Source organism: Hydrotalea sp. GW822-HT8A01, assembly GCF_058798575.1.
Genome location: NZ_CM179506.1, coordinates 922743 through 1038085 on the forward strand (window position 1 = coordinate 922743; position 115343 = coordinate 1038085).

Below are 115343 nucleotides of genomic sequence, written 5' to 3' on the forward strand. Positions count from 1 at the left end.
GTTGGCAATTATTATATATTGTGCCAGTTCATTTCAACAAACAAATAGATGATGATGGTATTACCAATAAAAATGGTTTGGGCGATGCATCACTCATGGCAAATTATTTGTTGTTTCATAAAATAAAAACTTACGAACACAGAGCTGGCATTGAGCAACAGTTGTGGGTTGGCGGAGGTATAAAACTACCCACCGGCAAAATGGATGTAAATTTAAAAGACCCAAACATTACCGTAGCTGATGTAAATGCACAATTAGGTACCGGCAGTATTGATTTTATGTTGAACACCATGTACAATATTCGTATTGGCAACTGGGGCGTTAACTCCACCCTAACCTACAAAGCAAATACTGCAAAAAACGAATACCAGTTTGGCAACAAATTTACCGGCAGCGCCATTGGTTATTACAACATTTTGCTGAAGAAAATGAACATAATGCCCAATGCCGGTATGATGTACGAAAATACTGCAGCCAATACCCTCAGTAAAATGAGCGTAGCTGCTACCGGTGGTTATATTACCAGCGCCATGGCAGGAGTAGAAGTGGGTATTAAAAAAATGAATGTTGGCATTACTTGTATGGCCCCTGTAAGCCAGTATTATGCAGCAGGACAAACAAAATTAAATTGGAGAGGTGATGTACATGTAAGTTTTAGTTTTTAACTTTACCCAAAACGATGAATATGAAGCAATTAATTGTAGCAGCATCGGCTTTACTTTTTTTAGCAGCTTGTGCTAACAACAACGAGAAAACTGAAGTGAAAAAAGATACTGCCGCCGCCATGGCACCCATGCCTATGCAGGCTAAGTTTACCGCAGATATGGTAGATAACCAGCGCGACCCCTCTTGCGGCATGCCTGCCAGAGCAGGGTTAGAAGACACCGTGCATTATAAAGGCCACATAATTGGTTTTTGCAGTAAGGAATGTAAAGATGAATTTATGAAAGACCCCGAAAAAGGTTTAACTGCAGCAGATTTAAAGAAAAAATAAATAGTATGGATAAAAGCTGCTGAACATTTATTCAAGCGGCTTTTTTAATAATCCCAAATTTTTCAGCGCTTCATTATACTGCAAAAATACTTTTTGGTATATCTGATGTGAAGCCGCTTTGGGCATATAGACCGTTAAATTATTTTTTGATGATGCTACGTTGGCATGTCCGGTAGCTTTGGCACCTATCATAACAGCACCCAAGGCAGATGTTTCAACAGTTGCAGGTAATTGAACGGGTAATCCACATATATCGGCCAGCATTTGCACCCATTCAGCACTTTCAGCAAAACCACCTCCGGCGTAAATACTTTCCACATTGCTATTGGTTTTTAGCAAAGCCAGTATAATGGTGTAAACATTCAATAAAACCCCTTCCATTACTGCTTTAATACAATGAGCACGGGTATGCTGTTGGGTCATTCCTAAAAAAGCTGCTGTAGCATTTGCATTCCACAATGGGGCTCTTTCTCCGGCAATAAAAGGTAAAACCAATAAGCCATTGCTTCCCGCAGGTATGGCTGCTGTTTCTGCTACAAGTGTAGTATATGTGTTATTTGATTGCAATATTGCCTCTTTCAACCACTGTAAAACACTGGCACCATTATTAGAAGCACCACCCATTACATAAGTAGTATGTTGAAGATGGTAACAAAATGTTTGCATGCCATCATCTAACTGAGGAGATTGAATTGTCCTTCTGGCCGCAGCACTGGTACCAATAGTAACTGCTATATTCCGGTCATCAATAATACCCATTCCTAAATTAGCCAGCGGGCCATCTCCGGCACCAATTACCAAAGGAATGGCATTTGCCCAGTTGGGGAGCACTCCATTTTTTACATAAAAAACGGCATCTGTTTGCACAATTTCAGAAAGTTGTTGTTTGGATATATTGGCCAGCGATAAAATACTATCATCCCATTGTAACAAATAAATATTACACAAGCCCATTGCCGTTGCCAATGAAGTATCAATAGCATATTTACCTGTTAATGCATGCAGTACATATTCTTTCATTCCTATAAATCTGGCTGATTTTTTAAAAACATCCGGATTGTTTTTTTGAAGCCAAAACAGTTTGCAAAGCGGTGTCATGGCATGTACAGGAACGCCTGTTTTCTGATAAATTTCACTTGCTATACCGTTTTGGTGCAAGGTCAGCGCTTCTTGTGCAGCTCTTGTATCACTCCATAAAATGCAATTGGTTAAGGGTATACCTGCGGCATCAATGGCAATGAGCCCATGCAGTGCCGCACTAAAACTGATACACAAAGGTGGCTGTTGCAAATAAGCTGCCACTTCCAACACACAGTTGATTACGGCCTGTAAAATTTTATCGGGATGCTGTTCTGCAAAACCGGGCTGAGGATATAAAGTTTCATTTTCAATTGCATAACGATACAGCATTGTAGCATTTTTTGAAAATGCAACTGCCTTGATTGAGGTGGTGCCCATATCTATCCCTAAAAAATATTCCATATCTGCCAACTTTATGAATCAGGAAACAATTTACAGTAAGTTATTGCATTCCGGCAAAATGGTTGTTCTCCCTGTTTTAAAAATTGATAAAACTCACTTTACTGATTGATAAGGTTTACCACTAAAGCTGCCTGCCTGTGCTAATTTTGTGGAAATCATTTCTAAAATCAATTTTATAATATGTTTTTTAAACCAAAAATATTAGATACGCTTCAACATTACACATTACAGCAATTTATAAAAGATTTACTGGCGGGGTTAATTGTTGGCGTTGTAGCATTGCCCCTGGCAATAGCTTTTGCCATTGCTTCCGGAGTTTCGCCGGAAAAAGGATTGTATACAGCTATTATTGGTGGTTTTATTGTTTCTGCTTTAGGTGGCAGTAAAGTGCAAATAGGAGGCCCTACCGGCGCTTTTATTGTAATTGTATATGGCATTGTAATGCAATACGGTATTAGTGGCTTAGTGATTGCAACTTTTATAGCAGGCATTATTTTAATTATTATGGGCTTAGTGCGTTTGGGTACCGTTATTAAATTTATACCTTACCCATTAATTGTTGGCTTTACCAGCGGTATTGCTTTAATTATTTTTTCATCGGAAGTAAAAGATTTTTTGGGCCTTAACATGGGCAGCGTACCGGCAGGATTTTTATCGAAATGGTATCAATTTAGTTTACACATAAACACAACTAACGTATATGCATTGGCGATTGGAGCAGTAACACTACTGATTATTATTTTCTGGCCGCGTATTTCACATAAAATACCCGGCTCACTAATTGCCATACTTCTTACTACTACTGTAGTGCAGTTTTTTCATTTACCGGTTGAAACCATTGGTAGTCGTTTTGGTGCTATCCCCAATCATTTACCGGAACCCATTATTCCTACCATTAACTTTTCCGTTATTAAAGCATTAATTCAACCTGCATTTACCATTGCTTTACTGGGTGGAATAGAATCATTGCTTTCTGCTGTGGTAGCAGATGGCATGATAGGGGGTAACCATCGCTCCAATACTGAATTAATTGCACAGGGAACCGCCAATCTCTTTTCAGCCATTTTTGGTGGTATTCCGGTAACCGGCGCCATTGCACGTACAGCTACCAACATCAAGAACGGCGGACGTACACCTATTGCGGGTATTATTCACTCCATTACACTTCTTTTAATTCTGGTACTGGTGGGCAAATGGGCTGCTTTAATACCTATGCCGGCCTTAGCCGGCATTTTGGTAATTGTTGCTTATAACATGAGTGAGTGGGAAAACTTTGTATCTATTTTAAAAGGCCCTAAAAGCGATATGCTGGTTTTATTGGCTACTTTTTTCTTAACGGTTTTAATTGATTTAACTGTGGCCATTGAAATTGGGATGGTACTTGCTGCTTTTCTGTTTATGCGCAAAATGATTCAGTTTAGCGAAGTAAATCTGTTGCCAAAAGAAATGGAGAATACTGATGCCGACAATGCCTCCATTGGTAATTTTTCCATACCGAAAGAAGTGGAGGTTTTTGAAATTTCCGGGCCTTTATTTTTTGGCGCAACTTATAAGTTTAAAGATGCCATCAAATTCATAGAAAAAACGCCTAAAGTGCTTATTATTAGAATGCGGCAAGTACCCATGATTGATGTTACCGGCATTAAAACATTACAGGAAATTTATAAAGAATCGAAACACAGAGGTACAAAACTCATTTTATCGGAAGTAACCAGTGCACAGGTAATGCAAGAAATGAAAGCAGCCCGTTTATTGTTTGCAATTGGAAAAGCCAATGTTACTGAAAGTTTTGAAGGAGCACTAAAAAGAAGTCGAACAATTTTACAGTCCTAAATAAGGCTGTAAACAAAACTGTGTCGAAGTTCAAAAATGATTTATTTTCTATACAAAATGCAAAGCACCCTGCGTTTTGACAAGGCGCCCACATCTTTTATTTAACATAATCACATTTTCCTGAAAGACAAAGACGGTGTTTTCGGGCTTTTTTTAAATTTCCTCGACAGGTATTCGAAACATCTTCGAAACAATCCAATATTTATGCAGGTTCTATCGAACCAGTGTCGAAAATGGCAGGGAAATTGCTACTTTTGTATTTGCTTTGGAATATGTTGAAAAACCAGACAGATTTATTTGGCAGGTGCATTGTTAATTTAAATCGCTTCCAGAAATACAATTGTTTGCTATAAAATTAGTGAGAAAAAAGGGACGGTTATCAAATGAATTTTTTTATTTTAAGATGAACGTTTTGTAACAAGGAAGTTACTGAAATCTTCTACCCGTTCACAACAAATTTGCTGCATTACTTGTTGCAACTGTGTTTTTAGAATAGATATCGAATGATTGCCCCCCTCTTTGCCCAATGCTGCTACACCATACATAAATGATCTTCCAAGAAAGGTAAATTGTGCGCCCGAAGCCAGTGCTCTGGCAATATCGGGACCTGAGCGCAAGCCACTATCTAACATAATTTTTATTTTATCTCCATAAATTTTAACCACTCTATTGAGTGAATGAATAGAAGACTCTCCTGCATCTAATTGTCGGCCGCCATGATTAGAAACAATGATACCATCGATACCCAGTTTAATAGCTGTTTCTGTATCTGCTTCACTTACAATACCTTTTAAAACCAGCTTTCCCTTCCACAGATCACGAATGGCAGCTACTTTTTCTTGATTCAACCTACCATCAAAAGTCTTGTTCATAAATAATCCCAGATGATGCATATTCATCTTTTTCGGTATATATGGTTTTAGCACCTGAAAAGAAGGCTGGCCGTGTATCAGTGTTTTAATGGCCCAATTAGGTTTGCCCATTATTTGAAGTATATTGTTTAAGGTCATACGCGGAGGCATGGCCAATCCATTTTTTATTTCTTTGGGACGATAACCAAAGGAGGGCACATCACTTAAAATAACCAAAACCGGATATTGTGCAGCTTCAACTCTTTTAATGATTTGATCCCGCAGACTGTTTTCTGCCGGATGGTATAACTGAAACCACGCTCTTCCTTCTGTAATTTCACCAATACGCTCAATACTACTGGTACTTACTGTACTTAATGTAAATGGAATATTATGTTCAAAAGCTGCTTTGGCCAATATTTCCGGTGCATTGGGCCATATTAATCCTTGTAATCCTATAGGTGCAATTCCAAAAGGGGCATCATAGGTATGCCCAAATAATTCTGTTTTCATGTTAATACCTGCATAATTCTTAAGGTATTCAGGCAGCAACTCTACCTCACGGATTTCAGCGGTATTTTTCTGAAGATTAACTTCTTCATTACATCCGCCATCGAGGTATTCAAAGGCAAACCGGGGTATTCTTTTTTTTGCTTTTTCCCTTAAATCTTCAATGGAAGGAAAATTAGAATTATAAATAAATTTCATTTAAAAATATTTTACTTTAAAATTTTATTTGTTGCCCAATTATTAAAAAATTGATTCAATTTATTTTGAAGCATTATCGCACTGCTTTTATACTTTATCATCATGAATTCCGGAATATAATTTCAAATCAAAAATATCGGTAGGTAAGGGTTTGGGATTCCAGTGTTGATGTATGGCTAAGGCAGCGCCTAATGCTGAAGCCTGAGGCAAACAGGTACTATAGACCTCCATTTGAGGATAGGCCATTGCCAGTAAATGCATGTAAATCTGATTTTTACTAAACCCTCCATCTACAAACAATCGCTTTACAAAACAATTCTCTAATACCAGATTGGTACTTTTTATTTGTTGCACAATTAAATCGGCCACAAACTGGTGATATGCTTCTTCATAACTGCTAAAATCATTTAAGTTTCTTTGATCAAATCCTGATTTAGCTCTCATCGCTTCCTCTGTAAACTTATCTGAAAAACCATGTACAGTTTTCAGACTATTATATATGTTCAAATCAAATTGAACAGTTTTATAATAATGCAACGGTTTATGAAAATGCTCCGCAAGTGTTTTTATTTGCTGCTCATGTTCATATCCTGCGAATAACCGAGACGCTTTAACAGGGATTCCTTTATAAGAAAGATAGCAAAGGCAATCTTGTTGCAATTCAAGATCACTTAAAGGAGTTTGATTAAATGGGTTTAAAGTAATACACCAGGTGCCGGTTGAAAGAAGCAGGAATGGTTCATTAAACGAAATAAGATAAGGAATTAATGCCGCAGAGCTATCATGCAAACCAATACCAACTGGTATGGTATTGTTAATGTATCCGGCAATACTGTTACTACCAATAACAGGTGCCATTTTAGGCAAAATGCCTTCTTCTTTTACCCAGGTATGGTATTGATTATTTTGAAAATCCCAAAGATGGGTATGGCAACCAATACTGGTTATGTCAGAGCCAGGATTGCCTGAAAAAATAAAACTTAAATATTGGGGAAGGTGCAACGCATATTTTATATTGGCAAACACCTCCGGCTTTTCATATTTCATCCGGTATAGCTGCATGCCAGAATTAAGATTTCCCAATATGGGCGAAGCAGTTTGTTTTGACAGAGCATTTTCTCCACCATAAGTTTTATAAAATTTTTCTCTGAGGCTGGGAGGATACGGTTTCAGATAATTATATAAAGGAGGAATTATCTTTAATTCTACATCCAGATAAACAAAACTGGCACCATATCCTGAAATATTTATACCCTTAATTTTATATTTTTTATCATTTAATATATCATTACGAGAAATTTGAATCCATTTAGTTAACGCCTCTACATCTTCGCAGGGAAAATCATCCTTATCTTTTATTTCTTTCAATTGGGTACTTTCTTCTTGTACCAGTTTATATTGTTCATCAAATAGCAATCGTTTTTTATTAGTTTTACCCACATCAAAAATTACAATTACATTTTTTTTGTTCATATGGTTTAGGGTCATCTAAGAAATCATATTAAAAAGTATTCTCAGTGCATTACAACTTTAAATTAATGTTCTATTCTTCTCTGTAATTTACAAACTATTACATTATAATGGCTTTATATTTAAAGCTTATTATAATCCTGTTGCTAAAGTTTTTATGCCTCTTTCCTTAATTAATTGTTTCCTTACCTTTTGGCTACGGTACAATGCTATCGGATTTATGGCGCCACCTGCCCGTACCCTTGCTTCTGCTACCAATGGCCGAACATCCGTTCTAAATGCATTTTGTAGAATTTCTTGTGCGGTTACTACATCATTGCACTGTTGTGCTTCCACTAATTTTTCTCTATCCACCAATAATGCCTGTGCATAAGCAATCATAATGGCTTCTACTGACTGCAATAAATCTTCTAATGGGTCTTTAACATTGTGTGATGCATCAATCATCCATGCTAAATCAGAAGCATGATTCATTTTATTTGCATCCATTCCTTCTATCAGTTCATTAAAAATTAAAAATAACTGATAAGGTTTTATGCTTCCAACAGTAAGATCATCATCACCATATTTTGAGTCATTAAAATGAAAGCCCCCCAGTTTTCCTTCCATTAATAATAGTGCAACAATTTGTTCAATATTGGCATTGGGCAAATGATGGCCCAGATCAACCAATGTATATGCTTTTTTGCCCAGCTTTGAGGTATATAGCAACGATTGTCCCCAATCACCAACAGTAGTTGAATAAAAATTAGGCTCAAAGGCTTTGTATTCTACAAACATCTTCCAATCATCCGGTAAAGCACTATAAACTTCCTGTAAACTTTCCAATGTATTTTGGAAGGCTTTTCTAAAATTGAGCTGCCCTGGAAAACAGGAGCCATCGCTTAGCCAAACGGTCAACGATTTTGAACCCAGTTCAATGCCATGATGTATTACCTCTATGTTGTGATCAATGGCTTGTTTGCGAACAGCTTTATCAACATGTTGCATTGAACCAAATTTATAGCTCAATTTTTGATGGGGTTGATCCTGAAAGGTATTGGAGTTCATCGCATCGAACTTTAGGCCATGCTGTGTTGCAAGTAATTGAATATTGGATGCATTTTTGGGAATATCCCAGGGGATGTGCAAGGAAATAGCACCGCTTGACTGATTTAGTGCATGAAGCAACCCGATATCTTCTATCTTTTCTTCGAGATTACGTGGTTCTCCACCTCCGGGGAAACGACCAAACCGGGTACCTCCTGTCCCTAATGCCCAACTTGGAATAGCGATCTGAAAGTCAATTATTTTTTTAATTATTTCGTCTATGTTGGATATGCCGGCTGCAACAAATTCATAATTACGTTTATGTACTTGACTGTAGTTTTTGTTGTTTTCCTGTATTAAGGTTTTGTTGATTATCATGGCTGCAATTTTTCATTATCGTTTTTTCAAAATATCAAGGCAAATAAAAAACCTCCTGCAATGGGACAGAAACCGGAGAATTATCTGTATTTGTTTCCATTATATCTTTCATATAATTCCACCATTTTTGCATAACCGGGTGCAATGCTAAATTATCCGGCTTTCCTGCATTATTCATTTTCATTACCCCAAATAAGTTATAAGTTGTTTCATCTAAAAAAATAGAATAATCGCTAATGCCGTTAGATTTAAGCAGAAACGAAAGTTCCGGCCATAATGCTTCATGCCTTTTTTTATATTCTTCCTTACAACCTTTGTTCAATTGCATTTTAAAAGCAACCCTAACGATTCCTGAATACACCGGTGATTGTTTTTGAGTAGAATTATTTTGTATTTCATTATTAACTTGCATATTATAATTAATTAAACAAGCATACATAAGAATCAAAAGGTTGACAGATTAGAAAATCATCAACGATTTGAAACTAGCTTATGCGAAAAAAATTATCTTACAAATGCCATAGCAACGCCTCCATCTACATTTAAAATATTTCCGGTGGATTTATTGAGAAGACCGCTCACAAAAGCAAAACAGGCATTGGCAATATCTTCAGGTAATATCGTTTCATGTAGCAGAGTTCTTTTAGCATAAAAATCCGGAAGTTCTTCTACTTTAATTCCATAAGCTTTAGCCCGCCCTTCAGCCCATCCATTGGCCCAAATATTAGAATCGCTAATAACAGCATCGGGATTCACAATATTAACCCGTATTTTATCCCCTCCTAATTCAGCAGCCATTAACCGGGATAAATGAGCCTGCGCCGCTTTTGCTGAACCATAAGCGGCATTATTAGCACCTGCAACAATTGAATTTTTTGAAACAATATTAATAATATCACCACCTAATCCTTGTTTTCGCATCATGTCGATTGATGACTGTGAAACCAAAAACTGGCCTTTCACCAATATATCATATAATTTATCCCAATCTTCTGTGTTATGTTCTTCAATGGGTTTAGAAATACTGATACCTGCATTATTCACTACAATGTCTATCCCGCCAAATGTAATTGCGGCCATTTTCAATGCTTCCGATATTGATAGCTGGCTGGTTACATCCAACATCACCGAAGCGGTACTATCTTTTCCAAAAAGCTCTTGAAACTTTTTTGTAGTAGTGGATAATCTTTCATCATTAATATCATTCAGAATAATACAGGCCCCTTCTTCTGCTAACTTTTTTGCAATTGCTTTTCCTATTCCCCCGGCACTGCCGGTAACCAGTGCGATTTTGCCGGTTAATGCTTTGGGGGTTGGCATACGTTGCAGCTTCGCCTCTTCCAATAACCAGTATTCAATATTGAATGCTTCCTGCCGGGGCAATGAAGTGTAGGAAGAAATGGACTCTGCACCTTTCATTACATTAATAGCATTAATATAAAATTCAGAGGCAACCCGAGCGGTTTGTTTGTCTTTTGCAAAGGTGAACATACCCACACCCGGATATAAAATTACAACCGGATTGGCATCACGCATAGCAGGGCTATTGGAGTGCTTACAAGTATTATAATAATCTGCATACATTTTCCGGTAAGCATCAAATAAGGGGGCTAATTTTTCCTTGACTGATTTTACATCATTTAGTTTTTCACCTGGTTCTAAATTCAGTACTAAGGGGCTGATTTTAGTGCGTAAAAAATGATCAGGGCAAGAAGTGCCTAATGGTGCCAGCCTGTCAAGGTCATTACTATTAATAAATTCTAACACATTTTCATTATCTGTAAAATGACCAATCATATTGGTTTTTGATGAGCAAAAACCACGCAATATCGGTGCTAATTTTGCAGCCTGATTTAACCGTTTTTCTTTTGGTAAGGCTTCTAATTTTTTTCCGCCAAAAATTGATTTGTTCTTTTTTAAATGGTCTTCGATATAGGAAGCACATTTTTCTACTACATCTAATGTATTTAAGTAACATTCATATGCCGTATTGCCCCATGTAAATAAACCGTGTGAACCGAGCATAATGCCTCTAATACCAGGATTTTCATCTAAACATTGTTTTAATTTAAGGCCCAAATCAAATCCTGGTCGTTGCCATTCAACCCAGCCAATTGTTCCACTGAATAATTCTTTGGTAATTTTTTTACCATCTTTGGCTGCTGCTATGGCAATAGCTGCATCGGGGTGTAAATGATCAATATGTTTAAATGGAAGAAAGCCATGCAATGGTGTATCGATGGATGGCGCTTTAGAGGCTAAATCGAATATACAATGATTAAACAGCTCAACCATTTCATCTTCGTGCTCAATACCACGATATACCTTTTTTAAGTTACGCAGGCGGTCAACATATAATGCAGCTAAACCACTTTTCTTTAAAGTACCAATATCTCCGCCACTGCCCTTTACCCACATTACTTCTGTTTCGTTGCCTGTCAGCGGATCTTTTGCAAATGTTTTGCAAGAGGTATTGCCACCGCCATAATTGGTCAATCGTAAATCTGCGCCTAATAAATTTGACCGGTAAATTAATAATGCCACTTCATCGTCTTTCATTGAAGCTGCCACTTCATCATTCCACAAATAACTTACATGTTTAAATACAATTGTTGGTTCTACCATAAAACTATTTTTTCTTCGTTAAATTATTTGATTGAATTGCCATAACCTACCATAATAACTGAAACAATAATGGTAATGATGCCAACAATAATGGTTGTTTGGGTTTTTTTACTCACTTCTTTCCATTCTTTCAATGCAAAACCCCACATATTAGCCACTAAAATGATAAACGACATGTGCAAAATCCATGAACTGGCTCCGTTACCCAACTTGCTTTCGCCCATGCCATAAAAGAAAAATTGTAAAAACCAAAGTGTGCCTGCTAATGCACACAAAAGATAATTTTTGATAAGTGGCGTTTTTTTATTGGTGTAATCACCAAAAGTTTTATTACGAATATTTAAAAATAATGTCCAAATTAAGTTAGTGGTAAGTCCACCCCACAATAAAACAATATAAATTACATTATTGCGATATAAAAAATTACCGGTTTCTAAAGGATTGGATGCCTTCCACGCCTCATTAGCAGCATCTGCCATTTTAGAACCCGCTTCAATGCCATAATTAAAACAAGCGCTAAGAATACCTGCCAGGATGCACACAATTAATCCCTTTACTAAGTTGAATTCTTTTACACTTTCTTTCTTTTTTTCTTCTGATAATTCATGTTCTTTTAAAACACCTGCTCTTCCACAAATAAAAATACCGACTAAACAAAGCACTACACCTATCAGCACAACTTGCCCCCATGATTGAGTTAGCAGGTCATGGAAAGTAGTCTTGCCATCTTGCGGGTAAAAGTTATAATAAATAGATGGAGCCAAAGCGCCAAAAGCAGAAGTAAAACCAAGTAAAACAGAATTGCCCAATGACATGCCCAAATAACGCATACCCAAACCATACATTAAGCCACCGATACCCCAAAGCACTCCCCAAAAATAAGTCCAACTAAAAGTAGAAAGCGATGATTGTGAAATAATTTCTGCAAAATGTGGAATGGTAAGCCAGGCTGCAATGGGTGGAATAATTAACCATGAGAACAAACCACCTACTATCCAAAAAGTTTCCCAATGCCAGCCTTTTACTTTAGTATAAGGCACATAAAAACTACCCGATGCCCCACCACCAATAAAATGAAAAATAATGCCTAATATTATTTGCATAATAGCTATATGAATATTAAATTTAAGTAAAAATAATCTATCCATTTTTACCTCTGTCCTGCACTATGCTGATTCGTGCATCCATCCCTTTTTACAGTTTATATTTGTTAAATTATTGTATTAAAGTATTATTTTAACCAAAAGATGTCTTACTTTTTTAAATTTATAGAATTAGATACTTTATCTGCCACACCCAAATATTTGCAGATTGCTAATTCAATTATAAAAGCAGTAATTAGTGGTAAATTACAAGACAATGATATTCTTCCCTCTATCAATGAGTTTAGTAGTGAAATGGATGTATCTCGCGATACAATTGAAAAAGGTTACAGCTATCTAAAAAAAATTGGCATATTGGCTTCTATTGCAGGTAAAGGCTATTTTATTAAAAACTCAAAATTATTGCAGTTTTATAAAATTTTCCTATTGTTTAATAAACTAAGTACCCATAAAAAGATCATTTACGACTCCTTCATTGAAACCTTAGGCCAGTCGGCTACTGTTGATTTTTATATTTACAACAATGATTTCAATTTATTTAAAGAATTACTCAGTAAAAGTATTGATAATTATACCCATTATGTAATAATACCTCATTTAAGAGAAGACAATAAAACATCTACAGAAATTTTAAAACTTATACCAGCTGGGAAATTGATTTTATTAGATAAAAATATTGACAGCATGTGTGGGAATGCCAGTACAGTTTATGAAAATTTTGAACAGGATATTTATAATGCATTGGAAGAGGCGCTTCCCCACCTCAACAAATACCACACTATTAAAATAATATTCCCAAATTACACTTATCACCCCAATGAAATTTTGAATGGATTTGCCAGGTTTTGCAGCGAATATGCCTTTAACCACACTGTTATTGATGAAATAGAGGAAGAAAATATTGAGGATGGTATAGTATATATTAGTTTAATGGAAGATAATCTGGTAACGCTAATAGAAAAGATTATAGACAGGGAAAAAGTAATTGGAAAGGATGTTGGCGTTATATCATACAATGAAACACCTTTAAAAAAAATTATTCTCAACGGCATTACTACAATATCTACAGATTTTAAGTTGATGGGGGAAAAGGCGGCAGAGATTATTTTAAATAAAGAGCAAGCTCATTATGCCGTTCCGTTTCAATTAACATTAAGAAATTCATTGTGAAACTGTATGAATTGAATATTGTAAGCAAAATGGAAATACAAGCATATTAGCGTAAACATCCTAATTTAGTAGTAGGGGTAAAACTGTTAACTTTTGTCAGCAATATTTAAACAGAATGTAATTTTGAAATTTTAAAAAGGGGGCTACTACAACAACCTAACAATTAAAGGAAAAAAGATTAATGAGCCCCCTTGCTTTTCATAGGATTAGGGAGTATTTATTTTAGCTGTGATGTAAAATGATAATGACCGGAACCTGCATTAATTACCATATATCCTCCTTTCTGGCTGATAATTTCAAGGTCTTTTGAATCAGAAACAGGTAGGTCGCCTTCCCAAATTGTGGTTCCGTTTTTTGCGGGAACAAATATTGTTGCTGATGTGTTGGCTGGTATTTCAACATCCATGATTATTTTATCCCCTTCAATTTTCCAACTATTACTAAGTTTTCCATAATAAGTAATCAGGCTTGCTGATGCAAAACTGAAACCACCACCAATATGCGGTTTTATTTTGATGTGCTTATACCCTACTCCGTCTTCATACGTATCCAGCCCCACCATTTTGCGATACATCCAATCGCCGATGGCACCATAAGCATAATGATTAAAAGAATTCATGCCTGGGTTTTCAAAAGTTCCATCAGGTTTTTCTCCATCCCATCTTTCCCAAATAGTGGTAGCGCCCATCTTTACAGGATATAACCAGGAGGGATAGGTTTCCTGCAACAATAATTTATAGGCTATACTATCATAACCAAAACGCGTTAACACATGGCATAGGTATGGCGTGCCTAAGAAACCTGTTGTAAGATGAAAATTGTAACTCTTAATATTTTCAGCCAGTCTTTCTGCAGCCTGTACCCGCAGGTTTTCTGGCAACATATCAAAATTGAGTGCCAGCACATAGGCCGTTTGTGTACCAGAAACAAGGCGCCCGTTGGGGGTCATGTATTCTTTTATAAAGGCATCTTTTATTTTTTTCAAAAGGCCGGAATAAAAAGAAACATCTTCTGTTTTGCCCAAAACATTTGCAGCATTCATTAATAATTGTGTGGAATGCGCATAAAAGCATTGTGCAATTAAATATTTATCAGTAACAGCAGCACGGCCATCATTATCATCATCGGGGCGATAGAATAACCAATCGCCAAAATTAAATCCGGTATTCCAAAGGTTATTAATACTTTTTTTGTGCATGTATTCTACCCAAGCTTTCATACTGTTGTATTGATCATCCAGTATTTTTTTATCGCCATAGGCTAAATACATGTTCCAGGGAATAATTGTAGAAACGTCGGACCATCCGGCAGAGCCTGCTGATTTGAGCCCAAGCACATTTGGTATTACAAAGGGAACGCTACCATCCGGCAATTGGTCGGCTGCCACATCTTTCATCCATTTTTCAAAAAAATTATACACCCCCATATTAAAAGCAGCTGTTCTGGAAAATACCTGGGCATCACCAGTCCAACCAAGTCGTTCATCGCGCTGTGGGCAATCAGTTGGAACATCTAAAAAATTACCTTTCTGCCCCCACTGTATATTATGTTGCAATTGATTAACCAGGGGATTGGAAGTAATAAATGTGCCTGTTTCTTTCATGTCTGCATAGATTGCAACGGCCGTAAAATCATCAGGATTCGGATCTCCTTTTATCCCTTCAATTTTTATATACCGGAAACCATAATAGGTAAAATGCGGTTCAAAAAATTCATCCCCATTCCCATTAAGGATATAAGTAGAAGTGGCTTTGGCAGCCCGAAGGTTTTCGGTATAAAAGTTGCCTGCCTTATCCAATACCTCGGCATGCTGTATCACTACCGTATCACCCGCATTCCCCTTCACATGAAGCATTACCCAACCCACCAGATTTTGTCCAAAGTCGATTACTTTTTCTCCTTTGGGTGTAGTGATAACCTTGATGGGTTTAAAAGTTTCATGTTTTTTTGCTGGTTCGTTATAAGTAGCCACGAGGTTGCCGTAGGAAAAATTCTCCACTTTTACGCCGTTCCATTTTGTATCATCATATCCGGGCATTTCCCAGCCTGCTTTATTTTTTCGGGCATCGATGGTTTCCCCATTGTAAATGCTGGAGCTGATAATACTACCTGTGGAGCATTTCCAACTTTCATCAGAAAGTATGGTTTGCTTAGATCCATCCGCATAAACAATTTCAAACTGGAGCAGAAGGGAAATGTCTTTCCCATAAATATTCTTATTATTTTCCCATGCCAAATGCCCGCGGTACCAGCCACTGCCCAGCGTTACACCAATGACATTACCGCCTCTTTTTATCAAATCGGTTACATCATATACCTGGTACTGAAGCCGTTTGTTGTAGCTCGTCCATCCGGGTGTAAAATAAGCATCTCCTACCCTTTTGCCATTTATCTGTGCTTCATATAAACCATGTGCTGTAATATAGACAGTAGCCGATTTTATTTTTTTAGAGGCATTAAATTGTTTTCTAAACATGGGGCTTGGGCGCAGAACGGAATCTTCTATATAACCTGGCGCAATCCATTTTGCTTTCCATTCATTATTATTTAAGAGTGCCATTTGAAAAAATGCAGGGGCACTCCATGCAGAAGATTTTCCTTCATTATCCCAAATCCGAACCTGCCAGAAATATTTTTTCCCCGATTGCAAAGCTGCTCCATTATACATTACATGAACTGATTGATCAGAAGTGATTTTACCGCTATTCCATTGCAACTTTTTCCCTTTTTCCAATGTGGATATGTTTTCGCCCACCCTTATTTCATAAGCTGTTTGCATTACCTTCCTTTTGGGGGAATTTAATTGCCAGCTCAATTGTGGTTGTATAATACCAACGCCAACAGGATTGGTAAGGTTTTCTGTAAGCAGGTTCTCAACTTTTATCTGAGCCACAGATGTATTTACTAACAGAAGAAAAATAGAAAATAATAACAGAAAAATAGAAACCCGAAAAAGTGAATATATTTTAAGCATCGTAAAATAGATTTAACAGTGAAGTATCAAACATAATGAATCTAAAGTGAAATTAGTTTAACATTTAATAATAACCATCCTGCACTATCCGGCTTATTAATTCAGATTTGGCAAATAAAAATATCATTGTTGCCCGATTAAAATCGGGGTTAACTAAGCTGTATCCCATTTCAATAAAGGATTACAGCTAATAAATTAATTGTTTTAAATTTAGTAGTAGTACCCCTTTTAAAACCATATCATCTAATTAGTCGTTCCTCAAAAACGAATAGAACACAATGGGATCAATAGTTTATGAACAAATGCGGATAAAAAAGGTTGCAGGAAAAGAAAGAAAAGGATAAAAAAGCTTGCAAATTTGTAGCATGTTAGCAAAGCAAAAATCAACAAGCCAACTTGGTTTTTACAGTACGTTTGAAGAGCAGTTAAGCCACGGGCATCCGCTGTATATTTTAGCAAATAGGATTGATTGGAAAATATTTGACGAAGCGTTTAAAAAGCATTACAGTGCCTCTCAGGGAGCACCTGCCAAACCAATCAGGCTAATGGTATCACTACTGATTTTAAAACAGCTTCGCAATTTAAGTGATGAGAGTGTGGTAGAACAGTGGGCTGAGAATGCGTACTATCAATACTTTGGTGGCGAACAATTATTTTCAGTTAAACCACCATGTGTTGCAACGGAGTTGGTGGAGTTCAGAAAACGTATTGGTGAACAAGGTGTAGAATTAATTTTCAAAGAAAGTATGCGCATCAATGGTAAAGATGCAGATGATGATAATCTAAGCGGTGATACAACAGTGCAGGAAAAGAATATCACTTATCCAACCGATGATAAGTTGTACAAAAAAATAATTGTAAAATGTCAGAAGATAGCAGCAGAAGAAAACATCGAGTTGCGTCAGAGTTACAAGTTTACAGTAAAGAAACATAGCACCATACAACGGTTTAAGAAAAACAAAGGCGGCTTTGCAAAAGCAAGAAAGGCAAGCAAAAAAATTAAAACCATAGCAGGCAGATTGGTTCGGGAGATAGAAAGAAAACTTGAACCCGATGATGCAAGTAAGTATGCAATGGATGTATCATTGTTTAAAAAAGTATTAGCACAAAAAAGAAGTGACAGCAATAAAACCTACAGTCTTCATGAGCCAGAAGTAAAATGTTACACCAAAGGCAAAGAGCATAAGAAGTTTGAGTTTGGTAGCAAAGCATCATTTTTAATCACACAAAACACCGGAGTAGTTGTAGGTGCATTAAACTTTAGCGATAATGTACACGATTCAAAAACATTACCGGCAGCAATACAGCAATATGAAAGATTGATGAAAAAAGAACCCAAGAATATTTTTTTAGACAGAGGTTACCGAGGTGCGAAGATGATTAACAATACAACATTGCACACGCCAAAGCCTGATAAAAACATTACAGCAACGAAAAGAAAAAGACACAGTCGCAGAGCCGCAATAGAACCGGTGATTGGTCATCTAAAACAAGATTACCGAATGGCAAGAAATTATCTGAAGGGAACAGTTGGGGATGCCATCAATGTAATGTTAGCAGCATCAGCCATCAATTTTAAACGAATGATGAACAAATGGAAAGAGCAACTTGCTATTTGGGCACTCAAATTTTTGCAACTTTTTAATTTTTATTGCAACAATATTTTTAATCGAACATTGAAAATTACTTTTTGAGGGTTGACTAATTATGAAAAAATCGTGTTTTTATTTCGCACCAATACATTCATTAAAAAACCTCTCTTTGAATGATAACCGGCCCAATCAATCCTGATTCTAATAAAGGGGAGTTTTTGTTATATGGGTCATAAGTTGTAAATGTATATCTTTCACTTGTTCGTTTTTCACCTTTTAAAAGCCATTCGGGAAATTGCCCATCTTTTACACCATCATACGGCAAATGATCATCACCAATCAAACGGTTTGGCCATAGATTAGCTACTGATATCTCCAACTGATTATTCTTTTGTTTTACTATTCCTGTAATATCTACTTTCCATGGGGCGGTCCATACCACTCCCAAATCATGTCCGTTTATCACTACATGGGCCATGTTTTTCACATTTCCCAAATCAAGGTAAAGCCGTTTATGATTGCTGGTATCGCCTGCTGTAGGGAGATCAAAATTCTTTTGATAAACTGCTATTCCCGAATAATATTTTATACCATTTTCCGAGCGGCAAGTCCAATCCATAAGGGTATCAAATTTTACTTTTTCAGGTCCTCCCAATTTAGAATCGAAAGCTAACATCCAAGGCCCATTTAATGTTGCTATTTTTTCCATTTCAGGAAAATTCTTTCCCCGGACTGTTGCTCCTATTGAGCCTTTTGCAAATACGATGAAGTAACTCTGGTAAGTATCAAATTGCAATGGCATGGTGGTTTGTTCATCATTTACAGAAAATTCAGGCAATCTCCTTGTTTTGCCGGTTAAAGGATCCCAAAGTTCAGGATATCCCTTATTCGAACGGAAAATACAATTAGCTTTTACAGGATGATTGCTATAATTAGATACAAAATAAATATCCCAGTCTTTTGAGGTTCGATGTGTATAACGAAGCGATGCAGATGATTCAAAATCTTTTTTCACATCCATTTTATTTAGTAGGTTGGAAGTAAAATCATAATCAGGATAAAGCGTCCCCAACTTTTGATTGATAAGATTTTTACCCCATATAATTTTCCCTTTTCCATAAATACGATCAGACACTTCATCAGGAACCTGCATACTTCCCCACAGTTCTTTAGCCATTACCCCTACTTGGTGGTCACATTCTGGATAATTAGATAAACCTGGTGATTTTCGGGGAGGATTGCCTATAACAACAGCGCCATCTTTAATAAGTTCTTTAACTTTTCCAAGCAACGCTGGACTCATAGTTGCAACAGCTGGCAAAACCATTAATCTGTAGGTAGCACCACTTGGGAATATGATTTGATGATTCTTTACCGAAGCAGAATATAGTTGCCCGGGAGCACATCCATCAAAATTATATCCACGCCTATCGGGAAGAATAGAATCACCCACCATTGCCGATGATGGCGGAAGAAAAACCTGCGGGGCGCCTTCTGGTGTTAAGTACAAAATGTCAGCAACTGATTTTCCTTGTTGTAAAATATACTGACAACGGGAAATATAAGTATGATAATCAGATACCATCGGCCACCATGTCTGTTTTCTATCCCAATGAACTCCATACGGACCCATCGTCATGCCGGGACGTAATGAATCAGCTAAGGGTTTGTGTTCAAAAGTGTGATAAAAAAAACGATTAATACCGGCTGCAAAAGCCCAGTCTCCCTGGTTCTTCATAGATCCGGGATATTGTTTCCACGCTTCGCTTCCTCCGGCGGTAAAGGCTTCTGCCTGAACGACCGGGATTCCTTGAATGTGTGCAACAGAAGTCGCTTCTATACAACTAAACGAAGAGTTAAATCCATACCCTTTGCTCCAAAACTCGCACATTGGATTATCTGCTACTGAGCCAAGTTCCAGGTCTGCAGTTGGGTTCATATCATAGGGTTCAATAGATAATCTCAACCCGTGTCGGTGCGCATATTTTTTTACTTGCCAGGCATGATATGCTAAAACTAATTCCTGACTAGTTTGCCGCAAATCCCATAAGAACCGTTCACTTACCTCCCGGTTCTCTACAATATTGCCAGCATAAACGGGAAAAAACGGTAAAGGATCATATCCTCTTCTTTTAATAAATTCCTGCCGGAATTTTGGTGTCCAATTTTGAGATCCCATTTCCCAGCTATCTATGTGGAGTACATGTAACCCTCCGAACTTTGTTGTATCAATAGTTCCTATATTATTGAGAATGGTACCTACGTATTTTTCAAGATGAGCATTTAAAGCAACTGTGTCAAATTTATCAGCTTCAAATCCTAAACCCTGGACAGGTGCGGGGCGGGTAACAGCCCCATTGTTGCGACTTCCAAATCTCATGATCGTCCAGTTACCAACAGGAGCTACCCAGTTTAATGTTCCATCAGGCCGAAGTTTATCCGTAAGGTCAATAATCTGATTTTTTTTGATGTCTGCAGCAGGTGCATCCGCATAATCACTAAATGAAGCTAAAAACGGTTTAACGCCTGGTTTTGAGCTAAATGGAGCACGATAATAAAGTGCTTTTTCATCAATGTCTTCTATTTTTTTATTAAGCGCAGGAGTTGGAAAGGCAAGCACGGCAACATCTTTATAGAAATCATTCCATTGTTTTTTTAATTCCGGAGAAAACACTCCTTCACCAAAATATGGCTTTTTGGGTAATGGTACGGGGAGTTTAATTTTATGGTTACCTGGTCCTGAAACATAAATTGTACTGGAAACCAAATGTTGCATCGACTGGTCAGGAGCAACCCAAGGCCCGCCACTTCCGTTCCATCCAGGCCCTATTCCCAATGTCATTCTGATTCCTAACTTTTCACATTCAATCACTGCGTGCTTAAACAATTGCTGCCATTGGGTACTTAAAAAATCAACAGGGCCGCGGGGAATTCCTACATTTACTTCAAGGAATATGACATTTCGAATACCGGCCTTTTTCATTGATTCTAAATCCTTAGTCATGCCATCCTGTGAGAGATTCCCATCCATAAAATACCAATAAACGCCAGGACGGGATGAATCAGGAGGATTAAGAAAAGCCTCTTTGAAAGTTTTTATATCAGACTGAACAGGTTTTATACCACAACCATAAAAGAGAAGCACTACAATTACGAAATAAATACTAATAACAACTATTTGAGTTTTTTTATTTACTGTCATTATGATTTATTTAAATGGTTACTATTCTCAATCGTATTTTTCTATAAAAATCATGGCTATTTAGAATATTTTAAAAAATCAACTAAATTGTGTGTAGAATCAATTTCCCTTTTTCACAGCATCCAGAAATTTCACTATGTGAAATATATCATGCACATGATAACTTCCTTCCTGGCATTCCTTCTATCCATTGATGTTGATCAGCTTTGATTTATAATAATTGACTGGCTCAAGATTCTCAATCTTTTAAAAGATATTTCTTAAATTTTTCAGGTGGCCTTAAGTGTACCCTATAAAATAAGTGATCAACACACCTTTACCACTTCCATATTTAATAAATCTCCCAACTTCTGAATTTTGGAACTAATGTGGCCAATACCCACAGCACAATGATGAGCAGGGCCATTACTATTCCAATCATTTACAAATTTTCTGGCACCGATTGAAAATTTATACCGGCTGTTGGTGTTGCCGATCTCCAAAATGGGTCCTGGCACCGATTCTGCTTCTGCTGTCAATAACATGAGTCTCCCATCTACTTTTTCTACAACCGATAGCAATGTTACCGGCCCATGCTTCACAGACATCTCCACTGATAATCCATTCCCTACTTTTCCATGATAAACATGAAGAGGACGTACTTTTGTTTTCCCTTCTGCTATGGCAATATGCCCCGGCCCATCATGACCCATCAGTACTATATCATCTTTAAAATCCATGGCATAATACTCTGTAAAAGATCCTCCGGCTCCAAAGCTGTCCATTATTTTCATTGCCTGGGCGTTCTTTATCTCGTACTCACCTGCTACAGGAATACCCTTTGCGGTAAGTAAAGAATTACCCAAAATAATAGAGCTAATCGCATCTTCATTTGCTTTATTCCCTGTTCCTTTATAATAATAAGCCATTGAACCCAAGTCGTATTTTTCTACTAACCTGTCTAAAGCAACTGAGGTTTTTGCTGCTCTTTCCAGCTCTTCTTCTGCGCAATCCTGCTGAACATCAAATTCGTTGTAAAAAAGTTTTACCCTTCCCCTAATTTCTTTCTTTGAAATATTTTCACGAAGTGATACCAGTTCATCTACTTCAATGAGTTCTATGTGCCCTCCAAAATGCGCATATAGTTTCGCGAGATCGGTATAAATATCCAACATCCCGCTATAATAATGCCCCATACATCCCAAACGGTTGTAATACATGATGTGGGCTACCTTTGCCGCTGCAACCCATTCTCTTACTTCATTCCAGCATGCTTCATCATCATGCAGCATACCGGTTATCTGATGAAATTTGATGCCTACACGATGGAATACATTGGCTATTTCCGGTACCGGACAGGCCGAACAGTATGCCAGCCATTCCCCGGTCATCTTTATCCGGTCTTCCATCTTATTGAATGCTGCATAATCTATGGCCGCTTCCGGAGAAAGATTCAAAATAATCACAGGCACCTTAGCCCTTTGCACTACCGGCAAAACGGTTGATGACAATGCATAAGTGGTTACATACAAAAAGATGATATCCACATCTTCTTTCCGAAACAGGCTGCCTGCCTCAAATGCTTTTTCGGGAGTATCTATTAAACCCAGGTTGACTACATCACATTCATAACTTTCAAGGTTAGACGCTACAATGCTGATATAATTTTCCAGCCTTGTTTTTAATCCTGCAAACTGCTCCCAATAAGCTTCTAAGCCTATTCCAAACAAGCCAGTTCTTAATGTAATATCATTTTTTTTCATTTACCTTTTCCTGCTTTTAAATATTTTTATTTTTCAGAACCTGTTTCTCTCCCTAGAATTTTAAGTGGTAATTCAAGCCAGGCTAATCCGATATTTCTTTTCATGTGATAAGTACTGTAACCTTCAAAGCCATCGTACAATATAGCAAGCCTGTTACCTGTTTTTATTACAGAGGGCATTCCAATAGCGCCTTTCGACCAAATACAATTGCTGCTGTCAAGAACAATCGCCTTATCAGCGGCATTCCATTTATTAATATCTTTCGACCAGTAAACCCATATAGCGTCTGTATATTCTGTTTTGTTGGTATCAATACCTATATGGTTAGTAAATAAAAACCAGTATTTACTGGTTTTGTCATAATACATGGATGAGTTTTCAATTTGCTCCTCTGATGAAACAACAGGCAAACTATCAATAATCCATGAAGCATTTAAATCCTGTGTACGTGCTATACCCAGTGTTCTTTTTATTCCAGTACTATCTTGTGTTGCACCACTGAAAAATTGGACGTATTCATTTTTAATTTTTACAATAAAGCCCGGACTGGCTGTAACGGTATAAAAACTTTTCTCCCCGAGTGGAAAAGGCGTAACATCATATTGCTTTATCCAGGGGCCTTCCAAAGATTTGGATTGAGCCTTCATAGTAAGATATGGGAAAGCAGGGATACGATCTGGTGCAGGGGTAGTATTGGGCGTTCCCAAATAGAACATGTGCCAGGTATCTTTTCCCTTTATAACCCAGGGTGCTGATGCACTTTTTGAATCATCAGTTCCCGGCTCGCCTAATTTCAGAATAGCGCCTTTTTTGACCCATGATTTTAAATCTCTGCTCTCTGCAAGGCAGGCCCTCCAGCCATCTTTGCCAGCTCCATCGTAAAATAAATAATAGACTCCATTATCTTTATTTACAATAGCTTCTCTGGCTCCATATACATCACAACTATCCGGACCATTACCATATCTTAAAACAATTCCCTCGTCAATAGCGTTCATTCTAAGATGAGCCTTAGGCCGCTTATCAATATAACCTTCTTCCTGCGCTGTTATATTTTGACAAAAAATTACTGAGAGCAAAAACATAATAATCCGGTACATCATGATTTGCCTTATTTTAATTGCTTACGTGATAAATCTTTTTTACAATAAATCTTTACTAATGCAAATAGAGGTAATAAATTTATAAAACCAAGTTTAGTTCCTGAATTGAATAACTGCAACAGAAAACGGGTTAAGCAGGATGCTATTATCATTTAATTTAATTTTTTGTGGTGGGTTTTCACCGGTGGTTATATCCACATAGTTAGCCCATCCACCTGATGCATCCGACAGTTGAAGGCGGATAGCCTTATTCCTTTTATTGATTAGCAATAGTTTTCTTCCTTCCTTTGTTTCAAAGGCCTGCGTGCTTACATCTGAGGTATTGATACCGGTAGCTACTAATTTATCACCGGGGCCAAAATTTTCTTTTAAAAGTTTTAATACCCAATAGCGGGCATTAGGTTTCCCATTTTCCCAGTCCATCATGCTTACTGACGGAAATTGCGTAGGATAGCCAACAAGTTGCGACTCGCCTGCAGCATCAATACCGATCTTTGAAAGTTCTAAATAAATATAGGCGTACATGGCTCCGGATAAATTCCAATAAGCATCCGGAATGGGCTTATCGCCGTCCCTAGACAGTATGTTCCCTATTTCGTCTATGGTAGTAAAAGTGTGTGGTGAAAGCCTTTTACGAATACTCTCGATATAGCGGACTTTATTAATAAACCCGTCTGCCTGGTTGAAGAAAGAATATTGATACACATCCAATGGCTGATCAGCAGCATCTCTGCCTCCATAAAAATGATAAGATATACCATCTAATGGAACACCTTTTTTATGGTTTGCAGGATTGAGAAAATATTCAAACCATTCCGGATTATTTGAAAAGGCTAGGGCCATCCCCACAAATTTTGTTTCCGGCGAAACTTTTTTTATGGCCATAACTATTGCATCATACATTTTTGTATAAAGTTGTGGAGAAATGTTGTGCTCTAAGTCCGGCTCATTAAGTACTTCCCAATATGGAATTTTATAATAATGGCCTGACTTGTGATATTTACCCAGTTCATCAGTGAATCCTCCTTTCGTATACCAGCTTACCAACCGGGCAAAGTAACCGGCTACCTCCTTCATGGTGGTATCCCTGAGCTGGGTTCCCTGATTATAATCCCAACAGGTTTGATAAGGATCCTCCGGATATTTCACCACTGCATCTGTCTTCCACATCCAAGCAGGAGTGGTACTGAAATTTATTATTACGGAATGCCATTGTGTGGCTTCCATAAAGGCCTGCATGGTACTATCCAAATAAGTAAAATCCCAGAAGGTTTTGTTACCAGTTGGTGGTTTTAATTCTGCTACGGCCATTTTAGGATAGGGAAACCACGGAACATATCTAACATAATCGGCCCCTAATTCTTTTAAAGCCTTAAAAGTTGGTTTATGTATGGGCGAACCGGGACGCACCATTGGATTTTCAACTAATTGTAACGTTGGAGTAGTTTTAGATATAATTATCGTTTTGTTCCAACTAATCGAGATATTATTATTTTGTGCTTCCAAATGCTGAATGGATAAAAACAAACTAACACCTACAAATATTGTTCTACAAGAATTATAAAAAAAAATTTGTTTCATAATTTACATATTTTTAGTACCCAGGGTTTTGAGTTAATTTACTATTAATTAAAATTTCATTACTAGGAATTGGATATAAACTTTGAAAAGGCTGGAAAATGTAATCTCCGCTAGAATAAGGAATACCCTGTCTGCTTACTGTTGGATTAGCCTTTTCGGTGGCTCCATAAGAATTAAGAAATTGCGAAAGTTCTTCTGGGGTTTTTGTTCGTTTTAGATCAAACCAGCGCCAGTTCTCAAATGCCAGTTCAACCCTCCTTTCGTGCAGTACTGTATCACGGAAAGATTGTTTGTCCAGTCCGCTTACTGCGGGAAGGCCTGCCCTTTGACGTACCTGATTTAGATAGCCATAAGCTTCTGAGGTAGGCCCAGTTTGTTCATTGATGGCTTCAGCAAGCATCAACAATACATCAGAGTATCTTAACACAGGCCAGTCATCATCTGTACGGCCGTATATAGTATGTGGATGATCATATTTTTTAATATAAGGAACCACATCTCCAGTAATTGGACTTCTAAAGTCTAAACCAATGGAGGAATTTTTACGTAAATCACCAGGCTCATAAGTAGCAATCATATCATTAGTCGGAATGTTCCACCCACCCGGATTACTCTGAGGCCATCCTGTAACTGTACCTTGTGATAACCTTGGTGCAAAAGTATAAATAAAACTACTCCACTCTCCCAAATCATTTCCACCCTGGTATTGTACTTCAAAAACAGATTCAGGACCATTCTTTTTTTGGGGATCAAAAACATCTGCATAGTTAGGTACCAAAGAATATCCCAACGGTAGAACCTGGCTAAGAGCGTTGACGGCATCCGGGTACTTTTTTTCAGTAAGATAAACCTTGCCCAATAAAGTCAATGCAGCTCCTTTGGTTATCCGACCTACATTTGCAGAATTGTATTTCAACGGAAGCGACGAAACGGCATCTTTAAGATCTGTTTCAATTTGGGTATATACTTTTACCTGAGGCTCTCTTAAATAATCCCATGCTTTAGAAGGTACATCTAATGGCTGAGTAATAAGAACAACATCTCCAAAATATTGGGTTAATTCAAAATAGTAATATCCTCGGAGAAATTTAAGTTGTCCTTCAAATTGGGCTTTTATGGAATCGGAAATAGCTGTGGTGCTGGCGTTTTTAAGTTTTGCCAGCGTGTTGTTGATATTAAAAAGTGCGTTGTAATAAGCAATATACATCCCATCAATATTACCAGTTCCAGAATTAAAGGTCCAAAATTCAAACGCCTCTATTGAGGGTGCTTGTCCACGGTCACCCGGATTAAAGTCAATCGTTGTATTATCTGAGGGTAATTCATTAAATAGCCACTGGTCGTTAATGATCCCCTGTAATTGCCCATAGACCCCATTAACCGCCTGTTCCAGTTCAGATTGATTTTTATAAAAGACGTCTGTCCCAATTTGGGTAGGATCTGTTTTATTAAGGAACTCCTTTTTACATGAGCATTCAACAAAGCAGAGAGTAATACCAAGCAAAATTATTATTATATTCTTCATTTTTTTAAAATTTTAAAATGTTAGATTAGCTCCAATAGAGAAAGTTCTGGAAACAGGGTAAGCGGCATCGTCAAATCCTGGTCTTGTGCCACCCAGGTTATTAACATCAGGGTTATTCCCAGGATAACTTGTAATTAAAAATAAATTCTGGGCACTTACAAAAAGCCTCACACTATTAAAATTCAAGACCGATTTAGGAATAGAATAACCCAAGCTTACATTTTTTACCCACATATGACTACCGTTATAAACATAACGTGAATTGCTTTCACGCTCCCACTTCCATGTATTAGTAGTAGCGTAAATCCCATTCCCTGGTTGTTGTGCCGATCTGAACCTATCTTTACTTACGGTTAACACATTAAAAACCCCATCCATATTCATAGTGGACTTCTGTATTTGTGCCACTATATCATAACCATAAGCACCAGTTAACAAAACGCTTAGATCGAATTTTTTATAATCTCCGCCAAGTGTGAAACCCCAGGTACCTTTTGGCCAAGGATTTCCTATCTCAACCATATCCTTAGTATCATAAGATATTATTCCATCACCATTAGCATCATAATATTTATAAACACCCGGAATTGCACCGTCCTGTTTAGGCGATTTATTAATTTCATCTTGGCTTTGAAAAATACCAAGTACTTTAAAACCATATATCATACCAATGGGCCGGCCAACTTTTGAAACATTATAATCACTATACAAATCACCTTGCCAAATTTCATCATTAACACCACGGATAGCAAGTACCTTATTACGATTAAATGAAATATTAAAATTAGTCCAAAAACCGATTTCGTTTATTTTAGTTTTAAAATTAGCAGAAAATTCCAATCCTTTATTTTCCACTTTTCCAACATTACCTAAACTACTAGTAAATCCTGAGATTGCAGGCAACTGAATTGATAATAACATGTCGCTTGTTATTCTTTTATAATATTCTACAGTAAATGTTAGTTTATTTTCAAAGGCAGAAACATCTATACCAATATCTGTTTGCGTAGCTCTTTCCCAGCCTAACTCAGAGTTTGCAAAAGATCTCACAACCAATCCGCTAACATAATTGTTATTGAAAACATAATTACTTGGGCTCATAAAAGATAAACTTGTATAGTTCCCAATATTATTGTTACCTGTAATGCCCCAGCTTCCTCTTAGCTTTAAGTCATTTAACCATCTGAATTTAGGCATAAACGACTCATCTGAGATTCTCCATCCAACAGATAATGCAGGAAAATTTCCCCATTTATTTTGTAAACCGAACCTGGAACTTCCTTCCCTTCGAAAAGTGCCAGAAAACAAATATCTACCTTTATATGAGTAGTTTAACCTACTAAACAAGGCTGCCATACTCCAGCCATATTCTGTTGAACTAGCAGATTTTATTATCGCCGCATTCAGAAATGGAACCAAATCATTAGGAAATTGATCCCCACTACCAGAAAGTCCTTTTGTAGTTTCCTCCTGCGCTGTGTATCCGACCAATACATCAAAATGATGATCTCCGAGTTCTTTATTGTATGTAAGCAATTGATCAGCCGAAAGATTCATTCTATCAGAGTAGGAATCATTTTCATAAGCATCTCTGGGGGCAGGAGCATTTTCCCCGGAAATAGTAGATGGGACAAACTGCTTGACAGAACCTCTATAGAGGCCAACATTTACTGCTGTTTTAAATTTGAAATTTCGTAAAAAAGAAAATTCCAAAAATCCATTCGTTGTAATATTAGTATTGGTATAATTTGAATTTGTCTTTTTTAAAACCATAACAGGATTGGGAAATCCAAAAATTCCGTCATGGCCACCGATGTAACCATTGAAAGTACCATCTGCATTATAAACAGGTTCTCTTGGATCCATCAGCAAGGTAGAACCCACTAAGTTATCACGCCCTTCAGTATTAGCTTGATTCTGATCAGAAAAGGAACCATTTAAATTCAGTCCCATATTAATAAATTTATTTACTTGCCCACCAATATTAGCACGAACAGAATAAAGTTTGTAATTAGTATTAAGTAACAACCCATTCTGATCAATATATCCAACCGAAACTAATGATTTAATAGGTCCTTTCCCACTAGAAAGTGTAATATCATAATTTTGGTACAATGCATTTTTGTTAAGGATTTCATTAAACCAATTTGTAGAATATTTAGTTTGTTCAGGATACCGATAATCCAAAGGAACTTCGTCAATAGCAGGCTCCCTGTTCTCGAAATATCGAATTTTATCCATAAAAATATCCTTCTTAAACTGGGCAAATTGCACACCATTTAACACCTTTGTTTTTCTAGAGTCTGGTATGTTTTGGACACCATAATTTGCAGAAGCCTTTAAACTCACTTCACCGCTTTTAGCATTTTTAGTGGTAATCAAGACAACACCGTTTGACCCCCTGGCTCCATAAATGGCTGTAGAAACAGCATCTTTTAATATAGTAATTGATGCAATATCATTCGGATTTAAATTTTGACCAATAGAAGTACCTACTGGAAATCCATCAACTACATATAAAGGTGCACTTCCTGCTCCCAAAGAACCCGTACCCCTAATGGTAACCGTAAATTCCCTGCCGGGAGAACCGGTTGCCTGCTGTACAGTCACACCAGCAGCCTGCCCATACAATAATTGCGATACATTCTGCACAGGAACATCCTTTAATTTTGAAACATCAACAGAAGATACAGCAGCAGTTACATTTCTTTTCCTCTGAGTTCCATAACCCACTACCACCACTTCCCCTAATGCAGCAGAAGCTGTTGAAACCATCTGAATATTTCCAACACTTCCTCCATTATTTACTTTTACTTGCTTTTCTTCGTAACCCACAAACGACAAAACAAGCGTAGCACCTTTATTAACTTGCAACGTAAACTTTCCTTGCGCATCCGTAGTGATGCCGGTTGTAGTTCCTGCTACGTGCACAGACACACCTGACAATGGAACATCATTTTCTCCCACAACAGTTCCATTTACTGTAATTTTTTGCTGGGCAATTGAAAATGATGAGAAAAACAGAAAGAAAACAATCATTGAGCCTCTTTTCTGTTTTAAAAACAGAAGTAGTTTTTTTAGCATAGCAATCAGTTTTAGATTAATTATTAAACATTAAAATAAAAATATTACGCTATATAACTAATAATTAGTAGCATTAGTCAGATAAAAATCAATAGCGATAAATTATTTTAATTACCTAAAAATAAAAAATGTTATTTTACCAACTGTCCTGCACTATGCTGTAATGATTTATTCCCCCTAATAAAATATTCTTTTTTATATATATCAATTTAACGTAAAGAAGTTAAAAAATATCTTAACTGATAGGAAACTGAATATTGAAAATTAAAATCATTTCAATCAGATAGTAAACTTACACTCAGTTTTATTTCTATGAAATGATTTGTAAATTTTGTAGTGCTTTAGCTGCATCCAAACTTCATTTCAATTGAACCTATCCAAAAGTCATTTTAGTTTTTTGGGCAAGTATATCAGATCAAGATTGTTAATGACATTTAAATTAAGCAATCGCCCATCATTCCGGCAGGCAATTACGGAGTTACAGCGTTGCGCAACGCTGTTGTTTTGAAGCAGTATCGAAGAGGGGTGCTACCGGCCGGGTAATTTTTAACCGATGGGTTATTCAAACCGCGCCTCTTTTTCAATGTTGCGGTAGGGTGTTTTAAAAAACAAATCGACCTGCCGGTTAAAATCGTCTTTATACACAATGGGGGTGGAATGGCCGGAATTGGGTAAAATCCATAAATACGATTGGGGAATGTTTTCTGCTATCAGCAGGGTTTGAATGGGGCGTATCACATCATGATCGCCACCAATCACCAATGTGGGACATTGTATGGTATGCAGTTGTGCCAGGGTAATATGCGGTTCGTACGATAGCAAATGTGCCAACTTGCGTTCTCTTTTTACCGCCGGGGTGGCGGGCATTTTGGCCAAAGTATCGTTTAAATGTAGTGCCCATTGGCGTACCCAAGGGTCAATGGCGGTTGTATCGGGCCATAAATTGGCGCCGGTTACGGCTAATTTTTTTACTTTATCAGGGTGGCGAATAGCCAGCAACAAACCGTTAATGCCGCCATCGCTCCAGCCAATTACATAGCAGGAGTCTACTTGCAGGGTATCGAGCAGGGCATTTAAATCATCAGTCATCATTTCATAACTTAATGAATCGCCGGTATCGGTTGTTTTGCCCTGTGCCCGGCTATCGGCTAATATTACCCGATATTCTTTTGAGAAATAAGGTATTTGATATAGAAAATTATTGATGGAACCGCCATTGCCATGTATAATCAGCAAGGGGGCACCGTTGCCATAGGTTTCATAGTACATATTGATACCTCTTGTATGCACATAGTGTCCGGCTTTTTCATTTCGACCATACATGGTGGTATCAAACGGAGAAGTGACTGCACTTTGTGCCATTACCATTTCAGCGGAAGTAGATATTAAAAGCAGTAGGAATAAAGCTTTGATGTATTGCATATCGTCTGTTTTAAGCAGCCTGCCTATTTAAAAGGAATAGCCGCAATGTTTGAACCAGTAAAATACATCAAGCTGTTTACATTAGGAAAGAAAAAATGCTTTTATTGTTTTTGAGTGCGTTTAACCTGCATCAAATTATTTATCTGCTCAATGGTTAATTGTTTGGCAATGATGTGCTTTTCATCATCTAACAAATACAAAGTAGGTGTTTTAAACACATCATACAATTGCCGGTAATTGGGTTCATTGGCTTTTTGTTCAGCTAACCGGGCTTCTTTGGTTTGATAGGTAATCAACCAATCGGGACTAAAATGATGCTCCTGAACAAACTGCTTCATATCATCCATTCTTGCTTCATTTACATTTACGCTGTATAATTTTACCCCCATCGCCTTCCAGCGTGCTTTGTATATAGAATCAATACGGGGCAATTCTTCTTTGCAGTGACCACAGGTGGGATCCCAGAATACTACTACGGTAAATGGCGCCTTTAAACTGTATAAGGAAATATTTTTACCTACTGTATCGGTTAAATTCAGTTCGGGTGCCTGTGCACCAATTTGATTGGCCATCATACTATAAGCCCTGTCCGTAATCATTTTTTTAGATTCGGCATTCAGAATAACGGTATCGCCTTTGGCATAAAAGTTTTCATATAAAAAAAGAAAAACTTTATCCTGCCCCATGTATTCGGGATTGAGGTATTTGTTGGTGAATTTGGTAAGCAAATACGGATATATTTCTTTACCGGTACGGGCAGAGAGTAACATATAATTTACTTCATTGATAATAGAATCGGGCGCTGGTGATACATAATACTTAAAATAATCATCTAATTTTGGTTCGAAGAAGGGTGTATGCAGCAAGCGGTCATCATTAAACAACACATCATCCCAATAATGTTCTTTTACATATCTGAAAGGATACAACGAATCGGGCTTGCCGTTTACTACCGGTATAGCAGGTATTTCGGGGCGCTGCATGGCTTGTAATAAAAAAGCGAGTAATGAGTTAGGGTGTTGATGAATAATATTTTCGCGGCTCTGGTGTAATTTTTCAGAAAGGCTTTTTAATTGTGCTTCTATCTTTAAAGAATCAGCACGGGTATGTTGCAAGGCCAATGATTTTTGCAGGGCATCTATATCACTACCCAACCGGTAACTTTCTTGAGAATATTGCAAAAACAAAGTATTATCGGGTGAGCCGGTAATTAAGGGATGCAATTTATTAGCTGAATCGGCCACAATGTTAAAATGCTGTTCTTTACCAATCAACACTTCAAATTGTATGGTGTATTGGGGCGATACCACAAAATAAATCCCTTCCGTTAAGGACTTACTGCCTTTAAAAGCACCTTCGCTATTGCTGTTTAGCACGGCAGAATCGGCTAATGTTTTACCCTTGCCATAATAGGTACCCAAATAAATAGTGGTGTTTTTAAATGGTTTTAATTGTATATGTATGTTATGCCCGGTTGCAGAAGTAGTGTGAACGGGTGTTTTTTTTTGTTGTGCTATGACACAAAAGGGTAACAACAATGCGATGCAAAAAACGAGGCGGAGGTTCTTCATACTGTAAAAATAGATATTGTAAATGTAAGGAATGGTAGTAAAGGTTGCGTTAATCCTTCCATAAAAACCTTTTTTAATAGTTGTAAATACGCAATCAAAGGCTTAGGATGTTATTTTTGCGCCTGTGAGAAAAAAGAAGGAAAGAATTATTCTGGAAAATATTTTGGTAGAAGATTATGCTGCCGAAGGCAAATCCATTGCTCGTATAAACGGGAAAGTGCTGTTTATTGAAAAAGCAGTACCCGGTGATGTGGTAAATGTATTATTGCACAGAAACAAGAAAGATTGGGCGGAGGGTGAAGCGATTGCCTTTACACAATTATCGCCTCAACGCGAACAACCTTTTTGCAGTCATTTTGGTACCTGTGGCGGATGTTCCTGGCAAATGCTGCCTTATGCCTTGCAATTACAATACAAGGCAAAACAGGTTAGCGACCATCTTATCCGTATTGCCAAAATTAACCTTCCACCGTTTGATCCCATTGTGGGCGCTGCCGAAACCAAGGGCTACCGCAACAAATTAGAGTTTACTTTTTCCAATAAAAAATACATTCCCAAAGCCGATTTTAAACAACTGCCGGCCCATGAAATTGCCGGGAACGAAGTAGCCGGCTATGGTGGTTTTCATGCCAAAGGAGTTTTTGATAAGGTGGTGGAAATAGATACCTGTTACCTGCAAAACGAACCGGCCAATGCCATCAGGAAGGCCATTGTGGCTTTTGGCCGGCAACAAAACATTCCCTTTTATGATGCACGCCTGCATACCGGATGGCTGCGGAATGTTATGATTCGTTTGGCCCGTTCGGGCGAACTGATGGTGAATATTGTAATGGGCTATGAAGACAAACCGCTGCGCGAAGCTCTGCTGCAAAACATTGACCGCCAATTTCCTGAAATTACCACCCTGCTGTATACCATCAATCCAAAATTTAACGACAGCATTTATGATTTGCCCGTGCATACCTGGAAAGGGCCAGGTTTTATTATTGAAACCCTGGAAGATTTTCAATTTAAAATTGGGCCTAAATCATTCTTTCAAACCAATACTGCACAGGGTGAACAACTGTACCGCCTCATTCGCGAATTGGCCGAATTAAATGGCACGCAAACCGTGTATGATTTATATTGCGGAACCGGAAGTATTGGTATTTTTGTAAGCAAACAGGCCAAAAAAATTGTTGGGGTGGAAACGGTTCCCGAAGCCATTGAAGATGCCAAAGAAAATGCTGCCATAAACGGCATTCAGGATGCCGCCTTCTTTGCCGGGGATGTGAACAAAGTTTGTACCGATGATTTTTTTGAACAAAATGGCCGTCCTGATGTGATTATTACCGATCCGCCAAGGGCAGGCATGAACGAAAAATTAACACGGAAATTATTGGATATTGCTGCCCCTTTGGTGGTATATGTAAGCTGTAATCCGGCCACACAGGCAAGAGATTTGGCTTTGCTGGATGAAAAATACACCGTTACAAAGGTGCAGCCGGTAGATATGTTTCCGCATACCTTCCATATTGAAAACATTGTGCAGCTTCGGTTAAAAGAAGCATTTATAAACCCATAATATTGTAGCATGACAGAATTCAGGCCCGGACGATTTCAGATTTTACCATTGGTGATTAAAAACCTGATCATTATTAATGGTTTGGTATTTCTGGCACAAATAACGATTGGCAGGCAAGGTTTCATTAATATGGATGATTTGTTTGCCCTGCACACCTTTCAAAGCCCATTGTTCAAACCCTGGCAATTGATTACGCACATGTTTATGCATGGCGGATTTGAACATATTTTCTTCAATATGTTTGCTTTATGGATGTTTGGCTCTGTATTAGAAAACCTTTGGGGGCCCAAACGTTTTTTAACCTTTTATATTATTTGTGGTTTGGGTGCCGCTTTTAGCCACTTAATTGTGTTGTACTTTCAAACCCAGCACTTAATTGATGCTTTTAATAGTTTAGACCCCACCACCCAACAACTGTACAAAGTTAATTTCTTAGACCGTCTTAATGAAGCTACCATTGGTGCATCGGGAGCCGTTTTTGGCTGTTTGGCTGCCTTTGGCTATTTGTTTCCCAATACAAAAATTTACTTATACTTCTTTGTACCCATTAAAGCCAAATGGTTTGTAATCATGTATGCCGCATTTGAGTTGTACTTAGGCATTAAAAACTCAGCCGGCGATGATGTGGCCCATTTTGCCCACTTAGGCGGTGCTTTGGTAGGTATTATTTTGGTGTATTTCTGGAACAAAAACAACAGAAGTTCGTTTTATTAAAGCAATTTAACCTTCTAATTGCGTAATTTTTTGCAATTTTAATGTATGAACCTGAGCGAAATGCATAATACCCGCAGAAGACCTTTATTAGGTGAAAACAATAATGCACTGGTTTTTTTGATTATTCTGAATGCACTTTTTTTTGTATCGCTTACTTTCATCAAAATTGTTTACTTCCTTTCTTACGATAGCAATGCAACCGCAGGCCTGTTTTTTCAAAAACAAATTGTAAACTGGCTGACACTACCCGCCGATACAGCAATTTTCTTCCCCAGAATATGGACCATTCTTACCTATATGTTCACCACCTACAGCGTTTGGGGTATTATCAGCACCGTTTTATGGATATGGGCTTTTGGTTATATTTTACAAGATTTAGCCGGCAATAAAAATATTATGCCCATTTACTTGTATGGAGGCTTTTTTGGCGGTATTGCATTTGTGTTGAGTGTTAACTTAATTCCTGCATTATACCAAAACATTGCATTTACTCCTGCATTAATGGGCGGAGGTGCAGCGGTAATGGGTATTGCCGTGGCAACTACCACCTTAGCCCCCGATTATAGAATTTTTCCACTTATTAACGGAGGTATTCCCATTTGGGTACTAACCTTAATTTTTGTAGCCATTGATTACGCAACCATTGCCAGCCAAAACGGCGGTAATGCCATTGCTCATTTAACAGGCGGCATGGTGGGTTTCTTATACATACGCCAATTAAAAAGAGGCAAAGACTGGGGCAACTGGATGCACCGTACGGTACAATGGGTAGATGATCTATTTAATCCGGAAAAGAAAAACAAAACTGCAACTATCAAAGAAAAACTGTTTTACCAGAGCAATACAAAGCCCTTTCAAAAAACACCGAATATTACCCAACAGCGTTTAGATGATATTTTGGATAAAATTAACCAGCATGGCTACCACATGCTGAGTGAGGAAGAAAAAGAATTTTTAAAAAAGGCCAGTAAAGATTTATAACCCATTATGGCTTTTTTTGCAATAGCTGTTTTCAAAAAATTTACAGGAATTGTTTGCATAGGCTATAGTGGTGTGTATGCGCTATCGGTACTTACACCCTTTGTAAACCCGATTCATTTTTGGCCTATGACTTTTCTATCGCTGGCTTTCCCATTGCTGTTGGCAGGGATGATTGGGGTTTGCCTGATATCATTTCTGCTATTTAAAAAATACAGTTGGTTGTTTTTCTTAGTATTGGCTTGCGGATATACCAATATTCGTTCGGTTTGGGGGTTTCATCCCGGAAAACCCTTTACAATGGAAAAATCTGCAGGCAGCATTCGTATTGTATCATGGAATGTGAACGAATTTTTAAATGCTTCCATTGCAAATGATATACCCGGCAATCCCCGTCGGCAAATGCTTGCCTTTATTCAACAATCGAATGCCGATATTCTTTGCTTTCAGGACTTTGCAACCGCTACGGGGAAAAAATTTCGTTCCACCTTGCCTTATATCCGCGATTCTTTGCATTATCCCTACACAGCTTTTGTCAATAATTTTTCATTTGGCATTGATGGGAATAACCTACAGCAAAATGGTATTGTCATTTTTTCGCGTTTACCGATTGTTGATTCTGCCGTCATTCCATTGCCCAATCCCGAGCATTTTAAAGAAGATTTTCAATGGGTTACCATTCAATATGGGCAACAAAGGTTCCGTATCATCAATGCCCATTTGCGTTCCATGAATTTGCACAGCAGTCAGGCCATGCCGGTTGAATCGCAGTTCTATAAACCTGATACTACACTTTTTTTACAAAAATCTACCTTTGCAAAACTGCGTTATTTTGATAAGGTGCATGTAGCTCAGGCAGTCCGTATTCGTGCAGTGATGGATACAACGGGGCTACCCTTTGTGTTTTGTGGCGATTTAAATGCAGTGCCTTCTTCTTATGTATACCACCAGCTCAGTAAAGGATTACAAGATGCCTTTCTAAAAACCGGATTTGGCTTAGGCAATACGTACGATAGTATTTCACCTACCCTGCGTATTGATGTGATGTTGCTTCGCAAACCCATCATCCCCATTCAACACCAAACATTCCCCCTGCATTTATCTGACCATTATCCCAGCATTAGTGATGTAATGATGAAAGAGTAGGAAGAAACTATTCATTTATCATTTTTTTACACTATTGTCCGACTAAATTACAAATAAAAAAGGGCAGTTCCTAAGAACCGCCCATATTAGCTAAGTTTGAGTTACCACACCTAAACTTTACTAATGATGTATAATGTGCCTGACTTGGTGCGTCTGCTAATTTTCTTTATCACCATTTAATAAATCTTCAGCAAGCATCTTTGCCTGTGTGATTACTGTCTCAACAGCTTTCTCTTGCAAGTCTGGCGGATAACCGCGTAAGCGTAAAATCCTTCGGATGTTTCGTCTTAATGCTGATTGCACGCTTTCTTTAATTGTCCAGTCAATGGTCGTGCGTTCTGTTTCTTGCTTTACCAAGTCAAGCATTGCGTTTACTTCACGGTCACTTGTAAACACTTCTCCATGGTCTGCAACCCGCTTTTTTGTTTTTACTTGTTTGGTATCGTTCATATCACTATATGCTGTGTCCACTTAAATGTTTTGTCGCTAAGTTAAGTTTTTATAACCTGTTTGCTGTCATTGTCAAAGGCAAATTATTAATTGTCTGCCAGTTGGGTGGTGGGTAGGCTTGGTGTATTGAATAAAGATATATTGCTGAAGTGCATTGCTACTGATGATAGATATTCGTCAGCTGGGGTGGGTAGGCAGTGTGTTAGCATTTTTAGCTCTTGGCAAGGTTGGCCTTGTGTCTGGGTTTTGTGTGCCTTGCCATGTGCTAAAAATAGCGTTGGGTCGGGTGGCAAAGTCATGGATGATTGTATATGTGCAGGATGCTTCAATAGGGTGACACATAACGTTTTGCGGCTTTGCGTTCGTGCGGGATTTCAGGGAACAAAACTGTCAACCCAGCACTAAAGTTAAATTGAAAAACTGCACTTGAATTTAAGCACTTCACCCCGCATGACGCAAAACCGCTGTTACCAGCTGGCGTTCTTGTCCACCGTGTCTGAAAACCATTGTCGTTGAGTTTCACTGTCATTGCCCGTGTCGTGTTGGACTTTGCGGTTGCGTATTTTGTTTTCACTAGGGGAGAAGATTTTTTAATTACTCACTTCATAATTGTTTTTTAAAGGTGTTCGTGAACCGCAAGTGGTTTCAATTTTGTCTGCGAGGGAAAGGTGGAAGCTCTTTTGCAAGCTTTGCCCTGAGCTTGGGCTTGTGCGGCTTGCAAATGTGCTTACACCTGTGCGTTGGCTTGTTCTCATGCTGTTAAATTGTCTGCTAATAATTCTGCTTGCTTTAATACTGTGTCAATTGCCTTTTGTTGCTTGTCTGGTGGATAGCCGTATTTGTTTAATGTCCGCCTTACAAGCACCATGAGTTTTGCTCTTGCACTTTCTCTAATTGTCCAGTCAATTGTTGCGTTTGCTCTTACTTTGTCTGCGATTTCTCTTGCAATTTCTTTTAATGTGTCGTCACCCAAAACTTGAACTGCACTGTCGTTTATTTCGAGGGCATTGTAAAAAGCAACTTCATCATTATTCAGACCGAGTTTTTCTCCTTCCTTGTCAGCTTCTTTAATTTGTTTGGCAATGTTGATGAGTTCCTGAATAATTTCAGCCGTTGTCAGCAAGTTGTTTTGATAGCGTTTTATAGCACCTTCCAACATTTCTAAAAGTTTCTTGCTCTTTACAAGATTTGTCTTGGCTCTTACTTTCAGTTCGTTGTTCAGAATCTTTTTTAGCAATTCGATTGCTAAATTTTTATGCTGCATTCCCTGAACTTCCAAAAGGAACTCGTCTGATAATATTTCTAGTCCTGAAATTTCGGGTTTGTCAATTCCTGCTGCATCAAAAATGTCAATTACTTTATCGCTGCTCAATGCCTCATCAACTATTTGCTTAATCGCAGTTTCAATTTCTACATCTGATTTGCCACCGCCAATTGGAGCATCAAATTTTGCCAACCTTGCTTTCATGGCTTGGAAAAACGCAACTTCGGGTAAATGTGGTTGAACTTCTTCTTTGGTAATACAAAGTGAAAGTGCCTGACTTAACAAACTTACTTCTCTGATAAATCTTTCTTTGCCATCCTGTAAGCCTAAAATGTGTTCTTCTGCTTGCAGAATGATGGAGAGTTTTTCCTGTGCATCTACAACAAAAAATCTGCGGTAGTTGAATTTGAAACTGCCTTCATAATATGCTTCGGGTTCTTCAACTAAAATATCGTTACGGGTGATGCTGTCTTCATTGAACATTTGCTGAACGACTTCCAATTTCTCTTTGAAAATTTCAAATGCTTTTTCAATGTTCTCGGCAGGGTCGCCCTTTCCACCTGCTTCACCATAAAATGAAAGTGCCTTTTTCAAATCTGTTCCAATGCCTAAATAGTCCACAATCAAACCGCCTGGCTTGTCTTTGAAAACACGGTTTACTCTTGCAATAGCTTGCATTAGGTTGTGTCCTCTCATGGGCTTGTCAACATACATAGTATTCAAGCAAGGAGCATCAAAACCAGTCAGCCACATATCCCGAACAATTACCAATTTCAATTCATCAGCAGGGTCTTTCATCCGTTCCGATAAATCCCTGCGTTGTTGTTTGGTGGTATGATGTTTTGAAAATTCAGGACCGTCTGCACTGTTGGTTGTCATTACCACTTTTATAGCTCCTTTGGTCAAATCATCATTGTGCCAATCGGGGCGAAGTGCGATAATTTCTTTGTAAAGGTCGGCTGCAATTCTTCGGCTCATGGCTACAATCATTGCTTTGCCTTCAAAAACAGTTTGCCGTTTTTCAAAATGCGTTACAATGTCTTTTGCCAAATTTTTTACTCGGTCGTGATGCCCAACAATGGCTTCCAACTTTGTCCATTTGGCTTTAGCTTTCTGCTTTTCGGTGAGTTCTTCGTCTTGTTCTAATTCCTTATCAAATTCTTCAATCAATCGTCTGCCTTCTTCGTCCAGATTTACTTTAGCCAATCGACTTTCATAGAAAATTTTAACTGTTGCTCCATCATCAACAGCATCTTTAATGTCGTATCGGTCAATGTAATTGCCGAAAACCTGCGGAGTGTTTACGTCTGTGCCTTCAATCGGTGTGCCTGTAAAACCAATGTAGGTAGCATTTGGCAAAGCATCACGCATATATTTGGCAAAACCATAAGCAATGCGTTTTCCGATTACTTCTTTGGTTTCTTTATCTTTTTCATCAACTAATTTCGCTTCAAAACCGTATTGTGTCCTGTGTGCTTCATCTGCAATCACCACTACATTTTTACGGTCAGAAAGTTGGTCGTAAACGGATTTATTGTTTTCGGGCAAAAACTTCTGAATGGTTGTAAATACAATTCCACCACTTGCCACTTTCAACAATTCTTTCAAATGTTCTCTGTTTTCTGCCTGAACGGGTTCTTGTCTTAGCAACTGAACTGATGAAGCAAAAGTGTCAAACAATTGGTCGTCCAAATCATTACGGTCTGTAATTACCACAATGGTTGGATTTTTCATTTCGGGTGAAGTAATAAGTTTTCCAGAATAGAAAACCATACTCAAACTTTTGCCCGAACCTTGTGTGTGCCAAACAACACCGCCTCGTTTATCTCCGTTTTCACCTGATGCGTTTACAGTTGATTGAACGGCTTTGTTTACAGCAAAGAATTGATGATAGGCGGCTAATTTCTTTACAGTCTGAATTTGTATCAATCCTGTTTTTGCATCTTCCTTTTTCGATTTTTCAAAGACAATGAAGTTGCGAACTAAATCCAAAAGAGTTGCTGGCTGCAACATGCCTTTCAATAAGGTTTCTAATTGTGGCTTAAATCGTGATGCTTCTTTTATACCGTCAGCCGTTTTCCATGTCATGTATCGGCTCAAATCTGCTGAAACGCTTCCTGCTTTACATTCCAAACCGTCTGATAAAATGCAGATGGCGTTGTAAGTAAATAAACTTGGAATAATCGATTTGTAAGTTTGTATTTGCTGATAAGCACTTTTGATGTCTGCATTTTCACTGGCTGCATTTTTCAGTTCAACCACTACCAAAGGCAACCCATTTACAAACAGCAAAACATCAGGTCGTTTATTCTGATTGTTTTCAATGATGGTGTATTGATTCACTACCAAAAACTGATTGTTGGCAGGATGCTCAAAGTCAATCAATGCAACTTCGTGGCTGCGTTCATAACCGTTTTCCTGATAAGGTATTTTTACTTTCTCCACTAACAGACGGTGAAATTCTTCGTTGTTGTGCAACAAGTCAGGTGAAGCAATACGCAACACCTTTTGAACGGCTGCTTCTTGTGCATCTAAAGGAATTGTAGGATTGATTTTGGCAATGGCAGTTCTCAACCGATTGATCAAAACAATCTGACTGAAATTTTCTCTTTCACAAAAAAGCCCTTCGGGTGAAATCTCTTTGCCGTTGGCGTATTCCCATCCCTGCGATTGCAAAATTTCAATCGCTGACTGCTCAATGATATTTTCGGTGATGGGTTTGCTCATTTCTTCTTCTTGGGAGGTGTTATCTTTTTTACCTCTTTATCAAAATCGCTTTCAAAAGTCTTGTCTTGTTTGATGCGGTATTTCTCATATTCTTTTTCAGCTAGTTTCTTGGCAACTTCATGGCTTACTTTTCCTGCATCCTTCAAAATTTTGTATTCATTGAATTGCAGAAACGCATCAATTTTCTGCACCCAATCAGCCATTTTCATCGGTATCTGCCTTGCAGCCTGATTTTCGGCATAGTCCAGATACATGGTAACCACTCGTTCCAGTTCTTTGATTTCCTTTTCAATCAGGTAGTTTTTGGCAATGCTCACATCGGTTTTCATAATCTTGCCTGAAGGTGCATTTTTCCAAGTTTGTAAGCCCATGTTCGGCTCTGATGCTTTGGCTCTTTCGGCAATGATTTGAGCAGCCGTTTTGCCCGTAATTGCCCAATGCAATTTGTTCTGAACGGTTTTGAAAAAGGTTTGTGTGATGTCCGCTTCTTTATTGTAGTCAATGCTGCACTGCTCGTAGATGTCGGTAATTTTTTGATAAAAACGCCTTTCGCTTGCCCGTATCTCACGGATGCGTTCTAAGAGTTCATCAAAATAGTCCTTACCAAAGCGTTTTCCTTGTTTCAGGCGTTCATCGTCCAGCACAAAACCTTTGATGATAAACTCCCGAAGGGTTTTGGTAGCCCAAATTCGGAATTGGGTTGCCTGACGGCTGTTTACCCTGTAACCCACAGCAATAATGGCGTCCAGATTGTAAAACTCCATTTTTCGGGTTACGTTTCGGCTGCCTTCCTGTTGAACTATTTCCAAAATGGAAACAGTTGCCTCCTGAACCAATTCGCCTGATTCAAAGATATTTGCAAGGTGTTTACTCACGGCTGGAACTTCTACGCCAAAAAGTTCAGCCATCCGTTTTTGGGTTAGCCAAAAGGTTTCCCCCGAATAAATGACTTCTACCTTTATGTTTCCTTCGGGGGAACTATACAAGATGATGTCGGATGAATTGTTTTTATTTTCTGCCATTGTCAGAATTAGGATTTTGAGGATTTTGAGATTTTAGGATTGTTTTTGATGTAGTCTTTATTGTCAGGATGATTGACATTATACACTCTCTTGAACTCTAAACTTTTGGCACCGAAATTTATCAGCAGACCTATTGGCAGGTTGTATGCCTGACAATAGTTCATAGCTTGTGCCAGATGCACATCTTCCAGTTTTATTAATGCTTTCAATTCCACCATAATAATGCCTTCCACAAAAAAATCCACTCTGCGGGTGCCAATATCTTTGCCTTCGTAAAAAACAATCATTTCCATTTCACGTTGAAAATCCAAGCCTTGCTTACTCATTTCTATGGCTAACGCCCTTTGATATATCACTTCCTGAAAGCCATTGCCTAATGTGCTATGCACTTTCATGGCACAACCAATGATTCTATGAGTCAATACTTCGTGTTTCATATTCCTATTATCCTTTAATCCTTAAAATCATAATTCAGACGTATTTCCCCGCTCATCAACTTAGGCAGCAAGGTATCCCGCAGCTGGGTTAGCGTGCGGATTTGTTTGTGGTTTTCAAAAATTTTTAAAGTAAGTTCTTTCGCATGTTTTGTAAACTCAATTGCTTTTTCTTTATTAGGTTTAACGAACTCAAAAGTTGGTATTGCTTGTTTACTTAGATGCAAAACAGTTGAACCATTTGCGTTTCCTTCACAATGTCCCTTAAATTCTCTTGTTCTCATTAAGTAATATAGAAACTCAATAGATATCCAATCAATTTTAGGAATAACTTTTACCATGTCCATTGAGATTACCATTGTTTCATATTTGGGATTGCCCAATACTAATGCTGGATTACCAATAACTTCAGCATCTTGAGTAATGTCAGTATGAGCAACAACTAAATCCCCTTCTTTTACAGTTTGTTGCTCCTTATATTTTCCTGTGAATTCTTTAAATCCATCAATTCTAAAACCACCATTTCTATCAAAGCTTTTCAATGAAACCATTGCAGTTGTTGATGGATTTAGTTCAGTGCTTTTGTATGAAACTCCGTTTATAGTGTTAACCAAAGAACCAAGTTCAATAATTTCAGTTGAAGTATTACCCTCCACAAACCACTGCCTGAAAAGCGTTTCGGCTAATTGTTCTAAGGTTTTGTTTTGGCGGTGCAGCAGGTCTATTTTGTCGTCTAAGCTGCTTAATACTTCGGCTATGGCGGTTTGTTCGGGGAGCGGGGGGAGGGAAACAGTTATCTGTTCAAATGTCTGTTTGGTAATAGTATCAAAAACAGCACCATAAGAATTCGAAATGAACTGTGAAATGTTATCTTTTAATAGATAATAAATAAAATCATTAGTTGTTAGTCCTTCCTTTGCATTGATTCCATAGTTAGATTGATTAAATGCCATGTCCCGTCCGAGCATTGATATCACTCCAACAGTTCCTCTCGCTGAGATGATTATTTGCCCTTTTTTCAAAATTTTCGTGCTGCTTTCTTTCAATCCCTTTTCAGTAATTTTTTTCTCAGCATCATAACAATATTTTCTCCCCGTATTAAAGTCAGTTACCGATAGCCAAGGAATATCTCCATTCCAATATTCAGGAACGGACGTTTTAGGTGTACCACCTCCAATAAGCTCACATAGATCAGATAGTTTATATTCCTTCCACTCACTCATGTTATGCAGCTATTTTGAGTTTGCCAATGTTTTCGGGAGTATGCCTTTGGCTCCAAAGTATGAAATCCGCATTTTTGCTTCGTAAAGCATCCAAATATTCTTCCTGTATTTCTTTTTCTTCATCATTAATTACAGCCAGGCCTATTACTTGCTTATTAGTTACTCTTTCCCTCACACTTTTTATGTCTTCCCAAGTGAATAAAAAATTGGGCAGGTTGAGTTTATTCAAAGTATTAAATGACTTCAAAACAATTTCTTTTTCACGGTAAGCAATTTGAAAATCAAAAGTGAACTCCAAACCTGTGCTTCCTTTGGAAATAAACTGTGGTGTATAAATGATTTGCTGTTCGTCTAAATATCCCTGCACATCTTCTTTAAATACGGAAGCAACCGTATGTTTAGCCATCATATACATGTCATTAATTTCTGAAATGGCAGAAATTAAATTATGCTTTTTTTGGGCAAAATTGTTTTCTGTTGCTTCAACAATAAGCTCGTCATCTTGTAATTGAATGCCGTAAGTCAACAATATTCGTTCAAGCAAATCTTTTCGCTTTGGAGAACGGGAAATAGGTGAGCCAATTAAATCCAAATTTTTAATTGTAACTCCATCATCTGACATAAGAATTTTGCCGTTATCCTTTTTAGCATAAACTTCCAGTGTGTCATTGAATAAGCCAATGAACGGAGTGCTGATTACAGCCCAATTGCTTCCTGTTTCGGTAATTACCGAAGTTCTTCCTTTAAGGAAGTCGTAGTATTTATCTATTAATTCGTTTACCCAGTTGTTCATATCAGTATGGGATTTATTCTAAATATCGTTTTTAAATTTATTATCTCATTAAAGCGTTGAAAGACCTCTAACACATCGGCAGATGCCGTAATGCTTTTAACCGGGAAATTGTCATTTGTCAGTGGCAAAGCCCAATCTAAAGTTGTTTTATATCCTTCCACATAGTAGTGAATGTGATGGTCGTGGTAGTCAAAAAACATTCCTGCAAAAGGATGAAAAATTTCAGGGACTTTATCAGTTATTATTTCAGGGTTTTTGTGTTGACCGCTGTAATCAACTCTTAATAATCCTATTTTGGTTTCGCCTTCCAACAGATACAATGAAAGTTTAAATTGGTTCTTTTGGCTTTGTGTTATATCATAAATAAAAACAAAGTCTGCATCGTCAGGCGAAATAAGTGTGTATTTCTGAGTAAAAGGAAAAGGTTGTGTAAATGAAATTTCATCTTTCAACAAACCATTCGTTTCTACCTTTTTAGGCAGTTGCAAAAGATATTGTGCTTGTTCTGTTGTAAACATGTTTTTCAATTATTTGGTAAATCCAATTTTTCCAAATTCCTTCTTATTCTTTCGTTCAATGCATCTTCTTCGGCAATTTGTTTTTCCAATTCTGCTTTTAAAGAAGTAAAGCGTTCGGCAAAATTGAAATCGTCTTCTTCTTCAGCCAGGCCTACATATCGGCCGGGAGTAAGGGCATAGTTTAATGCTTTTACTTCTTCCAGCGTGGCGCTTTTGCAAAAGCCCTGTTCATCGCTGTATTTGCCTTCGTCTGTGCGCCAGTTGTGGTAAGTCTGCGCAATTTTTTCAATATCTTCTTGGCTCAGCTCCCGTGTTCTACGGTTAATGAGGTGGCCCATGTTTCGGGCATCAATAAAAAGAATCTCACCCTTGCGCTGCTGCTTGTTCTTTTTCATAAACCACAGGCAGGCGGGTATCTGCGTGTTCAAAAACAGTTTGGTAGGCAGGTTTACAATGCAGTCAATCAAATCGCCATCTACCAGGGCTTTGCGTATCACATCTTCGCCACTGCTGTTGCTGGTGAGTGAACCTTTGGATAAGACAAATCCGGCTTGTCCGTTGGGCGCAAGATGATAGAGGAAATGTTGTATCCATGCGTAGTTTGCATTGCCACTCGGAGGCACGCCGTATTGCCAGCGTGCATCTTTTTGTAAGAGTTCACCGCTCCAGTCGCTGTCGTTAAACGGAGGATTGGCAATGATGTAATCGGCCTTCAGGTCTTTGTGTGCATCGTTTAAAAAACTGCCTTCGTTGTTCCATTTTACATTACTGCTGTCAATACCTCTAATGGCAAGGTTCATTTTTGCCAGTCGCCAGGTGGTTTGGTTGCTTTCCTGTCCGTAAATAGAAATATGGTCGGCAGGGTTTAATGAAAGTTTTTTGCCTTTGTTTTTCTTATAGTAATCCTGATGGGCTTTAATGAATTTTTCGCTTTGCACAAACATGCCACCGCTTCCGCAGCAAGGGTCAAAAACTCTGCCCTCATAGGGTTCAAGCATTTCAACCAATAGTTTTACCACACTTTCAGGCGTATAGAACTGTCCGCCTTTCTTGCCTTCTGCCAAAGCAAATTCGCCTAAGAAATATTCAAACACTCTGCCCAACAAGTCTTTGCTTTGGGCTTCTTTCGTTCCTAAAGTGGCAGTGCTAACCAAGTCAACCAGTCCACCTAAACTGCCTTTGTCTAATTTTTCCTGTGCATACACTTTGGGCAAAACGCCTTTCAATGATGGATTGTCTTTTTCAATGGCATCCATGGCATCGTCAATGTCTTTGCCAATGGTGGGCAATTTGGCTCTGCCTTGCAGCCATGTCCAACGGGCAGAAGGTGGCACATAAAACACTTTTTCGGCTACATATTCATTTTTGTCTTCGGGGTCGGCTCCTTCATAGTCGCCTTTACCCTCTTTCAGTTTGTTATAAAGCTCTTCAAAAGCATCAGAGATATATTTCAGGAAAATCAGTCCTAAAACCACATGCTTGTATTCGGCAGCATCCATGTTTTTACGGAGCTTGTCAGCCGCTTTCCAGAGCTTCTTCTCTAAGGGTTCTTCAATATTTTCTTTTGCTTTTTTCGCCATTTCTCGGTCTTAATATGTAAAGATTTTATAGTCTGCTAAGTTAAGTTTTATAGTTGCATTGTCGTCATAAGTGCGTGGGCAAAAAAATGGCTCTTTTGGTTTTGCGAAGCGTTGGCTTTTGTGTCGGGCAAAACCAAATGTGCCATTTGTGCGGTGGCAATAAAATTGAATTAAAAAAATGTGCGGTGGGGAAAATAAAAAATACGGAAGGGTAGGCAATGAGTGTCGGCTTACTCGCTGTCCGTTTGAAATATGGTCTGTATGTTGGTCACCTGTTGTCAAAATGGTTTGTCCTTGTATTAATGTTCAATTTTTAGTCGTCTGTTTCGTTGTTGCGCTGTCGTCATACGCTTGCAGGTAACGAACAGGGCTTGCTGCAGGTGTGGCATTAGGTCTTATGTATGAGTTGACAGGATACTCGCTTAAATTTAAGAGTAAAATATCCGCTCATTTTAAAACTTCATTTCCATGGCTAAAGTTAATCAATTAGATTTCACAGGTAGTACCATTTTCTGTGGCCTTGATGTACACAAAGAATTCCGTCAAGCCCGGACTGAAGCCGAGTAGCGAACTGCTGATGATGCTAACAACGTCCAGCCACACTTGCAGCACAGTTCATGTTAGCGGTTCACCCTTCTCTCTCAAAATGGCAAGTCGTCTATTTCTTGTACTACTTGTGTTGGTTGTGGCTTTGGAAACTTTGTCTTGTAATATGAATTAAGAAAAAGTCCAACCGTAGCAACACTGTTGATGATAAAATAAGTGTAAACCGTGTCATTGATTAGATAATCATCTTCGGTCTTTCCATGGAAATCTGTCTTTTCACTTCGCAATTTTTCAATGGTCTGGTTTATCGCTAAAAGTGAACTTGCAATAGTCTTAATCTCTTTAGGATGTTCATCGTTTGTCAAGTTGAACTCCTTTAAAATTATTGATGTCAATTTATAAAGAGTTTCGCCGCCTGTTGTTTTACTAGAAATCCTATCGTCTTTTAAAATTTCTTTGATAATGCTTTCAAGTGCTGAATTAGCAAGTCCAACAGCTAAACTTGGGTCTGCCTCAATTTGTTTGTAAGCTTTTGAAAAAGTGTCATAAGCTGTTTTATATTCGGATTTAAGTTCGTTTTTAAATGTCGGAATTGAGGGAATGAAATCAGGTGTATCAACTCCTAAGTCAATAGCAATTTTTAGCAGCGTTGTACCATCCATTGAACTAAGTGTCGCAAGTAAATCTATTTTCTTATTGTCCTTTTCTATAACTCTAAAGTTCTCCCAATAGTTATTGTTGAAACCATTTGGTTCGTAATTGTCTTCGTGCCATTTGTCAATGTAATATCTAACTTGTTCGTAAGTTGGAAATTCTAACCAAATAGCTTCACTAACCGACTTAACAAGTTTCATCTGATATTTTGGAGAAATCAAATCATTCATCTTCGCAAGTTAATTTTTTTGTAGGATGTCGCAATAGGGTGACCGCTAACGGTTTCGGGCTTGGCGAAGGTGGCGATTTTCACCACGAATGTTGATGCGGAGAACCAATGTTTGATTAACCACAAAACTGTCTGCGGAGCACTTAACCGCCACTTTTGCCAAACCCGTGTTACAAGCTGGCCTTCTGTCCTCCGTTATTGTCAAACCGCTGTCAGTAAAGGTTTTCGCTGTTTCTGTCCAACCGTTTTTGTTTCGGCTGAGGGTGGCGAAAAAATAAAACACCGAAGGGAGGGAAGAAAAAAATGAATTTCTTTTTGGGCTGGTGAAAAGCACACTCTTTTGCAAGCTTTGGTTTGTGCTTGGGCATGTGCGGCTTGCAAATGTGTGTGCTTTTGTGCGTAGGCTTCTCATGCTAGTAATTTTTCTAATTTCATTTTCCACTTTTCCCAGTCTTTCATTTCCTTAGTCTGTAAATCTATAAATTTCTGTGTATGGTCGTGATGTATTAAGTGACAAAGTTCATGTATAATCACATATTCAATACAGCCTTTGGGTGCCTTTATCAATTCAGGATTTAAAATGATTTTTCCTTTTGGTGTGCAACTGCCCCAACGTGTCGGCATGTCACGCAAGACAATTGAACTTGGTTCAACTTTGTGTTTTTTGAATTTGTCAATCAGTGGTTCAGCAATTGCATGGAACTTTGTCCGTGCATGTTGTAAATACCAATTGTCTAATAAGTCCTTTGCTCTTGATTTTTCACTCGCTGTTACTTCAATGAATTTGCCTTTTAGTTTTACAGATTCCTCCTTAGCAATTATAATTTGCAAGCGGTATTGTCTGCCTAAATACAAATGTGTTTCACCGCTTATATATTTTCTTTTCGGTGTTTTTGGTTGAAAGGAAAGAAAGAAGCTTTGTTGTTTAATAATCCAAGGTGCTTTTTTTCTGATTTTCTCTTTCACTTTTTCAATGGTTGTGTCTGTTGGTGCTTTTACCAACACTTCCATTTCAGGTGTTACAGTAATACCAAGGGATTTTCTGTCTGAATACTCCAAACGAAAATCTATTGTTCTGCTTCCAAATTGTATAGCTGCTATCATCATTTGTAACGGATTTTAGCTACTTCAATACAATCTTCTGCAATCTTGTCCATGTCTTTAAATGACAAGTCAACGTTGTATTTGTCTCGTACTTCATCAATCAGATAGTCGCCAATTTCAATCAGCAATTTTCCTGTAATGTTTGTTTTGAATTGCCAGTCAATAATGGGTTTTCCGCTGTCTAAAACAGAATCTTGAATCAGGTCGTCAATTTGTAAAGCCGTTTGTGTTGCGACCTCTTTGCGAACTATATTGTCTTGAATTTTGTCAGAAAGTGCTTCAACTGTCAACCCATAAAAAGCTTTGGCTACATCTCTGTTCTTCAATTGCTCCGGTATATCATTGTCGGTATGAGCCAAAACACTGTTCATAATATCTTGAACTCTGCTCAGGTATTGTGCTTCACTGATTCTCTTGGCTTCATAGTCGGCAATCGTTTCTTTTAGCATTTGCGAAAACTTCTTGTAAAAAGCAGGGTCTTCATCCATTTTCTCCGTAATGTGCTTCGCTGTTCTGCTCGCAATCTTATCTGCTTTGGCTGCTTTGCCAGTGGTGTTTTCTACTTCTTGCTGAAATTTATCCTTATCGAAAATGTTTATCAGTTCAGTGATGGTTTCAATTTTTTCTGTAGTGATGTGTGTGTCAATCAGTTTTTGAATTTGTCCTTCGTATTGTTTGTAGTCAATTTCATCGCTGTATCGTTCAACTACAGCCAATCGTAACTTCAAAAACATAGCTAAATCTTCTTTGTAACGATTGATAACCTTTTCCTCTACTTCCTTATGAAATTGGATAGAGGACAATGCCAGTTTCAAACTCTTGGCAAAGGTTGCTAGTTTATCGTAAAACAAAACCCGTATCGCTTCATCTTTCAATAATTGCTGATAGGCTTCTGCATCTCTTTTGTTGGCTATGGTTTTAAAAATATCCCAAAGGTCTGAATGTTTTTGCGGAAGCTTTTTAATTTCCTCCGAAATATTGGTGAGTGTTCCTGCTAAATCTTCTTCATCAAAATCTTCAAATGAAGAGTACATCTGCAAAGCATCATCCAGATTTTCAATCACACCATAGTAGTCAATGATGTAACCAAATTCCTTGTCAGGATAAATACGGTTTACCCTTGCAATGGCTTGTAATAACTTATGCCCTTGTAAATTTCTAGTGAGATATAAAACGGTGTTTTTAGGTTCATCAAAGCCAGTAAGCAATTTGTCAACTACGATGATGATTTCCGGGTCTTTTTGATTCTTGAAACGGCTGATGATGTTTTTCTCATAGCTTTTTGAATTGCCATGTTCGTCCATCATTTTTTTCCAAAACTGATTTTCCTTTTCAGTTGACTTCTCATAAGCACTTTCTTCACCCTCTCGTTCATCAATAGATGAAATCAACACTTCGCTACTTACAATACCTATTTCATCCAAATATTCTTTGTACTTGATGGCATTCACTTTTTTATCACAAACTAATTGCCCTTTGAATGGTGTTTTTCCTTGCCAATTGTCTCGAAAATGATAGCTGATATCCCAAGCAATCATTCGCATTTTTTGCTCGGCTGAGTTTAGGTGGTCGTAACGAGCAAACTTTTTCTTGATATCTGCTTTTTGATATTCGGTTAATGGCTCTGACACCATCCCGAAGAAAGTGTCTATCGGACTGGCATTTACATCCTGCAAAGCCAATCGTCCTTCATAGAGCAAAGGAACAACTGCTTTGTCTTTAACTGCCTGGTCAACAGTGTAAGCATCAATTACGCCACCAAATTTGGCTGCTGTGCTTTTGTCCTTTTTGAATAGCGGTGTTCCAGTCATGGCAATAAAACATGCATTGGGCAATGTTTTCTGCATGTCCACATTAAAAGTCCCGTGCTGTGTTCGGTGACCTTCATCTATCAGAACAAAGATGTCATGGCTTTCTAATGGTTGATTGATTTTCTTTACTGCAGCCACAAACTTGTTGATGATAGTCGTAACCACTGCATCGCTTTTGCTTTCCAGTAATTCCACTAATCGCTGTCCAGTAGTAGCGTTTTCTACAAACTTGCCACACTTCCTGAACGTGCTCGTAATTTGGTTATCTAAATCGGTTCTATCTGTTACCAATACTATTTTTGGATTGCGTATGCTGGGTTCCATGGCAATGGCTTGTGCCAACATTACCATGGTCAACGATTTTCCACTTCCTTGTGTATGCCAGATTACGCCTCCTTTTCGTTTTCCGTTCTCCACATTTCTGATGCGTTGCATAGATTTTTTAATGGCGAAAAACTGCTGATATCGGGCAACTTTCTTTTCTCCATTGTCAAACAAAACGTAATTGAAAACAATATCCATCAATCGTTCAGGACGACACAATCCATACAAATAATTGTCCTGTTCGGTGGGCAGAATTTCTTCTTGCTCTATTGCATCAAAGTACTGGCGAACATATTTGAAGCGGTCTGAAAACAATTGTTCTTTTATTGAAACTGGTAGTGGCTTATTTTTGAGTTCATGTAATTTGTTTTTATAGTTGCGTTCTTCTTCATCATTGCTAAATTTCTCCTGCCACTTTGCCCAGAACTTTTCGGGTGTGGCGTTAGTAGCATAAGCCGCTTCTTGTGTGGCAATACTCAAAGTGAATTGCGAATACACATACAGGCTTCTGATTCCATCTTCTTGTTGATTACGCAAATGCTGACTGATAGCCTGTTTCAAGGGTTCTTTCATGTCAGGTCGTTTGCATTCAATTATGCAAAGCGGAATGCCATTTACAAACAATACCAAATCGGGGCGGTAATGCTCTTTACTAGTGCTTCGCATTACACTGAATTCTTCTGTTACGTGAAATACATTGTTGCTGATGTTTTTCCAGTCAATGTATTGAAGGGTGAAACTCTTTTTGTCGCCATCTACACTTTGTTCCAATGCCTGACCTAAGGTGAGCAGGTTGTAAACCTTTTCACTGGCTGCTATGTAACCCTCGTTCATGGGCAGATTCTTCAAAGCCAATATGCCCCGTTCTATATTCTCGTCTGTGAAAATGCTGGTTTTGGTAGCACTTACTCGTATGCTGTTTATTTCCTTCAATTGCCTTCGCAGTACATCTTCCAGCAATACATTGGTAGTTTTTCCACCTCTTAACCTTTCCGCTTCTGCCGGACTTAAATAGGTATAACCCAAATTCACCAGCATTTGCATTGCCGGAATCTGGCTGATATGGTCTTCTTTAAAACTTGGAGTGTCCACTTTATGAGTTATGAATGATGAATGATGAGTTATGAACCGTATTTATGTATAGAAAAGAGCGGTTTTCTTTACATGTTGGGTTTGTCATGTATAGGTTTTGGGCATTTTCTATACACGATACCTTGCTCATGGATAATTTTTCCCTGTTTTTGCCCTTGAATCGATTTTCATAGGTAGAAAATCGAATATTTTACCTATGACAAGCCCTTCATGGGTAAATTCTACTGGTACTTGCCAATGACTATAATTTGCTGACATTTTGTAAAAGGTTGTATAAATCGGAATTAATGTAATAGTTATCCTTCCAAATCTTTTGTTTGCTTACTATGCCAAGCTTATCCAATTCATCAAGGTATTTGGCGGCAGTTTTGCGGCTTACACCAGTTTCTTCCATCACAAAGTCAATCTTGGTGTAGGGGTGCCGGAATAAGTTGTTCAACAAATCCTGACTATAAATTTTAGGGAGCTCCGTCCTTATTCTATCCTTATGGCTTTGCATTAGCTTCTTAATCCCTTCAATGATTTTAATGGTTTGTAAGGAAGTCTGCTCCACACCATCCAGGATATACAGTACCCATTCTTCCCAGGCATTTTCGGTACGGACTTTTTGTAGCAGACGGTAATAGTCGCCTTTGTTTTGGTTAATGTAGCGGCTTAAATACAGGATGGGCAAATTCAGCATGCCTTCTTTTACCAGATATAGGATATTGATAATCCTGCCCGTTCTTCCGTTGCCGTCATAAAAAGGGTGGATGCTCTCAAACTGATGGTGGATAATGGCCATTTTTACCAGCGGGTCCCAATCACTGAGTTCACTAACATTCATAAACTGCTCCAGGTTGTTCATGTGGGCCACCACTTCATCGTGGGTTTGAGGCGGGGTGTACACCACTTCCCCGGTTTGTTCGTTTTTAAGTTCCGTTCCCGGAACTTTGCGAAAACCAGCCCGGTTTTCTTCTATGGTTGCCTGTATTTCTATGATGTGGTTGTTCGACAAAAATCCCTGTTGCCTCACGGTTTGAAATCCCCATCTTAATGCCTCTGCATAGTTGTGTACTTCCTTACTAGCAAGGGTTTTAAAATTCTTTGCCATAAAATCCGACTGAAACAATTCATCATTCGTGGTGATGATGTTCTCAATGGCCGAACTGTCTTTGGCTTCCTGCAAGGAAAGGGTACTGATAAGAATACTTTCATTCGGAATGCTCATGGCAGCCCCTTTCATCTCGGCCAAGGCACTGCGGGCAGCAGCCGTTTTTTTTAGGATGGCTTTGGTTTCTATATCGAAATCCAAAGGGAGTTGTGGTATTTTATATGCCATAATTATGTTCTTATCATTGATATAATTTATCGTTCTCCCAATTTTTCGGGTTGTTGATGATGTATGTGGCAATTCGATGATGGATGATGGGATTGTTCATCACGAATGATGTGTTCCCAATAATTGCGTTGCCATATTGTATCCATGATACCATTTTCACGAAACCATTTTGTAACGCCAATTTTATACCCCCCAACAATGGACCCAATGGTTTTTGACGGTGACCGTAGGGGCGAAAAATATTTCGCCCCATTTTCATTCGCCCTGGTTTCGGGCGAATAATTATTCGCCCCTACCAATTCGATGATACCGTGAACGTGATTGGGCATTACAATGTATTCATGTAAAATGACATTGGGAAAATGATTTGGAATTTGTAACCAACATTCATGGGCGTTGCATCCCGCATCATTCCATACCATTTCCCCGTTTTCAATTTCCCCGAACAAACACAACCTGTCCTGTACACATATGGTAATAAAATACAATCCCGCCTGTGAATAATCGTAACCTTTCAGGCGAATGGATTTGCGGTGGTGTATGTTTGGGTTGTATGGCATAATCTATCTCTTTTTATCCTTTGGTGGATTGGGATCATTCCCATAACTGTTTGGATTCTGAATCTTTCCATCCTTTCCGTGTGGTATCAATTCAGATTTTTCCTGTTTCGCCTTTTCCCGGCTCCAGTCCATGGCTTCCTTTTTGGTCTCAAAATGTTTGAAAGCTCTCTTTGCATTTTCTCGTTTTGAGTCCCAACCGCCTTTTTCGGCATTGGGAACTATATGTCTTTCTTTGCGCGGCATAATTGTCTGAACTATGATTTATTTGATCCGTGTGATTGCTGTGATTTATATTTCTTATTGGTAAGCCTTTTGAAATTCAGGCTTGTTTCACCGAAGTTTATCAGTAAACCAATTTCCAGATTATAGGCTTCCAAATAGTTGATGGCTTGGGCAAAATGGACATCTTCTAATTTAGAAATGGCTTTCAGTTCTACGGAAATAACGCCATCCACCAGGAAATCAACTCTACGGGTTCCTATTTGCTCTTCTCTGTAAAATATGGGCATTTCAAATTCTCTATTGAAAGCTATACCTGCCAAACGCATTTCAATTTCTAATGAACGTTGGTAAATCACCTCTTGAAATCCATTTCCTAAAGTTTTGTGCACAGTCATGGCACAGCCAATAATTTTGGAAGTGAGTTCGCTGTATTTGTATTGCTCATTAATCATTGTCTGAACTATGATTTTCTTGATTCGTTTGATTGCTGTGATTTTATATTCTTAGCATCCGAATCATGGCCATCATAAAAATCAGATGAATCATAGTTCAGACGTTTTTTCCCCGTCAACAATACCTGCATCAAGCCCTTCTTCTGCTCCCGCAACTTCTCTGCTTTAGCTTTGAGCAGGCTGATTTCTTTATCTGCCGCTTGCAGCACCTGGGCAATGGCGGTTTGTTCTTCGATGGATGGGTAAGGTATTTTTACAGTGCAGAAATCATCGTAACTGATTTGTTTGCCATCACGTATTCCAATAACAGCAATAGCCAGATGCCCAATAAAATCATAGCTCTTGAAATACTGCTTGTAGAATTCTTCATTAATAGGCTTTTTCGGTTTTAGAACCGTATAAGCCGGACTTACTAAACCTCTGTAATATGAATATTCCAAACCACCTTGAAATGAACGCAAGCTGATAACAAAATCTCCAACTTCAACTAATTTGAAACCTTCTGTACCTGTTGTTGGCATAGTTACTCTACCTTCCAACATTGTTCTTGGAATCATCCCTCTGTCTTGTGTGGCTGATAGCAATTCTTCATCAGCAAATCCTTTCTTTGTTACACTTTTGAAAACTTCACCTGCACCCAATTTTTTCCACTCCCCCTTAAACCCCCTCAACCTTTTCTTTCCCGTAAGCAATTGCTGCATGAGCCATTTTTTGCAGAGTTCTTTTTGGGCAATGAGTTTTTCGGTGGTGTGGATGGCTTTATCCCAGGTGCTTAGGCAAGCGGCTATGGCTTTTTGTTCGGGGAGGGGAGGGAGGGGGATTTTTATTTTGTAAAAATCTTTATGATTAAGGTCTGGTATTGTACTCGTTCCTGCTTTTACTAGAATGTCATGTTGAGTTTTATTTGCTCTTAAATATGCCTTTAAATAATCACCATCGACTAATATCTTATCAAAATTGATTTTGAAAAAGTTGTTATGAAAAACCCCAGAAACAACTATTCCAGTATTGCCAGTACGAGTCATTAAAATATCATCTTCATTGCAACAAACGCTTTGGTTGTATTCCTTTATGTATTCTACATCTTTTCCATTATTAAGGAATTGAATTGTAATGTAAATTTTCGAGTTCGGTTCAAAAACTTTTAACCTCTCTTCAATAGGAATTTGCAGCCCTTGATTAACCTTACATATTTGACCCATTTCTTTAATCAGCCAATCACTCGGAATTTCCCATTTTTCTGAAGCAGAATTTTCAGAATGAGCGGATTTTCCGGATTTGTTATTATTAATCTTGTTCATTCTAAAATCCCGTAAATTCTGATTCGGACTATTTTCCATCGCCCAATTTTTTAAGGTTAATATTTCCTACCAACGATTTCAGTTGCTGAATGGCTATGGCATTGAGTTTTTTCAGTCGTTCGCCTTGTGGTAAGCCCATGCGGATAAACTCGGCATTCATACTTTCAAGGTTGGCTAATACCAATAGTTGTTCCACCGTGCTATAATCCCTCACATTGCCTTCTTTGTTTGGGTTGGCTTTTCGCCATTGCTGGGCAGTTTGGCCAAACAGGGCTACATTCAGCACATCTGCCTCATTGGCATAGATGTATTGCTCTTGCTCCCTGGTAATATTGGCAGGGATGATGTTTTCTTTAATCGCATCGGTGTGGATTCGGTAATTTACTTTGGATAATGTGCGGTTTAGGTTCCATTCCAGCGAAAGTCTGCGGTTTTCATCTTCTTTTAGCCGTTGAAATTCCTTAATCAAATACAGTTTGAACTCGGGGCTAAGCCAACTGCCAAACTCAAAAGCCAAATCCTTATGGGCATAGGTACCGCCTCCGTATCTGCCAGCACGGCTCTGAATACCAATGGCTTGTGTAGCTTCAATCCACTTCTTGGGCGTAAGATGAAAACTATTCAGCCCGGCTTCTTTTTTAAAGGTCTCGAATTCGCCACCTTTAAAATCGGGGTTGTGGATTTGCTCCCAAATACCCAAAAACTCCAACGTATTCCGATTTCGCATCCAGCTGTAAATCAAATCATCGCCACCAAACTTTTTGGCCATGTCGGTCAGGCTAATAAAATCATCTTCCTTGTGGCTTACAATGGTGATGGCAGTCCCCTGAACATTAATGGTTGCTTTTTTCTCGTTAGCCATGAACTATTGCATTAATTGTTTTAGATAAACCTCAATCTCACTCTGCACTTTCACCAATTCAGCTTCCAGTTGCTCAATCTCCATTTGCACGGCAGCAATATCTACTTCGGCTTCTTCTTCAAAGGTGTCTACATAGCGGGGAATGTTCAGGTTGTAATCATTTTCCTTTATTTCTTCAGGAGTGGCAACATAGCTATACTTATCTTCCACCACACCGGGCTGTAATTTGCCCGCAGCAAAATTCCGGTAGGTTTTTACAATGTGTTCAATATCGCTTTCACGCAGCTTGTTTTGGTTTTTGGCACTTTCATATTGCTTGCTGGCATCAATAAACAAAACATTGGTGCTATTTTTTTGCTTGTTAAACACCAAAATGGCTGCCGGTATGCCCGTGCCGAAAAACAGGTTGGCAGGTAAGCCAATCACCGCTTCCAACAAATTTTCTTCAATGGTTTTCTGCCTTATTTTTCCTTCGCTGCTGCCACGGAACAATACACCATGCGGCACTACTACACCTGCTTTTCCGTGTTCGTTCAGTGTTTCTATCATGTGGCTGATAAATGCCCAGTCGCCTTTGCTTTTGGGAGGCACGCCCCTCCAAAAACGGTTGTACTTATCGCTTTCCGGGTCATAGCTCACAGTGGTTTTTTCTCCATCCTTATCTTCTACCTTGCCCCATTTGTCCAATGAGAAAGGCGGGTTGGCTACTACGGTATCAAACTTCATCAGCGCATCGCCCTCTTTCAGTTTAGGATTGCGGATGGTATCGCCCCAGCGAATGGTAGCATTATCAAAGCCATGCAAAAACATATTCATCACCGCCAATGCCCAAGTGCTGCCGTTGGCTTCTTGTCCGTAAAGTGAAAAATTATCTGAGCCCACTTCTTCACCTGCTTTAATCAGAAGAGAGGCAGAACCACAGGTAGGGTCGCATATACGTGAGCCGGGTTTACTTTTGGTGAGTTTGGCAATGAGTGTAGAAACTTCTTTTGGTGTAAAAAATTCACCTGCTTTTTTCCCGGCATCACTGGCAAAGTTTTCAATCAGGAACATGTAAGCACCACCAATAATGTCGTTCCCGTCTAAATGCGAAGGACGCAAATCCAGTTTGTCAGATTTAAAATCAATCAGCAAGGTTTTCAAGCGGGTGTTTTTATCCTTAGGCTCACCCAGCTTGCTGCTGTTAAAGTCTATGTTTTGGAAAATTCCTGCACCATCTTCGCTGTACAGTTTTTCACGGTTGGCTTCTTCCAAATCCGTCAATGCAATATTGATGAGTTCTCCAATATTGGCTTCATTACGGTGGTCGTATAAATACTTGAAATGACTGTGTTCAGGTACAATAAAACGTTCATGTTGCATGGCACGTTTGGCACGTTCTATATCACCGTTGTACTTTTTCAGGTAGCCTTCCATTTTATCGTCATGCACATCGCTGAGATATTTCAGGAACAGCATGGTAAGCACATAGTCTTTGTAAACGCTTGGGTCGATGCTACCTCTAAAGGTGTCGCAAGCTTTCCAAACTGCATCGTTGATGTCTTTTTGAGAAATTTTCATTGGAATGATGAGTTATGAGTTATGAATGATGAATATTTTGTTTCGTTGTTAGAATAGAGCTACGGAGCATCTTTAAAAGCTCGTTGGCGTCCTTATGAATGGTTGTGAATTCTTCTTCTGGAAGAAGTCCAGATTGATGAAGCAATTCAAGCCAGTAAAGTGTTTCGTCACATTCCTTTTGTGCAATGGAAAATTTATGTATGAAATCAGCTTTACTCTGTGCGTTTTGTGCTTCCCGAACATTGGCTCCAATGGAAGTTCCTGAACGTAACAGTTGCTTACTTATTACATATTCCTTCTTTTGTTCAGAAAGGAACTGAAATAGATTTACAATTTTCAGGGCAAACTGAAACGACTTGTCTTTTAAAGGATTCGGTTTTATATTTGTGTCTCTTTCGTTCATAATTCATTTATTTATCATTCATCATTGCGAAGCTGCCACCAGCAGCATCGCCTGAATTTGTTTTTCTCTTAGTGTTTCAATTTTCTGCTTCAAAGACTTTTCCTTGTTGCGGAGTTTGGTGATTTGCAGAATCGTCTTTTGGGTTTCAATGCTTGGTATGGTTATTTCCAGATTCTCTAAAACCTGTTTTGAAATAGAAGGAATGGAAGTTCCGATAGCTTGCCCTTTTAAAAGGGTTTGTGTGGTATGGTTATTTAGAAACCAAGCCAAATACTGGGGCAGCACTTTGTTGTCAGTTGGTCTGATAACAAAAAATGAAGTGGAAGCCACAGAAGGTTCGTTGTGGTTTTCAAAAACGGCTGCAAAGTTTTTAGTTCCCTTGGCAGCAAAAAGCACATCACCGTCTTTCAGCAAATGCTTTTCAGAAATCCCCTCAGCCAGCAAATCGGGGTGAAGAACCGAATGCAATTGCCCAAATTCGTCAAAATGCTTGGATTGTAAATACACCACTTCACCAATGCTAGAAGGCCTTGCAAAGAGTCCGGTTTGGATGTTTGTGATATCTTTTATCAGCTTTTTCAAATTTATACCTTTGTAATGATTCTACAAAAGTAGGCAAAGTTTCCTAACTTCCAAACATTTTATAGAAATAATTTTAAGTAGCGTGTCTACAAAATGAGATTATGTGGTCTGTACTGTCTTAGAGCGTGGGGAAAAAGTGGCTCTTTTCGCTTCGCTGAAGGGTTGGCTTACCGGTAGGGCAAAGCCAAATGTGCCACTTGTGCGGTGGCAATAAAATTGAATTAAAAAAAATGTGCGGTGGGGAAAATAAAAAATACAGAAGGGTCGGCAATGAGTGTCGGCTTACTCGCTGTCCGTTTGAAATATGGTCTGTATGTTGGTCACCTGTTGTCAAAATGGTTTGTCCTTGTATTAATGTTCAATTTTTAGTCGTCTGTTTCGTTGTTGCGCTGTCGTCATACGCTTGCAGGTAACGAGCAGGGCTTTGCGAAGGTTGGGCAATAGAAATCCCACTGCTTGCTTGGCCACTACAGACTCGATTAGCTAAAGCCAAATTACAGAAGCTTGGCCAAAAATCCTACAGCCGATGGGCCAAATACTTCAGCCCAACTTTTGCCAACACAATGTTGTAGGTAGCCCTTATAATAATTTACACTTTTAAATATTCTAAGTCATACAATATTTGTTCAAAGAAAAGAGTAACAAGGCAGGCTCTTTTGCAAGGGTTGCCTTTGCGGGTGGCTTTCGTGTGCCCTGTAAATGTGCCTGACTTGGTGCGGATGCCTTATTAATAAATGCGAATAAAAATTTTGTCTTTGCAGAAACTAATTAACCCAAGTTTCCTAAAATAGAAGCATTTGAAATAGGAATAATTTTGAGTTGCGAAAACAAAACTTCTACTCAAATGCTTCAGGACAAAGTTATTGGAATTTACTGTTTAGTGGATGATATATTGAAAGGCATCCATCATCATGAACACAAGGAACGAAAAGTTAGTGATAGCGAGATCATAAGCACGGCAATAGTGTCAGCTCTTTATTTTAAAGGAAACCAGTTTCATGCTATTAATTATATGCGCACACATGCTATGATACCTGGTATGATTGGCAAGAGTGGTTTTAACAAACGGTTGCATAAGGTTGCCTCGCTGTTGATGTGGTTGTTTTTACACATTGGCAGAATGTTCAAATATTTGTGTGCAGAGTTGGAATATATCATTGATTCGTTTCCATTAAAAGTCTGCCATAACATACGTATTAACAGGAGCAAATTATTAACAGGAGAACAGTGGAGAGGCTTCAATGCCAGTAAAAGGGAATATTTTTATGGGGTAAAGGTACAGTTGATTACAACCAAAAATGGTATACCGGTTGAAATTTGTTTTTCACCTGGTAGCGAACATGATGTAGAAGCCTTGCAGAAAATGTTTATGGATCTGCCGCCAGAGAGCTCTTTATTTGGAGACAGTGCCTATACAGCATATGAATTAGAAGAATTATATAAAGAAACTGAGCTGATAGAGTTAAAAATATGCAGAAAATCAAACAGTAAAAAACCAGATAAACCTTATCATGCTTTTATTAAAAATGCAATGAGAAAACGTATAGAAACCACTATTAGTGAAATTGTAGAAATGACACCCCATTCTATTCACGCAGTCACTAAAGATGGATTCTTACTTAAAATATTACTATTCGTTTTAGCTTTTCAAGTAAAAGCAATCGTTTAAAATAGGAAACTTGAATTAATTATATAATCGCCATCTGTAGCATTTGTCAATGCGGACAACAATTTTGAAAAAGCGGGTGATAATTTTGTATTATCTGCCTGCAAAATGTGTCTATTGCCTAACAATTATGGCAATTAGCTCTACTGTGTCTTTAAAACCATGTGTCATTTTACTTTAGTTTTTTCCTCTTTTAAACTCTATTCCTTTTACTTGTGCAAATTGAGGGCTTGTTGCACCGAATAATGATTTTACATAACCTTTTACGTTCAAAGCTGTGTCTACCAAGCCTGTTGTATCGGCATAAAGAACATTGTCTCTGGTGAGACGGCTGTTACTCCAATCGGTATGGGTGTTAATTACGCTTATATTGTCGGCTTTAAGTTGTGTCAGTAAAGTTTGTAAAGCCGTCACTTTAAGTTCCTCTTCATTGGGATTGTATTCGGTATGAGAACTTACCAATTCAATCAATCCGTTAAAATGTTCTACCAATGTCAGTAGCATTGTCGAAGGCAGTTTCTTTGGTTTTGCAATCAGCAAGGGCTGCTTTGGCTGTGGTAAGCTGGGATTGTGCAAATTAGCGATTTTTAAACTGTCTCTCGACGGATTGTAAGCTGCACCATAACCGATGCAAAATGAAATTAAAGTTTCAAAGTTGGCTACGTTTTTAGCGTGCCCTGTTTCTGCTGTACTTGGCATAATTCTGAATTTTGATGATTAAAAAAAGATTGTAAAAAAATTCAAAAGGGATATTATGCAAATGCTGATGTAAATGTAAAACATTTTTTGAGCAATTAAAAGCTACTTAAATAAAGTAATTGCCTTTTCAAGTTGAAGGTCAATGTTATTTTGTAATGCAGAAAGGTTAAAAGGTACAAACACATCAGGTGAGAACCCTGTTCCTTCATAAATCTTTCCATCTATATATTTAAACTTTGCCAATGATGTTTGTACGTTCATGAAATTGGGAACAGTAAAACTTCCGTCATTATAAACATTATTGTCACTTATGATTGGACCCGTAGCTCCAAATGTAGTTTCGCCTACAAAAGTTGAATTGGACATTGCTTTAATAGCCATTACAACTGCTTCAGATAAAGATGCTGAAACATTATCTGCTAAAATTATAATAGGAACTATTAGAGCTTTTGAATTAGCTTGAGGATTAACATATGATGGAATCCATGCCGAATAATCTAATTTTCCATTCCCAATTTTATATTGTGTGTACCCAAATAATAAAGGTTTATCAATAAACCTACCCGCTAAAAAATTCAAATCACTTAAATCACCACCATAATTACTTCTCACATCAATTATTAAACCTTTAATATTAATGGGAAAATTATTTAGAGTATTAAAAAATGAATTTAAAACAGGTTGTATTTTATTTGCTGTTGTTGAATTATAAGCCTTTGATAAAGAAAAATCATTGCAAGAAAAATATAAGATTGAATTATTTATCGTACCGTATAAAACAGCCAATGGCTGACCAGCAAAAGAAAAATTATAATCAATGCCTAACTGAAAATTAGCATCTAAGTAATTAGTATCTACACTATAAAAAGAATAGGGATTATGAAAGGTTTGGCTCATCTTTTTTCTATCATAAGCAGGATATGCAAACGAATCAATAATACTGTTTTGAGTAAATGAAATATAATAATGAGCATCAATTAAAGTGCTTGTCATTTCTTTAAAATAAGAAACACTTTTTTTAATATCGGCAACATTATTCAAATCTAATTTTGCAAATAAAGGTTTGTATTTTTTATAAATATTATCCCAGTTGGTTGTATCAACATCCCAATAAACATAATTAACATTCATCTTGTTCCAATATTGCTCAAATACATCACTGAAAGTTTTTGGGGTGGTATCGGCAAAAGGTGGAGAGATTTTTTTGCACGAAATATTACAAATAAGTGAGCAAGAAACTAAAAATGCGAACCAATATTTTAAAAATGATAATGACATTACTTTGAAAGTATTACACATGCAAATGAAACATACAGCCTATTGAAATAAAGATGGTTTGATTGTATTGCATAGTTTGATTAATACTATATTTTTTTTGCTGTGAAGTTAGGGACTGATAATATATTGCATTGATAACTAAGGAATATTTTTGATTAAACTGATATGATGATGATAAACCTGCCGATGCTCCAAACTCAAAACGATTATCTTTTTCTTGATTGAATTGATAATTTTGTGAGTAACCTGTATAAGTTAAATAATGCGTAATCTGTCCTAATGTGTTTATGCTATCGTAGCTGTTAAAAACATTAGGGAGTACACCTTTTATTTTTCCAAATGCCCAATATGAAGCATACAAACCTACATCGGCAAAAATTTGCCATTTACTTTTTTGAAATATTTTATATTGAAAAATGAACGGCCACTGCAAATAAATATTGTTATACCTTGTATAAATACCTGCATAATTACCTGTGCGAATAAATGAATAATCTTTATTCAAAAAATCAATTTCTGTTTGAAAATTTATTTTATTACTGCACTTGTAATTTAACGGGAAACTTATACCCCAACTATTGCCGTTTTTATTTTGAGTATAAGAACGATTAGAAATGTTGGTGTTTAAATGGTTGTTAGAATAAGCTGCCGATAAGCCTGTACTAAATTGTGAAATACCTTTATAATAGAGGCTCAACAAAGAGAATGCAAATATTATTCTACAATTTTTGTGTAATAAATATTTCATGTGAATTAAGTGCTTCCAATAAAAAACATTGATATTTTGTTTTGGGAAACTTGTAATCTTTTAAAGTTAAAATATACCAAATACCATATTTTTTTGTCTTTCTCACTTTTATTTTTTTTACCATCACACTATCACCTTTGTGTATATAGCCTAATAATTTATCATGTTCTCTTGAGACTGAAGCATCATAAGGATAATTATTTTTGTAGCTTTCTAATTCGGCATCTCTGAATAACCACAAAGACCAGTTAAACGGGCTTTTAAAACTTATATGATTATACCATCCATATAAAGTATCCGAACCTTTGCCGATATACAGTATTGAACCTACTGTAATAATTTTATTCTTGCTTAAAATAATAGTATCATTATTCTTAGAGACATAGCAATTTTTTATAGAGTCATTATTAGACAAAATATTACTTTGAGCATAGGAAAAAATAGCTCCTATGCTCAAAATAAATGAAAGAATGCACTTTTTACTTATACTCATTTGAAAGCGAATTTACAGATTTACTAATTCTTAAAATGCAAAATGAGTGCAACAGGATTAGTGCCGTCGTTTACCATTACTTTCGCAACATTATAATAATCTAAATATAATAAATTAAAAGTTTGTAATTGGTCTTGAATTGAAATAAATCCATTTGAAAAGGACCATGTTGTACCTGAAGTGGGTGAAATATTTGTTGGAAATCCTCCATTATCTGTCCATGCAATTATTCTATTTATATTATTATTCTTAATGACTTTTTGTAATTCTATTGTTATTTCGTCGGCAGAGGTTTGTTGTACAATAGTTTGCTTTGTACATGAAAAAGAAAGAAATAATAAAAATAAGATGAATAAGAATTTAATTTGTTTCATACAAGTATATTTTAATTATTTACGAGATTAGCCAAAAAAGTTTTTACAATGGTTGATGGAGGAGCTCCATTATTTGGCACAACATTAAATTTAATTCTTATAGCTACATTCGTGTTAATCGGCTGCACCCTCGCAACAATATAAGTTGTACCGACCTGAGAACCAGTTATTGCTGTATGAGTGCCAATCGTTTCTTCTTGTCCCCCAATTAAAGGTTGATATGGGAATGTAGATAAATCAGGGTCCAAAAGAACAACTTCGGTTGTTAAATTTGTAATTGCAGCACCTGTTGATGAGGAATTTATAACCGCAGAATTCCACAAATAGTTTAATGAAGCCGCATTTATTGTATATAGATTTTCGTATTGATAATAAATACCCCCATCTTTTGTTATCTGCGTTTTTGTTGTATGAACATTAACCGTTGGTTTTGCTGCCAAGTTAAATACACCCATTGGTTGATTATAACCAGGAATGTAACCACTAGCAGACTGACTATTTGAAATACCAGGAATACCTATACCTAAACCAGGATCCGGTATAAAAGCTCCACTTTGAGTTGAATTACCAGTTAATTGAATTTTTGTATTCATTGTTAAATTTACTTCTTGTGTATTAGAACTACTTCCACCAAATATTCCATTGAAAATATTTTTCACGACACCAGATAATCCGCTTTGCAATCCGTCTTGAATTGACTTGAATATGTTACCAGGCAATCCTAATGTATTTTGTGTATAATTCGTTTTATCACCTCCAGCATTGTTGCTAAAGATAGTCAACCCTGTTGCCTCTAATACTCCTTGTGTGAGGAGCCCTGATATATCAAAGCTAGGAGTAGGTGTTGATATCGTACCATTAATTGTTCCTTGTTGTGTGCCTCCTAGAGATATACTTGATACACTTGTCCACTTCAAAGTCCAATTTAATCCTAATTGCTGGTATGTGCTTGTTGCAATATTAGGGTCATAGGCAATTTCATATTGAGATGCATACCATGTGCCCGTAGCCAATTGAGTAGGCTCGATTTTTGAGATTGAAGTTTGATTTTTTGTTACATCAACTACATCTTGCCCTATATAATTTAGCATAGAAGAAGAAATGGAGTTGGGTGCTAAATTCAGACCACTTGTTAAATAATCAGATGCAACGAAACCATTATCCGTTACATAAACATAAATCCGTAACAATCCTCTATACTGATTATACAATGCAAACCAAGGATTGGCAGGTAAAGAAGTTGTATTAAAAACATTATATACTAATGTCCAACCATCACTACTTTTATAATCATACCAAATATCAGGAGAAAATCCTTTTACTGAACCATTTGCCCAAGGCACTAAAATAGTTGTACCAAAAGGCGTTGGCATATAATCAGCTGTTTCCCAATTTAATGGGAAGGGATGTATTCCGTCACTTCCATTAGCAGAAATAGAAGAATTAAAATCTTTTTTGCAACTTGTAAAAAAGAAGATAAAAATTAGTAATCCAATTGAGAGAACATTGCTACTGCTTGCAATTAGTGTGTTGATTTTTTTCATAAATCATGAATTTTAAAAGTTAAAGATATTGTTTAATTAGTTGAGTAAAGTTGCGTTTGCAACTCTTTATAAGGTTAGCATTTGAATGTTGCTATGTGTGCCTTGTAAAGTGTTGCAAACATATTGAGAATTTGTTTTAAAGTTCATAAGTAATCATTTAGTTTGTTTATTGCATTTAATATTATTACGCTAACATTTTTTGAACATGTCTTTTAGGGTTACCTACAACGTTCGGGCATTGGCGATGTGGCGGAATTTGAAAACTGTCAGTCGGGAACAAAAGCAGAATAGAAATACGAAAGATTAATATACAAACCACAGCCCAATAGGATGTCGTCTGTTGTAACTACAGATGATAGATAACTACAGCCGAGCCATTGTGTTATCGTCCGCCGACATATAGCCAAGCCTTTTGTTGGCAGAATTATTCTGATTCAATGAGGATGAATAAGAAACATTAATCCTCATTTAAGATATTCAGATTAATTATTTGTCTTGTCTATTTTTTTTAAGTATAATATAAATAAATGACAGAGCACACAATGGAATAAAAAAGAAAAAAAAGATATCAAATGGCCTTGAACTATTTTTAAATAATTTATTATAAACAATTGTCAAAAAAAATGTAATTATAAATAAAACTAAAAATATCTTCTTTTTATTTTTTATTGAATGAATAAGTTTGTTCATGTTATTATAATATTTTAAGTTGTAAATTAATTTTACCACCAGCTAAATAAACAGCCCATGACTTGCCCTGCTAAGTTGCCTAAGGAAGCTCCTGATGAACCAAGTACACCACCAGCTAATGCACCACCTGGTCCAAGGGCGGCTCCATCAATTGCACCACTAATTGCACCTCCCACATCTGCAGCACCAAGTTGTCCAAGACCTATACGACAACCAGCACTGTTTACGCTTACCGAAAATGTATTAAAATTATGGATATTGGTAGTTCTGTCTAAATTTTCTGATTTTAAAATAGATTGCCACTTTTCAGCATTAGCTTTCCAATAAGTAAATGAGCTTATAGCTATCGAAACTGAAATGCCAACAGTCATTTTTTCATTAGTATTTTTTAACTACAATGCGCTTGTTTTTAATTTTTTTAAATCGTAAAAGAAATCAGTAGCGTCTATATTATTATAATTTATAAGTAAACTCTTTAATTTTTCTAAAATTTCATTTCCTTCTATTGAATATTTTGATTTATTAAAACTTATTTCAATAGGCATATAATTAAAACCATTTGTATATAAATTCATATTTGAATTGATACCTTTTTTATAAAAGAATTCTGAAGATTTAATTTTAATGAATTGCTTCAATTTAATAGTATCTTCAAGACTTTGTTTTTGGGAAACAATTGCTGTTAATAAATAATCTTGGTAGTCATTATGCCACTTTCCAACACTATCTAAAATACTAGAAAATGATTTTCCTGAAAGTCCAAATTGAGAAAATTCATTACCAGCAATCTGATATTTAGGACTACTAGGTTCCGTCAAGCCGGAACTGAAGCTGAGCAGCGAACGGGGCGATGACGAACGTAGTTTGTCGAGCCCCAATGGCACAAATGCACTTGTTAGCTGTAGCTTTTGTTATTCCATAAGTGTTGCTTGAAGGCCAAAGTGAAATTCCATTAGTGCTTTTTCACTATCATGCCAGGGGAATTCTTTTATGTCATACCATCCACACTTGCCTGTTTTTGGAATCAAAGGAATATGTATTCCTCTGCATAGAACAGGAAAAATATTGTCCAATGGAATATATCCAATTAATAGCATGAGTTTTCCGAATTGAAATGCAATTTTATAAGACTTGTCTTTTAATCTTTCCCCTAATACCGATAAGGAATCTGAGTTTCCATTTAATATCCAAGTGGGTGATTGAATCCAATAAAAGGGTCTTGTCCCATGATGTTGTTGAGCAAATGAAAAAACTCCACTTGGCAAACTGCCTGCAGTTGTCATTGTATATTTATAATGGTCAGATGGGATGTTTTTTAAATAATTCGATGCTGAGTTTAAGGTTAATGCAGTTTTTGCTGTGCATCTACCAATTATTTGTCGTTCGGTATCGTTGAGGTCTACGACAACTCGATCACCTGCGATTAGAGATTTTAGAATAGGTATTGCTTCTTGTTCTAGACGGCTCATCCAACCGTTGTTACACTTCTCACAAATTTGTCCCGCTAAAAGATTGTCAAGAGTGTGATGTCTTGTTGAATTAGTGTGACCTTGACTTGAAAAGTGTGTTGGCTGTATTGCCTCTTCTCTTATCTCTAAAAAATCTAATAGCCATTGTGGGATGATATGTTCCCTGCTACGGTTTTCTTTAGTTAATTGATTGTCGCAAAAAACACAAAGCTTTAGTTTGTTTGTCGCCATAAAGTTACAGCTAACGTTTAGGCATTGGCGATGTGGCTGAAATAGCGTTCTGTCAAGCTGGGAACTGGTGCTGAACAAAGATAAGGTGTTGATGTTTTATTCTGTTGCTAGGCGATATTCGTCGAGCCCGAACAGAAGTTGAATAGCGAACTGCTGTTGATGTTTACAACGTCAAGCAGCCATATTGCCAAACCTTTTGTTGGCTGTCAGGGCTTTATTCCGAACTGTCCAAAAATAAAATTAGTCCCTTTATCCTCTGGAATAATTATTACATTAAGTTCGTTGTTTGGCTTAATAGTTTCAGCAGTTACATAATGTGGCAATACAGTTTCCGATTTGTTAAGATAAAAGAAATAAAAATATCCATTTATCATGAAAGAATACGTTTGTAATTCATCGGTCGTCGCTATTTGTCTTGGTTGTGCTATTAGTTGTTTAGGCAAGTTTAAATTATTGGAATAAGATAAAATGAAAATAGGGTATTTTGATACATCGCCTCCATCTTTGGTTAAAATCATTTTCCGTATTTCTTCTTCATGAATTGGGTCTAACTTGATTTCACTAAAAAAAGGTCTTGTCGAAATACTTGCTCGCCAAAGTATTGATAAAAGAAACAGTTTGTATTTATGGTAGTTTAGTCGCTCACATTTAATAAACCCAATTCCATGCTGGCTAATACACTTTTGAAATGTCGGGCATTCACTTGCTAAAAGTTGTCCTCCATACATTGCACGACTTGCATAATCTTCATAGTAGTGACCTAAAAGAGCATTATCACATTCGTCGCACAGTAACCCACCTTCGTATTCTCCGTCTGAAGGTTTTTTAATTTCCCAATTTTCAACAGTCCCCTGTCTAAACGGTTGTAGAACAAGTTTATGGTTTTCGTCAAACATTCCCTTGTACATAAAGTCAGGAATGATATGCGATTTTTTTATTAATACTTTGGGAAGTCCGCAGAGTTTACAAATTTTCATACTGGTCGCTTTAGCCTTGCAGCCAACGTTCAGGGATTGGCGAAGAACTGGTATTTGAAATTCGTCCAGCCCGAACCGCTGCTAAATTTATAATTAAAAGTTCATTGTTATTGATGCCGCCAAATTTATAGAGTCCAGCCGATAACTGCTGCTGAATAGAGAACATACAGTTGAAGTTGCGCTCCGTCAGCCAGTTTTTTGCCAAACCTTTTGTTGCACGCCGTTTTATTTTTTCGGAGCAAAGGTCGCTGAATTAAAGCGTACAAGTTTATCCCAATCTATTGAACCGTTGTCCATGCAAAAAGTGTCCGCAAATTCCTTTGTAAATTTGTTTATCATTTGCGAATATGATTGGATGAAGTCGTCATTCCGTTCTTTAGCTTGATGACCTAATGGCTCAATGATTTTTGTGTAAAGGTCTGTGTCGCCTGATACAAACTCCCAAAATTTTTGACCACAATATTTGAAATAGTCGCCTTTATCTGGATTGTTGTCCCTGCCGTAACAGCAACCGTTTACTGCTGTAATGTTCAGTTGTGAATTACTTGTACGAAGTGTTTTCTGTGCAGTTTTGAAGTCTGCCCGCATTTTGCCTATTTGTGAACTGTTGCCCCAATTTGGGCCGGATTTTATTGTTACAATGTAGCGAATGCCATCTTTATCAAACTCTAAGTCTATGCCGGGAATGCCAGACTTGCGACCATCATATACTTTACCATTGATAAAAATCGCAAGTCCTTCAAGCCAATCACCGAAAATTGTTTCTTCCTGTGATGAAATAAAAGCATCGGTCAAACTTTTTATAATATCCTGCGCCGTGAGAATGTATTTTGCTTTGAAGAGATAAGGATTTTTCTTTCCCAAGACCTTCTTCAACTTCAAATCATTCAGTCCGGCAATTCTTTTTTGGTGAAAGGTTCCAATGTTTTCTTCAACGTACTGCGTAACGTCTTTTAGATTTAGCTGTTTCATATTTTACTGTCGGCTCTAATAAATATAATTCCACTGGCTTAACTTGTTCTTTAACCATGTCATAGTATTCAGGAACGATGTCAATACCAATTGAGTGTCGTTTCATTCTGTTTGCAACCAATACCGTTGTTCCTGAACCCATAAATGGGTCAAGAACTGTATCTTTTTCTTTTGTAAACAGTTTCATAAACCATTCAGGAAGTTCTTCAGGAAAAGCAGCACTATGATTTTTATTGCTGCACTCAGTCGCTAAATGTAAAACGTTTGTTGGAAACGCTTTTTCTCTTGTCAACCAGTTTGAAATGTTTTTACCGAAACCGCTACCAACTTTTGAGTTGTCTCTTATTTTATCTGTGTCGCTTAGATTTTTAAGCCTTGATTTAGCCCAATCGCCCATTGGAACCATTACTTCTTCTTGATACATTTTGAACTTCTTATCCTTGTTAAATTGAAGAAGCCTTTCCCATGCGTCACGAAAACGATTAGGCCATTTGCCAGGGTAACAGTTCTTTTTGTGCCAAATAAATTCCTCTGTCCATAGCCAACCTTGTTTACGCATTTCAAGAATTAATTCTATTACATAGGTGCTGCGTTCACCTTCAACAACCTTTTCTTTTATATTCAGGATAAAAGTTCCAGTCGGTTTTAAAACCCTAAGAAGTTCCTTTGTTATTGGAAGAAACCATTCAACGTATTTGTCAGGATGGATGCCGCCATATGTTCCTTTACGCTGGTCTGCGTATGGGGGAGATGTCACGATGAGATCAACAGAGTTGTCAGGAAGTTTTTTGAGCATCGTTTTGCTGTCGCCTAAGAATAAATCTGTTCTTATCTCCATAATATTGTCCTGTTTGTACAAATATAAAGCCTTTGTCCCCGAATGCCAAAAATCTTAGTATTTTTAGGGTGTCACGAAAAATTCTGACTAACGTAGAAATCGTTTAAGTTGTTAAAAGCCCCAGGTCATCATTAGTCAGTCCAAATTTATCTATTTGTTTTCGAATGCGTTTAACCAGGCCGAGCTTTCTTTTTTCATCGAGGAAAAGATAATGTGTGGGTGGCTGATAAGGAATTTTTTTGACTACCATATTCCAGATGATGACAGCCAGCTTTCTGGCTGTGGCGCTGACGGCTACGGTTCTGCCTTTTCGGTAACAAACTCTTTTAAAAAAGTTAGACAGATGTGTGTCTTTTAAATTTCCGATAGCATTGGCAGCATTACGCAATGCTATTTTTAACCGGTTGCTTCCTTTGGGAGTTTTGGTGCTGAGTAGCTTGCCCCCGCTTACTTTATTGTTGGGAGCCAACCTGAGCCAGGAAGTAAAATGTTTGGCTGTTTCAAATTTAGTAAAGCCATCCGGTCCCACTTCGCTGATGATGCTTAGTACAGTAGCATGCCCAAGCCCTTCTATTGTGAATAAGTCCACTCCTTCAAAATATTGACAGGCTGCCTGGTTAAGGTCAATACCGGTAATAGCATTTTTGTTGAGCCGCTTATGTTTCTTTTCCGGGGCCTGAAGTTTTTTCTTTTTCGGGCTGCTGTTGATTTGTTGTTGGAGAAAGCTGCTGATTTGCTTTTCGCATTCAAGCATTTTATTTTGGATAAACAGGTAGGCATCGTATTCCTGGCGTAGCCCGAATAAATAGTCCTGCCGGTTATTTCCTTTTAGCGCTTTTGTAATTTCCTCTTCACTTTTGCGGCAATTAAAGTGGCGGTGTTTGGCAAGCGAAGCAGCATCCAGGTTTCCTTTGCATATATCTTCAATAATTTTTAACCCGGTAAGGCCGCATACATCCCGAACGACGACATCAAGCCTGAAGTTAAGGAGCTTTAAATACTTTTGCATTTTATGGGTAGCTTCTACTGATAAGTCCTGCCAGTTCTGCCGCTGCCGGCAGTAGGTTCTTAATACTTCGGTAGTTTCGTCGGGCAAAAAACTGCCGCTGAGCAGTCCAATGCTATGGAGTTTTTGTATCCAGCGGGCATCTTTTACATCGCTCTTTTTGCCTTTGATGTTTCGGGTGAATTTACCATTGCAAAGCACTACTTCAAAGCCGTGTTTGATTAATTCCACGTAGAGGTTTTGCCAGTAGCTTCCGGTACTTTCCATAGCAACAGAGGTAATGTAGTGTTGTTTTAGATGTAAGCAGATTTGAGTGAGGTCATCGGCATAAACGCCAAATTCTTTGACATCATTTTCATCCTGGCCTACCGCTACAAAATGAGAACGGCTGCCGATATCAATACCGGCAGCGTGCGGATGGATAATATCCATCTTCAGTTTTTTGTTTGTCATAATAAAATATTTTAAAATGACTCTAAGGGAATGTAGCTTTGACTTGTAATTATTCTGAACGGGCTCTCCACAAGGGGGCACCACTGAAATTATCACATCCCGGTGCTTAGTACACCGGGATTTTACATTCCAACCAGAATGACGCACGGGCTTTGATGCACCAATGCTTAAAAGGGTCTTGCAAAGAGTCGCTTTAAAATTATTGAGGAAAATCCAAACCGTGAATTCCCGTTAGCACCAGAAATTATTTTTGTTTCGGAAAATGGGGAATGACCGCCAACGTTCCGGGTCTTGTTGCTGTTGGCATAAATTTAAGCAACTCAATTCAATAATCAAATGCCAATAGCAACAAGACCCTGTTGTAGGCATGGCGTTTGGTCAGACCGAACCGAAAAGCTCTTTGATTTGTCGGAAGATAGGCTCATAGCCATTGTCTATGTAATAAGAATATTTCATAAATTTGGTCTATAAATATCCAATATTAGACGCAAGTTCGATATTTGGTTAAAACGTCTTGTAAACTTCGAGTCTCTTCCCCTTGTATCATAGATTTACTATGTCTGGCAAGTCCAGAGGGGAAGACTATTGTTGTTTCCTGCTTTGATTTAGCATATTTAGAAGATTGGTTAGCTTAGTTATTTTCTCCATAACTTCTTCAAGCTCTTTTTTCGAATGAGTAACAAAGTCGTTTGGGTTTGATAAGTTAAGAAAAGTGATAATGTTCCCGTCATACGCATTTACCGTTTCAGTTCTGGTGTCGAGCATTTGGTGAGCATACATATTGCGTGTAGCAAGAATAGTCTCAAAGGTTGTTTTGATACCAGTATGTGTTTTGTAAAACTCGGCGTCGTGTTTCTTTAACAAAGCCAACAAAACCTCCACTTTGTCTTTTGCTGTCATTCTTCTTGAAGAAATAATCAATGATAAAAGGTCAATGCGAGCATCTTCGTCACTGCAAAAGCGATGAGAAATATATTCATCCATTTGACGCTCTAAGATTACTGTTCTATCAATCAGAAGTCCACGTCTATGTGCCGCATCATAAACATATCTGGCATATTGTGGATAATTATCCATAAGCATTTAGTTTGTCTTGTCACCCAACAATGAAGGAAATTTAAAAAACAGGTAGGCAACGTCAACTGTGAACGGTCTGACCGCTTGCCTACAACGTTAAGGCATTTGCGATGGCATGGCAATAGCGAACTGTCAGCCGGGAACAAATGCTTAATTGTAAAACTGAAGTTGAAGGTATGAACTAATGCTCAACAGCGTAATGCCTGCCGAAACTAAAGCTAAAAAATGATTTGCCGCCGATTGCTCCAATGTCCAGCCATGCTATTGCAAATGCACTGTTAGCTGCGGTTTTATTCTTCAGAGTTTGATGGATAATTGTACTTGTCCACCTAACCCAACTTCTACAATTTTTTGCAACGTTGAGATGCGAACTTCCTTCACGTCGTTTTCAATTTTTGAAATGTATGATTTTGTTGTCCCGACCTTTTCAGCAAGTTCTTCCTGTGTCAAACCTTTTTCAAGTCTTGCTTCATGTAGCAAAACGCCGATTTTAAAGTTTTCATAACCAGCTTCCAATTGTTCACGTTTTGCTGTCCCACGTTTGCCATAATGTTTGTCCTTGAACTGGTCAAGTGTGATGATGTTACTTTTTTTCGCTTTCATACTCTTTTTTAATTTTAAGTGCTTTATCAATTTCTTGTTTCGGTGTCTTTTGTGTTTTCTTTTGAAAACCGTTAGCAAGCACCACAAGTTGTCCCTGGTCAAAAAAGCAAAAGATGCGAAAAATGTCGTTGCCTGACTGAACACGAATTTCGTAAAGCCCATCGGTACCCTCTATGTGTTTAAGATAAGTTTCAGGTACTTTATCTATTTCTTCAATCAGGTCAAACGTCCAAACGATTTTCTCCTTTACCTTGTCACGCTGCTTTACAAAGAAGTCCTCAAAGTATTTCTTGTAAAAAATAATGGTTCGTTTCTTTTGTTTTTTGTCCACAAAGCGAAGATACAAAAAGTTGTCCGAAAGTGAAACTTAAAATTTTCCAGAAACTGTTAGGGGATGTCCACCGAATATCGCAGCTTACGGAAAACGGCTTGCTGCTGTGCCGGGATTTTATATTCGTCAGCCGGGAACTGCAGATGAATAAAGATATGTTGCAATGGTTATTACAAAAGCCGATTAGTGAACGTCCAGCCGAAACTGCTGCCGAAAGTTGAACTTAATACATCAGCCTGACCTTGGTTCCAAGCCCAATTAATAGCGTTTGCAATATCTAATGTAGTTTCACCGCCATAAAAAATGTTTACAGGAACAATCATACAATTAGGTGCTATGCCCGCAATGCCAATACTATTGTCTTGAGTTGCTGCAATAATACCTGCACATGCCTCGCCATGTCCAATACCTGCTGCATTTGTTGGATGTCCATTTCCAGTTGGGTCTCTTGGAGTATGACCATTCAACACCCTTCCTGATATGTCTTCAACACCGTCATCAATGACGGCAACCTTAATTGAGGAACTGCCTTTGGTTATATTCCATGCTGGTTCCACGTTAATATCAATGCCCGCAGTACCTCCACCTTGTCCTGTGTTTTTTAAATAAAATTGTTGTGCATACAAAGGGTCATTTGTAGAATGTTCTATAGGTACAAAAAAGTTTGGATGACACCACTTTACCTGCCCACTTTCATAAATTTTGTTTGCAATTGCAAAAACATCTTCTCCTTCTACAATTTTCAATACTGTTATATCAAAGGCTTTACCAGATGATTGAATTTTAGTTGCTAAATTCAGGCTGCTCAGTAATGCAGATACATTTGCGCCTTCTTTTGGTAATAACAAAATTTCACCTGTTGTGATGTATGGAACATTCCCCCCTTTCAAAAGGTTTGAAATATAAAGAATGCCCGTATCTGATTTAAGTAAGTTTAAATTCTGATATTTTACCAAAGGTGTATTGAATTTTATTAGTGCCAAATCTTTTAATGCTGTCGTATCAAAGAGTATAAGTTTATCATGGAGAAGAGTTGCTATTCGATTATAAGATGCTTTTTGTGTTCCTTTTATTATTATTGTAGTCGTGTCTTCTGAAAGAAAGACTTTTGTGTTCCTTGAATAAAAATATTTTTGCGCATTACTATGAATGCAAAGCAGAAATGATATTACGACAAGAGCAAATAATTTTTGTCTCATGTTACTGTGATTTTACGTTATAAATAACTTTTTGTTTCGGTGGCGTAATCATAGCGTTACAAAACATTATTTCATCTGTGTTGTTTAAATCTCTCATTTGAAACTTAATTTTTGTTCCTGACAATTTAAATTGAGTGGGCAGAGTCAGTGTAGATAAGCTGTCTTCTCTGTTATTTTGATCTGAATACTTTATAATATAAACAAATCCTGTACTTCCTGAACATCCGTTGATTCCTCGGTCTACATTACCACTAAAAAATTCAGGTGAATTTTTGCGGCATGAAAAAGACAGCAAAATCGCAACAATAAAAAAATAAATAAGTTTCATAACGTTTGATTTGATTTTCGAATAATATTTTATTGTTTGTGGTGGACTATGTTCTCGTAGCAGTTGATGATTTTGCGTTTTCATGTCCGTTGAATTTGTTCCCTTTTGTCGCTCCAGATTATTAGAGTGTTGCAATAGGGTTGCTTACAACGTTCGAGGCTTGCCGCAGGGCTGGTATTTTATAGCTGTCCGCCTGGCAACTGAAGCCGATTGAAATACTAAAGTTGAAGTTAACAACTAAAAGCCAAATAGAATTCGGTCAAGCCCGATATTAGATGATAGTAGTACAACAGCCGATTGTTATTACGTCCGCCAGACTTGCGGCAAACCTTTTGTTGTATGTTCGCCCTTTGTCTTGTCACTTCAAATTTTTAGTCTGTGTCTACCGTGGCAGGGTGTGTCCCGGAAGCGTCGGAACAAGGCAGGCTCTTTTGCAAGGTTAGCTTATGTGTGTCGGCTTTGTGCGCCTTGCAAAAGAGCCTGACTTGGTGCGTCGGCTAATTTGATGAACCCCGATATTCATTCGGTGATTGACCAACCTTTTGCTTAAACAGCCGGGTAAAGTGCTGCGGATACCTAAACCCAAGCTCATACGCTATTTCGCTAAGTGATTTGCTTTTGTCAAACACCTTTTCTTTCGCTACGTCAATCACCTTTGTTTGTATATACTCTTGGGCTGTTTTGCCCGTTTCCCTTTTTATCAGGTCGCCAAAATAACTTGCTGATAAATTCAGTTCCCTTGCAAAATAGGCAACGGAAGGCAAACCAATCGTTTGTGGCTTATCGGACTGATAATACACGGTCAACAACTGCTCAAATCTTTCCAATATTCCTTTGTGCACATTATCACGAGTAATGAACTGGCGGTCGTAAAACCGGATGCAATAATTTAACAACATTTCGATATTGGAAACAATCAACCGTTTGCTGTGCTTGTCAACGGAATGCTCCAGTTCGTATTCTATCTTGGAAAAACAATCCAACACAATTTTTCTTTCCCGCTCTGACAAGTGCAGTGCTTCATTTGATTGATAGGAAAAGAACGTATAATCCTGTATATGCCGGCCAAGAGAAGTGCCGTATATTAAGTCAGGATGAAAAACCAATGCATGCCCTTTGGGTTGGTAGGTTTCGCCATTGCTGTCAACAGTAACAACCTGACCCGGCGCAATAAAGACCAGCGTCCCTTCTTGGTAATCATACATTGCTCTGCCGTATCGCAGGTCACCACATTTCACATCTTTTAAGAAAACAGTGTAAAAGCCAAAGTACATATTGGAGGCTTGCCTTGGCGCCGCCTTCGACATATCGATAACGCTTACCAGCGGATGCAACGTTTCTTTTTGGTTGAAGATGTTATAATCATTAATTGTCTCGAACCGTCTTATGTTTTCCATAAAATTCCATTTTCAAAGTTTAAAACTACTGTTTTCCTGAGCCTTTCATTGATGCGCATTCCCCAATCAGCAATAATGGTATGTAAAACCGTAATCTGTATACAAGTGGTCAGGATAATTAAGGTAACCTTTGCGCAATAGCAATTAGGCTATTGATTGAACTTTACCAGGTATCATAAATCTCATTAAGGAAACCTACATGGATAATACAAATCAAAAAGCAACCGGTTTCAACCGCCGTGACCTTTTCAAAACCGGCTTAGTGCTTGCAGGTGGGGCCTTGCTGCCCACCGCTTGTTCTGTGCCAGCAACCAGCCAAACTGGTATGTCTGGCAATCAACCGGCGAAGCTTTCGGACAAACGCAAGCTTGGGAAGCTCGAAGTTTCCAGCATTGGAATGGGCGTGCAGAACATGCATCGCCAATACAATACGCTTGTGCCCTACCGTCAGGAAATGATAGAAATTCTACGGGCTGCTTACGACCAAGGCATCACGTTTTTTGATTGTGCCGAAGCCTACGGCCCGCACGAAAACGAACGGATACTGGGTGAGGCCATTCAATCCTTTCGGGACAAAGTGGTAATTACTTCCAAATTTGGCTGGAACATTGACCTCGAAACCGGAAGGCGGCTTCCCGGGCTCAATAGCAAGCCTGCGCACATCAAGCTTGCCGTTGAGGGTTCACTCAAACGGCTCCGTACCGACCGTATTGATTTGCTGTATCAGCACCGGGTTGACCCTGACGTTCCGATTGAGGACGTTGCCGGTGCCGTAAAAGACCTGATAGATGCAGGCAAGGTGTTGCATTGGGGATTATCCGAGCCGGGGCTGCAAACAATTCGGCGGGCTCATGCCACTCTGCCGCTGACAGCCATACAAAACGAATACTCGATGATTTGGCGGGGGCCGGAGAAGGAGGTGATGCCGCTATGCGAAGAGTTAGGCATTGGCTTTGTTCCCTGGTGGCCGCTCGCTTGCCAATTGCTGACCGGATGGATAGATGCTAACACAAGATTTGCTCCCGGCGACATACGGGCAAGCACCTCGAGATACGCACCGGAAAATTTGCCCCAAAATTTAAAGCTGGTGGATTTGATAAAGACTTGGGCGGAGCGCAAAGGGGCTGCTCCGGCACAGATTGCCCTTGCCTGGTTAATGGCACAAAAGCCGTGGATTGTTCCCATACCCGGAACAACCAGTATGGCGCACATGAAACAGAACAGCGGTGCCCACGCCATAAAATTTACGGCCGATGAACTGACAGCGTTAAACGCAGCAGTTAGAGCCATTGAAATCAAAGGGCAGCGCCTGCCGGATGCGGTATTGGCTTTCTCCGGCGTGGAAGCACCCCTAAAAAAATAATTTGGAAAGAACGATTTTTAAACGAAAAGAATCGATACACATGAAATCATCTCTCGTTGGGCTGTTTCTTTTACTGGCCAGTGTACCATCCGCCTTTGCACAATCAGCACAGGACAGCACTTCAAAGAAGAAATACACTAAGGCAGAACAGGAACTCATCAACCTGTCAAACGCCAAATGGGCCTGGATGGCCGATAAAAAGATGGAACCCCTGTCAACCTTGTTTCATGAAAAATCCATGTTCGTACACATGAGTGGAAGTTGGGGAAAAGACCAGGAACTGGCGGTCATCAAAAGTGGCAGCATTTGGTACAAGAAAGCGCAGGTTTATTCGATGACTGTGAACCTGATTGGCAACACGGCAATTTTGCTAAACGACATTGACCTGGTGGCTGTGGTGGGGGGAAATGAAGTGGCCAATCCGTTCATGGTTACAGAGGTGTACCTGAAAGAAAAAGACGGCTGGAAAATGGGGTCACTTACCTTTTCAAGGCTTGCAAGGCCCCTCCGGTTAACGAAAAAGATTGCTTTGGAAAAGGTTTGGGAGTCCGATTCGCTTACCCTGAAAGGGCCGGAGTCCGTTCTTTATGATTCGGCATCAAACACGCTGTATGCCTCCAGCATGAATGCGGGTGCCATCGTCCGGATGGATACCGCCGGAAGAATTATACAGAAGGATTGGGTAACCGGGCTCTCATCCAATAAAGGCTCGGCTTTGTACAACGGGTTGCTTTATACAGCAGAAACAGCAGCGGTGGCTGTCGTTGACGTTAAAACCGCAAAGGTGGTAAAACGCATTCCGGTAGAAGGCGCTGTCATGTTGAACGACTTGGCAATAGATACAAAAGGAACAATCTACGTGACCGATACTCGTGCCGGTAAGGTGTACCGGATTGAAGGCAACAAGCCCGCCGTTTACCTCGAAAGCCTGCCCGGTGCAAACGGTTTGTTGACGGTTGGCACCGACTTGTATGTTGTCACTTCGACCAGCTTTTTAAAAGTGAATGCCAGTAAATCGGTCACCACCATTGCGGACGGTTTTGAAAGTGGCCTTGACGGTATTGTGATACTTGCCGAAAATGAGTTTATCATCAGTAACTATCGAGGCATCCTTTACCATGTTAAAGCAGATGGAACAAAACAGATTTTGTTAGATACCCGTGCAAATGGAATTATGTCCAACGATATTAGCTTTAACAGCAAAACAAAAACGCTGTATGTTCCTTCATTTAGAACAAATCAGGTAATTGCCTACAAAGTGCAATACAATCAATAATCAACCTTCGTCTCGAATTTTTTAAGTCGTAACCGGTAACAAAAAAATAGGAAGACTCATAAATGATGATTGCGTCCTCGGTGGGCAGATTGTTCGTTGGCATTTTTAGCTCTTTGCAAGGTTGGCTTTTGTGCTGTTGATTTGTGCGCCTTGCAATGTGCTAAAAATAGCGTGGGGCAGCGTCGGCAAGGTTTCAGAATGTGTCAACAGTTGCGCTGTGTGTAGTAGGGTGACGTACAACGTTCGAGTATTTGCGAAGGCAGGGAATTCATTGATTGTCCAGCCCGGTACAGATGCTCATTTGAAAATATGTTGTTGAAGTTATGAACTAAAGCTGGAAATTGAACGTCGAGTTGAAACCGGTGCTGATGCTTGCACATAGCTGATGTTACATTGTCAAGCCCTGCTTTTGCAAATATTTTTGTTGTAGGCAGGGGAATCAAACATTTTTTAAGTTCGATATTATATTATATGTAAACCACCCGTCCAACCCTTTAAATATTTGCGGTTTCGCACTTGCTCCGTCTTTTTGAAGTCCAATGCCGTCTGAATATTGTGTCATTGAAATTAGTTTAGCATAAGGAATTTTAATACTTTTTGACGCAGAAGCAAAGTAGATATTTTTATTTGTCAGGGCAAACATGCCATTCGCAATTAATGTCATTTGTGTTGTTGTAACTGGATTGCCTTTGAATTGTCCAGTTCGATAATAAACTCCTTTTGCAATCTTAATGCTAATTCCTTGGCTTTTCCCTTCAAATGTAGTTTTACTTCTCTGCTCATAAAACTCTACGGTCTGAAAAATCCAAATGAGAGTTTCTCCTTTGTCTAATAGAAATGGAGAATTGCCCGAGATATTCAATCTATTCTCTGGTAATTTCCCTTGAGAAATATCCTTGAGTATTAGTCCCTTTGCAACTTTTTCAAAAGAACCATTTTTATTAAGAAGGTTCTGGTCAAGGTCGAAATATTTTTTATAGTTAGAAATTTTCTCTTCTTCTTCCTTAGAAATAATTCCATCGTCAAGAAAGGTTTCTACTGCTTTGTCAAATCCTAAAGTGTATAACTCATTCAACTCAGTCTGATTGATAAATCCAGTCTTTGCAATGGCTGCAACTTCATTGCTAAGATTGGAAAAGTCAGATGTCGAGGTAATTGATTTGCTTATTTCATTAGGAATAGAAATCAGTGCATTTGAATGAGCAAGCTCACATTCTTTATGAACGCTTCTCAAAAAGCCTGCTGGTTGTCCGCAAAATTTACAAGTCATATTTTTTCAAAGTGTTAGTGTTGGTCACGCCTTGCCTACAACGGTAGGTATTGCCGAAGGCGGGGCAATAGCACCCGTCAAGCTGGCTGCCGAAGTTGATTAAAAAAATAAAAGTACAGAAAATGATAAACATCTTAATTGAAATACGTCAGCCGGATATGTGGCTGAATAAAGTTCCGCAGTTGAATTGCGGACTGTCGCCCCCTGCTATTGGCAATACATTTGTTGCCTGTTCGTGCCATTGTCAAAACAAGTTCTTTTATTTATAGGTTTTATGCTTCGCTTACAGTCCAAAGCCGACTGCCCAAAAAGTGTTGTGTCAAAACTGAATATTTTAATAACAAGTTTGGGCAGTCGCAGAAAAATCATGTCAGTTGAAAAGTTTGTAGATGTAAAAATAATGTGTCTTAGAATTGCTGCAGAAGCATGTAAGCATTGTCCTGATAAAATTCTTGATACCGCAAAGAATTATTATGATTGGATTCAAAACTTTCCAAAAGAAGTTAATCCTAAAATCCTTAATCAATAATTTTTAAAACACTTTTGATTTTGTTGATGTCTTTTTGCATTGTTTCAAGTAAAACATTTGTGTTATCATACGGAACCATTTGTAAAAAAGTTTTACAACTTGAACATCTTAAATAAAGATGCACCCATGTTGTCCCAGTAGGGACATCTTCAACAAGTTCAAATTGTGTTTTGTCGCACTTGGGGCATTTTGTCCAACTGCTGTTAGGCGAATGAACCATATTATTATGAAATTTTAAAAATGAAAAAATAAAAAGTTGTAAATATCAGCCGTGAACTTTAAACGGGTTGTTGGGCATGACAGGCAACGATCAGGTATTTGCGAAGTGCGGATATTTTTTATTCTGTTGCTCACAACTCGCACAAAAGTAAAATAGCATTACTAATGTTGAGCATTTAACTGCTCTGCCCCGCATTTTGCAAATACTATGTTACTTGCTGTTTTTCTTCGCTTCTTGTCTGTTTAATTGAAATACAAAAGTTCATTGTTCGTACTTGCAACCTGTTTGTAAAAGATAGCATCTGTGCTTTGCTTTGTGGGCTTTTGCAAAGTGGTTGCAATGCTCATTTGTGTATCTGTCGTTTTTATTGGTCTAATATTGCTGCTTACCCTGTCAATGTGTCGAAAAACATGTGTCTATGTTATGAAATTGAATATCTATGTCTTGAAAATGATGTTCGTTGTCTGTTTTATTGATGTAACAATACTGAAAACCTGTCTGACTGTGCTGAAAACGATGTTGATTGTCCTGGTAACGCATCTTGTATTGACGGAATTGCATATTGTTGTCGTGGAAATGAATGTCATTGTCTTTGGTTATTCGTCTCTATGCGTTGGTTATTCATCTCTCACCAATTTTTATGCGTCTGTGTGTGCCGGTTACCTGTCTGTTAGTGGCGGATACGCTATTTCATTCGGTTTTTATGCCTCTCTTTGTCAAGTTTATGGTTCTGTCAATGCAGGAAACAGTTGTCTATACAAAAAATATTCGTCTCTCACTAATTTTTATGTGTCTATTGGTTAGGGTTTGTCTGTTTTAATTTCCTAATTCTAACTGATTTTTTACTAATTCAAAATACTTACCTTTTTGTTTGGTGAGCGTTTCATGATTGCCAATTTCCACAATTTTACCTTGTTCTAATACAACAATTTGGTCGGCATTTTTTACAGTACTTAATCTGTGTGCGATAATTACAACTGTTTTGCCTTTAAAAAAGGTTTGCAAATTATCGTGTATTACTTTTTCATTCTCAGCATCCAAAGCACTGGTGGCTTCATCCAAAAAAATATAATCGGGATTTTTATAAATGGCTCTTGCAATTAAAATTCGTTGCCGTTGTCCGCTGCTGATACCAATTCCCGATGCTCCAATTTTTGTTTTATAATGTAATGGCAAATTTCCGATAAATGTTTTAATGTTAGCCATTTCTACTGACAGCGCTAATTTTTCATTATCAATATTTTCATCACCTGTTGCAATATTCCTTTCAATGGTATCGCTAAAAATATATCCGTCCTGCATTACTACTCCACAACTTTTTCGGAGTTCTTTGGGTGATAATTCTTCTAAGTTTATTCCGTTATAGAAAATATATCCTTCAACAGGAGCGTAAAATTTAAGCAACAATTTCATTAAAGTTGTTTTACCGCTTCCGCTTGTGCCTACTATTGCCGTTACTTTTCCGGTGGGTATTTGCAAACAAATATCTTTTAATACAAAAGGTGAATGCGGACCCTCATATTGAAACGAAACATCTTTTAAAATAATTCCTTCATCATTATTTTTGCTAATAATTTTTTGTGCCTGTGGTTCTTCTTCAAGAAGATGATTTTGTATTTCGTTTAATCTTTCTAAACTTATTTTAGCATCTTGTAAAGAGCGAAAGAAATTGACTAACTGATTAACAGGCGAGTTCATTTCGCCTACTATATACGATACGCTTAACAAAGCACCTAATGTCATTTTATCGTGTACTACAAAACTGGCTGCTAAAAAAGTTACGAGAATATTTTTTATTTGATTGAGAAATTCAAAGCCCGAAAGTTGCAATTGGTCAAGTTTTAAAATACGGATATTTATGTTGAAAAGTTTGTGTTGAATTTCTTCCCACTTGTTACGCTTAAAATCCTCGAACTGGTTTAATTTCATTTCTGTAACACCATTCAGCATTTCGTAAATAGATTCCTGATTTTCGCTGCGTTGTTGAAAACGTAAATAATCTAATTGCCTTCGCTTTTGTAGCCAGTAATACGACCATACAACCGATAACACAGTTAGCGTCATATACACCAACAATATTATTATGTTGTAATACCAAAGCACACCAAAGAAAACGGTGAATGTGAGAATTGAAAAAAACGTGAGTAAACTTTGTGATGTAAGAAAATTTTCTATTCGTTCATTATCCTGAATGCGTTGATTAAAATCGCCCATCGTTTTGGTATCAAAAAACTTAATGGGCAATTGCAACATTTTTTTTAGAAAATCGGAAATAATTTTAATACTCAGTTTTGTACCAACAAATAATAATAACCAGTTGCGAAAAATACTCATGGCAATGCTACCCATATATAAAGCCAATTGAGCCAACAAAATAGTAGTGATGATATTAATATTCTTTGCATGAATGCCTTTATCAATAAGGTTTTGCGTTAGGAATGGAAATACTAAAGTAACAGCACTTCCTAACAAAAGCAATAAAAACATCCAAGATAATTGCTTAGTGTAGGTCGTTAAATATTTAAAAAGGAATTTTATTTTAACCTGAGCCGAAGCAGGTGGTTGCAGTTTATAAAATTCTTCGGTTGGTTCTAAAAATAAGGTCACGCCTTTATCTTCTTCACTTAACCAACTTTTTTTAAAGCGTTCTTCGTTTAATTTTACCAATCCATGGGCAGGGTCGGCTATGTAGAATTTATTGTTTTTAATTTTATACAATACAACAAAATGGTTTTGATTCCAATGAAGGATTGCAGGAAGAGTTTCCTTACTTTCTTTAAGATTATTGATAGTTAGTTTTGCAGAAATAGTTTTGAAGCCAATTTTTTTTGCAGCTTCAGTAATACCTAATAAGGATACACCCTCGCTAGTGATGGAACAATTTTCTCGTATAAATTGTAAGGAATATTTTTTACCATAAATACTTGAAAGCATGGAAAGGCAAGCGGGTCCGCAATCCATAGTATCGTATTGAAGCTGCACTCGGAAATAATATCTTGCCATTAGGATGATATTTGAGGTATACTATTCCACATGATATTTCAAGGGGGGGGCTTTTGAACAGGCAACATCGGGATAATACCATTTATCATTACCGTATGCTTTAATAACATCTTTCCAACATATTTTATTCAAATCTCTACATAAATCATATTCGGCACAAGTACTACACGCACTATCAAATGGTATTTTTTTTTGTGGAATTTTTCGAATGTATTTAGCAAAATCTGAATTCCATATTTCCAACAAACTACTTTCAAGTACATTTCCTACTATAAATTGATCATGCCAATATAACTCTTCACAAACAGTAACATTCCCATCAGGTAAAATAAATAATTGCGAATAATTTGCGGAACAAGATGCCCTCTCTCTTCCTTCTCTGATTGCTGGATTTGGACTATCATTAATAGCTATTGGGTTTACACCATCAGGCAATATTGCAAATTTCGTATATTGCTCGCTTAATTTTCTAAGATATTCATATGTTTCAGTAGTTTTATGTTTATTTACTCTGTAATTTTCATAGCTATCCTCACTTAAATACAATGAAGGCCCCGCCTTGTCAATTCTCCACGTAACAATATTATTCATATCTTTTATGAAATCGTAAATTGATTTCATGTCATTAGGTGATTGATTTTTGCTATTTAAAATTGTATGCAAGTACACTCCAACATTTGATTTGTTCAAGTAAATTAAAGCTTCTTTAATTTTTTCAATATATGCTTTATCTACATTGAGTATTTCTGTCAAATTATTAGGAACTAATGTATCCAATGAGACCTGTATATCAGTTATTTTATTTGATGCTAAAAAGTCAATAGCATCATTTGAAATAGGGACTTTAGTTGATATATAAGGATGAAATCCACTATCATATAAATAAATCAAAACCTCTTTCCAATTTTTATAAAGGAAAAATTCTCCGCCAATAACTTCAAAACTTCTAGCATGAAATGATTTTGCTTCATCAATTAATTCATAAACTCTTTCTAATGGTATTTTGCAACTTGTCTTAATTCTTCTGTCTGCATAGCAATAAAAACAATTTGTAGCACATGTTGTATTAACCATTAATGTAATATCTGTTGGCGTTTTATGTCTTTTATGAGAGATGTCTACACTTTCATAGATAAAATCCTCTGGATTATATTTTTTACTATTCTCAAGAATGTTTCTGATGAGAGTTTTTCTTGGAAAGACTATGTCTAATTGATTATCGTTTTTAAAAGAAATAATATCATCATTTTCAATTAAAGGGTCAATAAATTTTTTAATGAACTCAATACTTACATTCAGATAGTTCGAAGCATTTCTAATTCCTTCTTCATATTCAGTATTATTAAAAAACGCCAATATCATAGCATAAATGGGGTGTATAACAGACTCGTAGCTATTATCCGATCCGTCTTGCAATGAACGAAACATTTCGCTTGGCATTAATAAAACTCTGCCTTCATCTGGTTTAAGATGATATTCTGGATTAAATGATATATTCATAATATTTATATTTTAAATTGTAAGAAGAGAGTCGAATCTCAAAAGACTCAACTCTCGCATAAAGCTAAAAGCAATTTCTAATTAATTGCTTACTTGACCTCCGCTGATACATGCTGTTCTGCAACCAGATTTACATGCACAATCAACAGATGCGGCTAAACCACCTTTTAATTTTTGCATTTCTGCGTTTTCAAGCAATTTAATTGCATCTAATTGAAACTGCTTTTTTTAAATTTCATTTTTCATAAAAAACATTTTTGAATTTAATGCCTACTCTTTTTAGGGATTTTCGGCAATTTTCCCATTGTTGGCCTACAATATTTTTAATTACTTGTTCTTTGCATTTCATCGTTGTTACTTTTTTCAATTTGCTTGTTTTCTTTCTTTAATCCCTTTTTAAAATTATACCTTATGCCTATAAAGAAACCTCTTGTATCTCTTTTAAATAATGTGTTTGTAATTTGTCCTTGATAGTTTTCAGTTAAACTCATATTTCCTTCTCTATAAAAAATATCATTCATTCCTATTCGGCACAGTAATTTATCTTTTAAAAGTTTGTATTGAAATGCAATATTTAAAACAGCTGAATTGTAATTGCTTGTTGAAAATCTGTCATAGCCTTTTGACGAAAAATTTAAATCGCTTTGTAAACTTAAACGAGCATTAAATTTTATGGCATTTGTAGTCGAAAAATTGATGCCTGTATAATGTTGCTCAAAATCGGGTGCACGAAATCGAGAAATTACAAAAGCTACATCTACCATACTGTTCCACCATTTTGTAATATCATTTGTGTAAGTCGTTTCAAGATAGTAGCCATCTGCTGAACTTAAATTTGCGAAGGTTTCTATTGTATAATTTCCCTGCGAAAGATAAACATCTGATAAAGCATTTTTACTAAAATAATAATTCAATGAAAATGATAACTTATTGTTTATAGCATAATCTGCAGCAAGAGAATATTCAATTGTTGGTTGTAAAAAAGGATTACCTTGTTTAATAGTGTATTGGTCATAAAAATATTTGAACGGATTTAGAATAATATAAGGCGGTCGTGAAATTCTTTTTGAATAACTCAAAGAAATATATCTGCCTATACTATCGTTTAATGAATATTTTAAAAACACATCGGGAAAAAATTGCGTGTAATTATCAGCCACTTGTGTATTGGTTGTTGTTGAAATACTTTTTGATTGTGTGTTCTCAATTCTTAGCCCTGCTTCATATTCTAATCGCTTAATTTTTGAATTAAAATTCAAATAACCTGCAAGTATATTTTCTCTGTAACGAAAATGATTGGTTTGCGTTGTATCACTTTGCCATTCTGAATTTGAGAAGTTATACAAAAAGTAATCGTTACCATTAAAATTATTAGCATTGCTGTATTTTACGCCGAATTGTATGTTGCTTTTTTTATCTCTGAATTTATAATTCAAACCACTTTGTACAGTAAAAATGTGCAGCGAATCTCCAACATTCCCATATCTATTTAACTGATAAACAAAAATATTATTCTTATCATAATAACTATTTAAACTTGTATCATTCGATAAAGAATTTGAAACAGAATAATCTGATAAAACTTTAAATGTACTCCCCAAAGCATCAATTGTCCAATTATAGTTGAATGAATAAGTAGAATTTTTTGATTTACCATTATATGGGCTAAGACATTTAACTGTGGTATCGAGAATGTTATTTAAAAATACTTGTGTGTTTACTAATGAGTTCAAAGTATTTCTATTACCTGAATTAGAAATAGTTTCAAATTGGATAGTCTGATTTTTTGCAATGTCAAATTCAAAGCCGCCACGCCAACCAAATCCATTTCCTTTTGAAGTTGCATTGTTATATCTGAAAAACGAATATGGATTATTTTCAATTGTTCTTGTATTGATTCCTTCATAAAAATTTTTAGAATTATTATTATTTAGCGAAACATATACAACCCATTTTTCATTCTTAAAACTTACACTCGCATCTTCAAGAAATTTGGCATAAACACCTTGCTTGTAAGTGCTGCCCACACCCAATTCTATGCCCTTACTTCTTTTCTTTTTGATTATTATTTTAATTATACCGCCTGCACCTTCGGCATCAAAACTTGCAGATGGGTGTGCAATTATTTCAATAGAAGAAATATCTTGCGAATGAAGCCCCTGCAAAAAAGAAACCAACTCAGTTCCCTTTAAATTTAATAAATGATCATTTAACATTACAGCAGCACCCGAAATGCCATTAATACTTATAGTTCCTAATTCATCAATTTTTACTCCGGGTATTATTTTAAATATTTCATCAGAACTCATTCCTGTTGTAAGCAAATTATTTTCTACATTAAAAACCAACCTATCAACTTTTCTTTCAATCAAAGGCTTTTTACTGGTTACTGTTACTGCTTTTAATTGTGTGTTGTTTTGTGTTAAAACAAAATTGAAATTTTTATTTGAGTTAGCAATAAAAGTTGTGTCAATAGTATTAAACCCAATAAATGAAACATTGAGAGAATATTTTTTATTCAACGGGCAGTTATCAATTATAAAATTGCCGACCGAATCTGTTAACGCAATTTTGTTAAACGTTGTATCGCATTTTAAAGTAACAGTTACAAACTCCAAAGGATAATTATTAATGTCTGTTACTTTGCCTTTTATTGTTTGGCTATTTACATAAGTTGAAATAAAAATTACTACTATTAATGAGATAAACTTTAAGTTGGGTTTGCTGAATAAAGCCGTGTTTGCACCTCTTTTGCAAGGTTTGCTATTGTGCAAAGGTTTTGTGTGCCTTGCAAATGTGGTGCAAACTTGTTGAGGTTTTATATTAAAGTACATACTTGTTTTATTGTTTGTCTTTTATTCAGCACATACTATTTGTTACATAAATCCCGCTTTGTGTGTCAATTTTTAAAATAGCAAGTAACGGTTTGCGGCTTTGCGTAGTGGCGGATTTCGGAGCACAAAACTGTCAACCCACCACAAAAATTGATTTGAAAAACTGACCTTCAATTTACTACTGCACCCGCCATTATGCAAAACCGCTGTTAGCACTTCGCCCTTCTTTTCTGTCGTATTTGTTCGTGTCATTCGTGTCTGTTTTGGTGCGTTGGCTTGGTGGCTCTTTTGTAAAACTTGGCTTTAGCGTTGGCTTGTGCGGTTTTGCAAATGTGCCACCAAAAGCGTTGGCATATTATTCAATCATTGTCCTAAAGTAACCAAAATCATTATTTATCACTAAACTTCTGTCTAAGTATAAGTTTGAAAGTTCACAAGTCGTTTCAGGTGTCAAAGTGCAGGAATGGCAAGCAGCTAAGTTAAGTTGTCCCACTCCTTGTCCTTCTGATTCAATACAAATAGGGTCAGAAGAACAGTCTGTTGCTCTGAATATAGCACTTTCAATAATTTTCCTCAAGTTGTCCAAGTCGTTGCATAAGTTTGAAAGACCACCTAAATACCCGTCTGTTCCGTCAAAAGCTGAAATTAAAAATCCGTGCATTGTGTCACTTACAAATAGTCTTTCAGAAAGTGATGATGTTGGATAGCCACAAACGTATTCTAATTCTCTCATTAGTAAATGTGAAAGAGTATGAATTAATACCTTTCTTGGAGTAAGTGTTTTAGCAATTATCTGATGAGATTTCCAATCTGCATTTTTAGCGTTATTTTTTATTTTGTCAGTTCTTTCAATAACGACTTGTTGTTTTTCCCATTGTTCTAATTTGTTTTTGTCTAAAACGAATAGAATTCCCTCACCATAGCTTTCTAACGCTGGTAATGTTTTTGAGTCAAAATTATTTTTTGATACAGATTGTCGTTGAACAGTGTATTCGTATTCGGATTGGTTTTGTAAGATTGAATCTATGTCTATTGGTTCGTTACGAGTAAATGAAGTTTGAACTGTTGTTTTTTTCAATTTGTCAATCTTTACCAATTTTGAAAAGCCATTAATTTGGTCTGTACAGTCAATTACTCTGAATTTAATTTGTTTGTTATCTGGCTGTTCTTTTTCTAGGAAGTAATCATATTCAGCTTGACGATAAACATTATCTGGAATGTATTGAATGTCTCCTGATTCTAAATATTGTTGGATTAACTCTTTGTCAATTTTCTTTTGAATACTTACTAATTGAATGATTTGTTCATTGGTAAATTGAGCACTTTCAACCATATTATCAATATCAATTCTCACTTCGGATGAAAGCGGATTTTGCATTTCAGGTATAAACAAACTACTTAATGTGTTTGCATAATAAACGCTATTACTCGTTTTGACCTTAACTGAAATACTTGGAGACATACTTATACCGCATTCTTCTTCGTGGAATTTACCGTTAAGTTGACCAAGCCAATATTTCTTGCCATCACACTTTTTTTCAAAATTGAAAATACCTTTAAGATTGGCTTTCTTTTTACAATTCTTACACTCTATCCAAATACCTGAAAGTTCAGTGTTTTCTCGACTTATTTTATAAATTAAATCTTGTTGATCACAACATTTTTTTGAATAATCTAATTGTGGCCCACTTTGTTTTTCATTTTTTTCTTCATCCTCAGTTTCTTCAACATTACTTTTATCTGATGGCAAGCGATTGTTCCAATACTCCCAAGGCAAGTCGTGAATATGTCCATTACTGCAAGTCAGAACAAATCTTATTTGTTCTAAATGATTTTCCTTGCAATCACGATTCGCACATTTAGGAGGATTAAAAAAATCTAAATTTTTGCCTGCACTTCGCCACCTATTTTTCCACTCAAAGTATGAAGCAAAGCGGTTACAATGAGTACAATAAAACCATTTTGGAAAATAATTTGCTTTAGGTCTAACCTGATGCAAAAATGAATCTCTATCTGTTGGTATTGCAACTAAATGTTTGAGATTTGGAAATCTATTTTTCAGTCGTTGTAAAAGCCTATCATCTTTAATTATGTAATGAGCTAATTTCTCATTTAAGTCTGAATAACCCCAATTATCAAATGTTTCAATGATAATTGAATTGTCTGTTGTTTCAATTATTGAACCAACTCCACCATAATTTGAAATATGCTTACTTCTACCGTGTTTAATTTTATCGTTTGGCATATATTCTAATATTGTCTGATTAATATTTCTGCACTCGGTTCTACGCTTCTCATAGATTGCATTGCAACTAATGTTTCATCATCATTTTTCTTTTCTTGCATTGGCACCATCAAAGATTCTTTAGGGTGGTTATACCAATAGTATTTCAAGTTTCTATCTGCTTCAACTTTGTATTTCCAATCTCTTAGGATAATATCTACCTTTTCCATTATTAGTTGAATATCATCTTGAGCGAACTGGTGATTCTGGAAAAGTTGTAAAAGGTTGCTTTTGAGTTCATTTTTCACTCTATCATCAATAATTGCATTAGCCGCATCATTGCTTGTGTATTGAGTGGTATGTCGGAAATAAGCTAGAATTAGCGTAAACAGCATTTTATCAAGTGCATTCTCCGCAAAAGGAGTTACACTTAATGGTTCAACTTGCTTATAAAAGGTTTTGTGAAACTGAACAAAATCCTCATAGAACGATAAATCTCTACTATTGAATGGGTCGTATAGAGTAAATACAACACCTTCATTTTTTCTTGCAACACGGCTACTAGCCTGAATATATTCGGCTGTATTTGGTGGCATTCCGTTCATTATCATCACACCTAAACGACCAACATCAAGACCAACGCTTATCATATTTGTTGCAAGCACTAAATCATATGCCTTATGGTCTTTCAAATCTCCATTAAACTGAATGTCGAGTTTATCTAAGTTCTTCTTAATTTTTTCATTGGGTATTCGGCTAGTTAATTCAATATTTCTGTATGAAAGTTTATTGTAATTGTTTGCTGAATTAAAGTCATCTATCAAATACCTAACTTGAAGCTGTTTGATTATTGGTTTTAATTCTGAATTTATCTTATTTGAAAAACGACCGATCTCCTTTAAACTTTTGAAATAAGAAAGCAAAGTCCAAAAGCTATCAGCATCAGCTTTTTCAGATGATTTTTTCCAAATTTCAAGCCTTGCAAAAAGTAAGGAAGCTAATAATTGAAGGTTAGTAATTACAGTAGTTTTACCGGTAGGTAAAACACCAATGTATTTTCTCTTGCTTTCATCAATTACTTTTGAGAAAAATGTGTCGTCCGAGTTTGTGGCATATTGGGGGAAAACTCTTGCTTCACGACCATATAACCCTAAAATTTGTTTATCAACGTTTTTTACTGTCGCAGTTGATGCAATTATTTTAGGATGGTTGCAAATTTCTAAAAGTGCATTTTCAAAAAGACCAACAAGACTCCCAAGAGTTCCATTTAACAAGTGCAACTCGTCCTGAATAATTAACTCAGGTTTTCTATTGTCACCATAGTTAAAAAGGGTAGTAGCTTCACCTCTCCAAGCGATTGCAGCAAACTTGTCTACTGTTGCAAATAAAATAGTTGGTGGTTTTGAATAAATATCATCATCAATCAATACTATTGGTAACCCACCATTTTGTTCAGAATAATGACAGGCTTCATTTAAACAATGGCTTTTTAAATGCCTATCAATTCTATGCCCAATTTGATATGCTGCATCATTTCCCGAAAGCTTTGAAATTATTTTAGTGTTGCACCATTGACAATTTGATAGTTGAAATGGATTTATCACAAAAGTGTTTCCTTGGTTTAACTTCTGTTGAGTTGATTGTAATTTTCTTTGTGCATCTGCTATACTGTTTGGAATTGTTTGTTTACCTACCCAAAAACCAATAGTGATTTTTTTATCTCCTAAATCTTTATGATTACTGCGAATAAACTCGCAAGCCAATATCATTTTAGAAGCTCTTTCAAATTGTTGAGCGGATAGAAGCCTCAAAGTATAGCGAATAATAATATTTACACCATCATAGCTTGTCGGATATTCTAATCTTCTCCAAAAAATTAAAAATGCTGAAACTGCTAAATATGCTTCTGTTTTACCACCACCCGTTGGGAAATAAAGCAAATCAATTAATTCCTTTTCAGTACTATTCTCATCAACAAATGATGCTAAACATTGAAGAATAAATGCTAACTGAAATGGCCGCCATTCAGGTTCTTTGATTTCTCCTTTGCTATTTTTTGGAAATTGTAAAACTCCATACTCTTCAAATTTGTGTTGTAAAACATCATTTCTTTCCCATACTTCAAAACCTTCCTTTTTGGTGCCGAAATGTTGAGCAGTTTGGAACATCTGCAAATAAATTGCTGTGTTCGCTAATTGAAATGCTCTTAAAGCCTTTTCATTCTTTTCGAGTTTGTTAATACCATTGCTAATTCTACTAAGAATTAATTCGCATTTAGATATATTTTTTTGACCAAGCTCATTTCCATTTGCTGCTTGACTTTCATTATTAATCCAATTTCTATAGGCATCTGCAACTTTTTTAAGGTTTTCGATTATCCCATTTTTATCTGAATTATAAATAGAAAGATTTTTGATGTTAAGAATCTCACCCTTTATTTTATCCGTTTCTGAACTTTGGCTTTTTACATCATAATCAGGTAAAAAAGTCGATTGAATCCATTGGGGGGTGTTTGGTGATTGAGCGTTTTCCCAAGTGCAAGCAGTATTATGTCCAATACCAAAAGCAAGTTTTTCACGGTATAGATAGTCTAACATTCTATCCTCATCCGTTTTGTATAAATGTGATTTATAGTCTCTAAAAGGTAAAAGCTTTTCAGTCTCAATTTTTATCTCTGTTTGAAAACAACTTACTTGATTGACTTTTTCTTTAGAAAGTGAAAATTTGTCTTTAGGGATTTTTACTCTGTTTTCAATTACAGCTTTGATGTAGTATTTGTCAGGGTAATTTGAATAAAGTTTCAGATGAAATACAAGGTTTTCCTTTAGCTCCTTGTGCCAATTATCAGAAATACAGTTTGGTAGTTCCGATAATTTTAATTCGATGTGTTGATTTTCGGCTGAAAGAATGTCGGCAATTTTTGTTTCAAATTCAATGCTGTTATCGTTACGTTTGTATTTGTCTTTGAAAAATAGTTTTGAAATGATTTTATATAAGGCGTGGTCGTAAGAAGTAGCTTTGCCTAACGATTTTAAGCCTTCTTGAAATGCCTGATATTCTGCGGTTAGTTTTCCGTCTTTGGTTCGCTGTACTTTTTTGCTTTGAGAAATCAATTTCGTTTCTTCATCATAGTGTACAATGCTATTCAAACCGTGTTCGCTCAGCAAATTAACACCTTCGCCATTGTAGGAGATTTTAATTTCTGCAAAATCTGCTTTCTTGTAATTTCCAAATCTTATAGTTGATTTAAACTTTTGACAAGACTTATCTACTGCGAAAGTTATCCCAAAATGTGAAGGAAAAAATGTATTCGCACTGTATTTTGGTTGAGTATCTGTCTTCTCGACTTCATCATCTTCTTCAAATATCTCTGTTTCCTTTTTTTCTTCATCAGGAAATTCAAGTTTCAGCTCTGTTAAATCGTCTTCATCCTCTTCTTTCATTTCCTCTTGCCCATTGTCACTACCATTTGTTTGAAGTTGCTTTGGAAAAAGTATCCCTGTGAAATATCTCTGTAATGGTTTTCCTTCTATTATCTCGTTTGCAAAATCATCATTGCAAACAAAAATATCAGAACCTGGACCTAATAGTTCTTTTTTAACCCTCTCTATAATTATATTTCGATTTTCTTTTACGCTCATAATTCAAATAGTTGTAATGTTTTTTCATCTAAAGTTTCAATACTGTCATTAAAGACTTCTTTACTTAAAACCGTATGTAAAGGCATAAACTCCTCTACGAATGCTCTCAAAGTGGATTCATTAAAATTTCGTTTTTGCAAAATCTCTCCAATTTTATTTTCTCTTAAAAATAATCTTAGCTCTTGTTTTAATCCTCTACCAAGAACAATCATTGTGCTATTGTATGTTGTTTTAGATTTTAAAATTGGCTTAATCAAAGTGTCAATTTCAATATCAGTTTTATCGGAGAAGTATTGTTTAAAAATTGCACGAAGGTCATTTTTATACATTGGAAACTTTCTAAATCCTTTTCCATATGTTGCAAGTGTATTTGGCAAAATTCTTAACCCCTTTTCTTTTAATTTTTTGTATAATATTTCGTCTCCGAATTTATTTCTAAGTTCATTTATTAGCTGTTTCCAATAAACTGAATGCTCTTCAACTTTGCCAAAAATATCGGGTTCAGTTTCAACTGCAACTTGATACAAATTTTCTGCAAGCTGCTCTTTCGGGTAAACTCTAATTTTATCTCCGATTTTAATTTTATAAGTTTTATTTAGTTCGCCTCGCTCAGTAAAAATGGTGTCGTTACTTTCAAGATACAAGTGAGATATATTTGTTCCAACCTTATAAATCAACTTTTCTTCACTATCATTTAGTAATACATCACATTCATTTTTATATCCTTCATAAGCTCTGTTCCCAAAATCGTCTAGTCTTGAAACTATGCCATTTATAGTCGAACTAATATCAACTGAGTAATTTCTTGATTCTTGATACTCGATTCCACATATTGAAAGCCTATCTTTAGATTTTATTTCTTCTTCAATTAGTTTTTTTCTATTGTCAAGATATTTATAGTAAAGATTTTTTTCTTGCTTATAAACAACTAAAACAACATCAGAATTTAGATTGTACAGTAAATCGAAATCTTTTTGCCCATTGAAACTATGAAATACCAATGTTTTATTTTCAATGGCTATTCTTTTTAAAGCAGAAAAGGGGTGGATTTCTACTTTTCGATTTCGAACGTTTTTTATTGCAAAGTCAATATCGTTGTTGTCGAAAAAGGCAATAGTTTTTTTGTCTGATTGATTTAAGAACTTTATAAGCGTTTCCTGTTTTGGTAAGGTTTTTTTGAGATACTCCAAGAGCCTAAACAACTCATCCTTTGGATTATTATCCGCTAAATATTCTATGGTATAGCCACCATAATTTTCTAAGCCGTGTTCTAATTCTTTATTGATCTTTAATCTTTCAATTAGATTTTCAATTGTGTCTGGTTGGATTGCATTAATTGCTATTCTTAAAATATTTCCATAAGACTTGAGTTCAATTCCAAACTCAGTATTTACAATGGAGATTTTATTATCGAGGTTCTTTATAGAGTTCTCAATTTCCAGACTTGGCATGTTCTTAAATCTTATCATAACGCATTTACTAATTCAACTTCTTCTTTGAACCAATTCCAACAAGGAATTGAGTTGTTTTTCTGTGGAGTTAAGCTGTTTGATAAAATTATTAAATTGAATCCGAACCGTTGTTTGTCAAGTAGCATTTGTTCGATACTCGTAGCTTCTGTATCAAAAACAATAACTGATTTTAATCGTTTATTTTGAAGTAAAATGTTTTGATAACAAACTTCATACTTTGGAGTGAAATAAACTAAACAATCTGTTAATGCAGGAATTGACTTTGTCTCACTTAGATGATTCTCTTCCCTAGGATTTGGTAGATAAATTGAGGGTATTTTACTCTTTACATTTAAACTGTCCCATAAAGGTTTTTTTGAAATAAATACAGTTTTTCTGTCAAAATTCAACCTTGGGAACTCACACTTTTCCTTATTTAGGTTTTCAAAAAAGTCAAAGTAATTTTTTATAGTTCTTTCACTAATTCCTGTACCTTCTTTTAATTTTACATAGTTTTTTGTTAGCCTTTCATAGGTAATTCCTGATAAGGTTGCAGGGGAAATATCCGTTTTTCTTTTTCTTAATATTTGTCTGATAGTGTAGTCGTTATTTTCAACTTTGGTAATCTCATAATATTGGTTGTCTTTTATTCTTTTCAACTTGTCACCGATAGCAAAATTGTCAGGAAGGTCGTAGTGGTTTTTATAGATGTCATTTGCCAACTCAATATATAAGTGTTTTGCTATTTCAAATAAGGAGTCTTTTGCGTTTTGGAAATTTATGTGAAGCGGTTTGTTGTCGTAGTAATGTTTAAGAATAACTTTTACTGTCAGAGCTACAACATTATTAGAAAAATCATTTTCAAGATGTTGAACATCCTTGAAATTTTCTATAAGTTTCTGATAATATGTCTCGTTCAATATCATTTTCTGTCGAGTTTAGTCAGCGGTTGGAGCAAAAGCAAATGTGCTGCATTGGTTTGGCTTTGTGGGTGGGGTTGCAGCTCTTTTGATTTTGCTGAAGCGTTGGCATCTTATCTATCTTTTTCTGTTCGTTTATTGTTGGTCGTGTCGTCTTTTAGGGTGAGTGCTAACGTTTTGCGGCTTTGCGTAGTGGCGGATTTTTAGCACAAAAGTTCAATCGTAGAACTGCACTTGAACCTACCACAAAACTGTCAAACGAAGCACAACACCCGCCATTACGCAAAACCGCTGTTACCAGCTGGCGTTCTGTCGTCCGTGTCGTGAAAGTCAAGTATGATGAGAGTTTCGATGTCATTGTCAGGTTTGTGTTTGGTCTTTATGTGTCGGTTATGCGGTGGCGGTTTTAAAAATTTTTGAAGGGAAGGAAATTTTAAAAAATATTTTTCTCTGATGGGAGAGGTGGAAGCTCTTTTGCAAACTTTGGTTTGCGGGTGGGCTTGTAGCGGTTTGCAAATGTGCTTACACCAGTGTGTTGGATATTAAAAATCAGTTGGTAGTGATTTATCAGTTTCATCTTCGGGAAAGAGTTCAGAGAATTTATCTAATTTCAAATTATTATTAAAAAAATCAATCGCTCTTTCGTTATAAATAATAATTTGACTTGCCTGTATTTTTAAAATATCTGCAATTTCCTCCTGTATTTTTTCATTATCTTTTTTCTCAAAGACATTTACAACAAGTTTTTTCTTCGGGTTATCTTTTAAACCTTGTTTTATCACATCGTTTATGTGATTGTCTAAAAAACCATATCCCGAACAAACAATGAGATTAGCAGCTAAACAATGTTCCCTAAACTCATAAAAGTAAAACAAATATGGGTCGTATGATTGTAATTTGTTACTGATACCGAATATAATTGCAAGGTCATCAGTTTTAATGTCACCTTCGGTTTTTACTAATTGCTCGTCTTTTGTTTTTTGCCAATTTATAGAACCGTGAAGTTTATAAAGGTAAAAACTAATTTCACTATTCGTATCGCCATAGTCATAACGCCTGAAACTCCATTTGTCAAATTCATCAAACCCTAATTCTGTAAACTCATCTTTTAGATTTTGCTCAACACACAAGTCATAATTTAAGGTGAAAACTTTCAGAGGAAATCCGCTAAGTTCATTTTTGAAGTCAATCAACTTTTTATAGTAGCCTGACTTGCTTTTCCAATCAGAAGGCATTAGCCAATCGCCTCTCAACTCCTTTATTATGCTTTCTTTAAAATCGCTTACCAAGCTAATTTCTCTTTGTTTAGTAATAAACGGCTGTAAATCCTTTTCCCAACTACCAACAAATGTATAAGTGTCAATTTCACTTTTAGAGATGCCGACAATAATATCCAAAAGACTTACTAGGTCTTCGATATTGAAACCGACATTGGTTGGATTTACTCCTTTGAAAATCTGCTTTTGATAGTGAACGCTTTTGATATAATGATAAAGGTCTTTGAACTTTCTCCAATCGTTATCACTAAGTTTATTCTCTATGCGGCTAATCATCTGGTCAGAATTTAATATGCCAGCATCACAGCTTGCTCCTGCACCGAGAAGTATTATTAATTCGCTATCTGTAAATTTCTTCATATCTTATTACAAAAACCAAGGTTTTAAATTTTCAAATTCAATATGCTCTAACTCATAGTCCTCAAATTTTTTCAAAAAATCAGCAATTTTTTGGCAATAGAAAATTGACACAGGTAATTGCTTTGCTTTGAAGCCCCTCCAATTAGCACCTGATAAATTTATACAATCTTGCAAGAGGCTTTTTCTATACGAAATATTTTGTAATAAAGTCTTGGTATTTGAATACCAAAAATCAATGTAAATAGGGCTTCCTATTGGCTTTGAAAACGGAGCATTGTTGTATTGTAAGCCCTCAAACCAAACCAAATATTCATATTCTGATAATGTAATAAAGGTGCTTTCATAGGGAACTAAAGCATTTTTAGATAAATCATATCCAAAATACTTATGGTCGGAGTTTATAAGAATTACAGAAACATTTATGTCATTAGATATTTTTTTAAAAATAACATCCCAAACCTTTTCTTTGCTAATTCTAAATGGAATATGAATGACTATATCTTTATATCCATCTTTCACCGCTTGTTCAATAATGGTGGTTAATTTCGTAATTAAGGTTTTATAATAATCCGCTTCATTATCTGTTTCACTTAAAATCTGTATTTCTTTGAATAAACCGCTACTGTCAGTCAAAACTGAATAGGTCAGATATTTTTCGATTTTTTTTCTTGTAAAGCCATTCTCATCCGTAATAAAGGCTTCTTTATTTTTACTTCCAATGCCAATAATCAACCCTTCTTTGATTGCTGGTTTTACTTTCCAAGGTTTACCACCTGCCTTTGCAAATATTTGAAGCCCAATATTACTCAACGACCAACTTAGAGATTTAGTATTGCTAATGAGGTCTTTGGTTACTACTTGGCAAGGGATATTATTTTTTGTAAAAGTGTGTTTGATTAGAAAATATAATTTGTCATCTGCTTGATTTACTCTTGAGTTTGTAATAAAAATAGGCAAAACGTTTTTTCCTTTTTCCTTTTCAATCTTTATTTCTTCAACGATAGAATTTAAGACCTCTAAAGAAAGTTCGACAACTTTTTTTCCTTTAATGCAATCGTTATTAAATGGTATTTTGAACAAACTTTCAATGCCTGAAAATGTATTAGGTGAGGTTATGCCTTTTAAACCATTAAGTAAATTAATAGCAATGTTTCTATCAATGTCCTTGAATACAAAAAGAAAATTAGTTTCTTTTTCAGGATTTTGATAAGGCTTGTTCTTTTGCAATCCAAAATAAGGAGAGGCGTTTTCAACGTCATTTTGAAATTGATAAATTTTGGGATTTAAAGAATGGGCACTTATTTCTGTTAGCGATTGCGATAGCTGAAAATTTACCTCACCTATATGAATACTGCTTAGGGGTTGATAATATTGGCTAAAGAATTTTTTCAACTTTTCAAATTTGAATTGATAAAATGCTTTATTAGAGTTTCCTCTACTGTCTAAAGTTCCAGAAAGTTGTAAAATTCTTTTATCAACAGGAGAGCTTAGAGATTTCTTGTATTCTTGGCTCACCAAAAACTTAAAGTCAATTAAAATCCCAAACGAGTTTGTCTGTTTTAAAAAATATGGCTCTATCCAAATGGTTTCAACACCTTCATTATGCTTTTCAATCGGTAAATAAATTCTATGGTATTTATCCTTGTTTACTTCTATATCTTTTATGCCCTTAGTTCGTAACAGTTTTTTTAAATTATAGAAAATAAGACGTTTTGTAATGTCAATGTTTTCGGTATGTGATATAACCTTTCTTTCAAATCCTTCTTGGGCTTCAAATACTATAGCAAATTTTTCAAATTTATTTGCGTCATCAGAAGGTTTAAGATTTCTGATATAATAGTTACGCCTGTTCTCATCTGGTATCAGGTCTAATTTTTGACAATAGAAAACCGCATCAAACTTTTTAGGATTGAACTCTATGAAATTTAATGAAATAAACTCTTTCTTCATATCTTAATTTTTTACCGCAAATCTGATTTTATAAAGATGATGCAAGGATGATTTTATTGCTTCATAATGTTCAGAAATCTCGAATGCTTCAAAAAGAACTCTTTCAAAATTTACTCTATCAGTTTGTTCAAATTCTTGGGCTAAAGGAAATCTGTTCCTTTCTGCAATTGGTTGAAAAGCATTTATGATATTTTGCTTTTGTTCATCTGATAATAGCTGAAAATTTAATAGTTTAAAATCACGCTCAAATTTTGTTGCTCTTAAATCAAGTGCACCTAAACCTCTACCAAAACCGAAACTTTCAATAAAAAACATACTTAGAACGCTGTTTAATAAGGCAAGCAGTAAAACTCTGTTTTCATCTTGATGCTCCGCTTTAATTGAAAGTCCAATCATTCTTTGGTCAATGAAAGAACGATTAACAAAGGTTGCAATGAATAAACTTTTATCGTAATTCACATTAGCGACAAAGTCAGCCATATTATCGGTTTTCATCTCATACCAAAACATGTTTGCTCTACGCAAAGATTGGGTAAGCGGAACGCCTGTTTCGTTGTTTTGATTTTCAAAACTTCTAATCCATTGCAAAGCACCTGTATGATTGAGTTGTTCTAATTCTTCAATACTTCTTGAACAACAAAATGCTTCTCCATCTGCTGAACAATAAAGTCCTGATGTTCCTCTTAGGTTTTTCAGAACTGGTCTTATATATTCCGCTTCAATGTTGTGACCAGATGCAGGATAAAATAAGGGATTCCAACCTCTTCTTTCACCACGAGTAAACTTGAAAATCTGATTGCAATCAATTAGTTTTTCTGAAACTTCTGTAAGCCAATTAAGATTTGCAAAGTAACCGCACCAAGGAACACCAATAGTTTCAAAATTGGTTATCTCATTTACTGAATAATTTTGAACAGCTACAAATTGATTATCAGTTTCCAACAAAATATTTTCGCTCAATTGTTTAATGTCAGGTATTTCGTCTATGCTTTCTTTTAGGGTGCAAAATGAAATTGTTCTGTTTTGGTCTATTGGAGTATTTGGGTTCCGCTTTTTTGCAATTAAGAAAGTAGTTACTACATCTGCATTGTCAAACCATTTTCCTTTTCCTGAAATTACAACAGTTTCAATGTCATAGAATTTTTGAGTGAGCTCTAAGAAAATTTCTCCGTAATCAGTTCCCAACCAAGCATTAGAAAGTATCAGCCCAATTTTTCCGTTTTCAGAAAGTAGTTGATGTAAATAAAATGGGATATAAGCGAAAATGTCGCTTTTGCCACTTAGTGATTTTGTAGTATCAGCTTCATCTTGAATGAAGTTGTTTATTTCTGTTATGTTCGGGTTTAGTACTTCAATTTCTTTACTCTTGATGAATGGTAAGTTTGAAACAACATAATCAATAGTTGGGAAAATTTTTACAATATCGTTTCCATTGTTTGGGTCTTTGAAAGTTACATTTTGCCCTGTTGCTAATTCAATCACATCTTTTCTAAAAATGTTAAGCACCTTGCCAATGTTGTTTGGCTTTGCCAAAGTAAGTGTAGACAATTGAATAGGGAAAGAATGTTTGTCTGATGCCCAAATACTGTTTATAATTTCGTCTTGATTAAACTCGTATTCTTGTTTGAGCAAATATGCTTGATTGATTATTGTTCCTGTTCCGCAACAAGGGTCAATTACAATTCCTTCTTTGTCTTCTATTGTTAATCTAACCAATAAATCCGCTAACTTTTTAGGAGTAGCAAATTGTCCGGCTACTTTACGTTTTGCTGAAACAATTGAAGATTGGAGTAAATTATGAAGGATTTCGATTTCAATTCCTGCAATGTTGATTGATGAAAGAAACTGATTTAACTGGATAATTTGTTTCCAAGCAGAATTTGAAATGAACTCAATTGCAAGGTTATCACTGAAAATATTCCAAAAATTACAATGCTCGGATATTGAGGCAATTATGTCCTTTGCTTGTTCAATCGAAGTTTCATTGTTTATTGATTCTATTGCTCTTGCTTCATTAAAATGCCTTTTCAGCACATTTGCGAAGATGATTTTGAAAACCCAATCGGTTAAAATTACTTTTGAAAGAGTAGGTAATTTATTTGAAGCGTCTTTTATTGCAGTCGGATTATAACCATATTCTGTTGCCGAGGATAGCCACCAGTAGTTTATTTGGGCTTCAAGTCTTGGATTTCTCCTAAAATTTGCCCTTATGTTTTCTGCTGTTGAGGATATATTTTCGAGAATAACATCAATGATTGCATCAACAGCTAAAATTTCTGTTGAAACTTCATCTGAAATTTCTCCTGATTCAAAATAGCCGTTTAAGTCTGAAAGTATGGTATGCAGTAATGATTTCCAAAGAGTTTCTTTTGGCTTTACTTCTGTTCGGTTATTAATGTCAATGTCATTCCAAGTTTTTAAAATTGAGAATGAATCTCCTTGTTTAGAATAAAGAACGGCACTCTTTACATTCCACAGAATAAAACTGTCTCTTTGTAAAATCTTAGCTTTTTTGATTGCATTGCTAATTAATTCAGCATCATTAATTGGTGTGTCAGGCATTTTCAATTCCCAACCCTGCAAAATGATATTTCTTGTTTGGTCTTTGAAAATCAACACATCAGGAAATAGACTTGATTTTTCGTTGCTTATGGTGCTTTCACCACCTGCACTTTTAAAGTGCCAACTTTTATTTGCAAGATGCAAGCTGATTTCACTTATAACATCTATTGCCCAGCTTCTTTCGTTGTATGTAACTTTTGCCATTTCAGGTAATTCAATTAATAAATTGCTGGACTTGCTTTTGCCTTTCCGTTTTTATAATTAAGTGTATGATATTTTGCAATTGGCTCATTGAATAATCTTAAAGTTGATTCTTCAATCTCCTTGCGTTTAAGTGTTTCTTGAATCCTATCAGTGCAAATTTTAATGTAATCAACTGGTTTAACTTTGTGAAGTAAAACATCTTCATTTTTCTCAATTCCAATAAATTGTCTGTTTTCAAGAATTGCAGAAAGTAGAAAGCTTCCACTTCCACAAGCATTGTCTAGAACAACATCTCCTAGTTTTGTAAAGGTCTTTATCAGGTATCTTCCTAATTCAATTGGCTTTTGTGTCGGATGCAAAACAGGACCTTCCGATTCTGCTGTTTTTATATATACAAAATCGTCTATTGGTTGTTCTTCGTAGCATACAACATCATTCGGGTATCTGTCTCCATTACTTTTAACGTGTCTTGGTTTGAAATCTCCATAACTACCTGTGTATTGGTCTTTTCTAATGCCTTTGTCGTATGCCTCTCCATTTGTCATTTGAGGATTATATGTAGGCTGTTTTTTATAGAAAATACAAATGTCCTCGTGTTTACGCAGTGGTTGCTTCTTTGCATTTAAGAAGTTTGTTGATTTAGATTTTATCCAAACGATTTTGTATTTGAATAACTTCTCATTACTCATAATCAATTTTGCAGTAAACAGTCCCTGTGCAGTCAATGCAATTGCTCCATCATCTTTGATGATTCTTTCATAATGTTCCCAAAGTTGGTCTAAGTCAATTACCGAATCCCACTTGTTTTGAGTTGTTCCGTATGGTAAATCACAAAGAATCATATCAATGGATTTGCTCGGAATATTTTTCATAACCTCTAAGCAGTCGCCTTGAATAACTTTGTTTAAGTATTGTTCTATTGATTTTGCCATTTCTTAAAATTTTAAATTTCCTTGTTTAACCTTTGATACTCTGTAGTATTTCGCTTTTTCCTCTGCCAGTGTCAATAATTCTGTTGAGTCCGGAACACGATAAATCATTTCTGCTATCTTTTCACTGAAAAATTCTTTTTCTAGTTTCTTGATGTCCAGCTTGAAAACTTTGGCAAGTTTGGGAAGTATTTCTTCTGGAACATTGCGTTTTTGATTTTCAATCTTGGAAAGCGTTGATTGGTCAATATCAAGTGCAGCAGCAAGTTTTGTCAGAGTTAAACCGTGTTCAACTCTCAAATTGTGTATGTATTCTCCAAATGTTTCTTTCATTACCTTGAAATTTTCGCCTTGACAATTTTGTCAAAAATACAATTTATTTTCATAACCTGAACAAGTGCGTGGGAAAAATTTTGCTCTTTTGGTTTTGCGGAAGGGATGGCATTGTGTGTCAGGGCAAAACCAAATGTGCAAAGTGCGGATAGGCATAAAATTATCTTTTAAAATGTGCGGTGGGAAAAATTTTTAAAACCATTTGGGTCGGCTTGAGTATCGGTAAAGTCAGGTCGGTCTGTGTCAAAGAACAGCGAAATGGTCTGTCGAGTTAAGGTCGTCTGTTGGTGGTCGTGTCGTTCTCTACGCTTGCTGGTAACGAACAGGGCTTGCTGCTATGGCGGCATTCATTGAACGTCCAGCCCCGAACAACAGCCCAATAAACATACAAAAGATGAAGATAAAAAACAAAAGCCCAATTGCGTTTCGCCAGCCGGGACTGCTGCCAAGGTAGCGGCATGTCGCTGAACCTGCGTTCCGTCGCCCCGCCATAGCAGCAAACCCCCTGTTGTGTGTTTGTGCTGTTGTCCAACAAAAGCTCTTTGTTTATAGGTTTATCACTTCGCTTATAGTCCAAAGTCGGCTGTCCAAAAAGTGTTGTGTCAAACCGAATTACTTACACAAGTTTGGGCAGCCGCAACAATGGTATGTCCGAAAAAAACAGTCAACCGATATACAAGACAGTCCCAGTTAGAGAAGCGGTCGCAACACTACACAATATTGAAGTAGGTCTTGATGGTCTGGAGAATGAATTTGAATATTTTGAAGTCCTCCAGCAAGCCAATTCACTTGTGTCAAGCATTATTCATTATGGCATGTCTAAACAAATACTTTCCTGTCAGCGGATTGAGTTACTCGATGGTGGCAGGAGCAGTAGTTAAAAATGCCGAAATCGTTTGCTTACCATTTACAGGCGCACCGTATTCGACTAACCTGATTAGGTAGCGATTGCCTTGATGGTGTAGAACATCACCTTCAAATGGTCTAAACTCAAGTTCGATGCTGTCTTTTTCGCTGAATGTTTTGTCGCCGGTCTTGAAGAATAATCTAACTGTCATAGTTGGTTTATGTGGTTTGTGAATAAAAAGAATGTGTCAACCTGTAAGAGGTCTCTAAGCATTCTGACTAACGTAGAAATCGTTTAAGTTGTTAAAAGCCCCAGGTCATCATTAGTCAGTCCAAATTTATCTATTTGTTTTCGAATGCGTTTAACCAGGCCGAGCTTTCTTTTTTCATCGAGGAAAAGATAATGTGTGGGTGGCTGATAAGGAATTTTTTTGACTACCATATTCCAGATGATGACAGCCAGCTTTCTGGCTGTGGCGCTGACGGCTACGGTTCTGCCTTTTCGGTAACAAACTCTTTTAAAAAAGTTAGACAGATGTGTGTCTTTTAAATTTCCGATAGCATTGGCAGCATTACGCAATGCTATTTTTAACCGGTTGCTTCCTTTGGGAGTTTTGGTGCTGAGTAGCTTGCCCCCGCTTACTTTATTGTTGGGAGCCAACCTGAGCCAGGAAGTAAAATGTTTGGCTGTTTCAAATTTAGTAAAGCCATCCGGTCCCACTTCGCTGATGATGCTTAGTACAGTAGCATGCCCAAGCCCTTCTATTGTGAATAAGTCCACTCCTTCAAAATATTGACAGGCTGCCTGGTTAAGGTCAATACCGGTAATAGCATTTTTGTTGAGCCGCTTATGTTTCTTTTCCGGGGCCTGAAGTTTTTTCTTTTTCGGGCTGCTGTTGATTTGTTGTTGGAGAAAGCTGCTGATTTGCTTTTCGCATTCAAGCATTTTATTTTGGATAAACAGGTAGGCATCGTATTCCTGGCGTAGCCCGAATAAATAGTCCTGCCGGTTATTTCCTTTTAGCGCTTTTGTAATTTCCTCTTCACTTTTGCGGCAATTAAAGTGGCGGTGTTTGGCAAGCGAAGCAGCATCCAGGTTTCCTTTGCATATATCTTCAATAATTTTTAACCCGGTAAGGCCGCATACATCCCGAACGACGACATCAAGCCTGAAGTTAAGGAGCTTTAAATACTTTTGCATTTTATGGGTAGCTTCTACTGATAAGTCCTGCCAGTTCTGCCGCTGCCGGCAGTAGGTTCTTAATACTTCGGTAGTTTCGTCGGGCAAAAAACTGCCGCTGAGCAGTCCAATGCTATGGAGTTTTTGTATCCAGCGGGCATCTTTTACATCGCTCTTTTTGCCTTTGATGTTTCGGGTGAATTTACCATTGCAAAGCACTACTTCAAAGCCGTGTTTGATTAATTCCACGTAGAGGTTTTGCCAGTAGCTTCCGGTACTTTCCATAGCAACAGAGGTAATGTAGTGTTGTTTTAGATGTAAGCAGATTTGAGTGAGGTCATCGGCATAAACGCCAAATTCTTTGACATCATTTTCATCCTGGCCTACCGCTACAAAATGAGAACGGCTGCCGATATCAATACCGGCAGCGTGCGGATGGATAATATCCATCTTCAGTTTTTTGTTTGTCATAATAAAATATTTTAAAATGACTCTAAGGGAATGTAGCTTTGACTTGTAATTATTCTGAACGGGCTCTCCACAAGGGGGCACCACTGAAATTATCACATCCCGGTGCTTAGTACACCCGGATTTTACATTCCAACCAGAATGACGCACGGGCTTTGATGCACCAATGCTTAAAAGGGTCTTGCAAAGAGTCGCTTTAAAATTATTGAGGAAAATCCAAACCGTGAATTCCCGTTAGCACCAGAAATTATTTTTGTTTCGGAAAATGGGGAATGGCGTGCAACGGTAGGTATTGCCGAAGGCGGGGCAATAGCACCCGTCAAGCTGGCTGCCGAAGTTGATTAAAAAAATAAAAGTACAGAAAATGATAAACATCTTAATTGAAATACGTCAGCCGGATATGTGGCTGAATAAAGTTCCGCAGTTGAATTGCGGACTGTCGCCCCCTGCTATTGGCAATACATTTGTTGCCTGTTCGTGCCATTGTCAAAACAAGTTCTTTTATTTATAGGTTTTATGCTTCGCTTACAGTCCAAAGCCGACTGCCCAAAAAGTGTTGTGTCAAAACTGAATATTTTAATAACAAGTTTGGGCAGTCGCAGAAAAATCATGTCAGTTGAAAAGTTTGTAGATGTAAAAATAATGTGTCTTAGAATTGCTGCAGAAGCATGTAAGCATTGTCCTGATAAAATTCTTGATACCGCAAAGAATTATTATGATTGGATTCAAAACTTTCCAAAAGAAGTTAATCCTAAAATCCTTAATCAATAATTTTTAAAACACTTTTGATTTTGTTGATGTCTTTTTGCATTGTTTCAAGTAAAACATTTGTGTTATCATACGGAACCATTTGTAAAAAAGTTTTACAACTTGAACATCTTAAATAAAGATGCACCCATGTTGTCCCAGTAGGGACATCTTCAACAAGTTCAAATTGTGTTTTGTCGCACTTGGGGCATTTTGTCCAACTGCTGTTAGGCGAATGAACCATATTATTATGAAATTTTAAAAATGAAAAAATAAAAAGTTGTAAATATCAGCCGTGAACTTTAAACGGGTTGTTGGGCATGACAGGCAACGTTCGAGTATTTGCGAAGACAGGGAATTCATTGATTGTCCAGCCCGGTACAAATGCCCATTTGAAAATATGTTGTTGAAGTTATGAACTAAAGCTGAACATTGAACGTCGAGCCAGAACGGCTGTTGATAATTGCATATAGCTGATGTCACAATGTCCAGCCCTGCTTTTGCAAATACTTTTGTTGGTGGCAGGCGTTTTTGTCGTCAAGTTGTTTTTTTGTCTTTTACACCCGCAATTAATAACCACAAACAAGTTCCAATTTCTCCAATACTTGCTGGTAAACTTATGTATGATGATATTCCAATTTTAGAGTAGTTATGAATTAGAGTGTGGCCTAAGAAATTTATTAAGTATCCAAAACAGCCAAACATTAGTAATACTCCTAAAATTTTGGGCAGGAACTCGGATTTGAAAACTAAATAACCGAAAGGGAACAACCAAAGTCCTGAAAATATATGCACAATTCGCATGCCGTTGTCATACTGTCCAAGATATAACATTACCTGCGATTGGATTTGCTCTATTGATAACCCTAATTTATTTTGTCCTTCTTTGATAAGGGAAAGAATTGAAAATAGGTTTTGAACATTTAAGAAAAATACGGGAACACTCAAAACCGCTAAAAGCACCATTAGTTTAGCATAATTTTCATTTACGGATTTCAATAATTTGTACAGTACGAGTGGCAAGAAAAGAAAAAATGTATAGCATAAAAGTCCGCCAACGATTCCAAACCGTAAAAGTGTTTGAGCTGAAGCAATATTTTGATAAACCAAAGAAGCATTATCTGCATTAAAAAGTTTAGAAGGCACATACATTAAAGTAAAAATCCCTGTTACTACTACTCCTAAATATAAAAGTCCTGCAATTCTTGCTAATTTTTTGTTTGAGAAATCTGTCGCCATAATTCAGTTGGTAATTTAATTTTTTACTTTTGTCCATTTCCAAGCATACCATACGATTATTGAAGTAAGTATGCTTTCGACGATTGCATAAAAAACATAGAAGGTTCTCCATTCTGAAATTGATGTAACTGCAATCAAAAACATAATTGCTGTAAAAAAGCAACCTGCAATTATGTTTAACTTTCTATTTATTCGGGGTTTCAATATAACAGACAAGCAAATCATTAAGGCTGGAACTGCCAATAATACTGAAGCTGCAAACAATTTTACTGGATTGTCAAGCATACTGTTACCATTGATTATCCCTTGCACTTTGTTAGGCACATAGAGTTCAAAATAGTCGCCATAGATATAAAAAAATGTAACAGAAGCCCAAAGTGCCGAAAGTTTGATTTTGATATTAACTTTTAAGTCTTCAAAATCACTTGTATTTGTCCCACTTGAATTCATAAATCTCTTTAGAGTTAAGTTAATAATTGTCTGCTTTTAGTGTAACGAACTGACGAAACGATTGAATCGTATAAAAAGTTACAAGGGAAATAAATTATTTATAGTCTGCTGTAAACTGGAAACGGTCGGCCGATACACTTGCCACTAACGAACAGGGCTTGGCGATGTGGCTGAAATAGCGTTCTGTCAAGCTGGGAACTGGTGCTGAACAAAGATAAGGTGTTGATGTCCCCCTGTCTAAACGGTTGTAGAACAAGTTTATGGTTTTCGTCAAACATTCCCTTGTACATAAAGTCAGGAATGATATGCGATTTTTTTATTAATACTTTGGGAAGTCCGCAGAGTTTACAAATTTTCATACTGGTCGCTTTAGCCTTGCAGCCAACGAACAGGGCTTGGCGATGTGGCGGTATTCGTTGAACGCCCAGCCCGAACCGCTACCCAGGTTTGTTTTGGAAGTTGAAGATAAGAACTAAAGCCTGGCTTTGTTCGTCACGCTGGAACTGCTGCTGACGACTGCACATAGCTGAAGTTTTGTTTGTCGCCCCGCCATAGCAGCAAACCCCATGTTGGTGGCTGGGCTATTCTTGCGTTTCGGTGTTGTTTCCATTAACAAAGTAGACTGGTAAAGCGGCTTCCCCCTTCATAATATTTGACAATCCTTTTCTAATAACCTGTTGGTCAAATTCTAAGTCACCATGAGCAATTGGTGAATATGCAGTTCTCCTAAGCATTACCTTGTCAAATGAATAGCCTAACACTTGCCCCATTTCAAAAAGAAGATTAATAAACAAATCATCAATTCGGTTGCTCCAGTCCTGAGCTTGAGGATTACTATTGGAAAGCATGTCGTGATATTGTCGCCATGCTTGAACCACTTTTTGATATTTCTTCCCAATGAATTCGATGTCTATCATGTTTAATGCCTGTATATGCTCTAATGAAACTCGTGTTGCTCGTGTAGTCATAAGTGTTTTGAAAATATTCAATTTTCGCCCCCTTATTTCCCTACGGTTGTCTAACCATTTTTGAATTTGAATAGCAGCGATAGGTCCAACCAGCACTGCAACTGTCATGATGATGTCTTTTGTCTCCATTTATGTTTTTTGATGATTGGGGTGTCCGCCTTGCCACCAACGTTCCCGCATTGGCGTTGTGGCGGAATTCCGTGATCCGTCAGCCGAGAACTGTTGTTGAATAAAGATACAAAAGTAGATGATTTATTCTGTCGCTAAATTTATAACGTCAAGCTGGAACTATAGCTGATTTCTTGCTGCCGCTGGGCTCCAACGTTCCGTCAGCCGACATAATGCCAATGCAATGTTGTAGGCAGTTTATTTTGTAGTCAGTCAATTATGACTTTATCTAATTTTGCTTTTTCAATTAATTTATCGAAATCTCTTGTGGGAATGTTTGGACAAAACTGACCAAAAGTCCATTTGTTTTTTTTTGTACCATTTTTACCAACTATATAGTAGGATATTCGATATTCTATGTCAGCTGCTTTCAGCTTTGGATTTACTTTTTCTCCATCAATGCAAGTTCTTTTTAAACGCTCGAATATGAAATATTTTTCAGGGTTGTTGTGCTGTTGCAAATAAGTAAATGCTTGACATTCAAAAAAATGATATGCTTGTCGACCGATATCCTTCATGCGAATTGTTTGTTTTAATTCTATATTCTTCTTCTTTTTCTCCATTAATTGAAAAAAATCGTTTGTAAGTGAATTACTCATAAACTGTAGTTTAAAGTTTTACTTAATCTTGTGATATATTATTGTTATTGTGCCTTTGGTTTGTGTACCGTGCCACATAGGTCGACTTTCAAATTTTAATTTATTTTTTTCGTCATCTATCATTAAAATGTTTTGTACGTTAACAGCTTCTTCAATTTGTATAATAAAATCTGACATTTTTTGGAATTTATTTTGCAGTTCTTCATATCCATTCGTTTTGGATGATTTTAATTCAACTCTATAGTAATCGTCTGGTTTTGTTATTCTTAAGTAAGTTTTTCCATCTGGATCTGTAACCTTAATATTATCATCTCTTGTAATTCTTTCTGACTCCCAGGTTCCAACATAAAGGCTATCGAATTTTGTTAAATGTTGAATTTGAATAGTATCGTATGATATAGGTGATGAGTTATGACTTTCTATATTTGGTACATTTTTTTCATCATCTTTGGGTTTACTTGATGAATTACAAGAAAGTAAAAAAATAATTGCAAGTGTAATTTTTAAAATCAATTTCATATAAATAGTTTTAAGTACGTGCTCTTTATTTTTTCGGTTTATCCAGTGTATGCATAATTATAAACCTGCAGATAATTGCCTACAACGTTGAAGGGCTTGGCGATGGTTTGGAATTTGGAAAACGTCAGCCCGTAACCAAAGCTAAATTACTAACTAAAAGTTGAAGATATGAGCAAAAGTAAAATTGAAAAACGTCAAGTTGGAACAAAAGCTGATAGTAGCACAAAAACTGATGTAACAACATCCAGCCAAACTATTGCCAAACCCAATGTTGTATGCAGCCAAAGTCAGTCAGCATGTGTAGAACCTATAAATAAAGAAGATATGTCAAAATTAATTTTTGATAACCCGTTAAATGTCGGAACTATTACTCTTTACGAACAAGAGCTAAAATATTGTCCGCCGTTTGGTCAAAGTACACCCACTTAAAACTATAACTTTCTAAAACTGTCCCTTTAAGTTTTTCTTTCAGGTCGTCCTCGAAGTGCATTTGAGATGTGCTCAACATGTTTTTTAAAGTTTCTTTGTCTTGATTGTCGTTTAGTTCTATTACAAATTCCTGTGTCCCGTCAAGTGTCAGGATATTAAAGGTTTTATCCTCGTCTTTAATTCTAAACTCCCATTCAAGAACTAATTTAAAAAACTTAGGTGTCTGTGAATTGTAAACAAAAGGCGTAAGTTTTAGATTTTCATTGATAACATTAAACTCGCCCTGTTTTATGTTATTATGTTTGTTGTAATACCAATTTGAAGTTTCTATTTTACCGATATTAACTTTCATTCTGCCAAAATTTAAAATGTCTAAAATGTGTCAACCGAAAGTATATGTCCAACAGTTAGTGGCTGTGAATTTTGTCCTGCCACGAATTGAAAGCGGATTACGAAATTGGTTGCATACAACGTTCAGTGCTTTGTGTTGGCAGGGTTTCTGTGTTCCGTCAGCCCACAACTGCTGCTGAACAAAGATATGTTGTTGATGATTTGCACATAGCTAAATTTATAACGTCCAGCCTGAACCAAAGTTGAATAGCGAACAAATGATGAAGTGCGTACTGTCGCCCCCTG

92 protein-coding genes and 1 pseudogene (1 of these 93 only partly in view) are annotated in these 115343 nt (G+C 36.8%); 15 read left to right on the forward strand and 78 right to left on the reverse strand.

Translation table 11 applies throughout. From position 1 onward, the window contains the following. On the forward strand, positions 1-665 hold the 3' portion of the coding sequence (locus AC3QLY_RS04070) for a hypothetical protein (RefSeq protein WP_218331073.1). 247 nt of this gene lie to the left of the window's left edge; only the last 665 of its 912 coding nucleotides appear in the window; its start codon lies off the left edge, out of view; its stop codon occupies positions 663-665. Positions 666-685: 20 nt separating this feature from the next. Continuing rightward, entirely contained in the window at positions 686-994 is a 309-nt protein-coding gene (locus AC3QLY_RS04075) for a YHS domain-containing protein (RefSeq protein ID WP_218331072.1), read from the forward strand. Between the two features lie 27 nt (positions 995-1021). Here AC3QLY_RS04075 and AC3QLY_RS04080 read toward each other — a convergent pair whose 3' ends face one another. Further along, complete coding sequence (locus AC3QLY_RS04080) at positions 1022-2476, reverse strand: gluconokinase (protein ID WP_218331071.1); 1455 nt, start codon at positions 2474-2476, stop codon at positions 1022-1024. Positions 2477-2656: 180 nt separating this feature from the next. Between AC3QLY_RS04080 and AC3QLY_RS04085 the strand changes: the two genes are divergently transcribed. After that, on the forward strand, positions 2657-4309 hold the full coding sequence (locus AC3QLY_RS04085) for a SulP family inorganic anion transporter (protein WP_074420471.1): 1653 nt from the start codon (positions 2657-2659) through the stop codon (positions 4307-4309). Positions 4310-4707: 398 nt separating this feature from the next. Here AC3QLY_RS04085 and AC3QLY_RS04090 read toward each other — a convergent pair whose 3' ends face one another. The 6 genes from AC3QLY_RS04090 to rhaT form a co-directional block, all read right to left on the reverse strand. Next, positions 4708-5868, reverse strand: coding sequence for an alpha-hydroxy acid oxidase (locus AC3QLY_RS04090; RefSeq protein WP_074420472.1), 1161 nt, complete (start codon positions 5866-5868; stop codon positions 4708-4710). An 87-nt stretch (positions 5869-5955) separates the two neighbouring features. Next, positions 5956-7341, reverse strand: a complete 1386-nt coding sequence (locus tag AC3QLY_RS04095) for an FGGY-family carbohydrate kinase (protein WP_492990701.1) — start codon at positions 7339-7341, stop codon at positions 5956-5958. Between the two features lie 129 nt (positions 7342-7470). Then, complete coding sequence (locus tag AC3QLY_RS04100) at positions 7471-8745, reverse strand: sugar isomerase (protein WP_074421249.1); 1275 nt, start codon at positions 8743-8745, stop codon at positions 7471-7473. A 34-nt stretch (positions 8746-8779) separates the two neighbouring features. Next, positions 8780-9157: an L-rhamnose mutarotase gene (gene rhaM / locus AC3QLY_RS04105; RefSeq protein ID WP_228733177.1), complete on the reverse strand. Its 378-nt coding sequence runs from the start codon at positions 9155-9157 to the stop codon at positions 8780-8782. Positions 9158-9249: 92 nt separating this feature from the next. Beyond that, positions 9250-11370, reverse strand: a complete 2121-nt coding sequence (locus AC3QLY_RS04110) for a bifunctional aldolase/short-chain dehydrogenase (RefSeq protein WP_288071122.1) — start codon at positions 11368-11370, stop codon at positions 9250-9252. Positions 11371-11393: 23 nt separating this feature from the next. Then, a complete protein-coding gene (rhaT, locus tag AC3QLY_RS04115) occupies positions 11394-12473 on the reverse strand; it encodes an L-rhamnose/proton symporter RhaT (protein WP_288071121.1) in 1080 nt (359 codons plus the stop codon). Positions 12474-12617: 144 nt separating this feature from the next. Between rhaT and AC3QLY_RS04120 the strand changes: the two genes are divergently transcribed. Beyond that, a complete protein-coding gene (locus AC3QLY_RS04120; RefSeq protein WP_074420947.1) occupies positions 12618-13643 on the forward strand; it encodes a GntR family transcriptional regulator in 1026 nt (341 codons plus the stop codon). Positions 13644-13907: 264 nt separating this feature from the next. Here AC3QLY_RS04120 and AC3QLY_RS04125 read toward each other — a convergent pair whose 3' ends face one another. Together AC3QLY_RS04125 and AC3QLY_RS04130 are read right to left on the reverse strand one after the other, a co-directional pair. Continuing rightward, a complete protein-coding gene (locus AC3QLY_RS04125; RefSeq protein WP_492991251.1) occupies positions 13908-13958 on the reverse strand; it encodes a hypothetical protein in 51 nt (16 codons plus the stop codon). Between the two features lie 85 nt (positions 13959-14043). Beyond that, positions 14044-16617 (reverse strand): annotated as a pseudogene (locus tag AC3QLY_RS04130) (family 78 glycoside hydrolase catalytic domain); the annotation flags it as partial. Between the two features lie 365 nt (positions 16618-16982). Between AC3QLY_RS04130 and AC3QLY_RS04135 the strand changes: the two are divergent. After that, a complete protein-coding gene (locus tag AC3QLY_RS04135) occupies positions 16983-18311 on the forward strand; it encodes an IS5 family transposase (RefSeq protein ID WP_074420946.1) in 1329 nt (442 codons plus the stop codon). Positions 18312-18363: 52 nt separating this feature from the next. On the opposite strand, the gene AC3QLY_RS04140 is transcribed toward AC3QLY_RS04135, so the two are convergent. The 8 genes from AC3QLY_RS04140 to AC3QLY_RS04175 form a co-directional block, all read right to left on the reverse strand. Next, positions 18364-21411, reverse strand: coding sequence for a glycosyl hydrolase (locus AC3QLY_RS04140; RefSeq protein ID WP_074419870.1), 3048 nt, complete (start codon positions 21409-21411; stop codon positions 18364-18366). A gap of 305 nt (positions 21412-21716) precedes the next feature. Continuing rightward, the gene (locus tag AC3QLY_RS04145; RefSeq protein WP_074419869.1) at positions 21717-23153 is read right to left on the reverse strand and encodes an arabinose isomerase; all 1437 of its coding nucleotides are present in this window, start codon (positions 23151-23153) and stop codon (positions 21717-21719) included. Positions 23154-23179: 26 nt separating this feature from the next. After that, positions 23180-24256 (reverse strand): glycoside hydrolase family protein, encoded by a 1077-nt coding sequence (locus AC3QLY_RS04150; protein ID WP_218836931.1) that lies wholly within the window; start codon positions 24254-24256, stop codon positions 23180-23182. A gap of 93 nt (positions 24257-24349) precedes the next feature. Continuing rightward, positions 24350-25837 (reverse strand): GH39 family glycosyl hydrolase, encoded by a 1488-nt coding sequence (locus AC3QLY_RS04155; protein WP_074420945.1) that lies wholly within the window; start codon positions 25835-25837, stop codon positions 24350-24352. A gap of 13 nt (positions 25838-25850) precedes the next feature. Beyond that, positions 25851-27362 (reverse strand): RagB/SusD family nutrient uptake outer membrane protein, encoded by a 1512-nt coding sequence (locus AC3QLY_RS04160; protein ID WP_074419867.1) that lies wholly within the window; start codon positions 27360-27362, stop codon positions 25851-25853. Positions 27363-27374: 12 nt separating this feature from the next. Continuing rightward, complete coding sequence (locus AC3QLY_RS04165) at positions 27375-30446, reverse strand: SusC/RagA family TonB-linked outer membrane protein (protein WP_492990707.1); 3072 nt, start codon at positions 30444-30446, stop codon at positions 27375-27377. A gap of 558 nt (positions 30447-31004) precedes the next feature. Next, positions 31005-31868, reverse strand: a complete 864-nt coding sequence (locus AC3QLY_RS04170; RefSeq protein ID WP_074419865.1) for an alpha/beta fold hydrolase — start codon at positions 31866-31868, stop codon at positions 31005-31007. A gap of 101 nt (positions 31869-31969) precedes the next feature. Beyond that, positions 31970-33439 (reverse strand): TlpA family protein disulfide reductase, encoded by a 1470-nt coding sequence (locus AC3QLY_RS04175; RefSeq protein ID WP_081301262.1) that lies wholly within the window; start codon positions 33437-33439, stop codon positions 31970-31972. Between the two features lie 124 nt (positions 33440-33563). On the opposite strand from AC3QLY_RS04175, the gene rlmD reads away from it, so the two are divergent. From rlmD to AC3QLY_RS04195, 4 genes are read left to right on the forward strand one after another with little or no spacing between them, the layout of a single operon-like run. Further along, positions 33564-35003 carry a 23S rRNA (uracil(1939)-C(5))-methyltransferase RlmD gene (rlmD, locus tag AC3QLY_RS04180; protein WP_074419863.1) on the forward strand — a complete coding sequence of 480 codons (1440 nt, stop codon included), beginning with the start codon at positions 33564-33566 and terminating at the stop codon, positions 35001-35003. Positions 35004-35012: 9 nt separating this feature from the next. Continuing rightward, complete coding sequence (locus AC3QLY_RS04185; RefSeq protein ID WP_074419419.1) at positions 35013-35717, forward strand: rhomboid family intramembrane serine protease; 705 nt, start codon at positions 35013-35015, stop codon at positions 35715-35717. A 45-nt stretch (positions 35718-35762) separates the two neighbouring features. Beyond that, positions 35763-36698: a rhomboid family intramembrane serine protease gene (locus AC3QLY_RS04190; protein ID WP_074419420.1), complete on the forward strand. Its 936-nt coding sequence runs from the start codon at positions 35763-35765 to the stop codon at positions 36696-36698. Positions 36699-36704: 6 nt separating this feature from the next. After that, a complete protein-coding gene (locus tag AC3QLY_RS04195; RefSeq protein ID WP_492990711.1) occupies positions 36705-37841 on the forward strand; it encodes an endonuclease/exonuclease/phosphatase family protein in 1137 nt (378 codons plus the stop codon). A gap of 156 nt (positions 37842-37997) precedes the next feature. On the opposite strand, the gene AC3QLY_RS04200 is transcribed toward AC3QLY_RS04195, so the two are convergent. From AC3QLY_RS04200 to AC3QLY_RS04295, 20 genes are all read right to left on the reverse strand, one after another. Next, positions 37998-38291 carry a type I restriction enzyme endonuclease domain-containing protein gene (locus tag AC3QLY_RS04200; protein ID WP_074419422.1) on the reverse strand — a complete coding sequence of 98 codons (294 nt, stop codon included), beginning with the start codon at positions 38289-38291 and terminating at the stop codon, positions 37998-38000. Between the two features lie 751 nt (positions 38292-39042). Then, a complete protein-coding gene (locus tag AC3QLY_RS04205; protein WP_074419423.1) occupies positions 39043-42282 on the reverse strand; it encodes a type I restriction endonuclease subunit R in 3240 nt (1079 codons plus the stop codon). Next, a complete protein-coding gene (locus tag AC3QLY_RS04210; RefSeq protein ID WP_074419424.1) occupies positions 42279-43304 on the reverse strand; it encodes a virulence RhuM family protein in 1026 nt (341 codons plus the stop codon). The genes AC3QLY_RS04205 and AC3QLY_RS04210 overlap by 4 nt, the downstream gene beginning before the upstream one ends. Positions 43305-43312: 8 nt before the next feature. Continuing rightward, entirely contained in the window at positions 43313-43741 is a 429-nt protein-coding gene (locus tag AC3QLY_RS04215; protein WP_074419425.1) for a GxxExxY protein, read from the reverse strand. A gap of 14 nt (positions 43742-43755) precedes the next feature. Beyond that, entirely contained in the window at positions 43756-44961 is a 1206-nt protein-coding gene (locus AC3QLY_RS04220; protein ID WP_074419426.1) for a restriction endonuclease subunit S, read from the reverse strand. A gap of 1 nt (position 44962) precedes the next feature. Further along, the gene (locus tag AC3QLY_RS04225) at positions 44963-45754 is read right to left on the reverse strand and encodes a DUF1828 domain-containing protein (RefSeq protein WP_074419427.1); all 792 of its coding nucleotides are present in this window, start codon (positions 45752-45754) and stop codon (positions 44963-44965) included. Continuing rightward, positions 45751-46272, reverse strand: coding sequence for a DUF6978 family protein (locus AC3QLY_RS04230; protein WP_074419428.1), 522 nt, complete (start codon positions 46270-46272; stop codon positions 45751-45753). The genes AC3QLY_RS04225 and AC3QLY_RS04230 overlap by 4 nt, the downstream gene beginning before the upstream one ends. 5 nt (positions 46273-46277) lie before the next feature. Beyond that, positions 46278-47852 (reverse strand): class I SAM-dependent DNA methyltransferase, encoded by a 1575-nt coding sequence (locus AC3QLY_RS04235; RefSeq protein ID WP_492990715.1) that lies wholly within the window; start codon positions 47850-47852, stop codon positions 46278-46280. 641 nt (positions 47853-48493) lie between these two features. Next, a complete protein-coding gene (locus AC3QLY_RS04240; RefSeq protein WP_074419430.1) occupies positions 48494-49282 on the reverse strand; it encodes an abortive infection family protein in 789 nt (262 codons plus the stop codon). 407 nt (positions 49283-49689) lie between these two features. Further along, positions 49690-50388 (reverse strand): M48 family metallopeptidase, encoded by a 699-nt coding sequence (locus tag AC3QLY_RS04245; protein ID WP_218836736.1) that lies wholly within the window; start codon positions 50386-50388, stop codon positions 49690-49692. Beyond that, entirely contained in the window at positions 50385-53612 is a 3228-nt protein-coding gene (locus tag AC3QLY_RS04250) for a type I restriction endonuclease subunit R (RefSeq protein WP_074419861.1), read from the reverse strand. Before AC3QLY_RS04250 ends, AC3QLY_RS04245 begins: the two co-directional genes overlap by 4 nt. 241 nt (positions 53613-53853) lie before the next feature. Next, complete coding sequence (locus AC3QLY_RS04255) at positions 53854-54933, reverse strand: Fic family protein (RefSeq protein WP_074419133.1); 1080 nt, start codon at positions 54931-54933, stop codon at positions 53854-53856. Between the two features lie 26 nt (positions 54934-54959). Further along, the gene (locus AC3QLY_RS04260) at positions 54960-55493 is read right to left on the reverse strand and encodes a transposase (protein WP_218331317.1); all 534 of its coding nucleotides are present in this window, start codon (positions 55491-55493) and stop codon (positions 54960-54962) included. A gap of 3 nt (positions 55494-55496) precedes the next feature. Further along, positions 55497-55736, reverse strand: coding sequence for a DUF2188 domain-containing protein (locus AC3QLY_RS04265; protein WP_074419132.1), 240 nt, complete (start codon positions 55734-55736; stop codon positions 55497-55499). 11 nt (positions 55737-55747) lie between these two features. Then, positions 55748-56167, reverse strand: coding sequence for a GxxExxY protein (locus tag AC3QLY_RS04270; RefSeq protein WP_492990719.1), 420 nt, complete (start codon positions 56165-56167; stop codon positions 55748-55750). 8 nt (positions 56168-56175) lie between these two features. Beyond that, positions 56176-57507, reverse strand: a complete 1332-nt coding sequence (locus AC3QLY_RS04275; protein ID WP_492990721.1) for a restriction endonuclease subunit S — start codon at positions 57505-57507, stop codon at positions 56176-56178. Next, positions 57497-58330 carry a KilA-N domain-containing protein gene (locus AC3QLY_RS04280; protein WP_492990723.1) on the reverse strand — a complete coding sequence of 278 codons (834 nt, stop codon included), beginning with the start codon at positions 58328-58330 and terminating at the stop codon, positions 57497-57499. Before AC3QLY_RS04280 ends, AC3QLY_RS04275 begins: the two co-directional genes overlap by 11 nt. Before the next feature lie 3 nt (positions 58331-58333). Continuing rightward, on the reverse strand, positions 58334-59890 hold the full coding sequence (locus AC3QLY_RS04285) for a type I restriction-modification system subunit M (RefSeq protein ID WP_492990725.1): 1557 nt from the start codon (positions 59888-59890) through the stop codon (positions 58334-58336). Between the two features lie 19 nt (positions 59891-59909). Continuing rightward, complete coding sequence (locus AC3QLY_RS04290; RefSeq protein ID WP_074419127.1) at positions 59910-60293, reverse strand: four helix bundle protein; 384 nt, start codon at positions 60291-60293, stop codon at positions 59910-59912. Positions 60294-60314: 21 nt separating this feature from the next. Next, positions 60315-60875: a restriction endonuclease subunit S gene (locus AC3QLY_RS04295; RefSeq protein ID WP_074419126.1), complete on the reverse strand. Its 561-nt coding sequence runs from the start codon at positions 60873-60875 to the stop codon at positions 60315-60317. A gap of 844 nt (positions 60876-61719) precedes the next feature. Here AC3QLY_RS04295 and AC3QLY_RS04300 point away from each other — a divergent pair. Continuing rightward, positions 61720-62544 (forward strand): IS982 family transposase, encoded by an 825-nt coding sequence (locus AC3QLY_RS04300; protein ID WP_075051507.1) that lies wholly within the window; start codon positions 61720-61722, stop codon positions 62542-62544. Between the two features lie 174 nt (positions 62545-62718). Here the strand turns inward: AC3QLY_RS04300 and AC3QLY_RS04305 are convergent, their stop codons facing one another. The 20 genes from AC3QLY_RS04305 to AC3QLY_RS04400 form a co-directional block, all read right to left on the reverse strand. Then, entirely contained in the window at positions 62719-63240 is a 522-nt protein-coding gene (locus tag AC3QLY_RS04305; RefSeq protein WP_492990728.1) for a hypothetical protein, read from the reverse strand. A 102-nt stretch (positions 63241-63342) separates the two neighbouring features. Beyond that, positions 63343-64518 (reverse strand): S41 family peptidase, encoded by a 1176-nt coding sequence (locus AC3QLY_RS04310; RefSeq protein WP_492990730.1) that lies wholly within the window; start codon positions 64516-64518, stop codon positions 63343-63345. 13 nt (positions 64519-64531) lie between these two features. Further along, positions 64532-65266 (reverse strand): outer membrane beta-barrel protein, encoded by a 735-nt coding sequence (locus AC3QLY_RS04315; protein WP_074419123.1) that lies wholly within the window; start codon positions 65264-65266, stop codon positions 64532-64534. Continuing rightward, positions 65238-65759, reverse strand: a complete 522-nt coding sequence (locus AC3QLY_RS04320; protein ID WP_074419122.1) for a hypothetical protein — start codon at positions 65757-65759, stop codon at positions 65238-65240. Before AC3QLY_RS04320 ends, AC3QLY_RS04315 begins: the two co-directional genes overlap by 29 nt. Before the next feature lie 23 nt (positions 65760-65782). Continuing rightward, the gene (locus AC3QLY_RS04325) at positions 65783-66133 is read right to left on the reverse strand and encodes a hypothetical protein (protein WP_074419121.1); all 351 of its coding nucleotides are present in this window, start codon (positions 66131-66133) and stop codon (positions 65783-65785) included. A gap of 11 nt (positions 66134-66144) precedes the next feature. After that, the gene (locus AC3QLY_RS04330; RefSeq protein ID WP_074419120.1) at positions 66145-67677 is read right to left on the reverse strand and encodes a hypothetical protein; all 1533 of its coding nucleotides are present in this window, start codon (positions 67675-67677) and stop codon (positions 66145-66147) included. 722 nt (positions 67678-68399) lie between these two features. Further along, positions 68400-68738 carry a hypothetical protein gene (locus AC3QLY_RS04335; RefSeq protein ID WP_074419119.1) on the reverse strand — a complete coding sequence of 113 codons (339 nt, stop codon included), beginning with the start codon at positions 68736-68738 and terminating at the stop codon, positions 68400-68402. Between the two features lie 21 nt (positions 68739-68759). After that, positions 68760-69185, reverse strand: a complete 426-nt coding sequence (locus AC3QLY_RS04340; protein ID WP_143439102.1) for a hypothetical protein — start codon at positions 69183-69185, stop codon at positions 68760-68762. Between the two features lie 93 nt (positions 69186-69278). Continuing rightward, positions 69279-70067, reverse strand: coding sequence for a hypothetical protein (locus tag AC3QLY_RS04345; protein WP_074419117.1), 789 nt, complete (start codon positions 70065-70067; stop codon positions 69279-69281). Between the two features lie 206 nt (positions 70068-70273). Beyond that, positions 70274-71044 carry a hypothetical protein gene (locus tag AC3QLY_RS04350; protein WP_074419116.1) on the reverse strand — a complete coding sequence of 257 codons (771 nt, stop codon included), beginning with the start codon at positions 71042-71044 and terminating at the stop codon, positions 70274-70276. Between the two features lie 10 nt (positions 71045-71054). Beyond that, on the reverse strand, positions 71055-71249 hold the full coding sequence (locus AC3QLY_RS04355; RefSeq protein ID WP_074419115.1) for a hypothetical protein: 195 nt from the start codon (positions 71247-71249) through the stop codon (positions 71055-71057). Positions 71250-71269: 20 nt separating this feature from the next. Further along, complete coding sequence (locus AC3QLY_RS04360; RefSeq protein ID WP_074417601.1) at positions 71270-72016, reverse strand: PmeII family type II restriction endonuclease; 747 nt, start codon at positions 72014-72016, stop codon at positions 71270-71272. Beyond that, entirely contained in the window at positions 71976-72854 is an 879-nt protein-coding gene (locus tag AC3QLY_RS04365; protein WP_074417600.1) for a DNA-methyltransferase, read from the reverse strand. Before AC3QLY_RS04365 ends, AC3QLY_RS04360 begins: the two co-directional genes overlap by 41 nt. 103 nt (positions 72855-72957) lie before the next feature. Next, entirely contained in the window at positions 72958-74313 is a 1356-nt protein-coding gene (locus AC3QLY_RS04370) for an IS110 family RNA-guided transposase (RefSeq protein WP_492990040.1), read from the reverse strand. 582 nt (positions 74314-74895) lie between these two features. Next, complete coding sequence (locus tag AC3QLY_RS04375; protein WP_141676729.1) at positions 74896-75390, reverse strand: hypothetical protein; 495 nt, start codon at positions 75388-75390, stop codon at positions 74896-74898. Positions 75391-75687: 297 nt separating this feature from the next. Further along, positions 75688-75993 (reverse strand): helix-turn-helix domain-containing protein, encoded by a 306-nt coding sequence (locus AC3QLY_RS04380; RefSeq protein WP_074419112.1) that lies wholly within the window; start codon positions 75991-75993, stop codon positions 75688-75690. Continuing rightward, on the reverse strand, positions 75974-76324 hold the full coding sequence (locus AC3QLY_RS04385; RefSeq protein ID WP_074419111.1) for a type II toxin-antitoxin system RelE/ParE family toxin: 351 nt from the start codon (positions 76322-76324) through the stop codon (positions 75974-75976). The genes AC3QLY_RS04380 and AC3QLY_RS04385 overlap by 20 nt, the downstream gene beginning before the upstream one ends. Before the next feature lie 170 nt (positions 76325-76494). Then, complete coding sequence (locus AC3QLY_RS04390) at positions 76495-77523, reverse strand: S8 family serine peptidase (RefSeq protein WP_081298635.1); 1029 nt, start codon at positions 77521-77523, stop codon at positions 76495-76497. 1 nt (position 77524) lies between these two features. Beyond that, complete coding sequence (locus AC3QLY_RS04395) at positions 77525-77851, reverse strand: hypothetical protein (protein ID WP_143439101.1); 327 nt, start codon at positions 77849-77851, stop codon at positions 77525-77527. A 497-nt stretch (positions 77852-78348) separates the two neighbouring features. Continuing rightward, on the reverse strand, positions 78349-79248 hold the full coding sequence (locus AC3QLY_RS04400; RefSeq protein WP_074419108.1) for a helix-turn-helix domain-containing protein: 900 nt from the start codon (positions 79246-79248) through the stop codon (positions 78349-78351). Between the two features lie 199 nt (positions 79249-79447). On the opposite strand from AC3QLY_RS04400, the gene AC3QLY_RS04405 reads away from it, so the two are divergent. Both AC3QLY_RS04405 and AC3QLY_RS04410 read left to right on the forward strand, forming a co-directional pair. Then, complete coding sequence (locus AC3QLY_RS04405; RefSeq protein ID WP_074419107.1) at positions 79448-80611, forward strand: aldo/keto reductase; 1164 nt, start codon at positions 79448-79450, stop codon at positions 80609-80611. 40 nt (positions 80612-80651) lie between these two features. Beyond that, positions 80652-81887 (forward strand): DUF4440 domain-containing protein, encoded by a 1236-nt coding sequence (locus AC3QLY_RS04410; RefSeq protein ID WP_074419106.1) that lies wholly within the window; start codon positions 80652-80654, stop codon positions 81885-81887. 439 nt (positions 81888-82326) lie between these two features. On the opposite strand, the gene AC3QLY_RS04415 is transcribed toward AC3QLY_RS04410, so the two are convergent. Continuing rightward, positions 82327-83157 (reverse strand): hypothetical protein, encoded by an 831-nt coding sequence (locus AC3QLY_RS04415; protein WP_074419105.1) that lies wholly within the window; start codon positions 83155-83157, stop codon positions 82327-82329. Positions 83158-83524: 367 nt separating this feature from the next. Between AC3QLY_RS04415 and AC3QLY_RS04420 the strand changes: the two genes are divergently transcribed. Both AC3QLY_RS04420 and AC3QLY_RS04425 read left to right on the forward strand, forming a co-directional pair. Then, on the forward strand, positions 83525-83686 hold the full coding sequence (locus AC3QLY_RS04420) for a hypothetical protein (RefSeq protein WP_176712970.1): 162 nt from the start codon (positions 83525-83527) through the stop codon (positions 83684-83686). Between the two features lie 796 nt (positions 83687-84482). After that, the gene (locus AC3QLY_RS04425) at positions 84483-84710 is read left to right on the forward strand and encodes a hypothetical protein (RefSeq protein WP_143439152.1); all 228 of its coding nucleotides are present in this window, start codon (positions 84483-84485) and stop codon (positions 84708-84710) included. A gap of 12 nt (positions 84711-84722) precedes the next feature. Here AC3QLY_RS04425 and AC3QLY_RS04430 read toward each other — a convergent pair whose 3' ends face one another. The 14 genes from AC3QLY_RS04430 to AC3QLY_RS04495 form a co-directional block, all read right to left on the reverse strand. Beyond that, entirely contained in the window at positions 84723-86909 is a 2187-nt protein-coding gene (locus AC3QLY_RS04430; RefSeq protein WP_074419534.1) for a peptidase domain-containing ABC transporter, read from the reverse strand. A 21-nt stretch (positions 86910-86930) separates the two neighbouring features. Beyond that, a complete protein-coding gene (locus tag AC3QLY_RS04435; protein ID WP_074420266.1) occupies positions 86931-88409 on the reverse strand; it encodes a radical SAM/SPASM domain-containing protein in 1479 nt (492 codons plus the stop codon). 323 nt (positions 88410-88732) lie between these two features. Next, complete coding sequence (locus AC3QLY_RS04440; RefSeq protein WP_492990740.1) at positions 88733-91243, reverse strand: outer membrane beta-barrel family protein; 2511 nt, start codon at positions 91241-91243, stop codon at positions 88733-88735. 355 nt (positions 91244-91598) lie between these two features. Continuing rightward, complete coding sequence (gene drmB / locus AC3QLY_RS04445; protein WP_492990742.1) at positions 91599-93488, reverse strand: DrmB family protein; 1890 nt, start codon at positions 93486-93488, stop codon at positions 91599-91601. 5 nt (positions 93489-93493) lie between these two features. Next, on the reverse strand, positions 93494-97108 hold the full coding sequence (locus tag AC3QLY_RS04450) for a helicase-related protein (RefSeq protein WP_074420465.1): 3615 nt from the start codon (positions 97106-97108) through the stop codon (positions 93494-93496). Further along, positions 97105-98559, reverse strand: coding sequence for a DISARM anti-phage system protein DrmE domain-containing protein (locus AC3QLY_RS04455; protein ID WP_143439442.1), 1455 nt, complete (start codon positions 98557-98559; stop codon positions 97105-97107). Before AC3QLY_RS04455 ends, AC3QLY_RS04450 begins: the two co-directional genes overlap by 4 nt. A gap of 14 nt (positions 98560-98573) precedes the next feature. Further along, positions 98574-99485 (reverse strand): hypothetical protein, encoded by a 912-nt coding sequence (locus AC3QLY_RS04460; RefSeq protein WP_074420915.1) that lies wholly within the window; start codon positions 99483-99485, stop codon positions 98574-98576. A 536-nt stretch (positions 99486-100021) separates the two neighbouring features. Next, complete coding sequence (locus AC3QLY_RS04465) at positions 100022-101116, reverse strand: SIR2 family protein (RefSeq protein WP_218330813.1); 1095 nt, start codon at positions 101114-101116, stop codon at positions 100022-100024. Positions 101117-101122: 6 nt separating this feature from the next. Then, positions 101123-103066 (reverse strand): argonaute/piwi family protein, encoded by a 1944-nt coding sequence (locus AC3QLY_RS04470; protein WP_218330812.1) that lies wholly within the window; start codon positions 103064-103066, stop codon positions 101123-101125. 3 nt (positions 103067-103069) lie between these two features. Then, entirely contained in the window at positions 103070-105832 is a 2763-nt protein-coding gene (locus AC3QLY_RS04475; protein ID WP_218330811.1) for an N-6 DNA methylase, read from the reverse strand. 14 nt (positions 105833-105846) lie between these two features. Continuing rightward, the gene (locus tag AC3QLY_RS04480) at positions 105847-106764 is read right to left on the reverse strand and encodes a DNA-methyltransferase (RefSeq protein WP_218330810.1); all 918 of its coding nucleotides are present in this window, start codon (positions 106762-106764) and stop codon (positions 105847-105849) included. Positions 106765-106767: 3 nt separating this feature from the next. Further along, on the reverse strand, positions 106768-107094 hold the full coding sequence (locus tag AC3QLY_RS04485; protein ID WP_140999529.1) for a helix-turn-helix domain-containing protein: 327 nt from the start codon (positions 107092-107094) through the stop codon (positions 106768-106770). An 851-nt stretch (positions 107095-107945) separates the two neighbouring features. After that, positions 107946-108152 carry a hypothetical protein gene (locus AC3QLY_RS04490; RefSeq protein ID WP_074419675.1) on the reverse strand — a complete coding sequence of 69 codons (207 nt, stop codon included), beginning with the start codon at positions 108150-108152 and terminating at the stop codon, positions 107946-107948. An 83-nt stretch (positions 108153-108235) separates the two neighbouring features. After that, positions 108236-109591, reverse strand: a complete 1356-nt coding sequence (locus tag AC3QLY_RS04495) for an IS110 family RNA-guided transposase (protein WP_492990040.1) — start codon at positions 109589-109591, stop codon at positions 108236-108238. 606 nt (positions 109592-110197) lie between these two features. Between AC3QLY_RS04495 and AC3QLY_RS04500 the strand changes: the two genes are divergently transcribed. Beyond that, entirely contained in the window at positions 110198-110359 is a 162-nt protein-coding gene (locus tag AC3QLY_RS04500) for a hypothetical protein (RefSeq protein WP_176712970.1), read from the forward strand. 513 nt (positions 110360-110872) lie between these two features. Here the strand turns inward: AC3QLY_RS04500 and AC3QLY_RS04505 are convergent. From AC3QLY_RS04505 to AC3QLY_RS04530, 6 genes are all read right to left on the reverse strand, one after another. Further along, entirely contained in the window at positions 110873-111574 is a 702-nt protein-coding gene (locus tag AC3QLY_RS04505) for a DUF4386 domain-containing protein (protein WP_074420268.1), read from the reverse strand. Between the two features lie 15 nt (positions 111575-111589). Continuing rightward, positions 111590-112024: a DUF6326 family protein gene (locus AC3QLY_RS04510; RefSeq protein WP_074420269.1), complete on the reverse strand. Its 435-nt coding sequence runs from the start codon at positions 112022-112024 to the stop codon at positions 111590-111592. Positions 112025-112605: 581 nt separating this feature from the next. After that, the gene (locus AC3QLY_RS04515) at positions 112606-113121 is read right to left on the reverse strand and encodes a DUF6680 family protein (protein WP_074420270.1); all 516 of its coding nucleotides are present in this window, start codon (positions 113119-113121) and stop codon (positions 112606-112608) included. 248 nt (positions 113122-113369) lie between these two features. Then, positions 113370-113759 carry a hypothetical protein gene (locus AC3QLY_RS04520; protein ID WP_492990748.1) on the reverse strand — a complete coding sequence of 130 codons (390 nt, stop codon included), beginning with the start codon at positions 113757-113759 and terminating at the stop codon, positions 113370-113372. 18 nt (positions 113760-113777) lie between these two features. Further along, positions 113778-114278: a hypothetical protein gene (locus tag AC3QLY_RS04525; protein WP_492990750.1), complete on the reverse strand. Its 501-nt coding sequence runs from the start codon at positions 114276-114278 to the stop codon at positions 113778-113780. A gap of 367 nt (positions 114279-114645) precedes the next feature. Beyond that, on the reverse strand, positions 114646-115059 hold the full coding sequence (locus AC3QLY_RS04530; protein ID WP_074417588.1) for a hypothetical protein: 414 nt from the start codon (positions 115057-115059) through the stop codon (positions 114646-114648). Positions 115060-115343: the final 284 nt, after the last annotated feature.

Excerpts from the sequence above, each read along its gene's own strand:
- AC3QLY_RS04075 (WP_218331072.1), top strand. The coding sequence starts at position 686 with ATGAAGCAATTAATTGTAGCAGCATCGGCTTTACTTTTTTTAGCAGCT.
- AC3QLY_RS04080 (WP_218331071.1), bottom strand. The coding sequence starts at position 2,476 with ATGGAATATTTTTTAGGGATAGATATGGGCACCACCTCAATCAAGGCA.
- AC3QLY_RS04085 (WP_074420471.1), top strand. The coding sequence starts at position 2,657 with ATGTTTTTTAAACCAAAAATATTAGATACGCTTCAACATTACACATTA.
- AC3QLY_RS04090 (WP_074420472.1), bottom strand. The coding sequence starts at position 5,868 with ATGAAATTTATTTATAATTCTAATTTTCCTTCCATTGAAGATTTAAGG.
- AC3QLY_RS04095 (WP_492990701.1), bottom strand. The coding sequence starts at position 7,341 with ATGAACAAAAAAAATGTAATTGTAATTTTTGATGTGGGTAAAACTAAT.
- AC3QLY_RS04100 (WP_074421249.1), bottom strand. The coding sequence starts at position 8,745 with ATGATAATCAACAAAACCTTAATACAGGAAAACAACAAAAACTACAGT.
- rhaM (WP_228733177.1), bottom strand. The coding sequence starts at position 9,157 with ATGCAAGTTAATAATGAAATACAAAATAATTCTACTCAAAAACAATCA.
- AC3QLY_RS04110 (WP_288071122.1), bottom strand. The coding sequence starts at position 11,370 with ATGGTAGAACCAACAATTGTATTTAAACATGTAAGTTATTTGTGGAAT.
- rhaT (WP_288071121.1), bottom strand. The coding sequence starts at position 12,473 with ATGCAAATAATATTAGGCATTATTTTTCATTTTATTGGTGGTGGGGCA.
- AC3QLY_RS04120 (WP_074420947.1), top strand. The coding sequence starts at position 12,618 with ATGTCTTACTTTTTTAAATTTATAGAATTAGATACTTTATCTGCCACA.
- AC3QLY_RS04135 (WP_074420946.1), top strand. The coding sequence starts at position 16,983 with ATGTTAGCAAAGCAAAAATCAACAAGCCAACTTGGTTTTTACAGTACG.
- AC3QLY_RS04140 (WP_074419870.1), bottom strand. The coding sequence starts at position 21,411 with ATGACAGTAAATAAAAAAACTCAAATAGTTGTTATTAGTATTTATTTC.
- AC3QLY_RS04145 (WP_074419869.1), bottom strand. The coding sequence starts at position 23,153 with ATGAAAAAAAATGATATTACATTAAGAACTGGCTTGTTTGGAATAGGC.
- AC3QLY_RS04150 (WP_218836931.1), bottom strand. The coding sequence starts at position 24,256 with ATGATGTACCGGATTATTATGTTTTTGCTCTCAGTAATTTTTTGTCAA.
- AC3QLY_RS04155 (WP_074420945.1), bottom strand. The coding sequence starts at position 25,837 with ATGAAACAAATTTTTTTTTATAATTCTTGTAGAACAATATTTGTAGGT.
- AC3QLY_RS04160 (WP_074419867.1), bottom strand. The coding sequence starts at position 27,362 with ATGAAGAATATAATAATAATTTTGCTTGGTATTACTCTCTGCTTTGTT.
- AC3QLY_RS04165 (WP_492990707.1), bottom strand. The coding sequence starts at position 30,446 with ATGCTAAAAAAACTACTTCTGTTTTTAAAACAGAAAAGAGGCTCAATG.
- AC3QLY_RS04170 (WP_074419865.1), bottom strand. The coding sequence starts at position 31,868 with ATGCAATACATCAAAGCTTTATTCCTACTGCTTTTAATATCTACTTCC.
- AC3QLY_RS04175 (WP_081301262.1), bottom strand. The coding sequence starts at position 33,439 with ATGAAGAACCTCCGCCTCGTTTTTTGCATCGCATTGTTGTTACCCTTT.
- AC3QLY_RS04185 (WP_074419419.1), top strand. The coding sequence starts at position 35,013 with ATGACAGAATTCAGGCCCGGACGATTTCAGATTTTACCATTGGTGATT.
- AC3QLY_RS04190 (WP_074419420.1), top strand. The coding sequence starts at position 35,763 with ATGAACCTGAGCGAAATGCATAATACCCGCAGAAGACCTTTATTAGGT.
- AC3QLY_RS04195 (WP_492990711.1), top strand. The coding sequence starts at position 36,705 with ATGGCTTTTTTTGCAATAGCTGTTTTCAAAAAATTTACAGGAATTGTT.
- AC3QLY_RS04200 (WP_074419422.1), bottom strand. The coding sequence starts at position 38,291 with ATGAACGATACCAAACAAGTAAAAACAAAAAAGCGGGTTGCAGACCAT.
- AC3QLY_RS04205 (WP_074419423.1), bottom strand. The coding sequence starts at position 42,282 with ATGAGCAAACCCATCACCGAAAATATCATTGAGCAGTCAGCGATTGAA.
- AC3QLY_RS04210 (WP_074419424.1), bottom strand. The coding sequence starts at position 43,304 with ATGGCAGAAAATAAAAACAATTCATCCGACATCATCTTGTATAGTTCC.
- AC3QLY_RS04215 (WP_074419425.1), bottom strand. The coding sequence starts at position 43,741 with ATGAAACACGAAGTATTGACTCATAGAATCATTGGTTGTGCCATGAAA.
- AC3QLY_RS04220 (WP_074419426.1), bottom strand. The coding sequence starts at position 44,961 with ATGAGTGAGTGGAAGGAATATAAACTATCTGATCTATGTGAGCTTATT.
- AC3QLY_RS04225 (WP_074419427.1), bottom strand. The coding sequence starts at position 45,754 with ATGAACAACTGGGTAAACGAATTAATAGATAAATACTACGACTTCCTT.
- AC3QLY_RS04230 (WP_074419428.1), bottom strand. The coding sequence starts at position 46,272 with ATGTTTACAACAGAACAAGCACAATATCTTTTGCAACTGCCTAAAAAG.
- AC3QLY_RS04235 (WP_492990715.1), bottom strand. The coding sequence starts at position 47,852 with ATGGCGAAAAAAGCAAAAGAAAATATTGAAGAACCCTTAGAGAAGAAG.
- AC3QLY_RS04240 (WP_074419430.1), bottom strand. The coding sequence starts at position 49,282 with ATGAATGATTTGATTTCTCCAAAATATCAGATGAAACTTGTTAAGTCG.
- AC3QLY_RS04245 (WP_218836736.1), bottom strand. The coding sequence starts at position 50,388 with ATGATGATAGCAGCTATACAATTTGGAAGCAGAACAATAGATTTTCGT.
- AC3QLY_RS04255 (WP_074419133.1), bottom strand. The coding sequence starts at position 54,933 with ATGGCATATAAAATACCACAACTCCCTTTGGATTTCGATATAGAAACC.
- AC3QLY_RS04260 (WP_218331317.1), bottom strand. The coding sequence starts at position 55,493 with ATGCCATACAACCCAAACATACACCACCGCAAATCCATTCGCCTGAAA.
- AC3QLY_RS04265 (WP_074419132.1), bottom strand. The coding sequence starts at position 55,736 with ATGCCGCGCAAAGAAAGACATATAGTTCCCAATGCCGAAAAAGGCGGT.
- AC3QLY_RS04270 (WP_492990719.1), bottom strand. The coding sequence starts at position 56,167 with ATGATTAATGAGCAATACAAATACAGCGAACTCACTTCCAAAATTATT.
- AC3QLY_RS04275 (WP_492990721.1), bottom strand. The coding sequence starts at position 57,507 with ATGGAAAATAGTCCGAATCAGAATTTACGGGATTTTAGAATGAACAAG.
- AC3QLY_RS04280 (WP_492990723.1), bottom strand. The coding sequence starts at position 58,330 with ATGGCTAACGAGAAAAAAGCAACCATTAATGTTCAGGGGACTGCCATC.
- AC3QLY_RS04285 (WP_492990725.1), bottom strand. The coding sequence starts at position 59,890 with ATGAAAATTTCTCAAAAAGACATCAACGATGCAGTTTGGAAAGCTTGC.
- AC3QLY_RS04290 (WP_074419127.1), bottom strand. The coding sequence starts at position 60,293 with ATGAACGAAAGAGACACAAATATAAAACCGAATCCTTTAAAAGACAAG.
- AC3QLY_RS04300 (WP_075051507.1), top strand. The coding sequence starts at position 61,720 with ATGCTTCAGGACAAAGTTATTGGAATTTACTGTTTAGTGGATGATATA.
- AC3QLY_RS04305 (WP_492990728.1), bottom strand. The coding sequence starts at position 63,240 with ATGCCAAGTACAGCAGAAACAGGGCACGCTAAAAACGTAGCCAACTTT.
- AC3QLY_RS04310 (WP_492990730.1), bottom strand. The coding sequence starts at position 64,518 with ATGTCATTATCATTTTTAAAATATTGGTTCGCATTTTTAGTTTCTTGC.
- AC3QLY_RS04315 (WP_074419123.1), bottom strand. The coding sequence starts at position 65,266 with ATGAAATATTTATTACACAAAAATTGTAGAATAATATTTGCATTCTCT.
- AC3QLY_RS04320 (WP_074419122.1), bottom strand. The coding sequence starts at position 65,759 with ATGAGTATAAGTAAAAAGTGCATTCTTTCATTTATTTTGAGCATAGGA.
- AC3QLY_RS04325 (WP_074419121.1), bottom strand. The coding sequence starts at position 66,133 with ATGAAACAAATTAAATTCTTATTCATCTTATTTTTATTATTTCTTTCT.
- AC3QLY_RS04330 (WP_074419120.1), bottom strand. The coding sequence starts at position 67,677 with ATGAAAAAAATCAACACACTAATTGCAAGCAGTAGCAATGTTCTCTCA.
- AC3QLY_RS04335 (WP_074419119.1), bottom strand. The coding sequence starts at position 68,738 with ATGACTGTTGGCATTTCAGTTTCGATAGCTATAAGCTCATTTACTTAT.
- AC3QLY_RS04345 (WP_074419117.1), bottom strand. The coding sequence starts at position 70,067 with ATGGCGACAAACAAACTAAAGCTTTGTGTTTTTTGCGACAATCAATTA.
- AC3QLY_RS04350 (WP_074419116.1), bottom strand. The coding sequence starts at position 71,044 with ATGAAAATTTGTAAACTCTGCGGACTTCCCAAAGTATTAATAAAAAAA.
- AC3QLY_RS04360 (WP_074417601.1), bottom strand. The coding sequence starts at position 72,016 with ATGAAACAGCTAAATCTAAAAGACGTTACGCAGTACGTTGAAGAAAAC.
- AC3QLY_RS04365 (WP_074417600.1), bottom strand. The coding sequence starts at position 72,854 with ATGGAGATAAGAACAGATTTATTCTTAGGCGACAGCAAAACGATGCTC.
- AC3QLY_RS04370 (WP_492990040.1), bottom strand. The coding sequence starts at position 74,313 with ATGACAAACAAAAAACTGAAGATGGATATTATCCATCCGCACGCTGCC.
- AC3QLY_RS04375 (WP_141676729.1), bottom strand. The coding sequence starts at position 75,390 with ATGGATAATTATCCACAATATGCCAGATATGTTTATGATGCGGCACAT.
- AC3QLY_RS04380 (WP_074419112.1), bottom strand. The coding sequence starts at position 75,993 with ATGAAAGCGAAAAAAAGTAACATCATCACACTTGACCAGTTCAAGGAC.
- AC3QLY_RS04390 (WP_081298635.1), bottom strand. The coding sequence starts at position 77,523 with ATGAGACAAAAATTATTTGCTCTTGTCGTAATATCATTTCTGCTTTGC.
- AC3QLY_RS04395 (WP_143439101.1), bottom strand. The coding sequence starts at position 77,851 with ATGAAACTTATTTATTTTTTTATTGTTGCGATTTTGCTGTCTTTTTCA.
- AC3QLY_RS04400 (WP_074419108.1), bottom strand. The coding sequence starts at position 79,248 with ATGGAAAACATAAGACGGTTCGAGACAATTAATGATTATAACATCTTC.
- AC3QLY_RS04405 (WP_074419107.1), top strand. The coding sequence starts at position 79,448 with ATGGATAATACAAATCAAAAAGCAACCGGTTTCAACCGCCGTGACCTT.
- AC3QLY_RS04410 (WP_074419106.1), top strand. The coding sequence starts at position 80,652 with ATGAAATCATCTCTCGTTGGGCTGTTTCTTTTACTGGCCAGTGTACCA.
- AC3QLY_RS04415 (WP_074419105.1), bottom strand. The coding sequence starts at position 83,157 with ATGACTTGTAAATTTTGCGGACAACCAGCAGGCTTTTTGAGAAGCGTT.
- AC3QLY_RS04420 (WP_176712970.1), top strand. The coding sequence starts at position 83,525 with ATGTCAGTTGAAAAGTTTGTAGATGTAAAAATAATGTGTCTTAGAATT.
- AC3QLY_RS04425 (WP_143439152.1), top strand. The coding sequence starts at position 84,483 with ATGAATGTCATTGTCTTTGGTTATTCGTCTCTATGCGTTGGTTATTCA.
- AC3QLY_RS04430 (WP_074419534.1), bottom strand. The coding sequence starts at position 86,909 with ATGGCAAGATATTATTTCCGAGTGCAGCTTCAATACGATACTATGGAT.
- AC3QLY_RS04435 (WP_074420266.1), bottom strand. The coding sequence starts at position 88,409 with ATGAATATATCATTTAATCCAGAATATCATCTTAAACCAGATGAAGGC.
- AC3QLY_RS04440 (WP_492990740.1), bottom strand. The coding sequence starts at position 91,243 with ATGTACTTTAATATAAAACCTCAACAAGTTTGCACCACATTTGCAAGG.
- drmB (WP_492990742.1), bottom strand. The coding sequence starts at position 93,488 with ATGCCAAACGATAAAATTAAACACGGTAGAAGTAAGCATATTTCAAAT.
- AC3QLY_RS04450 (WP_074420465.1), bottom strand. The coding sequence starts at position 97,108 with ATGAGCGTAAAAGAAAATCGAAATATAATTATAGAGAGGGTTAAAAAA.
- AC3QLY_RS04455 (WP_143439442.1), bottom strand. The coding sequence starts at position 98,559 with ATGCCAAGTCTGGAAATTGAGAACTCTATAAAGAACCTCGATAATAAA.
- AC3QLY_RS04460 (WP_074420915.1), bottom strand. The coding sequence starts at position 99,485 with ATGATATTGAACGAGACATATTATCAGAAACTTATAGAAAATTTCAAG.
- AC3QLY_RS04465 (WP_218330813.1), bottom strand. The coding sequence starts at position 101,116 with ATGAAGAAATTTACAGATAGCGAATTAATAATACTTCTCGGTGCAGGA.
- AC3QLY_RS04470 (WP_218330812.1), bottom strand. The coding sequence starts at position 103,066 with ATGAAGAAAGAGTTTATTTCATTAAATTTCATAGAGTTCAATCCTAAA.
- AC3QLY_RS04475 (WP_218330811.1), bottom strand. The coding sequence starts at position 105,832 with ATGGCAAAAGTTACATACAACGAAAGAAGCTGGGCAATAGATGTTATA.
- AC3QLY_RS04480 (WP_218330810.1), bottom strand. The coding sequence starts at position 106,764 with ATGGCAAAATCAATAGAACAATACTTAAACAAAGTTATTCAAGGCGAC.
- AC3QLY_RS04485 (WP_140999529.1), bottom strand. The coding sequence starts at position 107,094 with ATGAAAGAAACATTTGGAGAATACATACACAATTTGAGAGTTGAACAC.
- AC3QLY_RS04490 (WP_074419675.1), bottom strand. The coding sequence starts at position 108,152 with ATGACAGTTAGATTATTCTTCAAGACCGGCGACAAAACATTCAGCGAA.
- AC3QLY_RS04495 (WP_492990040.1), bottom strand. The coding sequence starts at position 109,591 with ATGACAAACAAAAAACTGAAGATGGATATTATCCATCCGCACGCTGCC.
- AC3QLY_RS04500 (WP_176712970.1), top strand. The coding sequence starts at position 110,198 with ATGTCAGTTGAAAAGTTTGTAGATGTAAAAATAATGTGTCTTAGAATT.
- AC3QLY_RS04505 (WP_074420268.1), bottom strand. The coding sequence starts at position 111,574 with ATGGCGACAGATTTCTCAAACAAAAAATTAGCAAGAATTGCAGGACTT.
- AC3QLY_RS04510 (WP_074420269.1), bottom strand. The coding sequence starts at position 112,024 with ATGAATTCAAGTGGGACAAATACAAGTGATTTTGAAGACTTAAAAGTT.
- AC3QLY_RS04515 (WP_074420270.1), bottom strand. The coding sequence starts at position 113,121 with ATGGAGACAAAAGACATCATCATGACAGTTGCAGTGCTGGTTGGACCT.
- AC3QLY_RS04520 (WP_492990748.1), bottom strand. The coding sequence starts at position 113,759 with ATGAGTAATTCACTTACAAACGATTTTTTTCAATTAATGGAGAAAAAG.
- AC3QLY_RS04525 (WP_492990750.1), bottom strand. The coding sequence starts at position 114,278 with ATGAAATTGATTTTAAAAATTACACTTGCAATTATTTTTTTACTTTCT.
- AC3QLY_RS04530 (WP_074417588.1), bottom strand. The coding sequence starts at position 115,059 with ATGAAAGTTAATATCGGTAAAATAGAAACTTCAAATTGGTATTACAAC.